Source organism: Agrococcus baldri (genome assembly GCA_900114805.1).
Taxonomy (GTDB): domain Bacteria; phylum Actinomycetota; class Actinomycetes; order Actinomycetales; family Microbacteriaceae; genus Agrococcus; species Agrococcus baldri.
This window is the reverse complement of sequence record FOZN01000001.1, coordinates 732495-847837: the sequence shown is the minus strand read 5'-3', so window position 1 is coordinate 847837 and position 115343 is coordinate 732495. Positions and strand designations below refer to the sequence as shown.

At 71.7% G+C, this 115343-nt stretch carries 97 protein-coding genes and 4 tRNA genes (2 of these 101 cut by a window edge); 74 read left to right on the top strand and 27 right to left on the bottom strand.

Annotation, left to right across the window (positions count from 1 at the left end):
- Nucleotides 1-900 carry the 3' portion of an MFS transporter gene (locus BM288_RS04080; protein WP_092916070.1) on the top strand. It extends 423 nt beyond the left edge of the window, so the window shows 900 of its 1323 coding nt (coding positions 424-1323); its start codon lies beyond the left edge, outside the window; its stop codon occupies nt 898-900.
- 79 nt (nt 901-979) lie between these two features.
- Nucleotides 980-2728, top strand: coding sequence for a malto-oligosyltrehalose trehalohydrolase (gene treZ / locus BM288_RS04075; RefSeq protein ID WP_092916068.1), 1749 nt, complete (start codon nt 980-982; stop codon nt 2726-2728).
- A gap of 79 nt (nt 2729-2807) precedes the next feature.
- Here the strand turns inward: treZ and BM288_RS04070 are convergent, their stop codons facing one another.
- Nucleotides 2808-3191, bottom strand: coding sequence for a DUF2568 domain-containing protein (locus tag BM288_RS04070; RefSeq protein ID WP_092916066.1), 384 nt, complete (start codon nt 3189-3191; stop codon nt 2808-2810).
- 153 nt (nt 3192-3344) lie between these two features.
- Here BM288_RS04070 and BM288_RS04065 point away from each other — a divergent pair, with 153 nt between their 5' ends.
- Nucleotides 3345-4364, top strand: coding sequence for a hypothetical protein (locus BM288_RS04065; protein ID WP_092916064.1), 1020 nt, complete (start codon nt 3345-3347; stop codon nt 4362-4364).
- A gap of 237 nt (nt 4365-4601) precedes the next feature.
- Here the strand turns inward: BM288_RS04065 and BM288_RS04060 are convergent, their stop codons facing one another.
- Both BM288_RS04060 and BM288_RS04055 read right to left on the bottom strand, forming a co-directional pair.
- Entirely contained in the window at nt 4602-5927 is a 1326-nt protein-coding gene (locus BM288_RS04060) for an ISL3 family transposase (protein WP_092916062.1), read from the bottom strand.
- Between the two features lie 107 nt (nt 5928-6034).
- Nucleotides 6035-6346 carry a putative quinol monooxygenase gene (locus BM288_RS04055; protein WP_003941073.1) on the bottom strand — a complete coding sequence of 104 codons (312 nt, stop codon included), beginning with the start codon at nt 6344-6346 and terminating at the stop codon, nt 6035-6037.
- Between the two features lie 107 nt (nt 6347-6453).
- On the opposite strand from BM288_RS04055, the gene BM288_RS04050 reads away from it, so the two are divergent.
- Together BM288_RS04050 and BM288_RS04040 are read left to right on the top strand one after the other, a co-directional pair.
- Nucleotides 6454-7395 carry a GlxA family transcriptional regulator gene (locus tag BM288_RS04050; protein ID WP_092916060.1) on the top strand — a complete coding sequence of 314 codons (942 nt, stop codon included), beginning with the start codon at nt 6454-6456 and terminating at the stop codon, nt 7393-7395.
- A 468-nt stretch (nt 7396-7863) separates the two neighbouring features.
- Complete coding sequence (locus BM288_RS04040) at nt 7864-9603, top strand: HNH endonuclease signature motif containing protein (RefSeq protein WP_092916058.1); 1740 nt, start codon at nt 7864-7866, stop codon at nt 9601-9603.
- A 79-nt stretch (nt 9604-9682) separates the two neighbouring features.
- On the opposite strand, the gene BM288_RS04035 is transcribed toward BM288_RS04040, so the two are convergent.
- The gene (locus BM288_RS04035) at nt 9683-10687 is read right to left on the bottom strand and encodes a GlxA family transcriptional regulator (RefSeq protein WP_092916249.1); all 1005 of its coding nucleotides are present in this window, start codon (nt 10685-10687) and stop codon (nt 9683-9685) included.
- 115 nt (nt 10688-10802) lie between these two features.
- Here BM288_RS04035 and BM288_RS04030 point away from each other — a divergent pair, with 115 nt between their 5' ends.
- The 8 genes from BM288_RS04030 to BM288_RS03995 all read left to right on the top strand — a co-directional run bounded on the left by BM288_RS04030 (nt 10803) and on the right by BM288_RS03995 (nt 18787).
- Nucleotides 10803-11081 (top strand): hypothetical protein, encoded by a 279-nt coding sequence (locus tag BM288_RS04030; RefSeq protein ID WP_092916056.1) that lies wholly within the window; start codon nt 10803-10805, stop codon nt 11079-11081.
- A 100-nt stretch (nt 11082-11181) separates the two neighbouring features.
- Nucleotides 11182-11370: a hypothetical protein gene (locus tag BM288_RS04025; RefSeq protein ID WP_092916054.1), complete on the top strand. Its 189-nt coding sequence runs from the start codon at nt 11182-11184 to the stop codon at nt 11368-11370.
- 61 nt (nt 11371-11431) lie between these two features.
- On the top strand, nt 11432-12922 hold the full coding sequence (locus tag BM288_RS04020; RefSeq protein ID WP_092916052.1) for an amidohydrolase: 1491 nt from the start codon (nt 11432-11434) through the stop codon (nt 12920-12922).
- A gap of 237 nt (nt 12923-13159) precedes the next feature.
- Complete coding sequence (locus BM288_RS04015) at nt 13160-15349, top strand: acyl-CoA dehydrogenase family protein (protein ID WP_092916050.1); 2190 nt, start codon at nt 13160-13162, stop codon at nt 15347-15349.
- Nucleotides 15350-15535: 186 nt separating this feature from the next.
- Nucleotides 15536-16654: a fatty acid desaturase family protein gene (locus BM288_RS04010; RefSeq protein WP_092916048.1), complete on the top strand. Its 1119-nt coding sequence runs from the start codon at nt 15536-15538 to the stop codon at nt 16652-16654.
- A 77-nt stretch (nt 16655-16731) separates the two neighbouring features.
- Nucleotides 16732-17337: a 1-acyl-sn-glycerol-3-phosphate acyltransferase gene (locus BM288_RS04005; protein WP_092916046.1), complete on the top strand. Its 606-nt coding sequence runs from the start codon at nt 16732-16734 to the stop codon at nt 17335-17337.
- A 67-nt stretch (nt 17338-17404) separates the two neighbouring features.
- Complete coding sequence (locus tag BM288_RS04000; protein ID WP_092916044.1) at nt 17405-17863, top strand: pyridoxamine 5'-phosphate oxidase family protein; 459 nt, start codon at nt 17405-17407, stop codon at nt 17861-17863.
- A 243-nt stretch (nt 17864-18106) separates the two neighbouring features.
- The gene (locus tag BM288_RS03995) at nt 18107-18787 is read left to right on the top strand and encodes an NADPH-dependent F420 reductase (RefSeq protein ID WP_092916042.1); all 681 of its coding nucleotides are present in this window, start codon (nt 18107-18109) and stop codon (nt 18785-18787) included.
- A 100-nt stretch (nt 18788-18887) separates the two neighbouring features.
- Here the strand turns inward: BM288_RS03995 and BM288_RS03990 are convergent.
- The 3 genes from BM288_RS03990 to BM288_RS03980 form a co-directional block, all read right to left on the bottom strand.
- A tRNA-Phe gene (locus BM288_RS03990) sits at nt 18888-18960 on the bottom strand.
- A gap of 72 nt (nt 18961-19032) precedes the next feature.
- Nucleotides 19033-19110 (bottom strand) — tRNA-Asp (locus tag BM288_RS03985).
- A 42-nt stretch (nt 19111-19152) separates the two neighbouring features.
- Nucleotides 19153-19225: transfer RNA gene (locus BM288_RS03980), tRNA-Glu, on the bottom strand.
- Between the two features lie 226 nt (nt 19226-19451).
- Here BM288_RS03980 and BM288_RS03975 point away from each other — a divergent pair.
- On the top strand, nt 19452-20849 hold the full coding sequence (locus BM288_RS03975; protein WP_143103009.1) for a M23 family metallopeptidase: 1398 nt from the start codon (nt 19452-19454) through the stop codon (nt 20847-20849).
- Nucleotides 20850-20950: 101 nt separating this feature from the next.
- On the opposite strand, the gene BM288_RS03970 is transcribed toward BM288_RS03975, so the two are convergent.
- Nucleotides 20951-21496, bottom strand: a complete 546-nt coding sequence (locus tag BM288_RS03970; protein WP_092916038.1) for an inorganic diphosphatase — start codon at nt 21494-21496, stop codon at nt 20951-20953.
- Between the two features lie 47 nt (nt 21497-21543).
- On the opposite strand from BM288_RS03970, the gene tilS reads away from it, so the two are divergent.
- From tilS to BM288_RS03920, 10 genes are all read left to right on the top strand, one after another.
- Nucleotides 21544-22536 carry a tRNA lysidine(34) synthetase TilS gene (tilS, locus tag BM288_RS03965; RefSeq protein WP_092916036.1) on the top strand — a complete coding sequence of 331 codons (993 nt, stop codon included), beginning with the start codon at nt 21544-21546 and terminating at the stop codon, nt 22534-22536.
- A gap of 145 nt (nt 22537-22681) precedes the next feature.
- Nucleotides 22682-23389: a hypothetical protein gene (locus tag BM288_RS03960; protein ID WP_092916034.1), complete on the top strand. Its 708-nt coding sequence runs from the start codon at nt 22682-22684 to the stop codon at nt 23387-23389.
- A gap of 91 nt (nt 23390-23480) precedes the next feature.
- On the top strand, nt 23481-24032 hold the full coding sequence (gene hpt, locus BM288_RS03955) for a hypoxanthine phosphoribosyltransferase (RefSeq protein WP_092916032.1): 552 nt from the start codon (nt 23481-23483) through the stop codon (nt 24030-24032).
- Between the two features lie 141 nt (nt 24033-24173).
- Nucleotides 24174-24998 carry a hypothetical protein gene (locus BM288_RS14420; RefSeq protein ID WP_092916030.1) on the top strand — a complete coding sequence of 275 codons (825 nt, stop codon included), beginning with the start codon at nt 24174-24176 and terminating at the stop codon, nt 24996-24998.
- A 58-nt stretch (nt 24999-25056) separates the two neighbouring features.
- A complete protein-coding gene (locus BM288_RS14415; protein WP_092916028.1) occupies nt 25057-25779 on the top strand; it encodes a hypothetical protein in 723 nt (240 codons plus the stop codon).
- A gap of 94 nt (nt 25780-25873) precedes the next feature.
- Nucleotides 25874-27829 carry an ATP-dependent zinc metalloprotease FtsH gene (gene ftsH / locus BM288_RS03940; protein WP_092916026.1) on the top strand — a complete coding sequence of 652 codons (1956 nt, stop codon included), beginning with the start codon at nt 25874-25876 and terminating at the stop codon, nt 27827-27829.
- Nucleotides 27829-28395, top strand: a complete 567-nt coding sequence (gene folE / locus BM288_RS03935) for a GTP cyclohydrolase I FolE (RefSeq protein ID WP_092916024.1) — start codon at nt 27829-27831, stop codon at nt 28393-28395. Before ftsH ends, folE begins: the two co-directional genes overlap by 1 nt.
- Before the next feature lie 2 nt (nt 28396-28397).
- Nucleotides 28398-29591 (top strand): dihydropteroate synthase, encoded by a 1194-nt coding sequence (folP, locus tag BM288_RS03930; RefSeq protein ID WP_092916022.1) that lies wholly within the window; start codon nt 28398-28400, stop codon nt 29589-29591.
- On the top strand, nt 29585-30088 hold the full coding sequence (folK, locus tag BM288_RS03925; RefSeq protein ID WP_092916020.1) for a 2-amino-4-hydroxy-6-hydroxymethyldihydropteridine diphosphokinase: 504 nt from the start codon (nt 29585-29587) through the stop codon (nt 30086-30088). The genes folP and folK overlap by 7 nt, the downstream gene beginning before the upstream one ends.
- A complete protein-coding gene (locus BM288_RS03920; RefSeq protein ID WP_177220233.1) occupies nt 30085-30552 on the top strand; it encodes a DUF3180 family protein in 468 nt (155 codons plus the stop codon). Before folK ends, BM288_RS03920 begins: the two co-directional genes overlap by 4 nt.
- A gap of 36 nt (nt 30553-30588) precedes the next feature.
- Here BM288_RS03920 and BM288_RS03915 read toward each other — a convergent pair whose 3' ends face one another.
- On the bottom strand, nt 30589-31578 hold the full coding sequence (locus tag BM288_RS03915; RefSeq protein WP_092916016.1) for an LCP family protein: 990 nt from the start codon (nt 31576-31578) through the stop codon (nt 30589-30591).
- Nucleotides 31579-31714: 136 nt separating this feature from the next.
- Here BM288_RS03915 and BM288_RS03910 point away from each other — a divergent pair, with 136 nt between their 5' ends.
- The 3 genes from BM288_RS03910 to BM288_RS03900 are packed head-to-tail and all read left to right on the top strand — an operon-like array spanning nt 31715 to nt 34952.
- Entirely contained in the window at nt 31715-32209 is a 495-nt protein-coding gene (locus BM288_RS03910) for a PH domain-containing protein (protein ID WP_092916014.1), read from the top strand.
- Entirely contained in the window at nt 32206-34260 is a 2055-nt protein-coding gene (locus BM288_RS03905) for a PH domain-containing protein (protein WP_143103006.1), read from the top strand. Before BM288_RS03910 ends, BM288_RS03905 begins: the two co-directional genes overlap by 4 nt.
- Nucleotides 34257-34952: a DUF2520 domain-containing protein gene (locus tag BM288_RS03900; protein ID WP_318255313.1), complete on the top strand. Its 696-nt coding sequence runs from the start codon at nt 34257-34259 to the stop codon at nt 34950-34952. The genes BM288_RS03905 and BM288_RS03900 overlap by 4 nt, the downstream gene beginning before the upstream one ends.
- 11 nt (nt 34953-34963) lie before the next feature.
- On the opposite strand, the gene moaA is transcribed toward BM288_RS03900, so the two are convergent.
- On the bottom strand, nt 34964-36058 hold the full coding sequence (gene moaA, locus BM288_RS03895; protein ID WP_318255312.1) for a GTP 3',8-cyclase MoaA: 1095 nt from the start codon (nt 36056-36058) through the stop codon (nt 34964-34966).
- Nucleotides 36059-36338: 280 nt separating this feature from the next.
- Between moaA and BM288_RS03890 the strand changes: the two genes are divergently transcribed.
- The 4 genes from BM288_RS03890 to narI are packed head-to-tail and all read left to right on the top strand — an operon-like array spanning nt 36339 to nt 43242.
- The gene (locus BM288_RS03890; protein ID WP_092916008.1) at nt 36339-40088 is read left to right on the top strand and encodes a nitrate reductase subunit alpha; all 3750 of its coding nucleotides are present in this window, start codon (nt 36339-36341) and stop codon (nt 40086-40088) included.
- On the top strand, nt 40088-41788 hold the full coding sequence (gene narH, locus BM288_RS03885) for a nitrate reductase subunit beta (RefSeq protein ID WP_092916006.1): 1701 nt from the start codon (nt 40088-40090) through the stop codon (nt 41786-41788). Before BM288_RS03890 ends, narH begins: the two co-directional genes overlap by 1 nt.
- Before the next feature lie 14 nt (nt 41789-41802).
- Complete coding sequence (narJ, locus tag BM288_RS03880) at nt 41803-42480, top strand: nitrate reductase molybdenum cofactor assembly chaperone (RefSeq protein WP_092916004.1); 678 nt, start codon at nt 41803-41805, stop codon at nt 42478-42480.
- Between the two features lie 3 nt (nt 42481-42483).
- A complete protein-coding gene (gene narI, locus BM288_RS03875; RefSeq protein WP_092916002.1) occupies nt 42484-43242 on the top strand; it encodes a respiratory nitrate reductase subunit gamma in 759 nt (252 codons plus the stop codon).
- A 131-nt stretch (nt 43243-43373) separates the two neighbouring features.
- Here the strand turns inward: narI and BM288_RS03870 are convergent, their stop codons facing one another.
- Genes BM288_RS03870 through BM288_RS03850 form a run of 5 tightly spaced genes read right to left on the bottom strand, consistent with a single transcriptional unit; the run spans nt 43374 to nt 47667 of the window.
- Nucleotides 43374-44459 carry a cytochrome P450 gene (locus BM288_RS03870; protein ID WP_092916000.1) on the bottom strand — a complete coding sequence of 362 codons (1086 nt, stop codon included), beginning with the start codon at nt 44457-44459 and terminating at the stop codon, nt 43374-43376.
- Entirely contained in the window at nt 44456-45652 is a 1197-nt protein-coding gene (locus tag BM288_RS03865) for an ABC transporter ATP-binding protein (protein ID WP_318255311.1), read from the bottom strand. The genes BM288_RS03870 and BM288_RS03865 overlap by 4 nt, the downstream gene beginning before the upstream one ends.
- A gap of 46 nt (nt 45653-45698) precedes the next feature.
- Nucleotides 45699-46520, bottom strand: coding sequence for a molybdate ABC transporter permease subunit (gene modB, locus BM288_RS03860; protein ID WP_318255310.1), 822 nt, complete (start codon nt 46518-46520; stop codon nt 45699-45701).
- Entirely contained in the window at nt 46517-47278 is a 762-nt protein-coding gene (modA, locus tag BM288_RS03855) for a molybdate ABC transporter substrate-binding protein (protein WP_318255309.1), read from the bottom strand. Before modA ends, modB begins: the two co-directional genes overlap by 4 nt.
- A complete protein-coding gene (locus BM288_RS03850; protein ID WP_092915996.1) occupies nt 47275-47667 on the bottom strand; it encodes a TOBE domain-containing protein in 393 nt (130 codons plus the stop codon). The genes modA and BM288_RS03850 overlap by 4 nt, the downstream gene beginning before the upstream one ends.
- Nucleotides 47668-47776: 109 nt before the next feature.
- Here BM288_RS03850 and BM288_RS03845 point away from each other — a divergent pair, with 109 nt between their 5' ends.
- Genes BM288_RS03845 through BM288_RS03820 form a run of 6 tightly spaced genes read left to right on the top strand, consistent with a single transcriptional unit; the run spans nt 47777 to nt 51760 of the window.
- Nucleotides 47777-48862, top strand: a complete 1086-nt coding sequence (locus BM288_RS03845; protein ID WP_092915994.1) for a ThiF family adenylyltransferase — start codon at nt 47777-47779, stop codon at nt 48860-48862.
- 50 nt (nt 48863-48912) lie between these two features.
- A complete protein-coding gene (locus tag BM288_RS03840) occupies nt 48913-50088 on the top strand; it encodes a molybdopterin molybdotransferase MoeA (RefSeq protein WP_404799684.1) in 1176 nt (391 codons plus the stop codon).
- A complete protein-coding gene (gene moaC, locus BM288_RS03835) occupies nt 50085-50561 on the top strand; it encodes a cyclic pyranopterin monophosphate synthase MoaC (protein WP_092915990.1) in 477 nt (158 codons plus the stop codon). Before BM288_RS03840 ends, moaC begins: the two co-directional genes overlap by 4 nt.
- Nucleotides 50562-50568: 7 nt before the next feature.
- Complete coding sequence (mobA, locus tag BM288_RS03830) at nt 50569-51234, top strand: molybdenum cofactor guanylyltransferase (protein WP_092915988.1); 666 nt, start codon at nt 50569-50571, stop codon at nt 51232-51234.
- Nucleotides 51231-51530 carry a DUF6457 domain-containing protein gene (locus tag BM288_RS03825; RefSeq protein ID WP_092915986.1) on the top strand — a complete coding sequence of 100 codons (300 nt, stop codon included), beginning with the start codon at nt 51231-51233 and terminating at the stop codon, nt 51528-51530. Before mobA ends, BM288_RS03825 begins: the two co-directional genes overlap by 4 nt.
- Nucleotides 51527-51760: a MoaD/ThiS family protein gene (locus tag BM288_RS03820; protein WP_092915984.1), complete on the top strand. Its 234-nt coding sequence runs from the start codon at nt 51527-51529 to the stop codon at nt 51758-51760. Before BM288_RS03825 ends, BM288_RS03820 begins: the two co-directional genes overlap by 4 nt.
- A gap of 34 nt (nt 51761-51794) precedes the next feature.
- On the opposite strand, the gene BM288_RS03815 is transcribed toward BM288_RS03820, so the two are convergent.
- Both BM288_RS03815 and BM288_RS03810 read right to left on the bottom strand, forming a co-directional pair.
- Nucleotides 51795-52265 carry a molybdenum cofactor biosynthesis protein MoaE gene (locus BM288_RS03815; RefSeq protein WP_318255308.1) on the bottom strand — a complete coding sequence of 157 codons (471 nt, stop codon included), beginning with the start codon at nt 52263-52265 and terminating at the stop codon, nt 51795-51797.
- The gene (locus BM288_RS03810; protein ID WP_092915982.1) at nt 52262-52741 is read right to left on the bottom strand and encodes a MogA/MoaB family molybdenum cofactor biosynthesis protein; all 480 of its coding nucleotides are present in this window, start codon (nt 52739-52741) and stop codon (nt 52262-52264) included. Before BM288_RS03810 ends, BM288_RS03815 begins: the two co-directional genes overlap by 4 nt.
- Before the next feature lie 55 nt (nt 52742-52796).
- On the opposite strand from BM288_RS03810, the gene panC reads away from it, so the two are divergent.
- From panC to BM288_RS03795, 3 genes are all read left to right on the top strand, one after another.
- Nucleotides 52797-53666 carry a pantoate--beta-alanine ligase gene (gene panC / locus BM288_RS03805; RefSeq protein WP_092915980.1) on the top strand — a complete coding sequence of 290 codons (870 nt, stop codon included), beginning with the start codon at nt 52797-52799 and terminating at the stop codon, nt 53664-53666.
- A 167-nt stretch (nt 53667-53833) separates the two neighbouring features.
- Nucleotides 53834-55609: a lysine--tRNA ligase gene (lysS, locus tag BM288_RS03800; protein ID WP_092916239.1), complete on the top strand. Its 1776-nt coding sequence runs from the start codon at nt 53834-53836 to the stop codon at nt 55607-55609.
- A gap of 20 nt (nt 55610-55629) precedes the next feature.
- The gene (locus BM288_RS03795; RefSeq protein ID WP_092915978.1) at nt 55630-55977 is read left to right on the top strand and encodes a hypothetical protein; all 348 of its coding nucleotides are present in this window, start codon (nt 55630-55632) and stop codon (nt 55975-55977) included.
- A gap of 60 nt (nt 55978-56037) precedes the next feature.
- On the opposite strand, the gene BM288_RS03790 is transcribed toward BM288_RS03795, so the two are convergent.
- The 3 genes from BM288_RS03790 to BM288_RS03780 are packed head-to-tail and all read right to left on the bottom strand — an operon-like array spanning nt 56038 to nt 58478.
- Nucleotides 56038-57459: a CPBP family intramembrane glutamic endopeptidase gene (locus BM288_RS03790; RefSeq protein ID WP_092915976.1), complete on the bottom strand. Its 1422-nt coding sequence runs from the start codon at nt 57457-57459 to the stop codon at nt 56038-56040.
- A 27-nt stretch (nt 57460-57486) separates the two neighbouring features.
- Nucleotides 57487-57735 carry a helix-turn-helix domain-containing protein gene (locus BM288_RS03785; RefSeq protein WP_092915974.1) on the bottom strand — a complete coding sequence of 83 codons (249 nt, stop codon included), beginning with the start codon at nt 57733-57735 and terminating at the stop codon, nt 57487-57489.
- Complete coding sequence (locus BM288_RS03780) at nt 57735-58478, bottom strand: hypothetical protein (RefSeq protein WP_092915972.1); 744 nt, start codon at nt 58476-58478, stop codon at nt 57735-57737. Before BM288_RS03780 ends, BM288_RS03785 begins: the two co-directional genes overlap by 1 nt.
- A 245-nt stretch (nt 58479-58723) precedes the next feature.
- On the opposite strand from BM288_RS03780, the gene BM288_RS03775 reads away from it, so the two are divergent.
- The 5 genes from BM288_RS03775 to BM288_RS03755 all read left to right on the top strand — a co-directional run bounded on the left by BM288_RS03775 (nt 58724) and on the right by BM288_RS03755 (nt 66977).
- Nucleotides 58724-61204 carry an ATP-dependent Clp protease ATP-binding subunit gene (locus BM288_RS03775; RefSeq protein WP_092915970.1) on the top strand — a complete coding sequence of 827 codons (2481 nt, stop codon included), beginning with the start codon at nt 58724-58726 and terminating at the stop codon, nt 61202-61204.
- A 181-nt stretch (nt 61205-61385) separates the two neighbouring features.
- Nucleotides 61386-64217, top strand: a complete 2832-nt coding sequence (locus tag BM288_RS03770; protein ID WP_092915968.1) for a cell wall-binding repeat-containing protein — start codon at nt 61386-61388, stop codon at nt 64215-64217.
- Between the two features lie 99 nt (nt 64218-64316).
- Nucleotides 64317-64829, top strand: coding sequence for an amino-acid N-acetyltransferase (locus BM288_RS03765; protein WP_092915966.1), 513 nt, complete (start codon nt 64317-64319; stop codon nt 64827-64829).
- Between the two features lie 25 nt (nt 64830-64854).
- Complete coding sequence (locus tag BM288_RS03760; RefSeq protein WP_092915964.1) at nt 64855-65523, top strand: hypothetical protein; 669 nt, start codon at nt 64855-64857, stop codon at nt 65521-65523.
- Nucleotides 65524-65585: 62 nt separating this feature from the next.
- Entirely contained in the window at nt 65586-66977 is a 1392-nt protein-coding gene (locus BM288_RS03755; protein ID WP_092915962.1) for a pyridoxal phosphate-dependent decarboxylase family protein, read from the top strand.
- 40 nt (nt 66978-67017) lie between these two features.
- On the opposite strand, the gene radA is transcribed toward BM288_RS03755, so the two are convergent.
- Nucleotides 67018-68379: a DNA repair protein RadA gene (gene radA, locus BM288_RS03750; RefSeq protein ID WP_092915960.1), complete on the bottom strand. Its 1362-nt coding sequence runs from the start codon at nt 68377-68379 to the stop codon at nt 67018-67020.
- 119 nt (nt 68380-68498) lie between these two features.
- Here radA and BM288_RS03745 point away from each other — a divergent pair, with 119 nt between their 5' ends.
- The 3 genes from BM288_RS03745 (at nt 68499) to BM288_RS03735 (ending at nt 69505) form a co-directional block, all read left to right on the top strand.
- Nucleotides 68499-68867 (top strand): VOC family protein, encoded by a 369-nt coding sequence (locus BM288_RS03745; protein WP_092915958.1) that lies wholly within the window; start codon nt 68499-68501, stop codon nt 68865-68867.
- The gene (locus tag BM288_RS03740) at nt 68864-69403 is read left to right on the top strand and encodes a GNAT family N-acetyltransferase (protein WP_092915956.1); all 540 of its coding nucleotides are present in this window, start codon (nt 68864-68866) and stop codon (nt 69401-69403) included. Before BM288_RS03745 ends, BM288_RS03740 begins: the two co-directional genes overlap by 4 nt.
- An 11-nt stretch (nt 69404-69414) precedes the next feature.
- Nucleotides 69415-69505, top strand: a tRNA-Ser gene (locus tag BM288_RS03735).
- Nucleotides 69506-69700: 195 nt separating this feature from the next.
- Here the strand turns inward: BM288_RS03735 and BM288_RS03730 are convergent.
- A complete protein-coding gene (locus tag BM288_RS03730) occupies nt 69701-70396 on the bottom strand; it encodes a LysR family transcriptional regulator substrate-binding protein (RefSeq protein ID WP_092915954.1) in 696 nt (231 codons plus the stop codon).
- 28 nt (nt 70397-70424) lie between these two features.
- On the bottom strand, nt 70425-71048 hold the full coding sequence (locus BM288_RS14230; RefSeq protein WP_143103005.1) for an alpha/beta hydrolase: 624 nt from the start codon (nt 71046-71048) through the stop codon (nt 70425-70427).
- 126 nt (nt 71049-71174) lie between these two features.
- On the opposite strand from BM288_RS14230, the gene BM288_RS14225 reads away from it, so the two are divergent.
- From BM288_RS14225 to BM288_RS03705, 5 genes are read left to right on the top strand one after another with little or no spacing between them, the layout of a single operon-like run.
- Nucleotides 71175-72416 carry a hypothetical protein gene (locus tag BM288_RS14225; protein WP_143103004.1) on the top strand — a complete coding sequence of 414 codons (1242 nt, stop codon included), beginning with the start codon at nt 71175-71177 and terminating at the stop codon, nt 72414-72416.
- 36 nt (nt 72417-72452) lie between these two features.
- Nucleotides 72453-72992: an NUDIX hydrolase family protein gene (locus BM288_RS03720; protein ID WP_092915952.1), complete on the top strand. Its 540-nt coding sequence runs from the start codon at nt 72453-72455 to the stop codon at nt 72990-72992.
- The gene (locus BM288_RS03715) at nt 72989-73486 is read left to right on the top strand and encodes a hypothetical protein (RefSeq protein WP_092915950.1); all 498 of its coding nucleotides are present in this window, start codon (nt 72989-72991) and stop codon (nt 73484-73486) included. Before BM288_RS03720 ends, BM288_RS03715 begins: the two co-directional genes overlap by 4 nt.
- The gene (gene mgrA / locus BM288_RS03710) at nt 73483-74517 is read left to right on the top strand and encodes an L-glyceraldehyde 3-phosphate reductase (RefSeq protein ID WP_092915948.1); all 1035 of its coding nucleotides are present in this window, start codon (nt 73483-73485) and stop codon (nt 74515-74517) included. The genes BM288_RS03715 and mgrA overlap by 4 nt, the downstream gene beginning before the upstream one ends.
- A 48-nt stretch (nt 74518-74565) precedes the next feature.
- Nucleotides 74566-76065 (top strand): MFS transporter, encoded by a 1500-nt coding sequence (locus tag BM288_RS03705; RefSeq protein WP_092915946.1) that lies wholly within the window; start codon nt 74566-74568, stop codon nt 76063-76065.
- Here the strand turns inward: BM288_RS03705 and BM288_RS03700 are convergent.
- From BM288_RS03700 to BM288_RS03685, 4 genes are all read right to left on the bottom strand, one after another.
- Complete coding sequence (locus tag BM288_RS03700) at nt 75990-76844, bottom strand: spermidine synthase (RefSeq protein ID WP_092915944.1); 855 nt, start codon at nt 76842-76844, stop codon at nt 75990-75992. The two genes, BM288_RS03705 and BM288_RS03700, sit on opposite strands and share 76 nt — an antisense overlap.
- A complete protein-coding gene (locus BM288_RS03695; RefSeq protein WP_092915942.1) occupies nt 76841-77299 on the bottom strand; it encodes a SprT-like domain-containing protein in 459 nt (152 codons plus the stop codon). Before BM288_RS03695 ends, BM288_RS03700 begins: the two co-directional genes overlap by 4 nt.
- Before the next feature lie 104 nt (nt 77300-77403).
- Complete coding sequence (locus tag BM288_RS03690; RefSeq protein WP_092915940.1) at nt 77404-77976, bottom strand: hypothetical protein; 573 nt, start codon at nt 77974-77976, stop codon at nt 77404-77406.
- Nucleotides 77977-78146: 170 nt separating this feature from the next.
- Nucleotides 78147-78977, bottom strand: coding sequence for a spermidine synthase (locus BM288_RS03685; RefSeq protein WP_318255307.1), 831 nt, complete (start codon nt 78975-78977; stop codon nt 78147-78149).
- 139 nt (nt 78978-79116) lie between these two features.
- Between BM288_RS03685 and BM288_RS03680 the strand changes: the two genes are divergently transcribed.
- The 21 genes from BM288_RS03680 to BM288_RS03580 form a co-directional block, all read left to right on the top strand.
- Entirely contained in the window at nt 79117-79446 is a 330-nt protein-coding gene (locus BM288_RS03680; protein ID WP_092915938.1) for a hypothetical protein, read from the top strand.
- Complete coding sequence (locus BM288_RS03675; protein WP_143103003.1) at nt 79446-80792, top strand: AAA family ATPase; 1347 nt, start codon at nt 79446-79448, stop codon at nt 80790-80792. The genes BM288_RS03680 and BM288_RS03675 overlap by 1 nt, the downstream gene beginning before the upstream one ends.
- Nucleotides 80776-81279 (top strand): hypothetical protein, encoded by a 504-nt coding sequence (locus tag BM288_RS03670; RefSeq protein ID WP_092915934.1) that lies wholly within the window; start codon nt 80776-80778, stop codon nt 81277-81279. Before BM288_RS03675 ends, BM288_RS03670 begins: the two co-directional genes overlap by 17 nt.
- On the top strand, nt 81276-81863 hold the full coding sequence (locus tag BM288_RS03665) for a hypothetical protein (protein WP_092915932.1): 588 nt from the start codon (nt 81276-81278) through the stop codon (nt 81861-81863). Before BM288_RS03670 ends, BM288_RS03665 begins: the two co-directional genes overlap by 4 nt.
- Complete coding sequence (locus BM288_RS03660; protein ID WP_092915930.1) at nt 81860-82408, top strand: hypothetical protein; 549 nt, start codon at nt 81860-81862, stop codon at nt 82406-82408. Before BM288_RS03665 ends, BM288_RS03660 begins: the two co-directional genes overlap by 4 nt.
- Nucleotides 82409-82656: 248 nt before the next feature.
- Nucleotides 82657-86127 (top strand): DNA-directed RNA polymerase subunit beta, encoded by a 3471-nt coding sequence (gene rpoB / locus BM288_RS03655; RefSeq protein ID WP_092915928.1) that lies wholly within the window; start codon nt 82657-82659, stop codon nt 86125-86127.
- 38 nt (nt 86128-86165) lie between these two features.
- Nucleotides 86166-90050 (top strand): DNA-directed RNA polymerase subunit beta', encoded by a 3885-nt coding sequence (gene rpoC / locus BM288_RS03650; RefSeq protein ID WP_092915926.1) that lies wholly within the window; start codon nt 86166-86168, stop codon nt 90048-90050.
- A 156-nt stretch (nt 90051-90206) separates the two neighbouring features.
- Nucleotides 90207-91721 carry a hypothetical protein gene (locus tag BM288_RS03645; protein ID WP_092915924.1) on the top strand — a complete coding sequence of 505 codons (1515 nt, stop codon included), beginning with the start codon at nt 90207-90209 and terminating at the stop codon, nt 91719-91721.
- A 154-nt stretch (nt 91722-91875) separates the two neighbouring features.
- Nucleotides 91876-97938: an Ig-like domain-containing protein gene (locus BM288_RS03640; protein ID WP_143103002.1), complete on the top strand. Its 6063-nt coding sequence runs from the start codon at nt 91876-91878 to the stop codon at nt 97936-97938.
- Between the two features lie 31 nt (nt 97939-97969).
- Complete coding sequence (locus tag BM288_RS03635; RefSeq protein WP_092915920.1) at nt 97970-98950, top strand: AAA family ATPase; 981 nt, start codon at nt 97970-97972, stop codon at nt 98948-98950.
- Nucleotides 98947-100326 (top strand): DUF58 domain-containing protein, encoded by a 1380-nt coding sequence (locus BM288_RS03630; RefSeq protein WP_092915918.1) that lies wholly within the window; start codon nt 98947-98949, stop codon nt 100324-100326. The genes BM288_RS03635 and BM288_RS03630 overlap by 4 nt, the downstream gene beginning before the upstream one ends.
- Nucleotides 100323-102626: a transglutaminase TgpA family protein gene (locus tag BM288_RS03625; protein WP_092915916.1), complete on the top strand. Its 2304-nt coding sequence runs from the start codon at nt 100323-100325 to the stop codon at nt 102624-102626. The genes BM288_RS03630 and BM288_RS03625 overlap by 4 nt, the downstream gene beginning before the upstream one ends.
- Nucleotides 102623-104188 (top strand): RDD family protein, encoded by a 1566-nt coding sequence (locus BM288_RS03620; RefSeq protein ID WP_092915914.1) that lies wholly within the window; start codon nt 102623-102625, stop codon nt 104186-104188. The genes BM288_RS03625 and BM288_RS03620 overlap by 4 nt, the downstream gene beginning before the upstream one ends.
- Nucleotides 104185-105012, top strand: coding sequence for a PP2C family protein-serine/threonine phosphatase (locus tag BM288_RS03615; protein WP_092915912.1), 828 nt, complete (start codon nt 104185-104187; stop codon nt 105010-105012). The genes BM288_RS03620 and BM288_RS03615 overlap by 4 nt, the downstream gene beginning before the upstream one ends.
- On the top strand, nt 105009-106544 hold the full coding sequence (locus BM288_RS03610; protein ID WP_092915910.1) for an FHA domain-containing protein: 1536 nt from the start codon (nt 105009-105011) through the stop codon (nt 106542-106544). The genes BM288_RS03615 and BM288_RS03610 overlap by 4 nt, the downstream gene beginning before the upstream one ends.
- Nucleotides 106541-108028, top strand: coding sequence for a serine/threonine-protein kinase (locus BM288_RS03605; RefSeq protein WP_092915908.1), 1488 nt, complete (start codon nt 106541-106543; stop codon nt 108026-108028). Before BM288_RS03610 ends, BM288_RS03605 begins: the two co-directional genes overlap by 4 nt.
- Nucleotides 108029-108032: 4 nt before the next feature.
- Nucleotides 108033-108752: an FHA domain-containing protein gene (locus BM288_RS03600; RefSeq protein ID WP_404799683.1), complete on the top strand. Its 720-nt coding sequence runs from the start codon at nt 108033-108035 to the stop codon at nt 108750-108752.
- A 15-nt stretch (nt 108753-108767) separates the two neighbouring features.
- Entirely contained in the window at nt 108768-113318 is a 4551-nt protein-coding gene (locus tag BM288_RS03595; protein ID WP_092915904.1) for an FtsK/SpoIIIE domain-containing protein, read from the top strand.
- Between the two features lie 93 nt (nt 113319-113411).
- A complete protein-coding gene (locus tag BM288_RS03590; protein WP_092915902.1) occupies nt 113412-113708 on the top strand; it encodes a WXG100 family type VII secretion target in 297 nt (98 codons plus the stop codon).
- Between the two features lie 111 nt (nt 113709-113819).
- Nucleotides 113820-114173 (top strand): hypothetical protein, encoded by a 354-nt coding sequence (locus tag BM288_RS03585; RefSeq protein WP_092915900.1) that lies wholly within the window; start codon nt 113820-113822, stop codon nt 114171-114173.
- 26 nt (nt 114174-114199) lie between these two features.
- Nucleotides 114200-115343, top strand: the 5' portion of a protein-coding gene (locus BM288_RS03580; protein WP_092915898.1) for a hypothetical protein. It continues 98 nt past the right edge of the window; only the first 1144 of its 1242 coding nucleotides appear in the window; the start codon lies at nt 114200-114202; its stop codon lies off the right edge, out of view.

Below are 115343 nucleotides of genomic sequence, written 5' to 3'. Positions count from 1 at the left end.
GCGACCGAGAGCGGCGGCAGCAGCAGCGACCGCACGAAGGCCGGCATGTGGGTGCAGCAGGGATCGCCCGCGGGCTCGATCCTCGCGACGCTCATGTTCCTCATGGTCGGCGTGCTCGACGACGACGCCTTCTTCTCGTGGGGCTGGCGCGTGCCGTTCCTGCTCTCGGCGGTGCTGCTGGCCGTCGGCATGTGGATCCGCTCCCGCGTCGAGGAGTCGAACGACTTCGAGCAGACCAAGGAGCACCGCGAGGTCGTGAACGTGCCGCTCGTGCACGTGATGCGCACGAGCTCGGTCGTGGTGATCTTCGGCACGCTCGCCAGCGTGCTGGGCATCGCGGCGGCGTTCTTCCAGAACACCTTCCTCATCTCGTGGTGGACGACCGAGCTGGGCAACCCGCGCGAGGAGATCCTGCAGCTCGGCTTCGCGATGGCGGTGCTGCAGTTCATCTGGCAGCCCATCTCGGCGCGCATCGCCGGTCGCTGGGGCCGCGAGCGGGTGATGATCGCCGGCGTGCTCCTCTCGCTCGCCATCACGGCGCCGTACTTCATGGGCATCCTGTCGGGCAACATCTGGTTCCTCGGCGCGATGCAGGCGATCCTGGTGATCGGCGCTTGCGCCTACTACGCGATGCTCTCGAGCTTCCTCTCGGCGGCATTCCAGCCCAACGTCCGCTACACGGGCGTGGCGCTCGCGAACGGGCTCTGCGCGGTCGCGATCGGTGGCTCGACGCCGCTCATCGCGCAGACGGTGCTGGGCGCCTTCGGCCCCTGGGGCGTGGCGGTCTTCTTCGCCCTGCTGTGCGTCGCGACGCTCGTCGGCATCATCGGCGCCCGCGGGGCCATCGTGCGGCGGACCGCCCGCGAGGTCGAGCAGGAGCGCGAGCCGCAGACCGCGTAGCCCGGCACGCATCGTCGGCGGCCGGCTCCTCGCACGGGGCACCCAGCCGCCGCCGAGCGTCCGGCGGCAGACTGGCCTCATGGCCGAGCAGCACGAGTACCGAGTCTGGGCGCCGGGCGCCGAGCGGATGCGCGTGGTCGCCGCAGACGCGTCCGTCGAGATGGCGCGCGAGGACGGCGGCTGGTGGCACGCCGTCGCCCCCGCCGGCGACTACGGCTTCCAGGTGGGCGACGACGACGGCGTGCTGCCGGACCCGCGCTCGCGACGCCAGCCGCACGGGGTGCACGAGCGCTCCCGCGTGTGGGACGCATCCGACCACGACTGGGACGACGCCGACTGGACCGGGCGGCCGATCGCCGGCGGCGTGCTGTACGAGCTGCACGTCGGCACCTTCACGCGCGAGGGCACCCTCGACGCGGCGGCCGAGCGGCTCAGCCACCTGCTCGAGATCGGTGTGACGCACGTCGAGCTGCTGCCGGTGAACGGATTCAACGGCACGCACAACTGGGGCTACGACGGGGTCGCCTGGTACGCCGTGCACGAGGGCTACGGCGGCCCGGCCGCCTACCAGCGCTTCGTCGACGCCGCGCACGGCGCGGGGATCGCCGTGGTGCAGGACGTGGTCTACAACCACCTCGGCCCCAGCGGCAACTACCTGCCGCGCTTCGGGCCGTACCTCTCGAGCGAGGGCCGCTCCACCTGGGGCGAGCACGTGCACCTGGCCGAGCCGGAGGTGCGCCGGTACATCCTCGACAACCTGCGCTTCTGGTTCGAGGACATGCACGTGGACGCGCTGCGGCTCGACGCCGTGCACGCACTGCACGACGTGCGCTCGAGCGAGCACGGCGAGACGCACATCCTCGAGGAGATGGCCATCGAGACCACCGCGCTCGCGGCCCACCTGGGCCGCCCGCTCGAGCTCATCGCCGAGAGCGACATGAACGACCCGGTGCTCATCACCCCGCGCGAGGCCGGCGGCTGGGGGCTCGACGCGCAGTGGTCGGACGACTTCCACCACGGCCTGCACGTGGCGCTGACGGGCGAGACGCACGGCTACTACGAGGACTTCGCGTCGCTCACGGCGCTCGCCAAGACGCTCGAGCGGGGCTTCTTCCACGACGGCACGTACTCCTCCTTCCGGGAGCGCGACCACGGGCATCCGATCGACACCGACCGCTCGCTCGCGTGGCGGCTGGTGGTGAGCGCGCAGAACCACGATCAGATCGGCAACCGCGCCCGCGGCGACCGCATCACCGAGGCGCTCACCGAGTCGCAGCTGCTGTGCGCGGCGCTGCTGCTCTACGCCGGCCCGTCGACGCCGATGCTGTTCATGGGGGAGGAGTGGGCGGCCTCGACGCCGTTCCAGTTCTTCACCTCGCACCCCGAGCCCGAGCTCGGCCGGCTCACGGGCGAGGGGCGACTGGCGGAGTTCGAGCGGATGGGGTGGGACGAGTCGGTCGTGCCCGACCCGCAGGATCCGGCGACCTTCGAGCGCTCGAAGCTCGACTGGAGCGAGGTGCGCCGCGAGCGGCATGCGCGGGTGCTCGACGGCTACCGTCACCTGGCGTCGCTGCGGCGCGAGCTGCCGGCGCTCACCGATCCGCACTGGAGCCACAGCAGCGTGCAGGTGTTCGAGGAGGCCGGCGTGCTGCGGCTCGTGCGGGGCGGCTCGGAGGTCGATGCCCCGGTCGAGGTGGTGATCAACTTCGGCGACAAGCCGCAGTCCATCGCGGTGGAGCGCACCCACCTGCGCTTCCAGACGCATCCGGATGTCGCCTTCTCGGGTGAGCTCTCGCTGCCACCCGGCAGCGGCGCGCTGCTGACCTGAGGCGTTCGGCGCTGCTCGCGCGGCGCTGCTGACCCGCGGCGTTGAGCGCTGCTCGCGCGGCGCTGCTGACCTGCGGCGTTCAGCGCGGCTCGCGCGGCCCCCGGATCGCCTCGAGCGTGTCGCGTGCCGACTCGGTCCGCGCGACCCAGAGGAGCGCGGCGGCGACCACGGCGAAGGCGATGCCCGCGGCTACCTGCTCGGTGAGCACGAGCGTGAGGGCGGCGCCGCCGAACACGAGCACCTTCACCGTCCACTTGACCCAGTCCGGCGCATGCGACTTCGGCGAGGCGAGCAGCGCCCAGAGCGCTGCGATCGCGGCGAACGCGCCCACCGCGCCGATCGCGCCGGCGGTGTCGCCCCATTGCGCGCCGATCGTCCAGCCCCACATGGCCAGGATCAGCCACGCGAGCAGCTCGACGACGAACAGCGCCGCGAGGATGAAGAGCACTGCCGGTCCGCGCATGCGACCAGGATCCCACGGCAGGTGGCGCACTGCCGCGCGCCGGGGTGCCCGACGATCGGCCGCACGCCGGCGTGCCCGACGAACTGCCGCGCGCCGGCGTGCCCGACGAACTGCCGGGGCGCCGGTGCGCCCGCGGGCGGCTACCGTTGACGCGTGACCCAGACCGTCGGCGAGCTCGACTTCCCCCTGCACGGCTTCCTCGAGACGCGGCGCGGCCCGATCGTCGAGATCGCACTCTCCGCCACGCCCACCGGCCTGGCCCGCACCTACGTGCTGGTGCCCGAGGGCGCCGGCGAGATCCCGCCGGGCATCTACAGCACAGCCGTCAAGCAGGTCGTCGACCTCGACGAGGACTTCGGCTGGGTGGTCGAGCTCGAACTGGAGCCCGAGGCCAAGGACGCCGAGGTGCGCACCGACACAACCCTCGACGACGAGTGGGAGTCAGACGAGCGCGACCTGCTGATCGCCTCGATGCCCGACCGCTTCCTGCAGGAGGCACCGGCAGAGCGCGAGGGCGACGCGCCCGTGAACCCGTACGGGCTGTGGGCGATCGACGAGCAGGGCGTGCCGTTCCGCGTCGAGGCAGAGCTCGACGAGGAGTCGGGCGGGCTCATCGTGGAGGCGGCGACGCGCTTCGGCAAGGCGCTGCACCCCTGGACCTACGGTGCCGTGCGCGCCGACACGCTCGCGATCGAGCAGCACGCGCTTGACGCCGACGACGCGCTGCTCGAGCTGCAGCTGTTCGTCTTCGACGGCAGCGACGACCGCGAGTACCAGCGCTGGCAGGTCGGCACGCGACGCGCCCTCGAGGCCGCGGCGACGCATCCGCTGCCCGCCTTCGAACCGGGCGCGTGGATGCGGTGGCTCACCCCCGTGGGCGGCGGCGCCCCGGTCGCGTTCAGCGGCTTCCTCGAGCCCGAGAAGCGGGTGATCGAGCTGCAGCCGGTGATGTCGCAGGAGCCGGCGTGGGCAATGGGCCGCGTGCTGACGATCCCGCGCGAGCGGCCAGACCAGGAGTACGAGGCGAGCCGTGAGGTGACCGTCTACGGCAAGCCGTTCAAGGAGCTGCGCTCGTCGGTCGCGAAGATCCAGAAGCGGCCCGCGACGCCGGTCGGCCGCTTCGTGCTCGAGGCCGAGGGCTACATGCCCGAGGGCTGGAGCGGGCTGGGCTGATCACACGCCGCTCGCTCGAGGCCGAGGGCTACATGCCCGAGGGCTGGAGCGGGCTGGGCTGATCACACGCCGCTCGCTTCGGGCCTCGCGTGCTCGCGCGCGCTCACGTTCTCCGCGCGCTCGCGCTCCTTGCGACCACAGCGCCGCTCGCGACCGTCGCGCGTGAGACGGCGTCCGCACCGTTCTCCACAGGCGCTTCGCGCCAGCCGCGCCGTGTGGGTGGCATCATCTAGTGGCTCATCCCAATCGGGGGTGTAGGAGTTGGGGTCTGAAGCCGCCGGTCTCGAGCAGGCTTCGGGCGATGTAGTTGGTCAGGTTGCGGAACCCGAGTGCGGAGCCGCGCAGGTGTTCGAGCCGTCCGTTGAGTGCCTCGGTCGGCCCGTTGCTGGTGCCGGGTCGTTCGAAGTAGGCGAGCACGTCGGCGGCTCGCTTCTTCAGGGTCCGGCCCAGGGTGGTGAGCTCGGTGAGCACCTTGGGGACGCCGGCGCTGAGGTCGGTGATCAGCTTCTCCATGAGCTCGCGGCCGCGTTGCCGGTCCTCGTGGCGATAGGCGGCGATCATCCGCTGGTAGACACCCCAGGTCGCCTCGACCTCGACGTGAGCGTCATCAACGAACAGCGCGCGTAGCCTGTCGCTCTGCTTGTCGGTGAGCAGGTCCGAACCGGTGTGCAGCGTGCGCCGCGACTTGTAGAGCGGGTCGTCCCTGAACCCACGGTGCCCGTGGATCGCGAGTTGGACCCGGCGCCGGCACCTGTCGAGGGCGTCACCGGCCAGGCGCACGACGTGGAAGGGAGCCATCACCGTGACCGCGTCCGGGATCTCCTCTGCAGCGGCGGTCTTGAACCCGGTGAAGCCGTCCATCGCGACCACCTCGACCGCGTCACGGAAGGCGTCGTCGCGGTCGGCGAGCCAGGTCTTGAACGCCGCCTTCGACCGGCCCTCGACCATGTCCAGCAGCCTTGCTGGGCCGGCGCCATCGCGGACCGGGGTGAGGTCGATGATCACGGTGACGTACTTGTCGCCACGCCTGGTGTGGCGCCAGACGTGCTCATCGACGCCAATGACCTTCACGCCCTCGAACCGCGTGGGGTCGTTGATCAGCAGCCGCTTGCCTTCGGCCAGGACCGCGTTGTTGGCGGTGTCGCACGCGACCCCGAGTCCCTCGGCGACACGGGCGACGGTGAGGTGTGCGACCACGATCCCTTCCAGCGCCCACCGCAGCTCGGTGCGCGAGAGCTTCGCGCGTGGCTCCGCCGCGGCGTTGGTGTCTTGGCGCCACACGTGTCCGCAGTCTGCACAGCGGTAGCGACGCACTACAACTTCCAGCACGGTCGGTCGCCAGCCCAGCGGCTCGTGGGCCAACCGCCGGATCACGGTGTCACGAGCGGCGCCTTCGCTGCCGCACCGCCGGCACGACTGATCTGGTTCCACCACGCGGCACGCGAGGACCGCACGATCCGGTTCAAGTCGTTGCCCGATCACCCTCAGACCGAGGCCGTCGAGTCGAGCGAAGGCGGTCAGGTCAGGGCGGCCGAAGCCGGGCGGCGGGGTAGCGTCGGGCACGTCGAGGTCTTTCCGATGGATGGCGTAGGAACCTCCATCGTCGGGAGACCTCGACGTCTATCTGCGGACCGACTCGGCGGGGCGCGATCGTCTCGTGCGTTGGCGGACTACGGGAGCTTGGACGCGAGGACGTCGGCCGCCAGGATCTCGGGTGCTGCGCCGAGGAGGTGCTGGTTGGCCATCAGGGCTGCGACGATGGCGCCGTTGGCGTGGGCGTCGCGAGCGGCCTCGTCGGGGAATGCATCGAAGATCCAGAAGGTGTCGGCGTGGGTCCTGACCGCGAACCAGACAATCGTTCCCACTTCTTCGTTGGCGAGTGCGACAGCGCCGGCGAGCAGATCTGCGAGCGCGTCGTGCTGTCCATCGGCCGCGACGATCTTGGCGACGAAGGCATACGGAAGTGATGCGGGTGTGGACATGAGGGGTTCTCCTTGACGTCGGGGTTCTTCGTGGGGCGAGTTCAGCGTATGACGAGCGAGGGCCGGTGGGGAGTGGCGTATACGGCAGTATTGCTATTGTTTACGTCATGCGTATCGGACTGATCGCGATCGACGGCTGCTTCGGTTCGGCTATCGCGTCGATCATCGACATCGTGCGGGTGGCCGACGGAGCCCGCGGCGATGTCGACCCGCGGATCGACCCGATCGAACTCGCCATCCTCGGACCGAAACGGCGAGTGACCACGACGGCATCGATGACCCTGTCGGTGGACCACCCGCTGCCGGAGTCCGGAGAGTTCGACGTGGTCGTCGTCCCTGCGCTTGGAACCCTTACGGCCGCCGCTACCAACGACGTCCTCCAGAGCCGAGATGCTCGTTCGGTCATCGCCTCACTCGGGCGCCTCGACGAGGCGACCACCCGGATCGCCGCGGCGTGCACCGGCGTGTTCGCCGTCGCCGAGACCGGACGGATGCATCATCGGCGGGCGACGACCAGCTGGTTCCTGGGGCCGGAGTTCCGGAAGCGCTATCCGACCGTCGCCCTCGATCTCGACACCATGGTCGTGGTCGACGGGAACCTCGTCACCGCCGGCGCCGCCTTCGCCCACATCGACCTCGCGCTCTCACTCGTGCGATCGATCAGCCCCGACCTGGCCCAACATGTCGCCAAGCTCCTCATCATCGACGAGCGCCCGTCGCAGGCGGCTTTCGTCGCCTATGAACATCTCCGGCACGAGGACCCGATCGTCGTCGAGTTCGAACGCTTCGTGCGCGCCAGCCTGGACGAACCGTTCAACGTCGCCTTCGTCGCGCAGTCGCTCGGCACCAGCCGGCGCACCCTCGAACGACGAGTCCGTGCGGCGCTCAACCTCACTCCGCTCGGCTTCGTCCAACGGCTTCGCACCGAACGAGCTCGACACCTCTCAGCAACCACGGACCTCACCTCCGCCGAGATCGCGCTACGGGTCGGCTACGCAAACGCCGAGACTCTGCGCTCCCTCCTGCGCAGGGAGCGACGCCGTTCCTGACCTATCGCCATGCCTGTAGCTTGTGTCCTAGCGCTCGGTTGGAACCACCTCTCAGCACGTCGCGTCGACGCTCCTGCGTCGCCCCTGGACTACCCACTCGACACGCCCGCAGCACAGCCCATGTGACGTGCCCCGGCTTCCCGGACGGTCGGGGTTGGGTGGCTGTGATGTCGCTGCGTTCTCGTCGAGAGGGTCAGCAGACCCGATCAGAGCCGATTGGGATGAGCCGCGAAGGCGGTTAGGTCAGGGCGGCCGAAGCCGGCCGGCGGGGTAGCGACGGGCACGTCGAGGTCTTTCGGATGGATGGCGTAGGAACCTCCATCGTCGGGAGACCTCGACGTCTATCTGCGGACCGACGCGCCCGGCCGACCTACACCTTCATCTGGGAAGAGCCCATCTAGTCTCTGTTCGTACAGACGTTCGAAGGCGAGGCACCCGGCCGACACGGCGGGATCGGAGGAGTCGACGATGACGAGGATCGAGCAGGCGGCGACCGCAGTCGCGGCCGCGCAGGCTGCGTTCGCCGATGCCGTCGCGCTCGAGTCCGCTCCCGAGGCAGAGATCGCCGAGCTGCTGACGCAGACCGCTGCGCTGGCTCGCCTCGTCCAGGCGCAGCAGGTGCGGCTGGCCGGCGCGATCGACGCCCGCTCCCTCGGCTCACCCGAGACCGACCTGTGCCGCAAGCTCGGCAAGGCGAGCGCGAAGGAAGCTGTCGCCGCGGCCTTCGGCATCCGCGCGCGTGAGGCGCAGGAGCTCCTGTCGATGGCTCGCTCGACCGCTCGCGGCGTCAGCATGACCGGCGGCGACATCGAGATCAAGTACCCGAGCGTCGCGACCGCGCTCGACGCGGGCGAGCTGTCGCTGTCGCAGGCTCGCGCGATCGTGCGCACGCTGGAGCCGGCGGCGCCGCGCGCCGACCTCGAGCAGCTCGCCTGGGCCGAGCGCTGCCTCGTGGATGCCGCACTGAACCCCGAGCAGCCACTCGCCCCGGAGCTGCTGGTCGACCAGGCACGACTCTTCGCCGCGGTCATCGATCCCGACGGAGTGCTGCCGAACGGCGAGCGGCAGCAGGCGATGCGCTCGCTCAAGCTGTGGCAGCGCCCCGACGGCATGTGGCCTGTCGAGGGGCTCTTCACGCCAGAGGCGGGCTCTGAGCTGAAAGCCATGTTCGACGCGCTGAACGGGCCTCGGGTGCGAGTGCGATTCCGCGACGACGCCGACAGTGTCGAGCAGCAGGAGCCGGTCGACGACCGCTCGCCTGAGCAGCGACGCCACGACGCGTTCCTCGGCATCGTGCGGGCGCAGGCCGCGTCGGGCAAGGCGCCCATCGCCGGCGGCGAGGTGCCGCGGCTGGTCTTCAACGTCACCGAAGAGGCCTACGAGGCCTACCGTCGGGGTCTCGAGCACCCTGACCGCACGCTGCAGATCGAGCACACGGGTGCGCTGGTGCCGATCGAGACCGTCGACCGGCTGATGTGCGATGCGCTGGTGCAGCGCGCAGTGGTCGATGCGCGCGGTGCAGTGCTCGACCTGGGGCGCACGAAGCGCGACTTCAACCGCGCTCAGCGCCGAGCCTTGGCTGCGCAGTACGGCGGCTGTGCCAACTGCCGTGCACCCGCCTCCTGGTGCGAGGCGCACCATGTGCTCTGGTGGGTGCGAGGGGGACCGACGGATCTGAAGAACGGGATGCTTCTCTGCAGTCACTGCCATCACGAGGTGCATGCCGGCCGGCTCGTCGTCGTGGGCGAGCCCGGCGATTGGCGCGTCGTCGCGCAGCTGCGACCGCCGGATCGCTACGTCCGCGGCGTCCGGGGAGACCAGCGGCCCGGGATCGCAGCGGCACCGGGAATCGGCGCACTGGCACGGGTCGCGGTGCAGCGTGGCGCGCTCGCATCCGCAATGCGCGGCACTGAGCCCGTCGTCGCCGACGCGGGCCGGTCGCAGTCGCCGGCCGGCACCGGCATGCTCGCCTCCGACGCCGCGCCGAGCCTGGCCATCCGCATCCGCGATGCGGCGCCGAGCCGCACTCGCGACGCGGCGCCGATCCGCATCCCCGATGCGGCGCCGAGCCGCGCTCGCCGACCGCGCACGTCGGCCGGCGTGATCGAGCAGCGGCTGCGGCGGCGACTCCGCGACTGCCAGCGACCCGGACCACCCAGGCTCGCGGTCGACCATCGGCCGCCGATCCCGGTGGTGCTGCGGCACTGAGCAGCGACGCTGCACAGCCATGTCCGGGCCATCCCACGGGTCTGCGGTCGCAATGCACCGACCGCACGCGCGGCGGCGATCAGTGCCGCGCGACCACGGTTTCGGCGACGGGCTGGGGATCGGGCTCCGGGCAGGCGAAGCGCCGGCGATACGCCGAGGGCGAGACGCCCAGCTGCCTGGTGAAGTGATGGCGCAGCAGCGCGGCCTGTCCGAAGCCCGACTGCTGCGCCACCGCATCCAGGCCCAGGTCTGTTGCCTCGAGCAGCTGCTGCGCGCGCTGCACCCGCTGCGAGGTGAGCCAGGCGGCCGGCGTCGCGCCGAGCTCGTCGCGGAAGCGACGCGCGAACGTGCGCTCCGAGAGGTTCGCACGGCGGGCCAGCGCCGCGACCGAGTGCTCCTCGTCGAGGTGCTCGACCATCCAGTCGATGAGCGGCGCGAGCGTCTCGGCGCGCTGCTCGGCGACCGGGCCGATCGCGAACTGGCTCTGACCGCCGTCGCGCAGCGGCGGCACCACCATCGAGCGCGCGATGGTCGCCGCGACCTGCGCCCCCTGCAGCTCGCGCACCAGGTGCAGCGCCGCATCGATGGCGGCCGCGGTGCCCGCGCTCGAGGTGATCGGTCCGTCGTCGACCCAGAGTGCGTCGCGCTCGACGACCAGCTGCGGGAACTCCGCCGCGAGCGCATCGGCGTGCGCCCAGTGGGTTGCCACCCGGCGTCCCTCGAGCACGCCCGCGCGGGCGGCGACGAACGCGCCGGTGCACATTGTCAGCACCCGCGCGCCGCGCTCGACCGCGCGCTGCAGCACTCTGGCCACCGGCACGCTGCACTCGACGTCGGCGCTGCACTCCTCGTACGGGGTGACGATCACGACGTCGGCCTCGTCGGCGAAGCCGAGGCCCTCCTCGACCATCACGGGCAGGCCGAGGCCGCCGGCGACGCGCACCGGCCCGGGCGTGGGCGTCACCACACGGAAGTCGTTGCGGGGCACGCCGCGGTCGCTGCGGTCGGTGCCGAAGATCTCGGCGGCGACGCCGAGCTCGAAGATGTTGACGTCGTCGTCGACGATGCAGGCGACCTTCAGCATGGAACCCTCCTCGTTGCCGACCAGGATCCGCGCCGACAGCAAGTGGCGGAATCTTGTCGAGCATTGTCTATCCTGCCACTGGTGGCAGGAACTTCGCAAGCGCAGACTTTCTGCCATGGACATCGCACTCATCGCACTGATCGTCGTCGGCGGGGCAGCAGTCACCGCCACCCTCGTGGCACTCGTCCGTCAGCGGGCTCCACGAGTGGCCACAGATCCCTCGCGACTCGCGCTCCTGCGCGACCGCTTCGCCGACCAGGAGGAGCAGCGGCACCACGCCGAGCTCGTCGCGCGCGTCGCGGCCGAGAGCGATGCGCGCGACGTCACGATCGCTCCGCAGCGCCGGGATCCTCGCGACCCGACTCCCGAGCGCATCTGGGCCGGAGCCTTCTGATCCACTTGCGCGCCGTCGGCCACCCGGCCGACGGCGCGCCGCCCGGCACCCGGACAACTCGCCTCTGGCGCGGCCATCGACGCGGGCGCATGATGGCCGCATGGAACCTGCATGGGGCAGCCAGCTCGCTGCCATGGACCCCACGTGGCTCGCCGTCATCGGCGTCATCAGCGCGCTCGGCGCGATCAGCAGCCTGGTCGTCCTCGCGCGGCAGCACGCCCCGAGGGCGAGCATCATCCCCGACCGCGTCGCTCGCCGCCGCGAGCCGGGGCGTGCGATCGCGCATTGACCGCCGCGAGCCGGGGCGTGCGATCGCGCATTGACCGCCGCCCGCCGGTAGCGTTCGGAGCATGCGCCTTGCGAACATCCGCCTGCTCGCGAGCACGGCCGATCAGTCACTGACCGACCTCGACATCGTCGACGGCGCCATCGAGCGCGTCAGCCCCGCCGGCTCCACGCCGTCGGCGGGCGAGCGGCACGACCTCGAGGGCGCGACGGTCATCCCCGGACTGTGGGACGAGCACACGCACATGGGCCAGTGGGCCCGCCACCGCACGCGCCCCAGCGTGCTTGAGGCAGGCAGCGCCGACGAGGCGTCGGTCATCGCCCGCGACGCCGCCCGGGCGCACTCCGGCAGCGATCCGCTGGTGCTCGTCGGCATGCGCGACGGGCTCTGGCCGGCGGCGCCCACGCGTCGCCAGCTCGACGACGCCACCGGGGCCGTTCCCACGCTCATCGTCTCGAGCGACGTGCACAGTTCCTGGCCGAACTCGGCGATGCTCGCGCGCCTGGGCATCGAGTTCGACGGCCCGCTGCTGCGTGAGGAGGCCGCCTTCGACATCCTGCAGGTCATCGAGCGGATGCTCGATGCCGACCGGCTCGACCGTCACGTCGTCGACGCACTGGCCGCCGCGGCCGCGCGGGGCGTCGTCGGGGTGGTCGATCTCGAGTTCAGCGACGCGGTCGGCGCCTGGCAGCGGCCCGGCAGGGCGACCCCGGTGCGGGTCGAGGCCGGCATCTACCAGCACGACCTCGACCTGGCCGAGGAGCGCGGCCTGCGCACGGGCGACCCGATCGCGGGCACCGCGCGCGTCGGCCGCTTCAAGGTGATCACCGACGGATCGCTCGGGACCCGCACGGCGTGGACGGCGCATCCGTATGACGACGGGCTGGGCTCGGTGGGCCGCGGCGTGCGCAACGAGGACGACCGCGATCTCGATCGGCTGCTGGCACGCGCGGGCCGGCTCGGGCTCGGCGCCGCGGTGCACGCCATCGGCGACGCCGCCGTCAGCGCCGCGATCGATGCCTTCGAGCGCGCGGCTGCCACCGGCCGCGTGACCGCCGACGACCGCATCGAGCACGCGCAGCTGGTGGCGGAGACGGACATCCTCCGCATGGCCCACCTGGGCCTCACTGCCTCGCTGCAGCCCGAGCACGCCCTCGACGACCGCGAGCTGACAGAGTCGCTCTGGAGCGACCGTGCGGGTGATGCCTACCGCATCCGCTCGCTGCTGGACGGCGGCGTGCGCGTCGTGCTCGGCTCCGACGCGCCCGTCACCCCGCTCGACCCCTGGCGGGCGATCGCCACCGCGGTCACCCGCACGCGCGGCGACGAGCGGCCGTGGCAGCCGGAGGAGGCGATCGCGCTCGAGCAGGCGATCGGCGCCTCGGCGCGCACCCGCATCGCCGCGGGGGAGCCGGCCGACCTCGTGGTGCTGGCGGATGCGCTGCCGAGCGCCGACGAGATCGCCCACGCGCCGAACGCGGCGGCCGGGCGTCTCCGGGCGGCGGCGATCTCGGCCACCCTGATCGCCGGCGAGGTCGTGCACGGCTCGCTGTAGGACCGGCCGCGGCTCCCGGTTCCGCGGGTGGCGCGCTCCCGACTCGGCCGCCGCTGCCGTGCGCATCCGACAGCGGATCGGCAGTCCGATTGTGCCGATCGCACAACCGGCATCGGCGACGGCGCGCGCTCGACTGTGCGGTCGGTCACGCAGCCGTGCGCCCGGCCGACGACCTGCCTACCGTGGTGATGCACCTGTCGCAGGTGCCGCATCCGCACGTCTGTCCGAGGGGGACCCATGTCCGACACGAACCGCACCCGACGCCAGCGCAGCGAGGAGCCTCGCATGCACGGCAGGGTCGACGTCGACTGGCTCGGCCGCGACCTGCGCGGCGACTGGAGCGAGCAGCGGATCCGAGCCCTCAAGAAGGTCGCCGACCCGCGCTACCAGCGCATCGACGACCTGACCATGGCCGACCACCGGCAGCGCACGCTCGAGCAGGTGCAGCTGCTGGTCGACGACGGCGCCGTGCTGGCAGCCTTCCCGAAGCGGCTCGGCGGCGCCGACGACCACGGCGGCAACGTCGCCGCCTTCGGGCAGCTCGTGCTCGCAGACCCGAGCCTGCAGATCAAGGCTGGCGTGCAGTTCGGCCTTTTCGGGGCGGCTGTGCTGCACCTGGGCACCGAGCACCACCACGACACCTTCCTGCCGCCGATCATGCGCTTCGAGGTGCCGGGCGCCTTCGCCATGACCGAGACCGGCCACGGCTCGGACGTCGCCTCGATCGGCACGACCGCGACCTACGACGAGACCACCGAGGAGTTCGTCATCCACACGCCCTTCCGCGGCGCGTGGAAGGACTACATCGGCAACGCCGCCCTGCACGGCAAGGACGCGGTGGTCTTCGCCAAGCTCATCACCCAGGGCGTCGACCACGGCGTGCACGCCTTCTACGTGCCGCTGCGCGACGAGACCGGAGCGTTCCTGCCCGGCCGGGGCGGCGAGGACGACGGCTACAAGGGCGGCCTGAACGGCATCGACAACGGCCGACTGCACTTCACGCACGTGCGCGTGCCGCGCACCAACCTGCTGAACCGCTACGGCGACGTGGCGGTCGACGGCACCTACTCGAGCCCGATCGACAGCCCCGGGCGCCGCTTCTTCACCATGATCGGCACCCTCGTGCAGGGGCGCGTCTCGCTCGACGGCGCCGCGGTCGTCGCGCAGGAGGCGGCGCTCGCCATCGCCATCCGCTACGGCGCCGAGCGCCGGCAGTTCAACGCCTCCAGCGAGACCCAGGAGGAGGTGCTGCTCGACTACCGCCGCCACCAGCGCCGCCTCTTCACGCGCCTCGCGAAGGCCTACGCCCAGGCCTACGCGCACGAGCGGCTGCTCGCGCAGTTCGACGGCGTATTCTCGGGCCGCACCGATACCCCGGAGGAGCGCGAGGATCTCGAGACCCTCGCCGCCGGTCTCAAGTCGCTCTCCACCTGGCAGGCGCTCGACACGCTGCAGGAGGCTCGCGAGGCCTGCGGTGGTGCCGGCTTCATGGGCGAGAACCGCCTGGTGCAGCTGCGTGCCGACCTCGATGTGTACGTCACCTTCGAGGGCGACAACACCGTGCTGCTGCAGCTGGTGGGCAAGCGACTGCTTGGCGACTTCGCCAAGCAGTTCAAGGGTGCCTCGAAGGGCGACATCGCCCGCTTCGCCGCGGACCAGTTCTTCGAGCGTGCCACGACGCTCGTCGGTCTGCGCACCCTGGGCCAGGACGTGCGCGACCTGCGCAACGTGAAGAAGTCGTCGCTCGCCCTGCGCGATGCGGACACGCAGCGCGACCTGCTCGAGGACCGCGTCGAGACGATGGTCGCCGACATCGCCGGCCGACTGCGCCACGCCCCGAAGGACCAGGCGAAGGCGGCCGCCGCGTTCAACGCAGAGCAGCACCAGCTCATCGAGGCCGCCCGCGCCTGGGTCGAGCTGCAGCACTACGACGCGCTCGCGGCAGCGGTCGACCGCGCGCCCGAGGCGACGAAGAAGGTGCTCACCCACGTGCGCGACCTCTTCGCCCTCACGATCATCGAGGAGCACGCCGCCTGGCATCTCGAGAACGGTCGCCTCTCGGGCGCCCGCTCGCAGGCGGTCACCTCGACGATCGAGCGGCTGCTCGGCAAGCTGCGCCCGCACGCGCTCGACCTGGTGGCGGCCTTCGGCCTCGGCGACGAGCACCTGCGCTCGCACATCGCCACCGGCGCGGAGGGCGTGCGCCAGGCCGAGGCGCAGGCGCACTACGACGCGCTGCGTGCCTCGGGCGAGCTGCCGGTGCCGGAGAAGCGCGCGAAGGCCAGCAACCCGGAGGCGCAGCCGATCGCGACCGCGGGGGCCGCGCCGCTCGCCCCGTCCGAGTTCGACGACGTGGCAGACGAGTCGGTCGATGCGGGGGCGGATGCGGCTGACGCCGGCCGGGGTGCAGAGGTCCCGATCCGCTGATCCCCGCCACGCCGCAGGAAGGCCCGGTCCGCATTGCGGGGCCGGGCCTTCTCATGCACAACCCCTAGGGCGTATGCGGCTGGCCGCATTGCGTACGGCATACGCTGAAAGCATCCGGGGTCCCGACCACGCAGTTCGGCGGGCCCTCCACGGCTGGGAAGTCGCCGATGACCCCAAGGGGGCCGCATGTCCACGATGACCGCACCAGCGGTGACGCACGGAGCGCTGCGCACCACGATCAAGGCATCCGAGCGCTCCGAGGAGGAGCGCCGCGCCGACTTCCGGGTCGTCGCGAAGGCCGTGCGCGACGCCGGCCTGCTCGAGCGGACCGTGGGCTTCTACGCGTGGCTGATGGTCGGCCTCGGCGTCGCGCTGGTCGGCCTGCTGGTCGGGGCGTTCCTGCTGGGCGACAGCTGGTTGCAGCTGCTGATCGCAGGCGGCCTCGGCATCGTCATGACGCAGATCGCCTTCATCGCGCACGAGGCCTCGCACCGACAGGTGCTGAAGTCCGGCCCCGCCAACGACCGCCTGGGCCGCATCCTCGCCGCCGGCGTCGTGGGCATCAGCCACCAGTGGTGGATGACGAAGCACTCCCGCCACCACGCCAACCCCAACCAGATCGGGCGCGACCCCGACATCGACATCGACACGATCTCGTTCCTGCCCTCGGACGCCAAGAGGGCCCGCGGTCTGCAGCGCTGGGTCACGCAGCGCCAGGGCTGGCTGTTCTTCCCGCTGCTCACTTTCGAGGGCGCCAACCTGCACGTGCGCTCGATCGCGACGCTGCTCGAGCGCCGTCCAGTCGTCGGCCGCTGGCTCGAGCTCGGCCTCATCGCCGCGCGCTTCGCCGTGCTCATCACCTTCCTCTTCCTCGTCATGCCGGCCTACATGGTGCCCGCGTTCCTGGCCGTGCAGCTGGCCGTGTTCGGCGTCGGCATGGGCGCATCCTTCGCGCCGAACCACAAGGGCATGCCGACCGTCAGCCGTGACGCGAAGCTCGACTTCTTCACCAAGCAGGTGCGCACCTCCCGCAACATCCGCGGCTGGGGCATGAGCGCGCTCATGGGCGGTCTCAACTACCAGGTCGAGCACCACCTTTTCCCGAACATGGCGCGCCCGCACCTGCGCAAGGCGAGCGAGATCGTCCGTCTGCACTGCGCGACCCACAGCATCCCCTACACGGAGACCGGCCTGGTCGGTGCCTACGCATCCGTCATCGCGTACCTGAACCGCGTCGGCCTCGCAGCCCGCGATCCGTTCGACTGCCCGATGCTGTCGGCGCGGCGCATCGAGGCGCGTGCGTGACCGATGCCCGGGACGGGCGTCGGCGCCGAGGAGGCGGCGGAGACGCGCAGGCCTCGCCGCACTCCGCTCCACCGCGGATGCCGGTCCGCCGCGCGCTCGCGCGACTGCACTGGGCGCTCAGTCCCTGGACGCTCGTTCGTGAGCAGCCCGCTCACCACGGTCCGCGGCTGCTGATCGGCGCACCCCACACGTCGAACCGCGACTTCGTGCTCATGCTCGCGATCTCGTGGGATGCGGGACTCGCGGTGCGCTGGCTCGGCAAGCGCGAGCTCTTCGGCGGCCCGTTCGGGCGCGTCATGCACTGGCTCGGCGGCATCCCGGTCGACCGCGATGACCCCTCCGGGCTCGCCGACCGCGTGGTCGAGCTGGCACGCACCGACCCGCGCGCCGCGATCGTCGTCACGCCCGACGGCACCCGCAGCTCGAGCCAGTGGCGCAGCGGCTTCTACCGCATCGCCTACGAGGCGGACGTGCCGGTCACGCTCGGCTTCGTCGACTCGGTCACCGGCACCACCGGCCTCGGGCCGACCATCTCGCTCACGGGTGACGTGCCGGCCGACATGGATCGCATCCGCGCCTTCTACGCCGGCAAGCGCGGCATCATCCCCGAGCGCACCACCGAGCCGCGGCTCGCCGACGAGGCTGGGCTGGCCGAACGGCTCGCTGCCGAGGGGCGACGCTGAGCTGACAACGGCCTTGGCCCAGGCCCGCCCCCTGGCGCGGGCGCCGCAGCAATGCGAGCATGAAGCCATGAGCCAGCATGCAGGGCGCGAGAGTCCGGTCCACGAGATCAGCGAGGACGAGTGCGTGAAGCTGCTCGCCGCGTTCGAGTTCGGGCGCATCGCCTTCCGCGTCGGCGACCTGCTCGAGGTCTTCCCGATCAACTACCACTCGGCCGGCCGCGAGATCACCTTCCGCACGGCGCCGGGCACGAAGCTCGCCGGCGTGCTGATGGCCGACGACGTGGTCTTCGAGATCGACAACATCGGCGTCAAGGAGGCCTGGAGCGTCATCGGGCACGGCCGGGCGCGTCGGCTGGAGGCGCGGGACGAGATCGAGGCGGCCTCGGCGCTGCCGATCCATCCGCTCATCCCGACGGTGAAGCGCGAGTTCGTGCGCATCGACCTCACCCGGCTCTCCGGGCGCCGCTTCCACCGCTGGGCCGAGCCGGACCCCGACAGCGAGCCGGTGGTCGACTCGACCGATTGACGCTGGTCGACTCGACCGATTGAAGCGTGCTCGAGCGCGCCCAGAAGCCGTCGGTGCGCGCGATCACGGCGTCGGGCGCACCCTCGACGCTCAGCGTGATCACGCCGGCGCGCTGCCCGTTCTCATCCCCAGCGGTAGCGCATGGGTGGAGGATAGGGGGTCGGGATCGGCAGCGCCCAGCGCGGGAATGCGTCCAGCCGGCCCACTGTTGTCAGACACCAGAGCCAGTCAGGGGAGTCACGCATGTCGCAGCAGGTCGAGTCGATCGCCGAACGCAGCGAGCCATCGGCCGAGACGCTCACGGTCGCCATCCTGGGCGCCGGCAAGATCGGCACCGTGCTCGCCAAGCTCTCGCTCGCCGCCGGCCACCGCACGCTCGTCGCAGGCTCGGGCAGCCCCGCGCGCATCCGGCTGATCGTCGAGTACCTCGCGCCCGGCGCAGAGGCGATGGTGTCGGCGGATGCGGCTGCCGCAGCCGACGTGGTCATCCTCGCCCTGCCGCTCGGGCAGTACGACCGGCTGCCGGTGGAGCAGCTCGCGGGCAAGCTCGTGATCGACGCCATGAACTACTGGTGGGAGACCGACGGCATCCGCGACGAGTTCACCGACCCTGAGCGGTCGACGAGCACGATCGTGCAGGAGTTCCTGCCCGCCTCGCGGGTCGTCAAGGCCTTCAACCACATGGGCTACCACGACCTCGCCGACTGGCCGCGGCCCGCCGGGCACCCGCAGCGCCGCGCGATCGCGGTCGCGGGCGACGACGTGCGCGACGTCGAACTGGTCGCGGGTCTCGTCGACGACTTCGGCTTCGACCCGGTCGTGCTCGAGTCGCTGGACGCCGGCCTGCACCTGCAGCCGGGCTGGGCCGCGTTCGGCGCGAACGAGGACGCCGAGACGCTGCGCGGTCTCATCGCGACGGCCTGACGCATCCGTCGACCCCGAGAGCGCGGGCTGCATCGGCGTGTCTTGAGGCTCAGGAGTGCCGCGGGAACAACGAAGCCCCCGCTGAACGGGGGCTTCTCCGTGGCTCCGACGGGCGTCGATCCCGTGACCTCACGATTTTCAGTCGTGCGCTCTACCAACTGAGCTACAGAGCCGGACTCCTGCGAGCCTGACGGGCTCTCGCCCGCCCTTGCACAAGACCCTCTCTCTCGAGAGGGCCTCAGGCATGGCGACCCTGACGGGACTTGAACCCGCGACCTCCGCCGTGACAGGGCGGCGCGCTAACCAGACTGCGCTACAGGGCCTAACTGGTAGAACCCATCGTACAGACCAAAATCCGTACTGAGTGACCCCAACGGGATTCGAACCCGTGCTGCCGCCGTGAAAGGGCGGTGTCCTAGGCCTCTAAACGATGGGGCCGTATGCCGAAGCATGCGACTACCGAGGAGAAACGTTACAGGACGGGTACGGCTGGTTGCAAACCGGGACGAAATCGCGACACGCCCGCCTGAAGTTCTGCTGAACAAACCTTCAGGTGGAACATGAAAGTTGGTAGCGTGAGCCCGATTGTGTCGTGACGAACGCGGTGAGCTGGGTGCACGATGGTGGACGAAGCGGCGATCTGACGCTGCGAGACGGGAAGACCATGGCTTTGCCCGACCGGCAGACACGTGCCGAGCGAGCCCCCTCGCGCGGTCGCAGGCTGCGCCTGGGCATCGCCGCGAGCCTCGCCGTCGGCGCCATGCTCGCCACGCTGGTCACGCCGGGCGTGCCGAGTGCGCAGGCCGTCGACGAGTACGGCTTCCCCACCTGGGCAGAGGTCGAGGCCGCTCGCGGGAACGTCACCGCCAAGAATCAGCAGATCAGCGACATCCGTGCCCTCATCGCCCAGCTCGAGACCGATGCCGCCGACGCGCAGGCGCTCTCCGATCAGCGAGCCGCCGAGGCGATCGAGGCGCAGCGCGTCTACGACGAGGCCGTCGCCGTCGCCGAGCGGCTGCAGGAGCAGGCCGACGAGGCGACGGAGCGCGCCGAGCAGTCGCAGCTCGCAGCCGGACAGCTCGCGGCGCAGCTCGCGCGCTCCGGCGGCACCGGTGACATGAGCGCCGAGCTCTTCGCCAACCCCGGCTCGGCCGACACCTGGCTGTACCGGCTCGACATGATCGACCGGGTCGCCGGTACGGCGGACACGCTCTACGAGCAGGCGCAGCAGGACGCGAACACGGCGCAGTCGCTGCAGGACCAGGCCGCGGTCGCCCGCGATGCGCTGCAGGAGCTCAAGGAGGCCGCCGACGCCGCGCTCGTGGCCGCGCAGGAGGCCGCCGCCGCAGCGCAGGCCGCCGTCGTGGCGCAGCAGGAGCACCGCGTCGAGCTCGAGGCGCAGCTCGAGGTGCTGATCGAGAACCGGGCAGCGACCGAGGACGACTATCAGGCGGGCCAGCGGCACCGAGCCTGGCTGGCCGAGCAGGAGCGGCAGCGCCGCATCCGCGAGGCCGCCCAGCGCGAGGCCGCGCGGCAGGCCGCCATCGCCGAGCAGCAGCGGCTCGCAGAGGAGGCCGCGCGCAACAACGCCGGCAGCGGCGGCGGCGGGAGCGGCGGCGGCACCACGGTGCCCGTCACGCCCCCCGCGAGCAGCGGCTGGGTCACCCCGCACTACGGCCGCTTCACCTCCGGCTACGGCTGGCGCAACGACCCGGTCGGCACGCTGGGCCGCAAGCTGCACGCCGGCATCGACATCGCGGCCGGCTGCGGCACCCCGATCTACGCGGTCGCGGCGGGCACCGTGACGCTGCGCTCGTACGACATCTACGGCGCGAACATGCTGTACATCAACCACGGCGGCGGCGTGCAGAGCGAGTACTTCCACATGATCAGGCCCGCGCACGTCTATCCGGGCCAGCGTGTCCGCGCCGGCCAGGTGGTCGCCTACGAGGGCTCGACCGGCCACTCCACCGGCTGTCACCTGCACTTCCAGCTGCGCGTCGGCGGCACGCTCACCAATCCGGAGTCGTTCCTGAACGCACGGGGCGTGCGCCTGCGCTGAGGCCGCGGCGCCCGCGACGGCGACCCGACGCATCCGCCATCGGCAACGCGAAGGGGCGGGACGCACCGTGTGCGGCCCCGCCCCTTGTCGCGTGCTCCGGATCAGTCCGTGACGTCGCGGCCGCCCTCGGGCTTCTCGACCGGCTCGTCGGTCTCGTCGCCGTGCGCCGCGTCGAAGGCCGCGAAGCCTGCCTGCACGGTCGCCTCGGCGGCGTCGACGCCCTCCCAGCCGCCGAGCTTGGCCCACTTGCCGGGCTCGAGGTCCTTGTAGTGCATGAAGAAGTGCTCGATCTCGTTCCGGATCTGCTGCGGCACATCCTCGATGTCCTGGATGTGCGACCAGCGCGGGTCCTTCTCGAGCACGCAGATGACCTTGGTGTCGATACCGCCGTCGTCCTCCATGTTGAGCTGGCCGACGGGCCGCACCTTGACGAACACGCCCGGCGGCACCGGGTACTCGAGCAGCACCAGCGCGTCGACCGGGTCGCCGTCGAGGCCGAGCGTGCCCTCGAAGAAGCCGTAGTCGGTGGGGTAGACGAAGGTCGTGAAGAGCACGCGATCGAGGTACACGCGACCGGTCTCGTGATCGAGCTCGTACTTGTTGCGGCTCCCCTTGGGGATCTCGATGACGACGTCGTAGGCGGCCAACGGCGGCTCCTTCTCGTGGGGGTGGGGAATCGGCATAAGGTTACTTCATGCCCGAAAACGAGCGCCGACCGCGGCTCACCCCCGCCGTCGCCGACGTGCGTCGGGCCGTGCGCGAGGCGACGGATGACGTGCCGGCGGGCTCGCTGCTGCTGGTGGCGCTCTCGGGCGGCGCCGACTCGCTGGCGCTCGCAGCCGCAACCGCGTTCGAGGCCGAGCGCGCCGGTCTGCGGGCCGGTGCCGTCATCGTCGACCACGGCCTGCAGCCGGGCAGCGCGGAGATCGCCGAGCGCGCGGCCGCGCAGGCGCGAGAGCTGGGGCTCGACCCCGTGCGCATCCTCGCCGTGCAGGTGGCGCCCGACGGCAGCCCAGAGGCGGCCGCCCGCCAGGCGCGCTATGCGGCGCTGCTGCAGGCGCGCAAGGAGGAGGGTGCCGTCGCCGTGCTGCTCGGCCACACCCTCGACGACCAGGCGGAGACCGTGCTGATCGGCCTCGCCCGCGGGTCGGGTGCCGAGAGCCTGTGGGGCATGCACCCGCGCATCGGCTTCCTCCGGCGGCCGCTGCTGCAGGTGCGTCGCGCCACCACCCACCAGGCGTGCGCCGATGTCGGCATCGCGCCGTGGCACGACCCGCACAACGACGACGACCGCTTCCTGCGCGTGCGCGTGCGCCACCGGGTGCTGCCGATGCTCGACGACGTGCTGGGCGGCGGTGTCGCGCTCGCCCTCACCCGCACTGCCGACACGCTGCGCGAGGACGCCGAGGCGCTCGCCCACTTCGCACAGGAGCAGATCCTCGACCTGGTCGAGCACGCAGAGGGCGGCCTGTCGCTCGACGCGGGCGCGCTCGCGGCGAACCCGCCGGCCCTGCGCCAGCGCATCATCCGCCTCGCCGTGCAGAGCGAGTTCCACACCGCGCTCTCGAGGCAGCAGACGCTCGAGGTCTCGCGCCTCGTCACCGACTGGCACGGGCAGGGCCCGATCCACCTGCCCGGCATCCGCGTGAGCCGCGAGGGCCGCAGACTGGTCTTCGTCGCGGCCTGACGCACGGTCGATCGTTGCCGGATCGTTGCTGCGCGCACGCTTGTGCGGTGCGGAGCCCTGCGATCCTGAGACGACGGTGACGGATGCGTCGCCGCACCTGAGCAGAGGGGCCGCGATGCGCGCTCGACCGAGAAGGGCGGCCGCGATGGCTGCCGCTGCGATGGTGCTCGCCCTCGGCGCGTGCGCCGCCCCCACGGCGGAGCCGAGCGCCCCTACGGCGACGACCGTGGCCAGCGCGGCCGCCGGACCAGCGTCTCCCGCGCCGACGGCGACGGCCGAACCGACCGCATCCGACGACCCGATGGCCGGCTGGCAGGCGGTGGAGACGAGCGACGGGCTCTTCCGCTGGCGCATCCCGGTGGACTGGAGCGTCGTCGACGAGAGCTTCGAGGCGGAGGACGACCTCGGCCACGTCAACGCGATCACCGTCGTGAGCGACATCGGCCAGGAGCTCGCCTACTTCGGCAGCGCCTACTACGGCGACCGCGGCGGGGCGTGCGACGACTGGGACGGCGACGGCACGACGATGGTGCCCGGCCAGCTGCACGCAGATGCGATGGCGCTCGGCGGCGACGGCCGCGTCGTCGCGTACACCGCGCAGCGTGTCGAGGATCGCTTCGACTTCGTCGCGGGCTTCACGATGGACGATGTCGAGGACGACCGCGTGCCGTGCCTGGGGTACTTCGACGTCCCGGTGCCCGACGACCACCCGTTCACCTCGTTCAGCACCACCCACGATCGGGCCCTGTGGGAGGTCGCATCCTTCGCTCAGGGCGCGGCGTACGCGGAGACCGAGGAGTTCGACGAGCTCTTCGCCATGTTCCGCTCGCTCGAGCTGCTGCAGGAGCGGTGACCGCCCGACTGCGTCCGGCGGCCATCGCGGCGCGCCGTCGAGCGCGCCGGTAGGTTGGTCGCACCGCACTGCCGACCGACCAGGAGCGCCCATGGACTTCCAGCACGTCGAGGCCGACCTCGCCAAGACCCTCATCACCGAAGAGGAGCTGCACGCGAAGCTCCAGGAGCTCGCGCGCCAGATCGAGACCGACTACGAGGGCAAGGATCTGCTGCTGGTCGGCGTGCTGCGGGGCGCGGTCATGGTGATGGCCGACCTCGCGCGGGCGCTCAACCGCCACATCGAGATGGACTGGATGGCGGTTTCGTCCTACGGCTCCGGCACCGTCTCGTCCGGCGTCGTGCGCATCCTCAAGGACCTCGACAGCGACCTCTCGGGCCGCAACGTGCTCATCGTCGAAGACATCATCGACTCGGGCCTCACGCTCTCGTGGCTGCGCGGCAATCTCGAGTCGCGCGGCGCTGCATCCGTCGAGATCTGCACGATGCTGCGCAAGCCGGATGCACTCAAGGTCGAGGTCGACGTGAAGTACTGCGGCTTCGACATCCCGAACGAGTTCGTCATCGGCTACGGCCTCGACTACGCCGAGCAGTACCGCAACCTGCGCGGCATCGGCGTGCTCGCCCCGCACGTCTACGAGTGAGGTGCCGGCTGCTCGCACCGCGAGCGGCCGTTCGCTCCGGCCGCATCGTGACCGAATCGTGACCCCGCGGGTGTGACACTCGCGCTGGACTGGACATGTCAGGTCGACGGAACCCGTCGCAACGACTCGACAGGAGCAGCCATGACCCGCACGCCCGCCCTCGCGCTCCGCGCATCCGTCGCCGTCCTCACGGCCTTCGCGCTCGCGGCATGCACACCTGCGGCCCCTGCCCAGCCCGAGGCGCCGGCCGCTCCCAGCGCGGCGGCGTCGACGGCCGCCCCCACCGCAGGGCCCGCACCCACCGAGACCGGCTCCGCCGAGGCGCCGGCGTTCGAATCGCAGGATGGCGCGGTGCGCTTCACGCTGCCCGAAGGCTGGAGCGTCGACGACCGCAGCGCTATGGGCGAGGCATCCGAGATGCAGAATCGAGGGCCGGGCTGGCTGAACGACCTCGTGGTGCTCGACGCGGAGGGCGAGCAGATGCTCTGGTACCGGGAGTACTACGGCAGCGACTTCGCCCACTGCTACGTGCTGCCGGCCGACGTCGCCGAGCCGGTCGACCCGCTCGTCCCGGAGCTCCGCGAGCGACTGGACGCGGAGGCCGCCGCTCGCGGCCACGAGCCCCTCGAGTTCCAGCTCCGCAGCGGTCTCCAGGAATCCATCGAGTGGAACGGTGAGACCGACGTGCCCACGGGGGAGTGGACCGCGTCGCTCGCCCTGACGGCCCACGTCTGGACGGACGGCGAGGACTGCGGCTGGACGGAGGAGGTCTGGGTGGGCGATCGCACCGCGACCGTCGGCGCTGTCGGCGACCGGCCCGGCCCCGACAGCCCCGCGTCACCGATCGTGTTCGGTTCCGAGCAGGCCGCACGCGACTGGCTGGCGGGCGACGAGGCGGCGGTGCTGCTCGAGACGCTCGAATCGATCGAGTTCACGGGCGCGCCCATGCTCGACGCCGCCCCGTGAGCTGCTGCGCTCGGATGCCCGTGCAGCGATGACCGGCTTCTCGCGGCATGATGGTGGGATGCAGTCCCGTGCACGTGCGAGCGCAGTCGTCGCGCTCATCCTCGCCGCCAGCGCGCTCGTCGCCTGCTCGTCGACGCCCGAGCCCTCGCCGGAGCCGAGCATCCCGCCCGGCATCACGGCGCCGCCGCCCACGACCCCCGCGACGACGGCACCGGAGGTCGAGTCGTCGCTGCCGGCCGAGATCGCCGGCGTCGACACGAGCGCCTGGCAGCAGATCGGGGTGCCGAGCGGTGCGGCGACCTTCCGCATCCCGGCCGACTGGTCGGTGAGCGAGGCCGAGGGCGGCCTCGATGTGCTGCGCGCCGATGGCCAGCGGCAGCTGCTGTACCGGGAGAACCCGGACACCGGCGACGGGCGCTGCGTGAACGCCGAGGGCGTGGCGGTCGCATGGCGCACCGCGATCCTCGACCGCCAGGATGTCGAGCTCGCGGGTGCACCCGGGATGGCCTTCGGCGCCGCGGCGCTGCAGCTGGGAGACCAGTGGATCGTGAGCGTCGGGCTGCGGCCCGCCGCCGACGCGCAGTCGCCGCGCTGCCCGATCGTCAACGCCTTCGACTCGCCCGCCGGCACCATCGGCTTCGGCTCCGAGGTGATCGTCCAAGGAGCCGGCGAGGCCGCGCCGTGGCAGGTGGCGTCGCTCGCCGACGGGGAGGCGTACCTGGGCGGCGAGGAGTTCCCGATCATCCGCGCCATCCTCATGTCCCTCGAGCTGCAGTCGTAGCGCAGCCGAATCGGGCACAGGCCGTGAGCGAACAGGCGGATTCCCGCGCTCGCCCGCGGGATAGCCTGGGCCGATCGAGACTCAGAAGGGCGTCATGAGCTTCAAGAAGTTCCTGCGCGGGCCGATCCCCTGGATCGTCATCGCACTCCTCATCGTCGGCGTGGCGTTCAGCTTCTTCATGACGCCGCAGTACCGGCCGGTGCAGACCGATGTCGGCATGGACATGATCCAGGACGGCCGTGTCGAGCAGGCGACCATCGTCGACGGCGAGCAGCGCGTCGACCTCGTCCTCAGCCAGGCGGACGCCGAGTTCGGCCAGCGCGTGCAGTTCTACTACGTGGCTCCCCGCGGCGACGAGGTGGTCGAGGCGATCACCGCGGCCGACCCCTCCGGCGGCTACATCGATGAGGTGCCGCAGGCCAACTGGCTGCTGTCGATGTTCGGCATCCTGCTGCCGGTGCTGCTGCTGGGCGGGCTCTTCTACTTCTTCATGACGCGCATGGCCGGTGGCAACAAGGGCGTCATGCAGTTCGGCAAGTCGAAGGCCAAGCTGATCACCAAGGACATGCCGCAGGTGAAGTTCGCGGATGTCGCGGGCGCCGACGAGGCCGTCGAGGAGCTCGGCGAGATCAAGGAGTTCCTGCAGGATCCGACGAAGTTCCAGGCCGTCGGCGCGCGCATCCCCAAGGGTGTGCTGCTCTACGGCGCGCCCGGCACGGGCAAGACCCTGCTCGCACGGGCCGTCGCCGGCGAGGCAGGCGTGCCCTTCTACTCGATCTCCGGCTCCGACTTCGTCGAGATGTTCGTCGGCGTCGGCGCCAGCCGCGTGCGCGACCTGTTCGAGCAGGCGAAGGAGAACGCCCCCGCGATCATCTTCGTCGACGAGATCGACGCCGTCGGCCGGCACCGCGGCGCGGGCCTGGGCGGCGGCCACGACGAGCGCGAGCAGACCCTCAACCAGCTGCTGGTCGAGATGGACGGCTTCGACGTCAAGACCAACGTCATCCTGATCGCCGCGACCAACCGTCCCGACATCCTCGACCCGGCGCTGCTGCGCCCGGGCCGCTTCGACCGGCAGATCGGCGTCGACGCGCCCGACATGAAGGGCCGCGAGACCATCCTGGGCGTGCACGCGAAGGGCAAGCCCATCGCTCCCGGCGTCGACCTCTCGGTGCTCGCGCGCAAGACGCCCGGCTTCACCGGTGCCGACCTCGCGAACGTGCTGAACGAGGCCGCGCTGCTCACCGCGCGCAACAACGAGACGCAGATCACCGACGAGTCGCTCGACGAGGCCGTCGACCGCGTGATGGCCGGACCGCAGCGGCGCACGCGCATCATGAACGACAAGGAACGGCTCATCACCGCCTACCACGAGGGCGGCCACGCGCTCGCGGCGGCGGCCATGCGGCACTCCGACCCGGTCACGAAGGTGACGATCCTGCCTCGCGGCCGGGCGCTCGGCTACACGATGGTGCTGCCGGTCAACGACCGCTACTCGGTGACCCGCAACGAGCTGCTCGACCAGCTCACCTACGCGATGGGCGGCCGCGTCGCCGAGGAGATCGTCTTCCACGACCCCACCACCGGCGCCGGCAACGACATCGAGAAGGCCACCGGCATCGCCCGCAAGATGGTGACCGAGTACGGCATGACGAGCGCGATCGGCGCGGTCAAGCTCGGAAGCGCGCAGGGCGAGCAGTTCTTCGGCCGCGACACCGGCTCGAGCCGCGACTACTCCGACACGCTCTCCGAGACCGTCGACCGCGAGGTGCGGGCGATCATCGAGCAGGCGCACACCGAGGCGTGGCAGGTGCTCAACACCAACCGCGACGTGCTCGACCGGCTGGCGGGCGAGCTGCTCGAGCGCGAGACGCTCGACCACCTGGCGCTCGAGGAGATCTTCCACGACGTGCAGAAGCTGCCGGAGCGCCCCCAGTGGCTCTCGCACCCCGACCGGCCGGTGAGCGACCGCCCGCCGATCGAGCTGCCCGTCTCCCAGCACGTCGATGAGGCCGTCGAGCCTGACGTCGAGAGCGAAGCTCCGGCCTGATGGCTGTCGACCGGGAGCGTGTGGAGGCCGCCGTGCGCGAGCTGCTCGCGGCGATCGGGGACGACCCCGGGCGCGCCGGCCTGCTCGACACCCCGCGCCGCGTCGCCACCGCCTACACCGAGTACTTCGCCGGCGTCGGCGCCGACCCCACCGAGCAGCTCGACACCCTCGGCCTCGAGGGCGAGACGGGCGAGATGGTGCTGCTGCGCGACATCGAATTCCGCTCGATGTGCGAGCATCACCTGCTGCCGTTCACGGGCGTCGCGCACATCGCCTACCTGCCGGGCGATCGCATCACGGGCCTGGGCCGCATTCCCGCGGTCGTCGACGTCATCGCCTCCCGGCCGCAGATCCAGGAGCGCCTCACCGACGAGATCGCCGACGCCCTCGACGCGGGCCTCGAGCCGCGAGGCGTGCTCGTCGTGATCGAGGCGGCACACGGATGCGTGCAGGCACGCGGGGCGCGCCAGGCCAGTTCCACGACGGTGACGGTGGCGAGCCGCGGGCAGCTCGCAGAGCCGATCGAGCGCGCCGAGATCATGGCCCTGATCGGCGAGCGGAGGTAGCGGTGGCCGAGCTGCAGCGCGCCGAGGTCTGGGGCATCCTCAACGTCACGCCCGACTCCTTCAGCGACGGCGGGCGATACGTCGACGCCGGCGCCGCCATCGCGCACGCCCGGCGGATGCGCGCGCAGGGCGCCGACGTGATCGACGTGGGCGGCGAGTCGACCCGGCCCGGCGCGGCGCCGCTCGACCCCGCGCAGGAGCAGGAGCGCATCCTGCCGGTCGTGCGCGAGCTCGTCCGCGAGGGCTTCCGAGTGTCGGTCGACACGATCCACGCCTCCACCGCCCGCGCCATGATGGCCGCCGGCGCCGAGATCATCAACGACGTGACCGCCGGCCTGCACGATCCGGCGATGCTGCGCACGGTCGCCGAGGGCGGCGCGCGGATCGTGCTGATGCACTCCCGCGGCATCGACGTGACGGTCGACACGGGCTATGACGATGTGGTCGAAGAGGTCGCGCAACACCTTATCGAGCGCGTCGAGGCGGCCGAGCAGGCCGGCATCGCGCGCGAGCGCATCCTCATCGACCCGGGCTTCGGGTTCTCGAAGGAGCCCGCCGACAACTGGCGGCTGCTCGCCCGGCTCGAGAGCCTCACCGGCCTCTTCCTGCCGATCCTGGTGGGCACGAGCCGCAAGCGGTTCCTCGGCGCCCTGCTGCCGGACGGCGCGCCCGCCGAGGAGCGCGACGGCGCCACCGCGGTCACGAGCGTGCTGGCGGCCCAGCGCGGGGCGTCCGCCGTGCGCGTGCACGACGTCGCGGCCACCGTCGCCGGCATGCGCGCGCTCGAGGCGATGACGAGCGTCGCGCAGGCGACCGTCGACCGCGACGGCGACAGCGGCTCGATCAGGCTCGAGGGCATCCGCGCCTTCGGCCACCACGGGGTGCTGCCCGAGGAGCGCCGCGACGGCCAGGAGTTCGTCATCGACGTCGACCTCTCGGTGCAGGTCGGGGCCGCGGCGCGCACCGACCGGGTCAGCGACACCGTGCACTACGGCGAGCTGGCCCAGCGGATCGTGGCCGCCGTCGAGCGCGACCCCGTCGACCTCATCGAGACGCTCGCCGCCCGGCTCGTCGACCTCTGCATGGAGCATCCGCTCGTGGAGGCGGCGCACATCACCGTGCACAAGCCGAGCGCGCCCGTCGGCGTGCCGTTCGGCGACGTGGCCGTGACGCTCGGCAGGGCGCGCGAATGGTGACCTTCGGGCTCGAGCGGCGCGCCGTGCTCTCGCTCGGCGCCAACCTCGGCGACCGCGTCGCCACCATCGACGCCGCCGTGCGCGCCCTCGACACGATCGACGGCATCCGGGTGCTGCAGCGCTCCAGCGCGTGGGAGTCGCCCTCCTGGCACCCCGACGGCGAGGGGCTCACGCCCGACTACGTCAACATCGCCGTGCTGGTCGGCACGACGATGGAGCCGATCGACCTGCTCGACGCGACGCAAGCGGTGGAGGATGCGCTCGGCCGCGTGCGCAACGAGCGCTGGGGCCCCCGCACGATCGACATCGACATCGTCACCATCGGCGGCATCGAGCACGCCGAGGACCGGCTGGTGCTGCCGCACCCGCGCGCGCACGAGCGGCAGTTCGTGCTGCAGCCGTGGCTGGAGATCGAGCCGCACGCCGAGCTGCCAGGGCGGGGCCCGATCGCCGAGCTCGCCGACTACGCCGACGGCGACGCGTGGAGGCTGGAGTGAACCGCACCCGGCCCGCGCCGATCGTGCTCACCGCGGTGATCGCGGCCGTGCTCACCTGGGTGTTCGAGACCATGCTGGTGATGAGCGGCCGGCCCGCGCTCGTGCTGCCGTTCACGCTCGGCGTCGCGCTGGCGCTGATCGCCGCGATCCTGCTGCTGGCCGCGTGGCCGGTGCGGCAGGCGGCCCAGGGCAAGCGGCGCGTCGGCTACCGGCACGCCACCTCGGTGCTCGGCTTCGCGAAGGCCTCGTCGATCGTCGGCGCGATGCTCGGCGGTGCCGCGCTCGGCGCGCTCGTGTTCTTCGCCACGCGCGCGGTCGTCGTCGGCGACGCGGTGGTCACGGTCGCTGTGGTCGCCGCCGGCGGGCTGGTGCAGCTCGGGGCCGGTCTGCTGGCCGAGCACTGGTGCGTGCTGCCGCCCGACGACGATGACGAGGCGACGGCGACCGCAGGCAGCGCCGCGTAGCCGCACCGCGCATCCGCCCCCTTCTCGCCCGGCGGGCTACTTCTCGGCCGGCGGCGTGAAGGTGGTCATCGACTCCTGGTCGAAGGCCTCCTGCACCTGCGCCAGCCCCTCCTCGTTGACGTAGACGACCGACTCCGAGCCCTCCATGCCGGTGCCGAGCGTCGGCATCGTGAAGGTGTGGATCCTGGAGTTGTCGATGCCCGCCAGCTGCGGCGCGAGCGAGACCACGGTGCCCAGGTCGAAGGTGTCGCTGGTCGCCATGTAGGGCGAGACGGTTGCGAAGATGTCGGCGGCCCGGTTCGGGTTGGTCAGGTTCTCGCGCGTCATCAGCTGCGACATCATGCCGCGCAGGAAGGCGCGCTGGTTGGTGACGCGCTGGTAGTCGCCGTCGCTGAAGGGATAGCGCGCCCGCACGTAGATCAGCGCCTCCTCGCCCTGCAGCGTGATCTCGCCCTGCGGGAAGTCGTAGCCGCCGGTCGAGAAGGCCATCTCGTTGTCGACGGTCACGCCGCCGAGCGCCTCGGTGAGCCCCTCGAAGCCGTCGAAGTCGATGATCGCGACGTGGTCGATGCGCTGGTCGATGAGCTCCTCGACCGTCTGCACCATCAGCGGCACGCCGCCGTGCGCGAGCGCCGAGTTCACCTTGGAGACGCCCTGCCCGGGGATCTCGACCCACGAGTCGCGCATGATCGACATGATCTGCACCGTCTCGCGGTCCGGCGGGATGTGCGCGACCAGGATGGTGTCGGCGCGGTCGCCGAGGCCGGTCAGCAGCGAGCCGTCCTGCGCACGCGAGTCGCTGCCGAGCAGCAGCACGTTCACCGGCTGCGACGGCCCCTCGTCGGCCTCCGGCCGCAGGGAATCCTCGGGGAAGGCGGTCTCGATCGTCTCGACCTGCTGCACCGAGGGGTTGATCCGCAGGAAGTACCAGCCGATCACGGCCAGCAGCGCCAGCACGATCACGCCGACGATGCTCACGGCCACCCAGCGGCCGACGTGCTTCTGCTTCTTGGTCTCTGCCGTCACTGAGGCAGTATCGCAGAACCGCCGTTCAGTCTCCTCGCACTAGCCTGGGTGCGACCGCGGTCAGGCACCGGCGATCGCCTCGGCGAGCGGCCGAGCACGCCCCATCCGCACCAGCCCGACCGCACGAGGAGGAACCGTGGCAGAGCGCATCGACGTCGACGGTGAATGGCAGCGAATCAGCATGCGGTACGCGAGCGTCGAAGCGGTGAGCACGGTGATCTGGTGGTTGATCGTCGGCGTCGGCGCCACCGTGCCGATCTGGTTCGCGAACGACGCACGTCTGCCGTGGTGGGGCTGGCTGCCGCTGGCGGCGGCGATCCTGCTGATCGTGATCGGCGTGGTCTTCTCCGTCCTGCGCACCCGCACGATCGGCTACCTGCAGCGCGACGATGACCTGCTCGTGCGCCGCGGCATGCTCTTCCGCCGCTTCGTCGCCGTGCCCTACGGCCGCATGCAGGTGGTCGACATCACGCAGGGGCCGGTCGAGCGGATGTTCGGGCTGAAGTCGCTCAAGTTCGTCACGGCGGCCGCGACGAGCGCGATCACCATCCCCGGGATGCCCGGCGACACGGCCGAGCAGCTGCGCGATCACCTGGTCGCCGTCTCCGAGTCCCGACGGGCCGGCCTGTGACCGAACCCCAGCATCCTCAGGCGCCGGTGCAGGGCGGACCCACGCCCGGCATGCCCGCCCAGCACGGCCGGCCGCAGGAGGCCCGCGCGAAGGCGGCCGAGCTCGTCGACGGCGAGTGGCACCAGCTGCACCCCGCCTCGCCGCTGCTGCGCGGCGGGCTGGCGCTCATCATCTTCGTCGGCATCCTGTTCTCGGTGTTCCGCGACCGCGTGATCGGCCTGTTCGTGCCGGATGAGTTCGACGAGTGGGATGAGGACCCGTTCGGCGACTTCATCGTCAACCAGCTGCTGTGGGTCATCCTCGGCATGATCGGTCTCGTCCTCGTGCTGATCCTGCTGTTCTGGATCGGCTGGCGCGTGCACCGCTTCCGCATCACCGGCGACGCCGTCGAGGTGCAGCAGGGCATCTTCGTCAAGAAGCATCGTCGCGCGCCGCTCGCGCGCATCCAGGGCATCAACATCCAGAAGCCCTGGTTCGCGCGCCTGCTCGGCGCCTGCAAGTTCGAGATCCAGCAGGCGGGCAACGACTCCAACGTCGACCTGAACTACCTGAGCTCCTCGGTGGCGGATGCGCTGCGATACGAGATCCTCAACCGCGCGTCCGGGCGCTCCACGGCTGATGCGCAGCGGATGGCCGCCGAGCGCCAGGCGGCCGCGGGCGGCGTCGTCGACGAGTTCCTGCACCCCGACGCTGAGATCTCGCACGTCGCGCCCGACTCGCTCGTGCGCATCCCCGTCGGCCGCATCGTCGCCTCCTCGGTGCTCGACGGCTGGATCGTCTGGGCGGTGCTCTACCTGGTCGGCACGCTGGTGGTGACGTTCGTCTTCCAGCAGTGGTGGGTGCTGTTCTCGATGGTTCCCGCTGCGATCGCGTTCTTCGCCGCCGGCATGCGCTCGCTGGGTGCGAAGCTGCGCTACTCGATCGCCGCGACCCCCGACGGCATCCGGCTCGCCTACGGCCTCGCCTCCACGACCACCGAGATCCTGCCGCCGGGCCGCATCTTCGCGCTGCAGGTGAAGCAGCCGCTGCTGTGGCGGCCGTTCGGCTGGTGGCAGGTGACGTTCACGCGAGCCGGCAAGATGTCGAGCGACGGCTCGGGCTCGAGCGGCCAGAGCCAGCAGATGGCGAACTACCTGCTGCCGGTGGGCGACCTGCGCGATGTGCGCACGGTGATCGGGCTCCTGCTGCCCGAGCTCGCGCACTCGCCGCTGGTCGACCAGGGCCTGTTCGGGCAGGCGCCGGACGCCTACGTCGTCAGCCCGCCGCGCGCTCGAGCCTTCCGCTGGTTCAGCGTGCGCCGCAACGGCTTCCACGTGCACCCTGCGGCCTTCCTGCTGCGGCACGGCCGCATCTGGCGCTCGCTGCAGCTGGTGCCGGGCGCCCGCGTGCAGTCCGTCGCCATGCAGCAGGGCCCGATCTACGGCCTGGCACGCCTCGCTCGCGTGCAGTTCCACGTGCCGGGGTCGGTGCTCTCGCCCTCGATCGGCGCGCTCGACCAGCAGGATGCCGCGACGCTCTTCGAGCACGCGATGCGCACCGTGAAGCTCGCCATCGACACGGATGCGTCGGAGTCGTGGGCAGCGTCGCTGTCGCGCAACGCCGTGCTCGAGACCGCGCCCGCCGTGCAGGACGGGCTCATGCCGGCGCCGCAGCAGGGGCAGCAGCCGGCGCCGTGGCAGCAGCCGTCCGCCCCGCAGCGGCCGGCGCCGTGGCAGCAGTCGTCCGCCCCGCAGCAGCCGGCGCCGTGGCAGCAGCCGGCGCAGTCGCAGCAGCCGCCCGCCCCGCAGCAGCCGCCCGCCCCGCAGCAGTGGCAGCGACCCCCGGCCGACGTGCGCTGGCAGCCGCCGGAGGCGGACGGACGGTGGCAGCCGCCGGAGGCGGACGGACGGTGGCAGCCGCTGCAGGGCGAGGACAAGTGGCGGCCCGCGCGCGGCGAGGACAAGTGGCAGCCGCTCGAGGGCGGGGACAAGTGGCGCCCCGCGCAGGGCGACGAGCAGTGGCAGCCGCCGCAGCCCGATCCGCGCCGGCAGCCGCCGCGCGACGAGCGGTGAAGCCCGGCAGGCTCGGCGTCGGCATCATCGGCGCCGGCAGGGTCGGCCCGGTGCTCGGTGCCGCGCTGGCGGGCGCCGGCCACGCGATCATCGGCATCAACGCGATCGGCGCCGACGCGATCGAGCGGGCGGAGGCCGTGCTGCCCGGCGTGCAGCTCCTGGACGCCCCGACGATCATCGAGCGCAGCGAGCTCGTGCTGCTGACGGTGCCCACCGACGAGCTCGCCGACCTCGTCGCCGGCCTCGCGGCCACCGGCGCCTGGCAGCCGGGGCAGCTGGTCGTGCACACGGCGGCTGAGCACGGCATCGAGGTGCTGCGGCCCGCGTACGAGCGCGGGGCGATCCCCATCGCCCTGCACCCGGCGATGACGTTCACGGGCACCTCGCTCGACCTGAGCCGGCTGCTCGAGACCGTCGTCGCGGTCACGGCGCCCGGCCCCGTGCTGCCGATCGGGCAGGCGCTCGCCGTCGAGATGGGCGCTGAGCCGATGGTGGTCGACGAGGCCGACCGCCCGGCCTACGCGGAGGCGGTCGCGACGGCGCGCGACTTCGCAGACGGGATCGTCGCGCAGGCCATGCGGCAGCTGCACGAGATCGGCGTGGAGCGCCCCGCTCGCGTGCTCGGCGGCGTCGTGCGCTCCGCGGTCGAGACCGCGCTCTCGCGCTATCCGGATCCGCCGATCGAGCCCTGAGGCTCGGGGGCTCAGCCGCCGATCGCGTTCATGCCGCGCGCAGGCTGCAGGAACGAGGGGTCGTTGATGGCGTGGCCGGGCAGCTTGCCGGCGATGCACGAGCGCAGCACGTCGTCGACGGCCAGGTCGGTGCCGCCGCCGGCGCCGTCGCGCAGCACCGGCAGCAGGTCGTACTCCTGGTTCGAGAACAGGCAGTTGCGGAACTGCCCGTCGGCCGTCAGGCGCATCCGATCGCACGCGCCGCAGAACGGAGCGGTCACCGAGGCGATCACGCCGACCGTGTGCGGGCCGCCGTCGATCTCCCATCGCTCCGCCGGCGCACCGCCGCGACCCGGCACCGGCGTCAGCGCGAAGCGGCGCCCGAGCGTCGCGAGCATCTCATCGCGCGTGACCATCTGCGCGCGATCCCACGTGTGGCCGGCGTCGAGCGGCATCTGCTCGATGAAGCGCATCTGCGCGTCGTGCGCCATGGCGAACTCCACCAGCTCGACCAGTTCGTCGTCGTTCACCCCGCGCATCGCCACCGCGTTGAGCTTCAGCGGCCGCAGCCCGGCGGCCTGCGCGGCGCGGATGCCCGCGAGCACGTCATCGAGCCGATCGCGGCGGGTGAGCTCGGCGAAGCGCTCGCGGCGCAGCGTGTCGATCGAGATGTTGAGCCGCGCGAGCCCGGCGTCGACGAGCTCGGGCAGCAGCTCCGGCAGACGGATGCCGTTGGTCGTCATCGCGAGCTCGACCGGGGTGCCGTCGGGGCTGCGCAGCGCCGCCAGGCGGCGCACGACGTCGACGATGTCGCGCCGCAGCAGCGGCTCGCCGCCCGTGAGCCGGAAGGTCGAGATGCCGGCCGCTGCGGCGACGCCGGCGATGCGCACGATCTCGTCGACCGTGAGGATGCTGGTGCGCGCGAGCCACTCGTTGCCCTGCTCCGGCATGCAGTAGGTGCAGCGCAGCGAGCAGCGGTCGGTGAGCGAGATGCGCAGGTCGCGGTGCACGCGGCCGAAGCGATCGACGAGCGGTCCTGAGGCGGGTCCGCTCGATTCCACGGGTACGGGCGCGCGCGCCGCCGACACCGCCGTGCGGCTGCTGATCGTCACCGGCACTCGGGTCAAGCCGTGCCCCTCGCATCCATGCTCCGAGCGTAGCCCGGCCACCGCATCCGGGCCCGATCTCTTCTCTCTTCCTCGCTCCACCCTTGCCAGGCGATCGGGGTTCGGCCAGGCTGAGAGCAATTCGGCGACGGAGCGGAAGGGTGACGATGCTGGCGATATCTGGCCGTGGACGCAGGACCGACCTGCCGGCTCCCGAGCGGGATGGGCACCGGGCCGACCGGGTTCTGCCGCGTGCGCTCCGGGGCCGCGGCGAAGCGCTGCATCCGTCAGGAGGAACGTCATGACACAGACCGAGCCGCGACGCCGCACCGCACCGGCCACCGACGGGCCGCTCGCGGAGGCACTGGTGGGCATGTCGCGCTTCGTGCGCCGCGGCGACGTGTCGGAGGATCTGCGGGCGCTGTTCCTGAAGGGCGGCCGCGAGGGCGACGTCTTCTACCGCGACCGCTGGTCGCACGACAAGGTGGTGCGCTCCACGCACGGCGTCAACTGCACCGGCTCGTGCTCGTGGAAGGTGTACGTCAAGGACGGCATCATCACCTGGGAGGCCCAGCAGACCGACTACCCGAGCGTCGGCCCCGACTCGCCCGAGTACGAGCCCCGCGGCTGCCCCCGCGGCGCCGCCTTCAGCTGGTACACCTACTCGCCGACCCGCGTGCGCTACCCGTACATCCGCGAGACGCTCGCGCGCCACTACCGCGCGGCGAAGGCGCAGCATGGCGACCCCGTCGAGGCCTGGGCGTCCATCGTCGACGACCGCGAGGTCTCCGCGTCCTACAAGCGCGCTCGCGGCAAGGGCGGCCTCGTGCGCACCACCTGGGACGAGGCGCTCGAGATCGCGGCGGCCGCGCACGTGCACACCATCAAGCGCTACGGCCCCGACCGCATCGCGGGCTTCTCGCCCATCCCGGCGATGTCGATGGTCTCGCACGGGGCCGGCTCGCGCTTCATGAGCCTCATCGGCGGCTCGATGCTCTCCTTCTACGACTGGTACGCCGACCTGCCGGTGGCCAGCCCGCAGGTGTTCGGCGACCAGACCGACGTGCCGGAGTCGGCCGACTGGTGGAACTCCAGCTACCTGATGATGTGGGGCTCGAACGTGCCGGTCACCCGCACGCCCGACGCGCACTTCATGACCGAGGCGCGCTACCGGGGGCAGAAGGTCATCACCGTCTCGCCCGACTACACCGACAACACGAAGTTCGCCGACGAGTGGGTCGCGCCGCACCCAGGCACGGACGGCGCACTGGCGTTCGCGATGGGGCACGTGATCCTGAAGGAGTTCCTGGTCGAGCGGCAGACCGAGCGCTTCGTCGACTACATGCGTCGCTTCTCGGACGCGCCCTACCTGGTCGCGCTCGAGCAGCGCGGCGACCAGCTGGTGCCCGGCAAGTTCGTCACCGCGAGCGACCTGGGCGGCGAGGCGGCAGCCGCGCCGCGCGCCGACTTCAAGACGGTGCTGCTCGACCAGCACGGCACGCCGGTGGTGCCGAACGGATCGCTCGGCCACCGCTTCACCCCCGAGGACGAGGGCAGGTGGAACCTCGACCTGGGCGAGACCGTGCCGCCGCTGTCGGTCGCCGATGTGCCCGGCTGGGCCGGCGCATCCGCCGAGATCGCGCTGCCCCGCTTCGACCTGGCCCCCGAGCCGGGGCAGGAGCACGCGGGCGGTTCGGGCGTGCTGCTGCGCGGTGTGCCCACCATGGAGGTCGCCGGGCGCACCGTCACGACCGTGTTCGACCTCATGCTGGCGCAGTACGGCGTCGCCCGCGACGGTCTGCCGGGGCAGTGGCCCAGCGGCTACGACGACGCCGAGGCGCCCGGCACTCCCGCGTGGCAGCAGGAGCTCACCTCCGTGCCTGCCGAGCAGGTCATCCGCATCGGCCGCGAGTTCGCCGACAACGCCGAGCGAAGCGGCGGCCGCTCCATGATCCTGATGGGCGCGGGCACCAACCACTGGTTCCACTCCGACACGATCTACCGCACGTTCCTGGCGCTCACGACGATGACCGGCTGCCAGGGCGTCAACGGGGGCGGATGGGCGCACTACGTCGGGCAGGAGAAGGTGCGGCCGATCACCGGCTACTCGCAGTACGCCACCGCCGCTGACTGGAACCGGCCCGCGCGGCTCGCGATCGGCACCGCCTTCTGGTACCTCGCCTCCGAGCAGTGGCGCTACGACGGCCTGCCGGCCGACCAGCTCTCGTCACCGCTGGCCCGCGGCACCTTCGCGGGCCGCACCACCGCCGACTGCCTGGTGGAGTCGACCAAGCGCGGCTGGATGCCGAGCTTCCCGACCTTCTCCCGCAACCCGCTCGACCTGTGCGACGAGGCGGAGGCTGCTGGCAAGGAGCCCGCGCAGCACATCGTCGACTCGCTCACCGACGGCTCGCTGCACTACGCCGTCGAGGATCCGGGCGCGCCCGAGAACTTCCCCCGCGTCATCTCGATCTGGCGGGCGAACGTGCTCGGCTCCTCCGGCAAGGGCAACGAGTACTTCCTGAAGCACCTGCTGGGCACCGACGCGGCGGTGCGCGCCGCGGAGTCAGGGCCGGGCGAGCGGCCGCGCGACATGGTCTGGCGCGACGAGGCCGCCAGCGGCAAGCTCGACCTGCTCATGACCGCCGACTTCCGCATGACCTCGACGACGCTGTTCAGCGACCTCGTCTTCCCCGCGGCGACCTGGTACGAGAAGTACGACCTCTCGTCGACCGACATGCACCCGTTCATCCACTCGTTCAACCCCGCGATCCAGCCGCCGTGGCAGACGAAGACCGACTTCGACCTGTTCGGCGAGCTCGCCAAGCGCTTCAGCGAGCTCTGCGAGGGGCACCTGGGCGTGCGGCGCGACGTGGTCGCGGCGCCGCTGCAGCACGACACCCCCGACGTCATGGCCACCCCGCACGGCAGGGTGCCAGAGGATGCGCCCCTGGTGCCGGGCGTGACGATGCCGAAGCTCATCGTGGTCGAGCGCGACTACCCCGCGCTCTACGACCGATGGCGCAGCCTCGGCCCGCTCACGGCCAAGCTCGGCATGACGACGAAGGCGATCACCTACCGGCCGGATCAGGAGATCGACCGGCTCGGCCACGCGAACGGCCTGTTCCCCACCGGCGCGACTGCCGGCAGGGTGCGGCTCGACAGCGACAAGCGCGTGTGCGAGATGATCCTGGCCTTCTCCGGCACCAGCAACGGCAGGCTCGCGGTGCAGGGCTTCCGGCGGCTGGAGCAGCACACCGGCCAGCGCATCGCGCACCTCGCCGAGGATCACGAGGGCTCCCACATCACGTTCGCCGACGTGCAGACCCAGCCGCGCAGCGTCATCACGAGCCCCGAGTGGTCCGGCTCGGAGCACGGCGGCAGGCGCTACACGGCCTTCGCGATCAACGTCGAGCACCTCAAGCCCTGGCACACGCTCACCGGCCGCCAGCACTTCTACCTCGACCACGACTGGATGGAGGAGCTCGGCGAGAACCTGCCGATCTACCGCCCGCCGCTCGACATGCACCGGCTCTTCGGCGATGCGCAGATCGGCAGCGTCGGCGAGGCGACCGGCCCCGGCGCCGGGCAGGCAGAGGTGGCGGTGCGCTACCTGACCCCGCACTCCAAGTGGTCGATCCACTCCGAGTACCAGGACAACCTGTTCATGCTGTCGCTCTCGCGCGGCGGCCCGACGATCTGGATGAGCCCGCAGGATGCCGGCAAGGTCGGCGTGCGCGACAACGACTGGATCGAGTCGTACAACCGCAACGGCGTCGTGGTGGCGCGCGCGATCGTCTCGCACCGCATGCCGGAGGGCACGGTGTTCATGTACCACGCGAAGGACCGCACGATCGATGTGCCGATCGCCGAGACGAGCGGCAAGCGCGGCGGCATCCACAACTCGCTCACGCGCATCCTGCTCAAGCCCAGCCACCTCATCGGCGGCTACGCCCAGCTCGCGTGGGCGTTCAACTACCTGGGACCGACCGGGAACCAGCGCGATGAGGTCACGACGATCCGACGCCGAAGCCAGGAGGTCGAGTACTGATGAAGGTCATGGCACAGATATCGATGGTGATGAACCTCGACAAGTGCATCGGATGCCACACGTGCTCCGTCACGTGCAAGCAGGCATGGACGAACCGCACCGGTGTGGAGTACGTCTGGTTCAACAACGTCGAGACCCGGCCGGGCGTCGGCTATCCCCGCACGTACGAGGATCAGGAGAAGTGGCGCGGCGGCTGGAAGCGCACCAAGCGCGGCAACCTGAAGCTCAAGGACGGCGGGCGGCTCTGGAAGCTCGCGCACATCTTCTCGAACCCGAAGCTGCCCGAGATCCACGACTACTACGAGCCGTGGACGTACGACTACGACATGCTGCTGAACGCTCCGGCCGGCGACCAGATCCCGGTGGCGAAGCCGCGCAGCCTGCTGACCGGCGAGGACACCAAGATCTCCTGGTCGGCGAACTGGGACGACAACCTGGGCGGCTCGCTCGAGACGATGCAGGACGACCCGATCCTGCAGAAGATGAGCGAGAGCGTCGAGGCGGAGTTCTCGAAGGCCTTCATGTTCTACCTGCCGCGCATCTGCGAGCACTGCCTCAACCCCTCGTGCGTCGCCTCCTGCCCCTCGGGCGCGATGTACAAGCGCGCCGAGGACGGCATCGTGCTGGTCGATCAGGATCAGTGCCGCGGCTGGCGCATGTGCGTCTCGGGCTGCCCGTACAAGAAGGTCTACTTCAACCACCGCACCGGCAAGGCCGAGAAGTGCACCATGTGCTACCCGCGCATCGAGGTGGGGCTGCCGACCGTGTGCGCCGAGACCTGCGTCGGGCGGCTGCGCTACATCGGGCTGGTGCTCTACGACGCCGATCTCGTCGCCGAGGCCGCCAGCGTCGAGGACGAGCACGCCCTGCTGGCCGCGCAGCGCAGCATCCTGCTCGACCCGAACGACCCGGCCGTGATCGAGCAGGCGCGCAAGGACGGCATCCAGGAGGACTGGATCGACGCCGCCCAGCGCAGCCCGATCTGGAAGCTCATCCAGCAGTACGAGGTGGCGCTGCCGCTGCACCCCGAGTACCGCACGATGCCGATGGTCTGGTACATCCCGCCGCTGTCGCCGGTCGTCGACGTGGTCTCGGGCTCGGGTGCCGACGGCGAGGACGCGCGCACGCTGTTCGCGGCGATCGAGAAGCTGCGCATCCCGATCGGCTACCTGGCCGAGATGTTCTCGGCCGGCGACCCAGATCCCGTCGACCTGGCGCTGCGCCGCATGGCCGCGATGCGCTCGTACATGCGAGGGGTGAATCTCGACGGGGAGGGCGATGAGCGCATCGCCCGTGCGGTCGGCATGCCGGGGGAGGACCTGCAGGAGATGTACCGGCTGCTCGCGATCGCGAAGTACGAGGAGCGCTACGTCATCCCGAGCGCGCACGCCGAGCAGGCGCACGACCTCGAGGAGATGGGCTGCTCGCTCGACTTCGAGGACGGGCCGGGGATGGGCGGGGCCGGGCCGTTCGGGTCGTCCAGCGGTCAGAGCGTGCCGGTCGCGGTCGAGAACTTCCAGTCGCTCGAGGCGCGGCAGACCGCCGATCGGCCCTCGAGCCCGGGTCGCGTCAACCTGCTGAACTGGGACGGCAACGGCACCCCGCGCGGGCTGTTCCCACCGAAGGGCAAGGACGTGCCGCAGGGCGACATGGGCCCGGTGCAGAGCACCGGCAAGCGGAACAAGGGGAAGGACGTGTGAGGACGCTCCTCCCGATGCCCACCCGGCGGCCCAGGCTGCCGGGTGAGCTGCCGCCATTGCGGCTCAAGGCCGACGAGCGCGCGCGCACGCACATGCTGGCCTCGCTGCTGCTCGACTACCCGGATGCGGCGTGGTTCGACCGGCTGCCGTCGCTGCGCGTGCACCTCGACGGCCTGCCGGCGCCGATCGCCGAGGCGCTCGCGGGATTCATGGACGCCGCCGAGCTGGCGGGTCAGGCGCCGTGGGAGGAGCAGTATGTGCTCACCTTCGACCTGAAGCGCAAGTGCAGCCTCTATCTCAGCTACTTCGCCACCGGCGACACCCGCCGGCGCGGGATGGCGCTGCTGACCTTCCTCGACGCCTACCGCGCCGCGGGCTGGCAGTTCGATGCGCAGGAGCTGCCGGACTACCTGCCGGCGGTGCTGGAGTTCTCGGCGCTGAGCGGCTCCGACGTCGCGGCGGCGGTCATCACCTCGCACCGCGAGGGCATCGAGCTGCTGCGGGCGGCGCTGGAGGATCTCGACAGTCCGTGGGCGCAGGTCATCCGCACGGTCACGCTCTCGCTGCCGCCGGTGGACGAGCGCACGCGCGAGCGCTTCCGGCAGCTGGTCAGCGACGGGCCGCCGACCGAGACCGTCGGGCTCAGCATGGGGCTGGAGCCCTTCATCGCGACCTCCCAGAACGGAGACTGACTCATGAGCCCGATCGAGATCGTCCTGTGGGTGGCAGTGCCCTACGTCAGCATCATCGCGTTCGTCGCAGGCCACATCTGGCGGTACCGCTACGACAAGTTCGGATGGACGACGCGCTCGAGCCAGACGTATGAGAACGCCCTGCTCCGCTGGGGGTCCCCGATGTTCCACCTGGGCATCCTGATGGTGCTCGCCGGCCACGTGGTGGGCCTGTTCATCCCGCGCGAGTGGCTCTATGCCATCGGCATCACCGAGGAGATGTACCACTGGGGCGCGACCGTGATGGGCAGCTTCGCCGCCGTGCTCACGCTCGCGGGCCTCGCCATCCTCATCTACCGCCGCCGCACCGTCGGTCCCGTCTTCCTCGCGACGACGGTGATGGACAAGGTGATGTACGTCTTCCTCGCCCTCACGCTCGGCTTCGGCACCCTCGCGACGTTCGTGCACCAGGTCTTCGGCTCCGGCTTCCACTACCGCGAGACGATCTCGCCCTGGCTGCGCTCGATCTTCGGCTTCCAGCCGCAGCCGGAGCTGATGGCGAACGTGCCCATCCTGTTCGACCTGCATGTGCTCAGCGCGCTCGCCCTGTTCGCGCTGTGGCCGTTCACCCGGCTGGTGCACGTGTTCTCGGCACCGGTCGGCTACCTGTTCCGGCCCTACGTCGTCTATCGCTCCCGCGACGACGTGCAGGGCACCCGCGCGCCCAAGCGCGGCTGGGATCCGATCAGCACGCCCGACCCGCAGCGCCTCCGGCGACCCTGACGCGCGCGCGGCGCGGATCCGTCACGCCCTGCGCGCGCCGCGCGGATCCGTCACGCCCTGCGCGCGCCGCGCATCCGTCACGCCCTGCGCGCGGCGCGAATCCGTCACGCCGTGCGCGCGCCGCGCATCCGTCACGCGTCGTGCCGCTCGAGTGCGGCCATGAAGCGCCGGTAGCCGCCCGCCGGCGGCGTCTCGCGCTCGACGCCGCCGTGCTCCTCGGCGGCGCGCACGCTGCCGGTGCGCAGCAGCTCGCGCGTGAGCACCCGCAGCTGCAGCGTCGCGAGCGGCCGCCCCGGGCACACGTGCGGGCCGATGCCCCACACGAGGTTGGCGGATGCGTTGCCGTGCGGGTCGAAGGCATGCGGATGCTCGAAGCGGGCCGGGTCGACGTTCGCCTCGCGCCAGTCGAGGGCGACGACCTCCTCGTGCGCGACCGGACAGCCCGCGACCTCGGTCGCGCGGGTGGCGATGCGCCGGTTGGCGAGGAAGGGGTCGTCGAGGCGCAGGATCTCGTCCAGCACCGCATCCAGCTCGGCGTCGTCCGCCGCGGCCAGCCGCTCGGCGTGCTCGGGGTGCTCGGTGAGCCAGGCCACCACCACCCCGACGCAGAGCGCCAGGGAGGCGAGGTCGCCGCCGGTCCAGTTCCGCAGCACCGACACCAGCACCTCCTGCGACAGCGGCATGCCCTCGGCGTCGCGCGTGCGCACTAGCTCGGTGGTGAGGTCGTCGGGCGCGTCGGCACCCATGCGCTCCTCCACCCGGGCGCGCACGATCGCGTCGAACCGCACGGCGACACCGGCCAGGCGGGTGCGGTCGCCCGATCGCGTGGCAGCCCGGTTGTCGGCGACCCACTGCAGCAGATCGTCCTCGATCGACGCCGGCCAGCCCAGCCAGGCTGACTGCGCCCGCACCGCGTACCGCGCGCCGAGCTCGCTGACCGCATCGAACGCGGCCCTGCCGGCCAGCTGCTCGAGCAGCTGCTGCGCGACTCGCACGAACGCGGGCGTGTACGCGGCGACGCGCTGCGCGTCGAGGAACGGGTCGAGCATGGCGCGCGCCCGCCGGTGCGCCTCGCCGTCCAGCCCGTTCGGCACCTGCAGGTGGCGGGAGACGGCGCTCGAGAAGGTCTCGGGGTCGGTCGCGACCGCGACCACCGCCGCGTGGTCGCCGAAGCGGCGGCTGACAGTGCGCGACGGGCGGGGCTCGTGAGCGGTCATGCCTCCACGGTAGGCGCGGGCGCCGCGTTCGGCGAGCCCTGGTGTGGCACCAGCCGCAGCCGCTGCGGATCGATCGACACGCGCACGCGCGCGCCCGGGCGCAGTGCCGGCTCGGCCGCGGTGCGCTCGTCGAGGTCGGCCGCGATCCCCGGCGCGTCCGGTGCAGCGCCGTCGAGGGCCACCACCACCCGCAGGCCGGCCGGCAGCCGCAGCACGCGCAGCACCGTGGCCTCGCCGCCGAACTCCGCGCCACCGGCGCGCCCGGCATCTGCGTGGGTGCCGAGCTCCGTGCCACGGGCGGCCGCGGCGCCTGCGGCTGTCAGGCGCACGTCCGCTGGTCGCACGACTGCGGCCGCGTCGCCGTCGGCCGCAGTCGCGCCGTCCGTGCTCGCCGAGGCCTGCGCCCGCGCGTCGAGCCGGAGGCCGCCGCCGGCTGTCCACACGCCGTCCCGCACGACGCCCTCGATGCGGTTCACGTCGGCGAAGGCGGCAGCGAAGCGGGTCGCGGGCCGCTCCAGCACCGCGCGCAGCGCACCATGCTGCGCGACCCGGCCGTGCTCGATGACGACGATCCGAGCGGCGAGCGCCGCCGCATCCGCTGCCGCATGCGTGACCACGAGCGCGGTCGCTCCGCTCGAGGCGAGCTGCTCGTGCACGAGGGCGCGCACGTCGGCCGCGGTCTCGACGTCGAGCGAGGTGAAGGGCTCGTCGAGCAGCACGAGCGCCGGCTCCACCGCGAGCGCGCGGGCGAGGGCGACGCGCTGCTGCTGGCCGCCCGAGAGCCGCTCGGGCGCGCGATCGCCGAGCCCGCGCAGCCCGACCCGGTCGAGCCACGCGTCTGCCCGCTCGGCCGCTGCCGCCTTCGCGACGCCGCTCGCCCGCAGCCCGAAGGCGACGTTCTCGCCCGCCGTCAGGTGCGGGAACAGCCGCGGGTGCTGGTCGAGCAGCACGACGCCCCTGCGGTGCGCGGGCAGGCTCCGCCGGGCCGTGGCGACCGACCGCTCGCCGATCACGACCTCTCCGTCGGCCAGCGGCGCCTCGCCCGCGATCGCCTGCAGGATCGTCGACTTGCCCGCCCCGCTCGGCCCGATGAGCGCCACCGCCTCGCCCGCGGCGGCGCGCACGTGCGCGCGCACGGTCATGCCGTGCGCGCGGTGGACGACGATGCGGGCGTCGAGCGCCGCGCCGCTCACCGCACGCTCCCCGGCATCGCACGCTCCCGGCATCGCACGCTCCCGCTCATCGCACGCTCCCCGTCATCGCACCAGGCCGCCAGGCGCGCGCGAGCAGCAGCACCGCGATGGCACTCACGAGCAGCAGCAGCGACAGGGCGATCGCCGTCGCCTGGGTGGCGCCGGTGCCGTGGAAGGCGGTGTAGATCGCCAGCGGCATCGTGCGGGTCACCCCCGGCGCGTTGCCGGCGAAGATCGCGGTGGCGCCGAACTCGCCCAGGGCGCGCGCGAAGCACAGCGTGGTGCCGGCCAGCAGCCCGGGTGCCGCCAGCGGCAGGGTGACGCGCAGCAGCACCGTCCACGGGGGCGCACCGAGCGACGCCGCCGTGCGCTCGAGCGCGATGCCGCGGGCGCGCACCGTGCCCTCGATCGCCAGCACCAGGAACGGCAGCGACACGAAGGTCTGCGCGAGCACCACCGCGGAGGTCGTGAACGGCACCTCCACGCCCCAGACCGCCAGCACGCGGCCGAGCGGGCCATCGCGCCCCAGCAGCGCCAGCAGCGCCACCCCGTCGACCAGCGGCGGCAGCACCAGCGGGATCGTCACGATCGCGCGCAGCCACGCGGCAGTGCGGTCACCCGCCCTGGCGATCGCGATCGCCAGCGGCGCCCCGAGCAGCAGGCAGATCGCGGTGGCCAGCAGCGCGGTGCCGAGCGAGAGGCCGAGCGCGCTGAGCGCCTCCGGCGAGGCGATGTCGGCGCCCAGGCTCGCCCATTCGACCTTCCCCACCAGCGCGGCCATCGGCACCACCAGCAGCAGCAGCCCGACCACGATCGGCACTGCGAGCACCGGCGGCCACGGCCACGACGCATCCGCCCGCCCGGTCACGGAGCCCCGAACCCGAGGGCCTCGAGCACGGCGCGGCCCTCGCCGCCGGCGATGAAGCGCACCAGCTCGGCGGCCAGCTCGAGCTCGCGCGAGTCGAGCACGGTGGCGGCCACCGCGCGGTTGACGACCTGCTCGGCGCCGGCGACCGCGATGGTCTCGACCGAAGCGGATGCGGCTGCGTCGGTCGAGTAGACGAGTCCGGCGTCGACCGCGTTCGCCTCGACCTTCGCGAGCACCCCGCGCACGCTCTGCTCGAGGCTGACCGGCCGCACGTCGACACCGTGCAGCGCGAGCAGGCGCTCGGAGGCGGCGCCGCACGGCACCTCGGGGGCGCAGAGCACGGTGGAGGCGCCGGCCAGGTCGCCGAGCCCGCGCACGCCGCCCGGGTTGCCCGACGGCACCACGATCACGAGCCGGTTGGTCGCCAGCGGCACCGGCTCGCCGACCAGCTCGGCCACGCCCGCCATGGTGGGCTCGTCGGCCGAGATGAAGACGTCGTAGGGGGCGCCCGCGCGGATCTGGGTGGCGAGGGTGGCGGAGCCGTCGCTCACGATCGGCCGCACGTCGACGCCGGAGCGGCCCTGCTCGAAGGCCTCGGCGATCGTGGTCATCGCCTCGGCGAGCGATGCGGCCGAGGCGATCGTGAGGGCGGCGGTCGGCTCGCCGTCGGGAGCTGCCGGGCCGCCGCCGTCCGCGGGGCTGCACCCCGTCAGCAGCAGCGCCGCCGCGACCGCCGCCGAGACCCGGCGGCGCATCATGCCCTCGGCGTCTCGACCACGACGTGGGTCGCCTTCACGACCGCCGCCGCGAGCGAGCCGATCTCGAGCCCCAGCTCGTCGACCGCCTCCGCCGAGAGCAGCGAGACGACCCGGTGGGGGCCCGCCTGGATGTCGACCTGCGCCATGACGCCGTCGCGCTGCACGCGCACGACGAGCCCTACGAAGCGGTTGCGGGCGCTCGAGCGCGTGACGTCGGGGTCGGCGGGAGCCGCGGCCAGCTCGAGCGCCTTGGCGGCGAGCGCGTCGCCGGGCACCTCGATCGGCCGGCCCTCGCCCACCGGCAGCTCGCCCTGCTCGATCCATCGGCGCACGGTGTCGTCGCTGACCCCGAGCAGCTGCGCGGCCTGCGACACCTTGAACGACTGCATGCGCCGACCGTATCGCCGCAGATGCGGAGAATCCAGCCCGATTTCCACTCATCTGCGGCGGTGCCGTCGCGTCGTGGCCGCACGGGATCGATCCGCGTAGCCTGGCGGCATGGGAATGGTCCCGCTGGTCGAGCCGATCGACGCGCTGACGGAGCGCGAGCGCCTGCGCACCGCTCGCCACGCGCGCCTGCCCCAGCTGGGGGAGCTCGGCCAGCGCCGACTGGCAGCCGCGCACGTCGCCATCGTCGGCGCGGGCGGCCTCGGCTCGCCGCTCGTGCTCGCGCTCGCCTCCGCGGGCGTCGGCACGCTCACCGTGATCGACGACGACGTGGTCGAGATCTCGAACCTGCACCGGCAGGTCATCCATCGGCTCGGCGATGTCGGCGCACCCAAGGTCGCCTCCGCCGCTCGCGTGGCGCCGGAGCTCTCCGAGACGCGGGTGGTGCCGCTCGAGCTGCGGCTCACGCCGGCGAACACCGCCGAGGCGCTGCGCGGCGCCCACCTGGTGATCGACGGCTCCGACAGCTTCGACACCCGCGCGATGGTCGCGAGCGCCTGCGAGCAGCTCGGCGTGCCGCTCGTGTGGGGCACGATCCAGGCCTTCGACGCGCAGGTGACGGTCTTCTGGAGCGCGCCGCCCGCCGGTGTCGCCCCGGTGGTGCTCGCCGATCTGCACCCGCCGGCATCGGTCGGCGAGCTGCCCTCCTGCGCGCAAGTGGGCGTGATGGGTGCGCTGTGCCTGCAGGTGGGCTCGCTCATGGCGCTCGAGGCGATCAAGCTCATCACCGGCGTCGGGGAGAGCCTGCTCGGCCGGGTGCTCGTCATCGACGGGCTGCGCGCGACGCAGCGCGAGCTGCGCGTGCGCCCCGCGCGGGCAGCCGCGCCGCCGGTCGCGCCGCCGCGCGTGCGCGAGGTGGGCGAAGCCGCCCTGGCCGGGGCGCGCGTGCTCGACGTGCGCGAGCCCGACGAGGTCGCCGAGGGCATGATCCCCGGCGCGCAGCATCTGCCGCTGGCCGCGCTGCTCGCCGACCCGCGCTCAGCCGCCGGCGACGGCGGGCAGACGGTCGTCGTGTGCCGCACGGGCCCGCGCGCGCACGCCGCCGCCGCGGCGCTGCAGGCGGTGGGCGTCGACGCCGCGGTGCTCGCCGGCGGCATGCTCGCGTGGGACGCCCAGCGGCAGGGCGCTCGGGCGTGAGCGCCGCGCCGATCGAGGTCGAGGCGCAGCTCGCGACCGTGCTCGCGCGCATGCGCGCGCTGCCGACGGAGGCGCTCCCGGTGGCGCTCGCGCTCGGCCGCGTGCTGCGCGAGCCGGTGCGCGCCCGCGTCGACATCCCCGTCTTCGACAACTCTGCCATGGACGGCTTCGCGGTGCGCTTCGACGACCTCGTCTCACTGCCGTCGCGGCTCGCGGTGGTCGCCGACGTGCCGGCGGGCTCCGCCCTCGACCCCCCGCTCGATGCAGGGCAGGCCGCGCGCATCATGACCGGCGCGCCGATGCCGGCCGCCGCCGACACCGTCGTGCCGTTCGAGGACACCGCGGGCGGCCTCGCCGACTCGCTCGGGGTCGTCGAAGTCGTGCGCGCACCGGCCGCCCGCGGCCGCCACGTGCGCCGCCGCGGCGAGGATCTGCGCGCCGGCGAGCCGCTGCTGGCCCCCGGCGTGCGGCTCAGCCCGCTCGCGCTGCAGGCGATGGCCGCGGCAGGGGTGGCGCAGGCGATCGTGTCGCGCCGGCCGCGCGTGGCCGTCGTCTCCACGGGCGCGGAGCTCGTCGCCGCCGGCGCCGAGCTGCGGCGCGGCCAGATCCCCGAGTCGAACAGCGTGCTGCTCGCCGCGCTCGCGGCCGACGCGGGGGCGGAGGTCGTGCTCGTGCGCTCGGTGGGCGACGGCGGCGACGACCTGGTCGCGGCGGTCGCCGAGGCAGAGGCCGCCGGCGCCGACGCCCTCGTCAGCACGGGCGGCGTGAGCGCCGGCGCCTACGAGCCGGTGCGGACGGCGCTCAGCGGCACGATGGCGTTCACGAAGGTCGCGATGCAGCCGGGCAAGCCGCAGGGCTTCGGCGAGACCGCCGGCGGCATGCTGCTGTTCGGCCTGCCGGGCAATCCGGTGAGCGCCGCCGTCTCGTTCGAGGTCTTCGTGCGCCCGGCGCTGCAGGCGATGCAGGGCGCGAGCGAGCTCGCGCGGCCGGCGCTGCGGCTGCCCGCCGCGGTCGGCTGGCGCTGCCCGCCCGGGCGGCGCCAGTACCTGCCCGCGGCGATCGACCGCGCCGACCCGTCGCGCTGGCGCGTCGCCCCCGCGACGGCCGGCGGCTCCGGATCGCACCTCGCGGGCGGGCTCGCGCACGCCGAGGCGTACGCGGTGGTGCCGGCGGAGACCGAGCAGGTGACCGAGGGCGACCTCGTCGATGTCATGGTGGTCGCATGAGCTTCACGCATCTGGATGCCGCGGGGCATGCCCGCATGGTCGATGTCACCGGCAAGACGCCCACCGTGCGGGCGGCGACCGCGCGCGGCTCGGTGCGCTGCAGCGCCGAGGTGATCGCCGCGCTGCGCGACGGCACCGTCCCCAAGGGCGACGTGCTCGCGCTCGCCCGCATCGCCGGCATCCAGGCGGCCAAGCGCACCGCAGAGCTGCTGCCGCTCGCGCACGTGATCGGCGTCCACGGCGCCGTGGTCGACCTGGCCGTCGTCGACGACGGCGTCGAGATCGAGGCCACCGTGCGCACCGCCGACCGCACGGGCGTCGAGATGGAGGCGATCACCGCCGTCTCGGTCGCCGCACTCGCGGTGATCGACATGGTGAAGGGCATGGATCGGCTCGCCTCGATCGAGCACGTGCGCATCGTCGCGAAGGAGGGCGGCCGCTCCGGCGCCTGGGTGCGGCCGCAGGCGGACTGAGCGGCCGATGAGCGCGCCGGCGACCGATGCCGCAGCCCCGGCTGGCGGCTGCGCGGCGGTGCTGCTCGCGGGCGGGCGCGGCTCGCGCATGGGCGGCGTGCACAAGCCGCTGCTCGAGGTCGGCGGGCGCAGCCTGCTGCAGCTCGCGATCGACGCCGCCGAGGCGCTCGGCTGCAGTCCGGTGACCGTCGCCGGCCCGGTGGCGGATGCGGTGGGCGCGCACGTGCGCTGGGTGCGGGAGCAGCCGCCGCTCGGCGGGCCGGCCGCCGGCATCGTGGCGGCGCTCGCGGAGCCGGCGTCGGCGCCCGAGCCCGCGTGGACCCTCGTGCTCGCGTGCGATCAGCCGGCGGCACCCGCCGCCGCGCTGCGGCTGCGCGACGGCATCGAGGCGCTGCCGGCGGGGCTCGACGGCCGCTGCCTCGCGGTCGGCGGACGCGCGCAGTGGCTGTGCGGGCTCTACCGCACGAGCGCGCTGCGCTCTGCGGCGGCAGCGCTGCCGGAGTCGGGCGCTGGCGCCTCGATGCGGATGCTGCTGGCGCGGCTCGCGCTCGAGCTCGCCGACGCGCCAGCAGCGCTGGCGGCGGACGTCGACACCTGGGACGATCTGGAGCAGGCACGTGCTCGGGCCGACGCGGCGCGAGCGACCGAGGACAGCCAGGAGGAGGCGCCATGAGCACCGCACACACCCTGCCGCCGGAGGCGCTCGACGAGTGGTCGGTAGCCCTGCGCACGCACTTCGACCTGCCCGCCGATGCGGTGCCGATCGCGCTCGTGCTCGATCTCGCGCGCGACGTCGCGGTCGGCGTCGCCCGCCCGGCGGCACCGCTGAGCGCGTTCGTCGCCGGACTGGTCGCGGGCTCCCGCGGCGGCGATCCGGAGCAGATCGAGGCCGCCGTCGCCGCCATCACGAAGCTCGCCGACCGGTGGCAGACCCGCGCCGCCACCGACAGCGTGGAGGGCTCGGCGTGACCCGCGTGCGCTACTTCGCGGCCGCACTGGAGGCCACCGGTCTCGACGAGGAGCGGCGCGGCGAGCAGACCGTCGGCGCGCTGCGCGCCGGCCTGGTCGCCGACCATCCGGGGCTCGCCGGCATCCTGTCGCAGTGCGCGGTGCTCGTCGACGGCTCTCGCGTCGACGACGCCGCCTCGCTCGCCGACGCCGAGCTCGTCGACGTGCTGCCGCCGTTCGCGGGTGGCTGAGCCGCGGCCGCACCGATCGCGCGCGGGCGAGCGATCAGCCCCCGAGCCCCTGCCACTGGGCCGATCCGTCGGCGGCGTGCTGCCGCTTCCACACCGGCAGCTCCAGCTTGATCGTCTCGATCACGGCGCGGCAGACGGTGAAGGCCTCATCGCGGTGCGGCGCGGCGACCGCGATCACGACCGCCAGATCGCCCACCTGCAGCGTGCCGACGCGGTGGCTCACCGCCACCACCGCCCGCGTGCCCGCGGCGGCGCGCTCGGCGATGCCGCGCAGCGCCGCCGACGCATCCGGGTGCGCCGAGTACTCGAGCGCGACGACCGGCGCGCTCGCGTGCGGGTCGTGATCGCGCACGCGGCCGATGAAGGTGGAGATCGCGCCGGCGGTGTCGTCCTCCACCGCGGCCAGGTGCGCCGCCAGGTCGAGCGGCACGCTCTCGACGCGCGCGAGGCGCACGGCACCGGCCGCGGAGTCAGTAGCGGCGCCGGCATGCATCGCCTCGCTCATCGGTGGTCACCGCCGCCCAGCTGGCTCGCGACGTGGTCGGCGACGCGCAGCACCGCCTCGACCCCGTCGGCGACGCCGCCGGGCGAGCCCGGCAGGTTCACGACCAGCGCCCCGCCCGCGACGCCCGCGAGGCCGCGGGAGAGCAGGCCGCCGGGCGCCGCGGCCGCACCGATGCGGCGCAGCTCCTCGGCGATGCCCGGCACCGGGCGCTCGAGCACGCGGTCGGTGCCCTCCGGCGTCTGGTCGCTCGGCGCGATGCCGGTGCCTCCGCTGGTGAGCACGAGCAGCGGCCGTGCCGCGAGGGCATCGCGCAGCGCCGCCTCGACCGAGTCGGCGCCGTCGGGCACGACGACCGCGTCGTCGCACGCGAATCCCGCCCGCCGCAGCGCCTCGACCGCGACGGGACCCGACGCATCCGCCCTCGTGCCCGCGGCGGCGCGGTCGGAGACCGTGATGACGACTGCGCGGTGCGGCATGAGCCCAGCCTAGGCACCTCTAGGCTTCTACGAGTCCCCGCACCGTGGAGAGCGCATGCCCATCCAGACCCTGACCACCATCGACGACGCCCGCACCTTTGTCGCGCGTGCCCGCGCTGAGGGCAAGCGCGTCGCGCTCGTGCCGACGATGGGGGCGCTGCACGCCGGCCACCTCGAACTCGTGCGCGTCGCCCACCAGCACGCCGACGTCGTGATCGCGTCGGTGTTCGTCAACCCGCTGCAGTTCGGGCCGCACGAGGATCTCGACCGCTACCCGCGCATGCCGAAGGCCGACACCGAGCAGCTCATCGTGCTGGGGGTCGAGGCGGTCTTCATGCCCTCGGTCGAGGAGATGTACCCGGACGGCGGCCGCAGCGCCACGCTCGTCACCGCCGGCCGCCTCGGCACGGTGCTCGAGGGCCGCAGCCGGCCCGGCCACTACGACGGCGTGCTGACCGTGGTGGCGAAGCTCTTCTCGATCGTGCGGCCCGACGTCGCGGTCTTCGGCGAGAAGGATGCGCAGCAGCTCTTCCTCGTGCGCCGCATGGTGCGCGACCTGAACCTGCCGCTGACGATCGTCGGCGTGCCGACGGTGCGCGAGGCCGACGGGCTGGCGCTCTCGAGCCGCAACGCGCTGCTGTCGCCGGGGGAGCGGCAGGATGCCCTCGCCCTCTCGCGCGCGCTCGAGGCGGCGGGCTCCGCTGCCGACCGCGGCGTCGAGGCGATGCTGGCGGCGGCGCAGTCGGTGTTCCAGTCCGACACCGGCGTGCAGCTCGACTACCTGGCGATCGTCGACCCGGCCACGTTCGCGTTCGCGGGCGAGTCGCACCACGGCCCCGTGCAGGTGCTGGTCGCCGCCCGCGTCGGCACCGGCTCATCGAACACCGTGCGGCTGATCGACAACCTCATCACCGTCGTCCCCTGACGCCTGCGGGCTCGTGCGCCCGCTGCAGATGGGTCACGTTCTGCGCGAGACGCGCGCCGTGGACAGCAGTTCGTGACCCTGTTGCCCACCGCGAACGGGCGGCATGCGCGCGCAGGCGAAGGGCGGCGGATGCGGTGGCGTCGGTAGGATCGGGAGTCGTGACTGAGATGCCTGACGACAGCACCGCCGCCGACACCGGCACGCTCGAGGCCGCCGCCGAGCCCGAGCGGGCCGACTGGGTCTCGCGCCTCGCCGATGACGTGATCGCCGAGGCCGCACGCCGCGGCACCGTGCCCGTCGCCGCATCCGGCATCTCGCCCTCCGGACCGATCCACCTCGGCAACTTCCGCGAGGTGATGAGCCCGCACCTGGTCGTCGACGAGATCCAGCGCCGCGGCCTCGAGGCCGAGCACATCTTCAGCTGGGACGACTACGACCGCTTCCGCAAGGTGCCCGCCGGCATCGAGGGCGTCGACGAGACGTGGAGCGAGCACATCGGCAAGCCGCTCACCAGCGTGCCGGCCCCGCCCGGCAGCGAGCACGAGTCGTGGGCCGCGCACTTCCGCAGTGCCGCCGAGGCCTCCTTCGCCGAGGCGGGCATCCGCTACCGGGGCATCAGCCAGACCGAGCAGTACGCCGCCGGCGCCTACACCGAGCAGATCCTGCACGCCATGCGGCACCGCCGCGAGATCGACGCGATCCTGGCGCAGTTCCGCACCCTGCCCGCCGCCAAGGACGAGGACGAGGAGCTGCAGCGGGCGCTCGACGCGTCCTCCGGCGCGGCCGCCGAGGACGACGGCTCTGCGGGTGTCGAGTCCGGCGGCACCGAGTACTACCCCTACAAGCCCTACTGCACGCGCTGCGGCAAGGACCTCACCACCATCGAGGCCTACGACGACGAGTCGACCGAGATGACCTACTCGTGCCAGTGCGGGCACCGCGAGACGGTGCTGCTGCGGGAGTTCCGCTCGGGCAAGCTGGTCTGGAAGGTCGACTGGCCGATGCGCTGGGCCTACGAGCGGGTCGTGTTCGAGCCCTCCGGCGTCGACCACCAGAGCCCCGGCTCCTCCTTCCAGGTCGGGCTCGAGCTCGCGCCCGTGTTCGGCTGGCAGCGGCCGCTGGGCCCGATGTACGCCTTCGTCGGCTTCGGCGGCGTCGCCAAGATGTCGTCCTCGCGCGGCGGCGCCCCCGTGCCCGCCGACGCGCTCGCGGTGATGGAGGCGCCCGTGCTGCGCTGGCTCTACGCCCGCCGCCGGATGAACCAGTCCTTCGACGTCGCCTTCGGCTCCGAGCTGCAGCGCACCTACGACGAGTGGGACGCGCTGCTTCGCAAGGCCGACGCCGGCACGGCGGGCGAGGCGGAGCTCGCCGCGCTCGAGCGCGCCACCTCGACCGCCCACGAAACCCTGCCGCAGACCCCGCGCCGCGTCGCCTACCGCACCCTCGCATCCATCGTCGACATCACCTTCGGCGACGAGGCGCAGGTGCTGCGGATCCTGGGCGGGCTCGACGCAGAGGATCCGATCACCTCGCTCGACCCGCTGCGCCCGCGGCTCGACAGGGTCGAGGCCTGGGTCGCGACCCACATGCCGGACGAGGAGCACACGGCCGTGCGGGACGCGCCCGACCGGGAGGCGCTCGATGCGCTCACCGAGACCGAGCGCGACGGCGTGCGGCTGCTGCTCGACGGCGGCCAGGGGCTGCCGGCGATCGAGGAGGCGTGGACGCTCGACGGGCTGACGCACCAGGTGTACGGCGTCGCGAAGGTGCAGCGCGGCCTCGAGCCGGGCGCCATGGTGAAGGGCGACAAGGAGCTCTCGGCGGCCCAGCGCGCGTTCTTCGCGCTGCTCTACCGGCTGCTCGTCGGCCGCGAGACGGGGCCGCGCATCCCGACGCTGCTGCTCGCGATCGGCCGCGAGCGGGTGCGCGAGCTGCTCACCTGAGCCGGCGGTAGACTCGAGCCATGCCTGAGAGCTGGTGGGGGAACGCGATCTTCTCGCTCGTGCCGACCATCGTGCTCGGGCTCATCTTCTGGATGGTCATGCGCATGATCCTGCGCGGCGACCGCACCGCGCGCCGCGAGTACGACCGCATCGAGGCCGAGGAGCGCGCCAAGCTGGGCCTGCCGCCGAAGGTCGCTGGCGCATCCACCGGCGCTGCCGCGGGCACGGGCGCAGCCACGGGCGCGGGCGCAACCCCGGGCACCGCCGCCGCGACGGGCGCGGGCGCAACCGCTGGCGCGACCGCGAGTGCGATGCCGGATGCGGTGGTTGAGCCGGTGCACTCGGCCAGCCCGCCCGACCCGCAGTAGTCGTTCCTGCGGCAGTCGCCCGCGCATCGGGCGCGCCTGCGGCAAGCGCCGGCGCTTCGCTCAGTAGGCGCTGGCCGGCGCCGGCTGCTGCGGCGCGACCGGCCGCGGTTCGAGCATGTCGGCGGCGGCGCTGCCGGTGGTGAAGCGCTGCGTCTTCGCCATCGTGAAGTGCACCGCGAGGTAGGCGAGGCCGAGCGCCGCCGCCGTGATGGCGGTCGAGAGCCAGTCCTCGCCCGCGACCGGCTGGCCCGAGAACGCCGAGGTGCCGGTGAGCGCGAGCGGCACCATGATGAACACGTTGTTCGAGGTGTGCAGCACGGACGCCGCCTCGAGACCGCCGGTGCGGTACGTGAGCATCGAGCAGGTGAAGCCGACCAGGGCGAGCTGCAGCGTCGCCGCGATCGACGGATGCGCATGCATGGCACCGAAGAGGAGGCCGGTCGCGACGCCGGTCCAGACCGCGGTGCCGAAGCGGCCGGGGAGCACCCAGGGGCCCACCGCCGCGGCGACGAGCGCAAGCAGCGACAGCCACCAGGTGGCCGGCTGCAGCACCATCACCAGCAGCACCGGCAGCAGCATCACGAGCGCCGGCACGTAGCGGTGCACGCGCCAGCCGCCCATCAGCTGCGGCAGCAGCCCGCGGAAGGTGAACTCCTCGCCGGTCGACTGCAGCGGCGTGGTCAGCAGCACGGCGATGACGAGGCCCCAGTTGGGGTTCCACTGCCATTCGAGCGTGGGATCCATCCAGAGCGAGATGCCGATGTAGACGGCGAAGATCGGCACGATCACCAGCGCCGAGCGGGCCACGGCGCTCCAGCGCCAGCGGCCGACCACGCTCATCGCGAAGCCGGCGGCACCCTTGCCGAACCCCGCCATCGCCACGATCGCTCCGGGGATCATCGCCGCCCACGCCATGTTCACCGCGACCATGCCGAGCGGAGTCGCGACCACAGACTCGATGAAGTCCATGCCCAGCTGGGTCTCGTCGGTCGGCATGGTCGTCGGGTCGAGGGTGGCGAAGAAGTCGACAAGGCCCGGCAGCATCAGGGTGAGCGAGATGATCTGGCCCGCCATGAAGAAGCCGATGGCGATCGCCCAGGCGATGAACCAGCGGCCGACGCGACGCTCGAACGGCCGGAACGCCTGCGGATAGGAGAGGCCCGACATCGGCAGCGCGGCAGGCAGCAGCGCCGGGCGCTTCGGGGCCGGCGGCTGCATGGCGAAGCCTGGCTGGCCATAGGGCGCGGTGCCGTACTGCGGCTGCCCGTACTGGGGCTGCCCGAAGTGGGACTGCCCCTGGGGCTGCCCGTAGCCGGGCGCCGGGGCGCCGAACGGCGGCTGGCCGTACCGACCGAGCGCGCCATGCTGCGGCTGCTGCCCGTACTGCGCGGGTTCTCCGTAGTACTGCCCGTACTGCGGCTGCTGCCCGGCGTCGGGCTGCTGTCCCTGCGGCTGGTCCCAGGGCTGGGGCTGATCGGTCACCGTGCTCCTCGCGTCTTCGCATCGAGGCTATCGAGCGGAGCCTTGCGTTCCGTGAGCGTCGACCGTGAACAGCTCGCCCGGCTGGCACCCGAGCGCGTCGCAGAGCGCGATCAGGGTGGAGAAGCGGATGGCCTTGGCCCGGTCGTTCTTCAGCACCGAGAGGTTGACCAGGCTGACGCCCACCTGCTCGGCGAGCGCCGTCAGGGTGATGCCGCGCTCGACGAGCAGCTCGTCGAGCCGGCAGTGCAGGCGCGAGAGATCCTCCTCCGCGGGCACTAGACGAGGCCCTCCGAGTCGCGCTGCAGCTGACGGCCGTGGCGGAAGACCGTGGCGAGGGCGGCGAGCCCGAAGCCTGCGCCGACGGGCCACAGCGGCACGTCGATCCGGAAGCCGGGCTGCGGCAGCAGCACGGACGGGTCCGCCAGATCGCCCGTCCAGGCTGCGCTCGTCCACGCCAGAGCCTCCTGCGCCGCCATGCTGCCGGCGATGTCGCCGAGCACCTCGGCCAGCAGGCCGCCGACCAGTACGACGACTGCCGTCAGCATCGTCATGCGCTCGAGCAGCGGCGCGAACGGCCGACCGGCGCGCAGCCGCAGGCACCCGACGGCGATCAGCGCCGCGACGGCGCCGGGCACGAGCCAGCCGAGCGCCAGCGCGATCGCCCAGCACAGCCGAGCGCCGAGGCTCAGGTCGGCGATGAGCAGGTCAGCCGAGGAGAAGCCCCCGCCGGCGCGGGTCGCGGTCGTGCCGCCGACCTCTGCGCCCGCGGGCAGCTGCGGCCAGAACTCCTGCACCGGCACGGTGATGCCCACCGGGTTCTGGAGCAGCACGGCGAGCAGGGCGATGATCGCACCGATCGCCGAGAGCACTGCATATCCTGCGGCGACGATCAGCGCCGTGGTCACGACGGCGCCCGAGCCTCCGTCGCGCCGCGCGCGCACACCGACCACCAGCAGCGCGATCGCGCCCAGCAGCAGCGTGGCCATGACGATGCCTGTCATGCCTGCGATCGCGCTCATGGCAACTCCCATCCCTGTCGATCCGAGCCCGCCGACGCTGCGCCGAACGTTATCGATCATCGTTGTTATCGATTGTCGATACGGTAGCGGCGAGCCGTGACGAGCGCAAGGGGGATGTGCGCACGGCGGCCACGACGCATCCGTCTGTCTCGGTCTGTGTCGTCCCGCGTCGCGCCGACAGCGAACAGCCGCACGCCGCCCCCGCGCCCGCGGCTACGCTCGGGAACCAAGGAAGGGAGGCAGCGATGTTCGAGAGATTCACCGACCGCGCTCGCCGCGTCGTGGTGCTCGCCCAAGAAGAGGCGAAGCTGCTGAACCACAACTACATCGGCACGGAGCACATCCTGCTCGGCCTCATCCACGAGGGCGACGGCGTCGCCGCGAAGGCGCTCGAGCAGCTGGGCATCTCCCTCGATGCGGTGCGCTCGCAGGTGCAGGACATGATCGGCTCCGGCAGCCAGCAGACCTCCGGGCACATCCCGTTCACGCCGCGCGCCAAGAAGGTGCTCGAGCTGAGCCTGCGCGAGGCGCTGCAGCTCGGCCACAACTACATCGGCACCGAGCACGTGCTGCTCGGCCTCATCCGTGAGGGCGAGGGCGTCGCAGCCCAGGTGCTCGTCAAGCTGGGCGCCGACCTCAACCGCGTGCGGCAGACCGTCAACCAGCTGCTCGCCGGGTACCAGGGCAAGGAGTCGACCACGGTCGGCGGCGACCAGACCGTGCAGTCGGACGCCAAGGGCTCGCAGATCCTCGACCAGTTCGGGCGCAACCTCACGCAGGCCGCGCGCGACGGCAAGCTCGACCCGGTGATCGGGCGCGAGAAGGAGATCGAGCGGGTCATGCAGATCCTCTCCCGCCGCTCCAAGAACAACCCGGTGCTCATCGGTGAGCCCGGCGTCGGCAAGACCGCCGTCGTCGAGGGGCTCGCGCAGGCGATCATCAAGGGCGAGGTGCCCGAGACGCTCAAGGACAAGCAGGTCTACACGCTCGACCTCGGCTCGCTGATCGCGGGCAGCCGCTACCGCGGTGACTTCGAGGAGCGCCTGAAGAAGGTGACGAAGGAGATCCGCACCCGCGGCGACATCATCACCTTCATCGACGAGATCCACACGCTCGTCGGCGCCGGTGCCGCAGAGGGCGCGATCGACGCCGCGAACATCCTGAAGCCGCTGCTCGCCCGCGGCGAGCTGCAGACCATCGGCGCGACCACCCTCGACGAGTACCGCAAGCACTTCGAGAAGGATGCCGCGCTCGAGCGCCGGTTCCAGCCCATCCAGGTGAACGAGCCGTCGGTCGCCCACACGATCAACATCCTCAAGGGGCTGCGCGACCGCTACGAGTCGCACCACAAGGTGACGATCACCGACGGCGCGCTCGTGGCAGCGGCGAACCTCGCCGACCGCTACGTGCAGGACCGCTTCCTGCCCGACAAGGCGATCGACCTGATCGACGAGGGCGGCGCCCGACTGCGGCTGTCGATCCTCTCGGCCCCGCCGGAGCTGCGCGAGTTCGACGAGAAGATCGCCGACGTGCGCAGCCGCAAGGAGGGCGCCATCGAGGGCCAGGACTTCGAGGCCGCGGCACGGCTGCGCGACGAGGAGAAGGAGCTGCTCGGCGAGCGGCTGCGCCTCGAGAAGAAGTGGCGCTCGGGCAACGGCGGCCCCACCGGCGTGCTCGACGAGGGCGTGATCGCCGAGGTGCTCGCGAACGCGACCGGCATCCCGGTGTTCAAGCTCACCGAGGAGGAGTCGGCTCGCCTGGTCTTCATGGAGAAGGCGCTGCACCAGCGCGTCATCGGCCAGGAGGAGGCCGTCAGCGTGCTGGCGAAGACCATCCGCCGTCAGCGCGCCGGCCTCAAGGACCCCCGCCGCCCCTCGGGCTCGTTCATCTTCGCCGGCCCCACGGGCGTCGGCAAGACCGAGCTCGCGAAGGCGCTCGCGGAGTTCCTCTTCGACGACGAGGACGCCCTGATCTCGCTCGACATGTCGGAGTTCAGCGAGAAGCACACCGTCTCGCGGCTCTTCGGCGCCCCTCCCGGGTTCGTCGGCTTCGAAGAGGGCGGCCAGCTCACCGAGAAGGTGCGCCGCAAGCCGTTCTCGGTGGTGCTCTTCGACGAGATCGAGAAGGCGCACGTCGACATCTTCAACTCGCTGCTGCAGATCCTCGAGGAGGGTCGTCTCACCGACGGCCAGGGCCGCGTGGTCGACTTCAAGAACACCGTCATCATCATGACGACCAACCTCGGCACCAAGGACATCTCCGGTGGCCCGGTCGGCTTCGTGCTGGAGGGCGACTCGGAGAACGACTACGAGCGGATGCGCGGCAAGGTCCGCGAGGAGCTCAAGAAGAACTTCAAGCCGGAGTTCCTCAACCGCGTCGACGAGATGATCGTCTTCCCGCAGCTGAGCTCCGAGGAGCTGCTGCAGATCGTCGACCTCTTCGTCGGCCGCCTGGCCGAGCGCCTGCTCGACCGCGACATGACGATCGAGCTGACGAAGCCAGCCAAGCAGCGCCTGATCGAGATCGGGCACGACCCGGCGCTCGGCGCCCGGCCGCTGCGCCGCGCGGTGCAGCACGAGATCGAGGATGTGCTGAGCGAGAAGATCCTGCACGGCGAGCTGGGGGCGGGGGAGCACGTGACGGTGGACTTCGCCGACAACGCGTTCATCTTCACGCACACCAGCCCGGAGCAGCACGAGCCGGAGCTCGAGGCGGCCGACGCCTGATCGGCTGCCTGCACGAGAAGGGGATCCCGAGAGGGGTCCCCTTCTCGCTGTTTCCGGCGAAGGTCAGCCAGTGTTCACCTGCCGGCAAGTTTTGGGCCTCGCGCTCACCCTCGGAATTTCCTAGGGTGGACCTGGGCGCACACTGTGCGCCTTCCGCATCCATGGCAACGGAGACACTGTGATGAAGCACTTCAAGCGCAATACCGCGGTTGGCGCCGCCTGCGCACTCGGACTCGGGCTGATGGTCGCCCCGCAGGCCGCGGTGGCAGCGCCGATCGACCCAGCGACGACCGCCGTCGTCAACCTGATCCACATCAATGACTTCCACGGGCGCGTCGAGAGCCCGCTGACCGTGAACTTCGCCGGCGTCGTCGAAGACCTGCGAGCGGCGTACCCCACAGGCTCGTTGCTGACCGGCGGCGGCGACCTGATCGGCGCGTCGAACTTCACCTCCGGCTCGCAGGACGACGTGCCCACGATCGACGTGCTGAACGCGCTCGGGCTCGACGCTTCGACGGTCGGCAACCACGAGTTCGACCGGGGCGTCGCCGACCTCACCGATCGGGTGATGCCGCTGGCTGACTGGACCTATCTCTCGGCCAACGTGACGCTCGATGGCGCGCCGATCGGGCCTGCGTACGCGACCTACGAGATCGATGGCATGACCGTCGGCGTGGTCGGCGCGGTGACGGAGGAGACAGCCTCGCTGGTGTCGCCCGGCGGCATCGTCGGGGTGGAGTTCGCTCCGGTCGCCGAGACGATCAACCGGGTCGCCGCTGAGCTCAGCGACGGCGATGCGTCGAACGGTGAGGCCGACATCGTCGTCGCCGAGCTGCACGACCACGGCCTCGCCTACGACACGGAGTTCTCAGCCAATGTCGACGTGGTCTTCAACGGCCACACGCACCAGGCGTATGCCGAGCTGCGGCCCGTGCCGGGCGAAGCCGGCGTCATGCGCCCGTTCGTGCAGTCCGGCGAGTACGCCGGTCACGTCGGTCACGTGGTGCTCGAAGTCAACCGCTCGACGGGGGTGATCACGCCGACCACGGTCGAGAACGTCGCCACCCCGGATGTGGACGGCTCGGCGTACATCGCCAAGTACCCGCGCGTCGCCGAGATCGCGACGATCGTCGACGCCGCAGAGGATGCGGCCGCTGTCGCGGGCAACGTGCAGGTCGGCACCATCAGCGCCGACATCACCGTGCCGCTCCAGGATCGCGGCAACCGCGCCGAGGAGTCGACGATGGGCGAGCTGGTGGCGAACATGTATCGCGACCAGGTGGCACCGGAGTCGCGTGGTGGCGCGGAGATCGGCGTCGTCAACCCCGGCGGTCTGCGAGACAACCTGCTCTTCGCCGCGAGCGAGGAGGAGACCGCTGACGGCATCGTCCGGCTGGCCGAGGCCAATGCGGTGCTGCCCTTCATCAACAACCTCGGCAGTGTGACCCTCACGGGTGCGCAGTTGGACGAGATGCTGGAGCAGCAGTGGCAGCGCAATGCCGATGGCAGCACCGCCGGCATCTCGCGCCCGTACCTGCAGCTGGGCATCAGCGACAACGTCACCTACATCTCCGACCCGAGCCGCGCCCTGAACGACCGTGTCAGCGACGTTCGCATCGACGGAGTCCCGGTCACGGCTGAGCAGGAGATCCGAGTCGCGACCGCGTCGTTCCTGCTCGACGGCGGCGACAACTTCTGGGTGTTCCCAGAGGGCGCGGACCGCCGTGACTCCGGGCTCGTCGACCTCGACGCGTTCACCGCGTACCTGGCCGACAACCCCGGCATCGGGCCGGACTGGACGGTGAACCACATGGACGTGACGGGTCTGCCGGTCGCCGCCGAGAAGGGTGGCGAGGTGACCATCCAGGTCAGCCAGATCGACCGCATCCGCTCGACGGGCGCCGTGCCCTCGACGACGCTCGAGGTGCTCAACGGCGCCGGCGAGGTGGTCGGCTCGGGCGACGTGGTCGTGACGAACGACGCCCAGGGCGCGCCGCTGCGCAGCTCGGCCGAGGTCACGTTCATCGCTGACGCGGCGGAGGCGGGGCTCGCGACGTTCACGCTGCGCGCTGACAACGGCACCGAGATCCCGTTCCAGCTCGAGGTGCTCCCGACCGACCGCATCGCAGGCGAGAACCGCTTTCTGACGGCCGTCGAGATCTCGAAGGACGTCTACCCCGAGGGTGCACCGGTCGTCTACGTCGCCAGCGGCGAGGTCTGGCCGGACGCGCTGACGGCCGGTCCCGCTGCCGCGCACGAGGGCGGCCCGCTGCTGCTCGTCCGCAAGGGCGAGGCTCCCGCGGTCGTGCTGGACGAGATCGCGCGACTGGGCGCTGAGCGCGTCGTCATCGTCGGCGACCAGCCGTCGGTGAGCGCCGAGGTCGAGACGGCCATCGACGCCATCGCGACGGTCACGACGACCGACCGGGTCGCCGGGCAGAACCGCTTCGAGACCAGCCGCTTGGTCGCGGAGTACGCGTTCGAGACGGCAGGCGGCGCATACGTCGCCACCGGCCTGCGGTTCCCCGACGCGCTGTCGGCCGGCGCCGCCGCCGGGCACCTGGCATGGCCGTTGGTGCTGGTCGACACGCGGACGGAGATCCCGGCCGCGACGATCGCGACGCTCGACGCGCTCGGCGTCCAGAACGTGCGCGTCGCCGGCTCCGCCGACGCCGTGCCGTCCTCGAACGCCGGCGACCTCGTCGACGCCGGTTACAGCGTCGCCCGCCAGGGTGGTGCCAACCGGTTCATCACGAGCGCGATCGTGACGCTGGGGGCATTCGACGCCGCGCCCAGCGGCGCCTACCTCGCCACCGGCCAGCTGTTCCCGGACGCTCTCGCGGGCGGCGCCGCGGCAGGAGCCCAGGGCGCGCCGCTGCTCATCACCCGCGAGGGCTGCGTGCCGCAGCCGGTGCTGGACGCGCTGGACGCGCTGGCGCCGACCTCGATCACGCTGCTCGGCGGGGAGCCGTCGCTCAGCCTGAACACGGCGCGACTGATCAGCTGCGGCTGAGGACCGCACGGTGAGGAGGGGCGGGGCTTCGGTTCCGCCCCTCTTGCGCGCTTCGGTGCGTGCGCATCGCGCCATCGCTCCCGCGTAGGCTCGGGGACTGTGACCACCGACGCATCCGCCATCACCGTGCGGCCCGCCCGCACGAGCGACGTGCGGGGGATGCAGCGGCTCATCGAGCCCTACGTGCAGCGCCGCATCCTGCTCGGCAAGGAGCTCGTCACGCTCTTCGAGGCGGTGCAGGAGTTCGTGGTCGCCGAGCGCGACGGCGAGCTGGTCGGCTGCGGCGCGCTGCACGTGCTCTGGGAGGACCTGGGCGAGGTGCGCACCATCGCCGCTGCGGAGGGCGCCGTCGGCAAGGGCGTCGGCCACGCCATGCTCGACGCGCTCGAGCACCGCGCGCGGCACCTCGGACTGACGAGGCTGTTCTGCCTCACGTTCGAGACGGACTTCTTCGGCCGGCACGGCTACGAGGAGGTCGACGAGCACGTGGTGCCGCCCGAGGTCTTCGCCGAGCTGCTGCGCTCGGCCGACGGCGGTGTCGCCGAGTTCCTCGACCTCGCGCACGTCAAACCCAACACGCTCGGCAACACGCGCATGCTCAAGCGCCTCTGAGCCCGCTCTCGCCTACCCTGGATCAGTGAGCAAGGGACCCTCAGCACAGCGCCGCGCGGCCGTGCGTCGACGCCGCACGCTGCTGGCGCTGCTCGTGCTGATCGTCGTGGCTGCCGTCGCGCTGTTCATCTGGCGCCCCTGGGCGGCCAGCGAGGCGCCGCCGTCGCCGGCACCTAGCGAGAGCGCGCCGGAGTCGCCCGCTGCGGACGAGGCGGAGCTGAGCGAGACGCCCCAGCCGACCGAGACGCAGCCGTTCACGCCGATCGGCGGCAACCCGACCGCGGATGCGGGCGAGCCATGTGTCACCGAGCAGGTGCGCATCACGCCGCAGACCGATCACAGCACGTACGCCGCCGACGAGCCCGTGCAGCTCTCGTTCACGATCGAGAACACCGGCGAGGAGGCCTGCTCGCTCAACGCCGGCACGAGCGTGCAGGAGTACGAGATCCGCACCGGCGACGAGCTCGTCTACCGCTGGTCGGACTGCGCGGCCGACGTGCAGGACAGCGTCGCGACGCTCGAGCCCGGCGCCCCGCAGACGACCGTGCCGATCGAGTGGGACCGCACCCGCTCGTCCGCGGACAGCTGCACCTCTGAGCGCGCGCCGGTCACCGCCGGCGGTGCCGCCTACAACCTCAGCGTGCAGGTCGGCGACTACGCGAGCCAGGAGAGCCGGCAGTTCATCCTGGAGTAGTGCGCGGCCGGCAGCCGAGATCGAGGCTGTCGGGTGCGCGGCAGCGGGTCTACGATCGGCCCATGTCGGCCCCCGGGGATGCCTACCGCGAGCCGCTCGATCGCGCCCGACTCCACGCACAGGCCTGGCTCGACGCGGTGCCCGAGCGGCACGTCGGTCCCGCGGTCGACGTCAACCGGCTGGTGCCGCAGTTCGCGAGAGCGCTGCCCGAGGGGCCGAGCGCCGCCGGCGCCGTGGTCGACGAGCTCGCGGCGTTGAGCGAGCCGGGTCTGATGGCGATGCAGTCCGGCAGGTTCTTCGGCTGGGTGATCGGCGGCACGCTGCCGGTGGCGCTGGCCGCCGATTGGCTCGTCAGCGCGTGGGATCAGAACGCCGGGATGCGCTTCGCGACGCCCGCCACCGCAGCCATCGAGGAAGCCGCAGGCGGGTGGCTGCTCCAGCTGCTCGGGCTGCCGCACGGGAGCGACGTCGGCTTCACGACCGGCGCGACCATGGCGAGCTTCGTCGGGCTCACCGCAGGCCGCCAGCACCTGCTGCAGCGAGCGGGGTGGGACCTCGATCGCGACGGTCTGTTCGGTGCGCCTCGCGTGCGCGTGCTGGTGGGCGCGCAGCGGCACGACGTGATCGACCTGGCGCTGCGCTACCTGGGGCTCGGAGCGCCCGAAGTCGTGCCGGCCGACGCCGAGGGCCGCATGCTGCCGGATGCGCTCGCCGAGGCGCTGGACGCGCACCCCGGACCGAGCCTGGTCTGCCTGCAGGCCGGCAACCTCCATTCGGGCGCATTCGACCCGATCGGCACGGCGACGGCGATCGCGCACGACCGCGACGCCTGGGTGCATGTCGATGGCGCCTTCGGGCTGTGGGCTGCGGTGAGCCCGCGCTGGGCGGAGCACCTCGAGGGCCTCGCGCACGCGGACTCGTGGGCGACGGATGCGCACAAGACGCTCAATGTGCCGTACGACTGCGGTGTCGCGATCGTCGCGCGGCCGGAGGCGAGTCGCGCCGCGCTGGGCCTGCACACGAGCTACCTGATCTCGGACGATCACGGGCCCGGCGACCCGTTCGAGAAGGTGCCGGAGCTCTCGCGCCGTGCTCGCGGCATCCCGGTGTGGGCGGCGCTGCGATCGCTCGGGCGCTCGGGCGTCGTCGAGCTCGTGGAGGGGCTCGCCGACGCGGCGCTCGCGCTCGCGGACGGCATCTCCGCCATCCCGCACGCCGAGGTGCTCAACGACGTCGTCTTCACCCAGGTCTGCATCAGCTTCGGCTCCGACGAGCGCACCCGCCGCGTCACGCAGCTGCTCATCGACGACGGCACCGCGTGGATGTCGGGCTCACAGTGGCGGGATCGTGCTGTGCTGCGGATCTCGGTGAGCAACTGGGCCACCGACGACGACGACGTGCGGCGCTCGGTCGATGCGGTCGCTCGAGCGGCCGCGCGGGTGCCGCACCCGTGAGCGGGCGCCGCCGGCATCGGAGCGCCGCAGCGCAGCGGCTCTAGAACTCGGGGACGGCGACCGGTCGCTGCGCCGGCGCCGATTCGCTGCGGCCCTGCCTGATCGCCTCGGGGACGGCGTTTCGCACCAGCCCGACGGCGTCGTCCACGACGCGCGTGTAGCCGAGGCGCCTGGCCTCCTGCACGCGGCGGCCCGCCGCCGAGGCCGCGCGGATCTCTCCCGCCAGCGAGATCTCGCCGATGGCCGCGAGGCGGCGGGGGAGCGCGACGCCGTGCTCGGCGCTCGCGATGGCGAGCGCGATCGCCAGGTCGGCGCCCGGCTCGGTCAGCTTGATGCCGCCGACGGTCGAGACGTAGACGTCCTTGCCGCCCAGGTGCAAGCCGGAGTGCCGCTCGAGCACCGCGAGCACCATCGCCACGCGCGACGCGTCGACGCCGTTCACGACCCGGCGCGGCTGCGGCGTCGAGGCCGCGACCACGAGCGCCTGCACCTCCACCGGGATCGCCCGCCGCCCCTCGAGGGCGACGGTCACGCAGGTGCCCGCCAGCGGCGTCGTCGAACGCGAGAGGAACAGGCCGGAGGGATCGGGCACCTCGACGATGCCGTCGCCGGTCATCTCGAAGCAGCCCACCTCGTCGGTCGCGCCGAAGCGGTTCTTGGAGGCGCGCACGAACCGCAGCGCCGTCTGCCGATCGCCGTCGAAGTGCGCGACGACGTCGACCAGGTGCTCGAGCAGCCGCGGCCCGGCGACCGTGCCGTCCTTGGTGACATGCCCGACCAGCAGCAGCGGCACATCCGCCTCCTTGGCCGCACGCGTGAGCGCGGCCGCCACGTCGCGCACCTGGCTGGGGCCGCCGGCGAGGCCGTCGTTGTCGGCGTTCGCGACCGTCTGCACCGAGTCGACGATCACGAGCTCCGGCTGCGTCTCGACGAGCTGCCCGAGGATGGTCGCCAGGTCGGTCTCGCTGGCGAGATAGAGCTGCGGCTCGAGCGCCCCGGTGCGCTCGGCGCGCAGCCGCACCTGCGCGAGCGACTCCTCGCCGGAGACGTAGAGCACCCGCCTGCCGGCGGCCGCGGCCTTCGCGGCGACGGCCAGCAGCAGCGTCGACTTGCCCACGCCCGGCTCGCCCGAGCACAGCACCACCGCGCCCGGCACGATCCCGCCGCCGAGCACGCGATCGAACTCGCCGATCCCGGTCGGCCACCGGGGCGCATCCGTCGTCTGCAGCTCGGTGATCGGCCGTGCGCCGCGGCCGGCGGGCACGGTGGCGGGGCGGATGCGCGTCACCGATGCGCCGACCTCCTCGACGGTGCCCCACTGCTGGCACTCACCGCAGCGGCCGACCCATTTCAGGGTCGACCAGCCGCACTCGGAGCAGCGGAACGCGGGAGCCTTGGCCATGCCTGCGAGGCTACCGGCGACCGGTGACGCCCCGGGCCGGCACCGTGCCCACCTGTCAGCAGCGTGCCTGCGCGCGGACTGGGAGCACCATCGGCGGGCGACCCAGTACCTTTGGCCTCATGCTCAGTGTCGGCTCGATCGTGATCCGCTGCAGCGACCTCGATCGCCAGCTGCTGTTCTGGACGGCAGCGCTCGACTACGAGCCCCGTGTGCCGCTCGACGAGGGGTTCGCGCTGCTGCGCCCGCGCTCCGGCGAGGGGCCGAACGTCTCCCTCGACGCCGTGCCCAGCGAGCGCATCCTGCCGCCGCGCATCCACCTCGACCTGTATGCCGACGACCAGGCTGCAGAGGTCGACCGGCTCGAGTCGCTCGGCGCGCTGCGCGTGCACTGGCCGAAGCGCCCGCGGGGCGCCGACTACGTGATCATGGAGGATCCGGAGGGCAACCGGTTCTGCGTGGTCGACGCGGCACCTGGCGACGCGGCATGACCGCCAACATCCGCGACGCGACGGTCGACGACGTCGCCGGCATCGCGAGAGTGCGGGTCGAGACCTGGCGGGCGGCCTACGACGGCCTGGTGCCGCAGGAGATCCTCGACCGCATGGACATCGAGCGCGAGACCGCCCGCCGCATGGAGCACTGGGATGACATGCACGCGGATGCGCGCTGCCACGACCTGGTGGCGGTGGCCGACGGCGAGGTGGTCGGCTGGGCCATGTGCGGGCCGGCGCGCGATGCGGACGCCCCCGCGACGGGTGAGGTGTACGCGATCTACGCGCACGCCTCGCGGTGGTCGCGCGGCGTCGGCAACGCGCTGCTGCTGGAGCTCGAGCGGCGGCTGATCGCCGACGGGCACGCGAACGCCTATCTGTGGCGGCTGGTCGGCAACCATCGCGCCGACCACTTCTACGAGGCCCACGGCTGGCACGCCGACGGCGGCGAGAAGTCGGAGGAGGGCATGCGCGAGCTGCGGCACGTGCGGGTGCTGGGCCAGGCGTTGGCGCCGGGTTCTGCGCTCGTGTAAGATATTCCCTTGGTGGCGTGTCCGAGCGGCCGAAGGTGCGACTCTCGAAAAGTCGTGTAGGGCAACCCCCTACCGTGGGTTCAAATCCCACCGCCACCGCCAAACCGCGTCTTTGCTCTCGCCAGCAAGGGCGCGGTTTTCGTTGCGCCCCGTCGCTCCGAGCAGCAGCCCGACCGGCAGCGGCAGCTCTCCAAGCACCTCCACCGTGCGCCCGGGCTCAGCCCGGGTGTCGCTCCGCCGCGGATCGGCAGCTGGGCGCCCTCCGGGCGGTGACGACGGGCGGATGCCTCGTGGTCGTCAGCGGCGCCGGCCGGGCCCCGCTCGGCCCGAGCGGCCGGGGCCGCCGGGGCGGCGCGGCCGGTTGGAGCCGGGCTTGGGCTGCGGCTTCGAGGGGCGCGGCTTGGCGCCCGTGGCCGCGTTGCCGGGCTCGACCCGGTGCTCGCGATCGGCGCGGTCGCCTCGCGAGGAACCGGCCCGGCGACCGCGCGCGATGCCGATGAGCTCCTGGTGCAGCGGTGAGTCCGCCGCCTCCAGCCAGGCGAGCGCGATCGTCGTCGACGGCAGGTCGGTCACGACGCGATGGCGGGTCTCCGCGCCGCCGAGCGCGCGCGCGACCGACATCGGCACGACCGCGAGCCCGGCACCCGTCGCGACGGTCTCGAGCAGCTGCGCCAGGCTCATGCCGCCCTGCTCGAGCATCGGCTCGCCGTCGAGGTCGGCGCTCGTGACGGTCTCGAAGGCGACGATCGGGTGGCCCTTCGCCGCCACCACCACCGGCAGCTCGTCGTAGAGCCGCACGATGTGCAGGCCCTCCTCGGCGATGGGGAGCCGGGCCAGGACGGCATCGGCGCGCCCCTCCACGAGCGCGGCCACCGCATCCGCCTCGTCCACCTCGACCAGCACGGCGGGCACGCCCGGCACGCGCTCGCGCCACACGCGCAGCCACTTCGCCGGCGTCACCCCCGGCACACCGCCCAGCCTGAACCGCTCCATGCGCTCAGTCTGCCGTGCGCGCGGGCCCTCAGGCTGCAGCGCGCTGCAGGAAGGCGACCACGTCGGCGAGCTCCTCTGCGACGATCGAGTGCGCGCGGTGATACGTGCGGCGGTCGACGTCGAAGTGCGCGTCGAGCCACGGTGCCGAGCGCTCGATCTTGTCGCGGTGGATGACCTCGTCGAGGTCGCCGATGGTCGTCAGCAGCGGGATGCGCGGCTGCTTCGCAGCCAGCGCCGCATCGCCGGGCAGCTCGCCGGCGTGCACGAACGAGGCGAGGTGGGCGATCGAGGCGAAGCGATCGGGAGCGATGCGCGCGAGCTGCACCGCCATCGCGCCGCCCTGCGAGAAACCCAGCAGATGCACGCGCGAGAAGCGCCGCTCGAGGCCGTCGAGCCAGGCGAGCACCGCGTGCGCGGCCTCGTCGATGACGGCGTGGTCGTCGCTGTCGACGGGCGAGAACTCGAACCAGGCGAAGCCGCCGCCGTACGCGATCGGGGCGCGCAGGGAGGCGACCGTGAGGTGCGCCGGCAGGTGCGGGGCGAGGCCGAACAGGTCGCCCTCGTGCGAGCCGATGCCGTGCATGACCACGAGCAGCTCGCCGTCGGGCTCGCCCTCGCGCCAGCGGACGACGTCCGCGTCGATCTCCAGCATGGAATGCCCCTCTCGCGGGAGTCGCGTGCCGACGTCCCCGTCTCGGCAGCGCCGCAGGGCCGCCGCGTATTCCGCCGTGGCGCCCCCGAGCGGCGAGCACCCTCGGCAACACCGTAGCCTCGAACCATGACGAACACGTCGGCGACCACCCGGGTGCTGGGCACGGTCGGGGCCTCGTCGCGCGGCGGGAGCGGCCGCCGCGCACGACCGCGCGGCCGTGCCGCGCGCATCAGCCGCGTCGTCTCGCTCGACGCCGCTCGCGGCCTGCTCGTGCTCGCGACGGTCTTCTGGCTCGCCGCCCCCCGCCGGCCCTTCCCGGTCTCGGAGCCCTGGGGCGCGATCGGCATCGACGCGATCGTGCTGCCCGCGTTCGCCGTGGTGCTCGGCTGCGCGTTCGCGATGGCGCAGCACCGCCACTGGATGAGCGGCGGCCGCATGATCCGCCGCACCCTGCTGCTGCTGCTGCTCGGCCTGCTGATCGCCGCCGCTGCCGCGCTCATCGGCGGCGCAGCGGCCGGCATCCCGTTCGACCCGGAGGCCGGCACCCTCGGCGGCCTGGAGCGCATGGCCGTCGCCGGACCCCTCGTGCAGCTGGGGGTGGCGATCGCCGCGCTCGGCTTCCTCGGCATGCTCGCGCGCAGCTGGTCGGGCTGGTCGCTCGCCGTCGCCGTCGCCACCGCCATCGGTGCGGGCACGCTCTGGCTCAGCACCAGCCTGTGCGGCGAGCTGAGCGACCGCTGCAGCCCCGCGACCCTCATCGTCACCGGGGTGGCGGATGCGGCGGGCACCACCGCAGACCCGCTCATCACCGCTGGGGTCACCACCGTCGTCGCCGGGCTCGGCCTGGCGCTGCCGGCAGCCGCCGGCGCCGCGCTCGTGCACGCGCTGCTGCGTGCCCGCAGCGTCACCGCCCACCAGCGCGGCCGCGTGATCGGCTACGGGCTGCTGGCGGCACTGCTGTTCGGCGTGCTCAGCGTGCTCGCCTACTTCACGCCCACGGTGTGGGGCCAGCAGCCGCTGCAGCCGGCGACCGCGCTCTGGACGCCCCCGCTCACCCTCGCGGTCGCGACGCTGGCCGGCCTGCTCGCGACCGCGATGCATCCGGCGATCGACACCGACCTGCGCGGCGGCACCTCCGCACTGGGCATGTTCGCCGAGCCCTTCGCCGCCATCGGCCGCATCAGCCTGCTGGCGGTCGGCACCACGCTCGCCGCCCGCACGCTGCTGGAGGCCATGTCGCCCAGCCCGGTCGAGGCCTTCGCGCGGCTGGGAGACATCCCCTCGATCGCGCTCGGGCTGGTGGTGGTGGCGCTGTGGCTGACGCTCGCGCTCTGGGCCGATCGCGCAGGCCGGCGCCTGCGTCCCTGAGCGCATCCCGCCGCGCAGCCGGGCACAATGGGGGCCATGGCTGTGCGCACCCCCGACCCCAACCCCGGCTGGCTGAGCGACGACGAGCTGCAGCAGGCGCGCGAGCGCATGCCCATCCTCTACGTCGAGGCCATCCCGGTGCGGCTCGACGGACTCGGCCAGGTGACCGAGATCGGGCTGCTGCTGCGCATGAACGCGCAGAGCGAGATCACCCGCACGGTCGTCTCCGGCCGTGTGATGCGGGGCGAGCGCGTGCGCGACGCTCTCTACCGCCACCTCGAGAAGGATCTCGGGCCGATGGCCTTCCCGCAGCTGCCCGCCGACCCCACCCCGTTCCACGTCGCCGAGTACTTCCCGCTGCCGGGCGACGGCATCTACGCCGACGACCGGCAGCACGCCGTCTCGCTCTGCTACATCGTGCCCGTCACAGGATCGTGCGATCCGCGGCAGGACGCCCTCGAGCTCACCTGGCTCTCACCGGAGGCCGCCGCCTCAGAGCTGGTCACGAGCGAGATGGAGGGCGGCCGCGGTGCGCTCGTGCGGGCGGCGCTCGCCCGGCTGGGCGCGCTGCGATGAGCGCGCACTACCAGGTCACCTTCGAGTGGGGTGCCGCCGGCCTGCTGGCCGCCGCCGCTGACGTGATCGTGATCGCCGACGCCGATCGCGGGCCGGAGACCGAGCAGCTGCTGCGGCTGGCCCCGCGCGCGACGCCGGTGCTGGAGGCGACGCTCGAGAACGCCGACGTCGTCGCGCGAGCCGCTCTCGACGAGCAGGAGCGCCGCGGCGATCGCGTCTCGATCGCCGTGGTGGCGGCGGGGGAGCGCTGGGCCGACGGCTCGCTGCGCCCCACCGCCACCGATCTGCTGGTCGCCGGCCGCGTGGTCGACGAGCTGGCATCGCTCGGCATCGACTTCCACAGCCCCGCCTGCGCGGCCGCCTGCGCAGCGGCCGTCGCGCTCCGCGGCGCGACGCGCACTCTGGTGGCCGCGGAGGCCGCCGCGCTGCACGCCGAGCCGGGCACCGCATCCGCACCCCACGCATCCGCCACGACTGCAGGAGCAGCACGATGACCTGGACCGCCGACCCCGCCCGCTACGACACGATGCAGTACCGCCGAGCCGGCGCATCCGGGCTGCAGCTGCCCGCGCTCACGCTCGGCCTCTGGCACAACTTCGGCGACGACGTGCCGCTCGAGCGGCAGCGCAGCATCGTGACCACCGCCTTCGACCGCGGCATCACCCACTTCGACCTCGCCAACAACTACGGCCCGCCCTACGGCGCCGCCGAGGCCGGCTTCGGCCGCATCATGGCGAGCGACCTCGCCGCGCACCGCGATGAGATCCTCGTCACCACCAAGGCGGGCTGGGACATGTGGCCGGGCCCGTACGGCATGGGCGGCAGCCGCAAGTACCTGATCGCGAGCCTCGATCGGTCGCTCGCGCGCATGGGCCTCGACTACGTCGACATCTTCTACCACCACCGGCCAGACCCCGCGACGCCGCTCGAGGAGACCATGGCGGCCCTCGATCACATCGTGCGCACCGGACGCGCGCTCTACGTCGGCGTCTCGAGCTACTCGGCGGCAGAGACCCGCCGGGCGCACGAGATCCTGGGGTCGCTCGGCACGCCGCTGACCATCCACCAGCCGTCGTACTCGATGCTCAACCGCTGGATCGAGACGGATGGCCTGCTCGAGACCGCGGGCGAGCTCGGCATCGGGGTGATCGGCTTCACCGCGCTCGCGCAGGGGCTGCTGACCGGCAAGTACCTCGATGGCGTGCCGGCCGACTCGCGTGCAGGGCGCGGCGGCACCTCGATCGACCCGGACGTGTCTGCGGAGGCGACCCGACGCATCCGCGGCCTCGCCGGCATCGCCGAGCAGCGTGGGCAGTCGCTGGCGCAGCTGGCGCTGGCGTGGGCGCTGCGCGACGAGCGCATGACCTCGCTGACGATCGGCGCCTCACGCGTCGAGCAGCTCGAGCAGAACCTCGGCGCGCTCAGCGGACCGGCGCTCAGCGCGGGCGAGCTCGCCGCGATCGACGAGCTCGCCCGCGACGAGCCGGGCGTCGATCTCTGGGCGGGGGCGCGCGACTCCCGCTGAGCGGCTCCGGGTCTGTCGCGCGTGGGCGGCCGGGTCTACCGTTCTCGCATGACCGCGACAGCCGGCACGCGGGCGCGCTCGCCCGGGGAGCGCGTGTTCCTGCATGTGCTCGCCAACACCGCCCTTGCCAACGTCACCACGAGCTACGTCTGGTTCGCGCTCACCTTCTGGATCTACATCGAGACCGAGAGCGTGCTCGCCACCGGCGTGGTCGGCGGCGCCTACATGCTGTTCGTCGCGTTCGGCAGCATCTGGTTCGGCTCGATCGTCGACCACCACCGCAAGCAGCGCGTCATGCTGCTCTCCGGCTCGCTCACCCTCGTCGGCTTCGCGGTCGCCGGGGTCATGTACCTGCTGCTGCCGGAGCCCCTGCTGCTCGATCTCGCCCAGCCGTGGCTGTGGCTGTTCATGGCGATCATCCTGGCCGCGTCGGTCGTCGAGCACATGCGCAACATCGCGCTCTCGACCACGGTGACCATCCTCGTGCCCGACGAGCGCCACGCGAACGCCAACGGCCTGGTCGGCACGGTGCAGGGCATCGCGTTCGTGGTCACGAGCGTCTTCTCCGGCCTGTCGATCGGCTTCCTCGGCATGGGCTGGACGGTCGCGATCGGCATCGGCCTGCTCGGGCTCAGCCTCGCCCACCTCGCGACGCTCCGCATCCCCGAGGACGTCGTGGCCGTCGACCCGGACGAGCGCGCGCGCGGCATCGACCTGCGCGGCTCGATCCGCGCCGTGCTGGCGATCGGCGGTCTGTTCGCGCTGATCGTCTTCTCCACCTTCAACAACTTCATCGGCGGCGTCTACATGGCGCTCATGGATCCCTACGGGCTCGAGCTGTTCGACGTGCAGACCTGGGGCATCGTGTTCGGCCTGGCCTCCACCGGCTTCATCGTCGGCGGGCTGCTGATCGCCAAGTTCGGCCTCGGCAGGCGGCCGATCCGCACGCTGCTGCTGGTCGCGATCGCGATGGGCGTGCTGGGCGCCGTGTTCACCCTCCGCGAGTGGTGGTGGCTCTACGCGCTGGGCACCTGGGCGTACATGGCGCTCATCCCGGCGGCCGAGGCTGCCGAGCAGACCATCATCCAGCGGGTCGTGCCGCTGCCGCGCCAGGGCCGCGTGTTCGGGTTCGCGATGGCGTTCGAGTCGGCCGCCGCCCCCATCACCGCGTTCATGATCGCCCCGCTCGCCGAGTTCTGGATCATCCCCTGGTCGCGCTCGGCAGGCGGCGCGGCGGCCCTCGAGCCGTGGTTCGGCACCGGCAGCGCGCGCGGCATCGCGATCGTGTTCGCGATCGCCGGCACGGTCCTGGTGCTCGCGGCCGGGCTGGCGTTCCTGACGCGCTCGTACCGCCTGATCAGCGATTCCTATGCCGCGTCAGCGCCGGCACCCGCCATCGCCGGGCTCGCGCCGGAGACGCCCGCGACGGTGAAGGCGGGCACGGCGGATGCGCGGGGTGCGGCCGCGCCGGATCAGGGCAGCGGGGCGGTCAACGAGGCGGGCACGACGCCAGGAGCGGAGAACCGCGACAGCAGCGGCTCGGCGTAGGGGATCGCCGTCGCATCGCTCACCGGCGCCGGCTGCGTGTCGGCGACGAACCGCTCGAGCCGCGGCCAGCCGACCACCATCGTGCGCGGGCGCATCGGCTCGAGGCGCGACCTGATCGCCTCGATCGGCAGCGCTGCGTCGCTCGCGAGCAGCACGATGTTGCCCGGCCGGATGGCGAGCGTCGAGCCCCGCGTGATCATGCCGACGTGCGCGAACACCGCGCGCAGCGTGGCGAGCTGGGTGCGCACGAACGTCAGCGGCGGCGCGTCGGCGGAGTTGATCATCAGCGCGCCGCCGGGAGCGAGGGCACGCCTGGCCGCGCCGAAGCACTCGATCGAGGTGAACGGCGCCGGCACGCCGCCGCCGTCGAAGACATCGATGGTGACGAGCGAGACGCTGGCGGCCGCCGCGGCGTGCAGCGCGGCCCTGCCGTCGTCGACCACCAGCTCGACGCCGTCGGGCGGCGGCGCGAGCTCGCCGACGAGCTGGACGATCGCCGGCTCCAGCTCGATCACCCGCTGCCGCATGCCCGGGTCGTCGTGCTGCAGCAGCCGCGGCAGGGTCGCGGCGCCGCCGCCGATGTGCAGCGCAGCCGCGCCGCCGCGGTCGGTGAGCAGCTCGCGCGCCGCGGCGTGCATCCAGCGCATGACGGTGTGCTTCGCGGCCTCGCCCGGCACGCCGATGTGCGACTGGGCGAAGCCGCCCACCTTCAGCGTCCAGCCGGTGTCGTCCTGCTCGACGACCGCCTCGCGGCCGCTCGAGAGCATGCGTCGGGTCACGCCGCCTCCTTGCGTCGCTCCCATCGAACCTCGACCAGCCTGCGAGCCGACCGAGTGCAGGGCGTGCACGCGTAGCGCCCACGCGGCGCGCGGAACCGCACGTGCTGGTGGCCGCCAGGGCAGGCGCCGACCCACCCGGCGCGCTCCGCCGCGATCTCCCCCTGGTGCGTGCGGCCGCCGACGTAGCCGATCTCCCGCGCGGTGCGGCGCCACAGCGGGCCGTGGCCCACCCGCGGCCCGACCATCGCGTGCGCCACCTCGTGCAGCAGCGTCTGGTGCACCTCGTCATCGTCCCAGCGGGCGGCGAGATGCTTCGAGACGGTGATGCGCCGGGTGGTGAAGTTCGTCAGCCCGGCGCGCTTGGCGGCCCGGTCGAAGCCGAAGGCCCAGGAGTCGTCGAGGTGCAGCCGGATGAGCGCCTCCGCCCACACCCGCACACGTTCGAGATCAGCCATCGTTCACCCTTCGACGGCTGCGAGCATGCCAGCAGTCGGGCGGGCGCCACGAACCCGACGCATCCGCCTGTGGATGACGACCGCCGCGCATGCGATGCTGCGGCTCAGCGCCCGCCCCAGATCGGATGCGTCGCGCGCGGCACATCCTGCTCGGCGCGCAGCGCCTCGGTCTGGTCGCGGTCGGTCGCGACCATCAGCGCAAGCTCCGCGGCGTCGAGCTGCTCGGCGGGCAGCTCGGCCTCGCGGCAGAGCTCGACCGCGACCGTGAAGTCGATGCAGGCCTCGTGCCACTGGCCGAGCGCGAAGTGCACGGTGCCTCGCTGCTGCAGCGCGTGCGCCCACAGCTCGACCCAATCGTTCGAGCGCGACTCGGCGATGATGCCGGTGCACTCGCGCAGCGCGGTGCGCAGGTCGCCGCGGGTCTGGATGACGGATGCGCGCAGCAGCCGCGCCTCCGCCACCCGGTCGCGCGAACCCGACGCCCGGGCGAGCGTCACCGCTTCGCTCGCGGCGGTGAGCGCATCGTCGAGGCGGCCGATCGACTCGAGCAGCCAGGCACGCTCCGAGACGGCGGCGAGCGAACGCTCCCTGCCGAGCTGCCGCAGCCTGCGCGCGACCGCGCCCACGTCGACCGCGTTGCGCAGCGCGGTCTGGTCGTAGCCGATCGACTCGCTCATGCCCGCAATCGTCCCGCACCTGCGCCGATTCGCGGGGAGCACGCGCCGCGCGCTGCGACAGTGGGCAGGTCTCTCCATCGAGATCCGCGCGCCAGTCGCTGGGGCTGAATCCGCGGGTCGAGCGCGAGGAGGCGGTGGTGGGGCACTGGTCTCGCCGTCGCGCCGCAGCGTCAGCCGAAGATGCCGCGATCCGGGGCCGGGCTCGGCGTCGCGTCGGCGTCGCGGGCAGGCAGCGCGCCGCCGAGGAACCGTCGCAGCTCGGCCCCCGCGACGACCTTGCCGGGCAGCGGGTCGCGGCGCAGCGCCCTGCCGATGCCGTCGAGTTCGGGCAGCGCGGCGCCGGCGATCGCCACGACGTTGCCGAACCGCCGGCCCTTGAGCATGCCGGGGTCGGCCAGCGCGGCCACCTCGGCGTGCACCTCGAGCAGCGCCGCCAGCTGCCGCTTGGCGAACGACAGCGTGCGGTCGTCGGCGATGTTCACCACGACCAAGCCGCCCGGTGCGAGCAGGTCGCGCACGAGCGCGTGGAACTCCACCGTCGTCACGTGGGCCGGCGTCTGGGAGCCCGAGAACACATCCACCACCACCAGGTCGACGGCGCCGTGGAGCCCGGCGGGCAGCCGCGCCAGCTGCTCGCGCGCGTCGCCGTAGCGCACCCGCACGCTCGCGCCCCGGGGGAGCGGGGCGACCTCGCGCACCAGCTCGACCAGCAACGGCTCGAGCTCGATCACCTGCTGCCGCGAGCCGCGCCTGGTCGCGTCGATGTAGCGGGGGAGCGTGAACGCGCCGGCGCCCAGGTGCACCGCGGTGATGGGCCCCGGCGGCAGCGCGTCGATCGCGTGGCCCATCTGCTGCACGTACTCGTAGACCAGCAGCTCGGGCCGCTCGGGGTCGACGTGCGACTGCGGCGTGCCGTCGACGACGAGCTGCCAGCCGCCCGCGCCTGAGAAGCGCATCTCGGCGTGCAGGCCGCTCGAGAGGCGTCGGGTCGGGGTGCTCACCGCACCATCCTCCCGCGTCTGCCGGGTACCACCGTCGACGGTGCGCGAGGCGCTCGCTCACTGGGCAGTTCTCCCCGTCGCGAGCGGACGCCGAGCGCACCTAGGGTGTGGGGGGCGACCGAGTAGAGAGTTGGCGACCGTGGACATCATGCTCGATCTCGAGCGCATGCGTGAGCTGCACCGTGGCCTCACGCTGACGATCAACGAATTCGAGAACGCCGGCGACACGAACAACCAGCTCGAGTCGGATATCGGCAGCCCTGACGGCCGCAGAAGTCTGCGTGACAAGGCAGGCGAGTTCGAGAGCAAGTGGAACGACAAGCGCGGCAAGCTCACCGACAACCTCACGGCCATCGACGAATCGCTCCGCGGCCTCATCGAGACCTGGACGAACTGGGATCGCGACACCGCCGGGTACCTGCAGGACGCAGAGGGCGAGTCGACGACCCTCACGGATCCGGTGCGATGATGCGATCACCGATCGAGCAGTACGAGCTGCGAGCGCTCGAAGGCAATGCCGAGAGCATCACTGAGCACGGCCGGGTGCTGGGCGTCCTCGCCGACACCATGGAGTCGACTGCCGAGCGACTCGTGGAACTGGGTGATTCGAGCATGTACTGGAGCCAGGCGACGGACAAGCTCTCGACCACCGCTGCGGAGGTCGAAGAGGACCTGCGCGCCGCAGCCGTGCGGTACCGACTGACGGGTGAAGTCGTCGAGGCGTACGGCAAGGAGCTCGACACCGCCCAGGACTGGATCAATCCCAACATCGAGAACATCCGCGCAGCCGAGGAGGAGTACCAGTCGGCGCTGCAGGCGGTCGAGGAAGCGAAGGACGATCGCGACGGCCTCGCCCGCGTCTGGCTGTGGGAGACCGAGCCGACGGCCGAGCAGACCGCTGATGCGGAGGATGCGGTGACGACGGCCGAAGGGACGCTCAGCGGCGCGAAGGAGACGCGAGATGCGCTCTGGTCGACCTTCGAGACGAAGTTCGGCGATTGGAGCGCCGCGTACGACACCGCCGTGGACGGCATCGAGGACGCGATGGACTCTGCCGACAACAACGACGGCTTCTGGGAGGCGTTCGACAACTTCCTGGACGTGCTCGGCTGGGTCGTTCTCGCGCTCGGTGTCATCGCCCTCGTGATCGGTGCTCCACTCACCGGTCTGCTCGCTCTCGTGATCGTCGGGATCTCAGCGGCGATCCTGATCGGCGAGCTCATTCAGTTCGCCGCTGGTGAGGCGACCCTGAGCGACGTGCTGTGGGCAGGGCTCGGACTTCTGCCGTTCGGCGCGGGCAAGCTGCTCAGTCGCGGAGCGCCTGCCCTCCGGCCACTCATCAACGGCGCGCGCGGCTCCGCGGTGGTGGGCGTTCGCAGCGGGCTGCCGGCAATGCGACTGCAATCGATGCTGAAGGTCACTTCCAACGGATGGTTCCGGCTTCCTTCGATGCAGCTTCGCGGCCCTATCGCGAACGCCTCGACGCCGTGGAGATGGCTTCGGGCACCGGCGAACGTGCGGGCTGGGCTCCCGGCACCGGGCATGCTCGTGAGTCCGCGCAACGCCCTGCTGCACGGCGGGCCGGAAGCGGCGCAGGTGCAGACGTTCGTGCACACGATGCGCAACTCGCCCTACTCGGGGCACCTCGTCGATCTGCTGCGCAATCCGGCGATCACGAGCCCAGCGTCGCAGTGGCAGCGCATCGGCTTCGCCAGTGTGTATGGGAGCTCTGGCGCGATCGGCCTGACGGGATTGCTCGGCGTCGACCTCCCCGTGGTCGAGAACATCACGATCGACAATGGCCCTGTCCGCTGACGCGCGCGCCCGCTGGATCGCACGATTCCATGCCATCGGACTCGCAGCCTGCGGCGTGGGCGCGCTCGTGCTCCTGACGTACGTGGTCGGATCGCTGGCGCTGACGGGCGGGCGGATGGGCAGGGACCTCGACCCGCTCTACGGCCAGCTGCTCGATTGGCCCCTGTTCCAGGTGCCCGCGTGGCTCGTGATCGCGATCGGCATCGTCGCATTCGCAGCGTTCGTGCCGATGGCAGCACTCGTCGGGCCCGATCAGTCCCATCGCATCCCCTCCGCCTTCTCATTCACGGTCGCCGGTGTGGTCCTGCTGTCGCTGCTGTCGCAGTTCGCCTTCCCGACCGTGGTCAGTGTGAGTGCGGGCGGCGTCGTCGAGACCGAGCCGGGGCTGCACTGGATCGGCATCGTGCTCGGAGTCGCGACCATCGCTGCGATGCTGCTGCTGGGCGGCCGGGCGATGACGGAGCACGACCGCAGGCGGCGCGGATGACGGCTGACGACTCGCAGCCCGGATCCCCGACCGGCTACCACCTGCTGCTGCCGCCGGGTTGGCGAGGATTCTCGGTCGATGATGCGGGGCTGGCGGCAGTGCAGCGGCTCGTCAGCGCGCGGTTCCGCGAGCTGGGTCGACCGGACCTCGACGCGCAGATGCGCACGCTGCTGCAGCAGCAATGGGAGGGATTGCGGAAGCAGCTCGCCCGACAGGTGTTCATGCAGGCGGAGCAGACGGAGCTGAAGGTGCTGCCGATGTCGATCGCGGTGCGGCAGTTCGTGGCGCGTGGCGGCACGACCTTCGAAGCCGGCCTCGCGTCGGTGACCGAGACGCCGCTCGAACGCATCGACACGCCGATCGGTCCGGTCTTCCGTGGTGAGCGCGAGCAGCGCGGCACAGGCGAGTTCGCGGTCGCCCGCTCGGTCACCGTGCTCTACGGACTGCCGCTGCCGGAGCCGCATCACCAGAAGGGTCTGGCATTCATCGGCTCCGTCACGCACGTCGACGAGACGGACGACGAGCTGATCCGCGGCCACGTCGAACTGCTCGACACGATCATGGAGACGGTGCGCTGGCGATGAGCACGCGATACGCGTTCGATCTGGAGGAGACCCATTGGGTCCGGGTGCCGCTGTCCTTCCCTGACGAGTCGGCGCCCGACGTCTTCGCCTGGGCGGCCGGGCTGGCCGACGCGCTCGCCGGGGCCGATGCCGTGCTCCATCGCGCGATCATCGGCAGGGCGACCGAGATCGCAGCGATGCCGGGACCCCGTGCGGGTGCAGACGAGCGGCTGTGGCTGCTCCCCTCCGACGTCGACGCTGAGGTGGTCGCACATCTCTACTTCGCAGACGCGGCCGGCGAATCGACCGACGACTACGCGGTCGCCGGCGTCGACGGGATCGTCCAGTCGTGGCGAGCGGTCGAGCGCACCGGCTTCGACGACGCGCTCGCGGTGGAGATCATCGCGCAGACCGACAGCCAGCCGCTGTTCGTCTCACGGCGCCTCGGGCGGATCGGCGATGCCGTCGCCGTCCTCGAGGTCATCGACCTCACGCTCTCCGGCGCCATGCTGGAAGACGGCCCTCTCGACGAGCTGCTCAGGGGTCTGGTCGTCGAGACCGGTTGAGCCAGGGCTCCGCGTTTCCCAGGTGCTACCACCGACGCACAACGTGCCACCAGCCGACACGCCGCTCCGACTGGACTTTCGGCCCTCACCGGCGTAATGTTGCCGGTTGCGCTCACTGACATCCCCCATGCCTTCATATTGCGGTCGGCACGCGCCCTTCTCGGGCGCTTCAGGGTGTTGACGAGTCTCTCACCGACGACACGATCCCGGGAAGACCCGCAACCCTTCCCGGCCCGGAGGTATCTGCCTTGGCTGAACTGAGCCCCAAGACCGGTCGAAACGCGAGCCGCCTGAGCTTCGCGCGGATCACGGACACACTGACTGTCCCCGACCTGCTCGCACTCCAGACCGAGAGCTTCGAATGGCTCATCGGCGACGAGGCATGGAAGGTGCGTGCCGGCGACCCGAGCACCGCCGGCCGTGAAGGAGTCCACGAGAACTCCGGCCTCGAGGAGATATTCGAGGAGATCTCGCCCATCGAGGACCTCGGCGAGAAGATGCAGCTCTCGTTCTCCGAGCCCGTCCTCGACGTGCCGAAGTACACGATCGACGAGTGCAAGGAGCGCGGCAAGACCTACGCCGCCCCGCTGTACGTCGCGGCCGAGTTCATGAACCACGAGACCGGCGAGATCAAGTCGCAGACGGTCTTCATGGGCGACTTCCCGCTGATGACGGAGAAGGGCACGTTCATCGTGAACGGCACCGAGCGCGTCGTCGTCTCGCAGCTCGTCCGCAGCCCCGGCGTCTACTTCGACCGCACTCCCGAGAAGAACTCCGACAAGGACGTCTACTCGGCGCGCGTCATCCCCAGCCGCGGCGCATGGCTCGAGTTCGAGATCGACAAGCGCGACGCCGTGGGCGTGCGCATCGACCGCAAGCGCAAGCAGTCCGTCACGGTCTTCCTGAAGGCCCTCGGCCTCACGAGCGAGGACATCGCCCGCGAGTTCGCCGGCTACGAGTCGATCATGGCGACGCTCGAGAAGGACGTGCCGATGTCGAAGGAGGACGCCCTCCGCGACATCTACCGCAAGCTGCGTCCGGGCGAGCAGGTCGCCGCCGAGGCCGCCCGCGCGCTGCTGGACAACTTCTACTTCAACCCGAAGCGCTACGACCTCGCCAAGGTGGGTCGCTACAAGATCAACCGCAAGCTCGGCATCGACGTGCCGATGAGCGACTCGGTGCTGTCGGTCGAGGACATCGTCGCGACCATCAAGTACCTGGTCGCGCTGCACGCCGAGGAGTCGACGATCAAGGGCGTCCGCAAGGGCGAGCCCGTCGACATCCGCCTCGACGTCGACGACATCGACCACTTCGGCAACCGCCGCATCCGCGCGGTCGGCGAGCTCATCCAGAACCAGGTCCGCACGGGCCTGGCGCGCATGGAGCGCGTCGTGCGCGAGCGCATGTCCACGCAGGACATCGAGGCGATCACCCCGCAGACCCTCATCAACGTGCGCCCCGTGAGCGCCGCGATCAAGGAGTTCTTCGGCACCTCGCAGCTGTCGCAGTTCATGGATCAGAACAACCCGCTCGCGGGCCTGACCCACAAGCGCACGCTCTCGGCGCTGGGCCCGGGCGGCCTCTCGCGTGAGCGCGCCGGTGTCGAGGTGCGCGACGTGCACCCGTCGCACTACGGCCGCATGTGCCCGATCGAGACGCCGGAAGGCCCGAACATCGGCCTCATCGGCCGCCTCGCGACCTTCGGCCGCATCAACTCCTTCGGCTTCATCGAGACCCCGTACCGCCGGGTCGAGAACGGTGTCGTCGGCGAGCAGATCGACTACCTGACCGCCTCCGAGGAGGACGAGTTCATCGTCGCCCACGCGAACAACCCGCTCGACAGCAAGAGCCGGTTCGTCGAGGACCGCGTCATCGCCAGGAAGAAGGGCGAGGAGGTCGAGCTCGTCGACCCGATGACCGTCAACTACATGGACGTCTCGCCGCGCCAGATGGCGTCGGTCGCGACGAGCCTCATCCCGTTCCTCGAGCACGACGACGCCAACCGCGCCCTCATGGGTGCGAACATGCAGCGCCAGGCCGTGCCGCTGGTGCGCTCGGATTCGCCGCTGGTCGGCACCGGCATGGAGGGCTTCGCGGCCATCGACTCCGGCGACGTCATCACGGCGGATGCCTCGGGCGTCATCGCAGAGGTCTCGGCCGACCTGGTCACGGTGCAGCTCGACGAGGGCGGCACGCAGCAGTACTTCCTGCGCAAGTTCTCCCGCTCGAACCAGGGCACGTCGTACAACCACCGCGTGATCGTCTCGGCGGGCGACCGCATCGAGGCCGGCGAGGTCATCGCCGACGGTCCCGCGACCGAGAACGGCGAGCTCGCGCTCGGCAAGAACCTGCTCGTGGCGTTCATGCCGTGGGAGGGCCACAACTACGAGGACGCCATCATCCTCAGCCAGAACCTCGTGAAGGACGACGTGCTCTCGTCGATCCACATCGAGGAGTACGAGGTCGACGCCCGCGACACCAAGCTCGGCAAGGAGGAGGTCACGCGTGACCTCCCCAACGTCGGCCCCGACCTGCTGGCCGACCTCGACGAGCGCGGCATCATCCGCATCGGCGCCGAGGTCGTCCCCGGCGACATCCTGGTCGGCAAGGTCACGCCGAAGGGCGAGACCGAGCTGAGCGCCGAGGAGCGCCTGCTCCGCGCGATCTTCAACGAGAAGAGCCGCGAGGTGCGCGACACGTCGCTCAAGGTGCCCCACGGCGAGCAGGGCACCGTCATCGCCGTCAAGCAGTTCCGCGCTGAGGACGGCGACGACGAGCTGGGCTCGGGCGTGCACGAGAAGGTCGTGGTCTACATCGCGCAGAAGCGCAAGATCACCGAGGGCGACAAGCTCGCCGGCCGTCACGGCAACAAGGGCGTCATCGCCAAGATCCTCCCCGAGGAGGACATGCCCTTCCTCGAGGACGGCACGCCGGTCGACATCGTCCTGAACCCGCTCGGCATCCCGAAGCGCATGAACTTCGGCCAGGTGCTCGAGACGCACCTCGGCTGGATCGCGAAGACGGGCTGGAAGGTCGAGGGCACCCCCGAGTGGGCGAAGGGTCTCGACCCGGCTGCGCTCGAGGCGCCCGCGAACACGAAGGTCGCGACGCCGGTCTTCGACGGCGCGACCGAGGAGGCGATCATCGGCCTGCTCGATGCGACGCTGCCCACCCGCGACGGCGTACGACTGGTCGACGGCTCCGGCAAGGCGAGCCTGTTCGACGGCCGTTCCGGGGAGCCGTACCCGTTCCCGGTCTCGGTCGGCTACATGTACATCCTCAAGCTGCACCACCTGGTCGACGACAAGATCCACGCGCGCTCGACCGGGCCGTACTCGATGATCACGCAGCAGCCCCTGGGCGGCAAGGCCCAGTTCGGCGGCCAGCGGTTCGGCGAGATGGAGGTCTGGGCACTCGAGGCCTACGGCGCCGCCTACACCCTGCAGGAGCTGCTCACCATCAAGTCCGACGACATCGTCGGCCGCGTGAAGGTGTACGAGGCCATCGTCAAGGGCGAGAACATCCAGGAGCCCGGGATCCCCGAGTCCTTCAAGGTGCTGATGAAGGAGATGCAGTCGCTGTGCCTGAACGTCGAGGTGCTCAACGCGGCCGGTGACGTGGTCACCCTCCGCGATGACGAGGACGAGGCGCTCCGCACGGCCGAAGAGCTCGGCATCAACATCTCCCGCCCTGAGCTGTCGTCGATCGACGACATCTGATCCGGCAGCTGAACAGAATTCGACAAGAGGGAATTGCATTGATCGACGCAACAACGTTCGATGAGCTGCGGATCGGCCTGGCTACGGCCGACGACATCCGAGGCTGGTCTCACGGCGAAGTGAAGAAGCCCGAGACCATCAACTACCGCACGCTGAAGCCGGAGAAGGACGGCCTGTTCGGCGAGCAGATCTTCGGCCCGAGCCGCGACTGGGAGTGCGCCTGCGGCAAGTACAAGCGCGTGCGCTTCAAGGGCATCGTCTGCGAGCGCTGCGGTGTCGAGGTCACGAAGTCGTCGGTGCGCCGTGAGCGCATGGGCCACATCGAGCTCGCCGCTCCGGTGACGCACATCTGGTACTTCAAGGGTGTGCCCAGCCGTCTCGGCTACCTGCTCGACATGGCGCCGAAGGACCTCGAGAAGGTCATCTACTTCGCCGCGTACATGATCATCTCGGTCGACGAGGAGGCTCGTCACGAGCGCCTGCCGCAGCTCGAGCAGGAGCTGCGCCTGAAGGTCGGCGAGATCGAGAAGCGCCGCGATGCGGACATCGCCGCCCGCTTGTCGCAGCTGGAGGCCGACGTCGCCCAGCTCGAGGAGGAGGGCGCGAAGGCCGACCAGAAGCGCAAGGTCAAGGACGCCGGCGAGCGCGAGATGGCGCAGCTGCGCAAGTTCGCCGACGACGAGATCGCGCAGATGGAGAAGGTCTTCGACGACTTCCGCACGCTCAAGGTCGGCGACCTGAAGGCCGAGGACGCGACGTACCACGACCTCGTCGACCTGTACGGCGAGTTCTTCGAGGGTCACATGGGCGCCGAGGCGATCAAGCTTCGCCTGCTCTCGTTCGACCTGGTCGCCGAGGGCGAGGACCTGCACAAGCAGATCGCCGAGGGCAAGGGCCAGCGCAAGATCCGCGCGATCAAGCGCCTGAAGGTGGTCAACTCCTTCCTGCAGACGGGCAACAGCCCGGCTGCGATGGTGCTCGACGTCGTCCCGGTCATCCCGCCGGAGCTGCGCCCGATGGTGCAGCTCGACGGTGGCCGCTTCGCGACCAGCGACCTGAACGACCTCTACCGCCGCGTCATCAACCGCAACAACCGCCTGCGTCGTCTGCTCGACCTCGGTGCTCCCGAGATCATCGTGAACAACGAGAAGCGGATGCTGCAGGAGGCGGTCGACGCCCTGTTCGACAACGGCCGTCGCGGCCGTCCCGTCACGGGCACCGGCAACCGCGCGCTGAAGTCGCTCTCCGACATGCTCAAGGGCAAGCAGGGGCGCTTCCGCCAGAACCTGCTCGGCAAGCGCGTCGACTACTCGGGCCGCTCGGTCATCGTGGTCGGCCCGCAGCTGCAGCTGCACCAGTGCGGCCTGCCGAAGCAGATGGCGCTCGAGCTGTTCAAGCCGTTCGTCATCAAGCGCCTGATCGACCTGGGCCACTCGCAGAACATCAAGCACGCCAAGCGCATGGTGGAGCGCTCGAAGCCGCAGGTGTGGGACGTGCTCGAGGAGATCATCCGCGAGCGCCCCGTGCTGCTGAACCGCGCGCCCACGCTGCACCGACTGGGCATCCAGGCCTTCGAGCCGCTCCTCGTCGAGGGCAAGGCCATCCAGCTCCACCCGCTCGTCTGCGCGGCGTTCAACGCCGACTTCGACGGCGACCAGATGGCTGTGCACCTGCCGCTCTCGGTCGAGGCGCAGGCAGAGGCGCGCGTGCTGATGCTCGCATCCAGCAACATCCTGAAGCCGTCCGACGGCCGCCCGGTGACGCTGCCCTCGCACGAGATGGTCTCGGGTCTGCACCACCTGACCACGGTCAAGGAGGATGGTGTCGGCAGCGGCCGTGCGTTCTCCTCGGTCGCCGAGGCGATCATGGCCATGGACCAGGGCTCGCTGAACATCGGCTCGACCGTGCGCATCCGCCTGGACGGCCTGGTCTTCCGCGACCAGGACCGCCCGGAGGGCTTCGTCGACGGCGAGACCTTCCTGCATGAGACGACGCTCGGCCGCGCGCTCTTCAACGAGCTGCTGCCGGCGGACTTCCCGTTCGTGGCGGAGGCGGCGACCAAGCCGGTCATCTCGCTGATCGTGAACGCTCTCGCCGAGCGCTACCCGAAGGTCGTCGTCGCGCAGACGCTCGACAAGATCAAGGACGCCGGCTTCTACTGGGCCACGCGCTCCGGCATCTCGGTCGCGCTCTCCGACGTCATCACGCCGGAGCACAAGGACGAGATCGTGGGCGCCGCGGAAGAGGCCGCGCGCAAGATCCAGGACAAGTTCGACAAGGGCCTCATCACCGACGCCGAGCGTCGCAGCGACCTGACCGAGCTCTGGACGAAGGCCACCAACGATGTCCAGAAGGACACGCAGGAGGCGTTCGACGAGGACAACTCGATCTACCGCATGGTCACGGCAGGCGCCAACGGCAACTGGATCCAGGTGCGAAACATCACCGGCATGCGCGGTCTGGTGACCAACCCGAAGGGTGAGGTCATCCCTCGCCCGATCATCTCCTCGTACCGCGAGGGCCTGACGGTGGCGGAGTACTTCATCGCCACCCACGGTGCGCGCAAGGGCTCGGCCGACACCGCGCTCCGCACGGCCGACTCGGGCTACCTGACGCGTCGTCTCGTCGACGTGTCCCAGGACGTCATCATCCGTGAGGACGACTGCGGCACCGAGCGCGGCCTGGACGTGCCGATCGCCGAGACGATCGACGGCAACCTCGTGCTGCACGAGAACGTCGAGTCTGCGGTGTACGCCCGCAACCTGGCGACGGATGTCGTGGCTGCGGACGGCACGGTGCTCGCGACCGGCGGTCAGGACATCGGCGACCGCGAGATCCGCGCGTTCATCGCCGCGGGTGTCGAGACGGTCAAGGTGCGCTCGGTGCTCACGTGCGAGTCGGCGGTCGGCGTCTGCGCCCACTGCTACGGCCGCTCGCTGGCCACCGGCCTGCTCGTGGACATCGGCGAGGCGGTCGGCATCATCGCCGCCCAGTCGATCGGCGAGCCCGGCACGCAGCTCACCATGCGCACGTTCCACACGGGTGGTTCGGTCGGCGCGAGCGACATCACGCAGGGTCTGCCCCGTGTGACGGAGCTGTTCGAGGCCCGCACGCCGAAGAACGCCTCGCCCATCGCGGAGGCTGCCGGTCGCGTGCGCATCGAGGAGGACGAGAAGTCCAAGCGCATCGTCATCACGCCGGACAACGGGGACGAGGAGATCGCCTACCCGGTGCTCCGCCGCGCGACCCTCGAGGTCGGCGACGGCGACCACGTCGAGCAGGGGCAGCAGCTCCAGATCGGCGCGGTCGACCCGAAGGAGGTGCTGCGCGTGCGCGGCGTCCGCGAGGTGCAGAAGCACCTCGTCTCGGGTGTGCAGGACGTCTACCGCTCGCAGGGTGTGCCGATCCACGACAAGCACATCGAGGTCATCGTCCGCCAGATGCTCCGGAAGGTCACGGTCGTCGACCACGGCGAGACGGACCTGCTGCCCGGTGAGCTCGTCGACCGCTCGCGGTACAACGAGCTCAACCGTGCCGCGCTGACCGACGGCAAGAAGACCGCCTCGGCCCGCCAGGAGGTCATGGGCATCACCAAGGCGTCGCTCGCGACGGAGTCGTGGCTGTCCGCCGCGTCGTTCCAGGAGACCACCAAGGTGCTCACCGAGGCGGCCCTGGCCGGCAAGCGCGACCCGCTGCTGGGCCTCAAGGAGAACGTCATCATCGGCAAGCTCATCCCCGCGGGCACCGGCCTGTCGCGCTACCGCGACGTCTCGGTCGAGGCCACGGAGGAGGCGAAGGCGGAGCGCTACCCGAACCGTCTGTTCGCCGACGCCGGCGGGGTCGACGAGTCCGACCTCTCCTACCTGGACTTCGACGCCTTCACCGGCGGCGAGTTCACCGAGGAGCCCGGTCAGATCGTCTGATCGACAGCACGCGCAGGGGCCGCATCCGATTCGGGTGCGGCCCCTTCGCCGTACCCGATGATTGCCCCTCGGGCGGTGCGCCGCAGCGATCACGCCCCGCTGCGTGCCTAGAATCAGCCGACGACGCGGCACCGTGCCGCTTCAGGAGGTTTGACGATGAGCGACGAGCAGCCCACCTCGTGGCGCGATCGGTTCTTCGGCAGCACGCCCGCCGAGACGCCGGCAGCCGACAGTGCCGACCCCGCGGCGGATGAGCAGGCGGAGGCCGAGCAGGAGGTCACCTACGACTCCGCGGAGCTCGCGCCCGACGATGCCGAGGTCGCAGCCGTCTCGGTCGGGGATCACGACGAGCATCAGCCGCTCGTCGAGCACGACGCCGAGGCCAGGCAGGATCCGTTCGACGCCGAAGAGACCGCGCCCGCAGAGCGGGAGCGCCGCGCGCCCGACAACGGATCCGGCGACGACGCATCCATCGAGCCGACCGTGATCGCCCCGTCGACGCTGCGCGGCCCCTCGCACTCCGCCGCGCACCCGGATGACGCACGCGGCTCGGTGGACGCGGCGCACGGCGATGCTGCGGAGAGCTCGCTCGAGCAGCACCCTGACACGGCCGGCGCGCATGCAGTGGACGACGCCGCGCCGCCGGCGCTCGTCGAGCCTCGCCGCCCCTCGTTCGGGCTGCGGCGCCGCGCAGACGGCGAGCCGGCCGGTGCAGGCGGTGGCGGAGACGGCGCAGCAGCGGGCGCCGCAGCCGGCGGGCTGGCCGTCGGTGGCGCCGCTGCGGCATCGCGCGCCGGCGAACGCGATGCCGGCGCCCCGGAGTTCTCGGAGCCGGCCCCCACGCAGGCGATGGATGCGCAGCACGCCGGTGACCAGCCGACGCAGGCGATGGACGCGCAGCCCGCCGGCGACCAGCCGACGCAGGCGATGGACGCGCAGCAGACCGACACCGGCACCGCGACGCGCGTGCTCGACGCGCAGACGGAGCCCGGGCGCACGGAGCGGTTCGGCATCATCCGCGACGAGGTGCCAGCCTCGTCGATCCCGGTGGACGACGAGACCGCCCGCGCTGCCGCCGGCGGGGGCACGCCCATCGTGCTGGTCGAGGAGCCGATGCCGCCGCGGCGCAAGGGCGCACGGGCTGTCGGCTTCGCTGTCGCCCTGCTGGCGACGCTGATCTTCGCGATCGTCTTCGCGGCCGCGTACCTCGCCGTCGGGTTCCTCTTCGACCGCGATTTCGCGCTCATGGAGACGCTGCAGACCGTGTGGCTCCGGCCGTCGTACCTGCTGCCGGTCGTGATCTTCTTCCTCGCGTACTGGATCGTGACGCTCATCGTGAATCGCGCCGGCTGGTGGGCCCACGTGCTCGGCGCGTTCATCGTCGCGCTGCTCGTCTACGCGGCGCACATCGGCGGCGCGTTCATGGAGGAGCAGGGCGGCTGGGGCGGCTACACGGCACTGCCGGGCATCGACCCGCAGGCGCTGGGCCAGCTGCTGCTCGCGCCGCTGTCGGTGCTGGCGTTCGTGATCGCCCGCGAGGTGCCGGTCTGGGTCGGCGGCATCGTCGCCCGCCGCGGCCGCAAGGCACGCGAGTGGAACCGGCAGTCGATGGACGAGTTCAACGCCCAGAACGCCGAGCGACTCGACGCGTACGAGCGCGCCAGAGGCTGATCGACCGCCCGCAGGAGGGGTTCACCCGATCGGGTGAGCCCCTCCTTCCTATTCCCCAGGTTTCTGTTTGCTCAGTTCTGGCACAATATGCGGAGCCACCGCTGACGCCGCAGACCCTCCTGCGCGCGCGATGGCCCGGAAAGGGGATGCCGGTTTGCTTCGGTGGATCACGCGCCATCGCAAGTCGACGGTGGCGGGTGCGCTCGTCACTGCCGTCTCTGTCGCTCTCGGCATCCTCGCCTTCACCTACGACGGCTTCACCACCACCGACGTCGATTTGAACGACGGCGGCGTCTGGGTGACGAAGACGGAGAGCCAGCAGCTCGGCCGCATCAACATCCAGGCGCAGGAGCTCGACGCCGGCCTCACGTCGCCGACCGCGAGCTTCGACGTGCTGCAGGACGGCGACCACGTCCTGCTCCACAACCAGGAAGCATCCCAGGCCATCGTCGTCGACACCCTGCAGGTGATCCTCGGCTCGAGCGTGCCGCTGCCCCCGCAGGGCCGCATCGCCTTGGGCGGCGGCATCGTCGCGGTCCTCGACCCCTCCGACGGCATGCTGTGGGTGATGGAGTTCAGCGACTTCACCGCATTCTCGGTCGAGGCGACAGAGCCGATCGCCGAGCTCGGCGCGGGCGCAGCGATCGAGGTCGGTCGCGACGGCACCGTGCACGCCGTCTCGCCGCGCGACGGCCAGCAGCTCACCATCTCGCAGCTCGAGGAGGGCGGCTTCGCCGAGCCCGTCGTGCGCGAGCGCAGCGAGCTCAGCGCCATGCAGGAGCCGATGGTCACGGCCGTCGGCAAGGAGGCGGTGGTGCTCGATCGCGCGACCGCGACACTGCTCGTGCCCGGCGGCGCCGTCGAGGTGCCGGAGGGCGCCGCGGTGCAGCTGGTCGGCGACGCCTCCGACCACGTGATCGTGACCGCGCCGACGCAGCTCATCCGGCAGCCGCTCGGCGGGGGCGCAGCCGAGGTCGAGGAGCGCGAGGGCGGCGGCGAGGCCGTACGGCCGGTGCAGCTGAACGGATGCGTGTACGCCGTCTGGACGGGCAGTGCGCAGTTCCTGCGCGACTGCGATGGCCAGGAGCGCAGCGAGCAGCAGGTGCCAGAGATGAACGGCACGCCTGCGACGTTCCGCATCAACCGTGACGCCGTCGTGCTCAACCAGTACCAGGAGGGCTCGTCCTGGCTGCTCGCCGACACCCTCGTGCTGGTGGACAACTGGGACGACCTGGTTCCCGAGCAGTCGGACGAGACCAGCGACGAGGACGACTCCGAGTCGACCGAGGACCTGCTGACCAACCAGCCTCCGCCGCTCAACGAGGAGAACACCGAGCCCGACGCGAACGACGATCAGTTCGGCGCGCGTCCGGGCCGCTCGACGATCCTGCCGGTGCTGTGGAACGACAGCGACGCCGACGGCGACGTGCTCACCGCCCGCGTGGTGGGCGATCTTCCCGAGGGCGTGGAGGTCGCGCCGGTCTCGAACGATTCCGAGCTGCAGCTCGAGCTGCCGGAGAGCTTCACCGGCGGATTCACCTTCAACTACGAGATCGCCGATGGCCGCGGGGGCATCGACACGGCAGGCGTCCGTGTGCAGGTGCGCGCGGAGGGCGAGAACTCGGTGCCCGAGCAGCTGCGCGCGCAGGCCTTCGCGGTCGAGCAGGGCGGCGAGTACGAGTACCAGGTGCTGTCCGACTGGGTCGACCCCGACGGCGACGACATGTACCTCACGGGTGCCACCACCGACTCCGGCGACACCATCCAGACCGACCCCTCCGGGCGCCTCATCTACACCGCCACCGGCGACGTCGGCGCGCAGACGGTCACCGTCACCGTCTCCGACGGCCGCAGCGAGACGACGGGCGAGATCGAGGTCGACGTGCGCGAGCGCGGCGATGCGCCGCCGCTGGCGAACGCCGACTTCATCAGCACCATCGAGGGCCGCGAGGCGACCATCCGCCCGATGCTCAACGACTACTCGCCCTCCGGCCGCCCGCTGCGGCTGGCGTCGGTCGAGCCGGCCGAGGGCGTCCAGATGGAGTGGGATGCCGCGACCGGCACGGTGCGCGTGCTCTCGGGCCCGGTCGGCACGCACTACCTGACCTACATGATCGCCGACGGTCCGCTCTCCAGCCTGGGCCGCATCCGCATCGACATCCGCACGCCCGACGAGGAAGCACGTCCGGTCGCGGTGCGCGACACCGCACTGCTGCCGCAGCAGGGCACGGCGCTCGTCGACCTGCTCGCCAACGACGTCGACCCGGCGGGCGGCGTGCTGGTCGTGCAGCAGTTCACCATCGAGGGCGCGGCCCCGATCTCCGTCGAGCTGCGCGACCGCCGCATCGTCAGCATCCGCGACAACGGCCTCGACGCGCCCTTCCAGTTCACCTACACGGTCTCGAACGGGCGCTTCACCGAGACCGGCACCGTCGAGGTGATCCCGGTCGCACCGCCCGCGCAGCCGCGCGCGCCCAAGGCGGTCGACGACACCGCGACCGTGCGCGCCGGCGACTACGCGACCGTCGACGTGCTGCAGAACGACTTCTCGCCCGACGGCACGCCCTTCGAGCTGCTCGAGGAGGTCGTCGACACCAGCTTCGCCTCCGAGGCAGAGGGCGTCGCATTCATCTCCGAGGGGCAGCTGCGGGTGCACGCGCTCGCCGACGCGCCGACGCGCGCGACCGTCTCCTACGAGATCGCCGACGAGCACGGCAACCGCGACTCGGCGACCGTCGCCCTCACGATCGTGCCGCGCGACCCGGAGCAGAACGCGTCACCGGCACCCGAGACCGTCACCTCCCGGGTGCTGGCCGGCTCGACCGTGCGCATCCCGATCCCGCTCGACGGCATCGACCCCGACGGCGACGGCGTCGAGCTGGTCGGCTACGACACCGGTCCCGACGGCGGGCGCATCCTGCCCGAGGTGGGCCCGGACTACTTCGACTTCCAGGCCTTCCCCGAGAGCTCCGGCACGGTCGAGTTCATCTACCGGGTGCGCGACCGCTGGGGCGCAGAGGGCACCGCCACCGTGATCATCGGCATCGCGCAGGCAGCGGATGTGAACCAGACACCGTTCGCCGAGGTCGACCTGGTCACCGTGCGGCCGGACCGATCGGTCGCCATCGCGGTGCTCGAGAACGACTCCGACCCCGATCAGGATGCGCTCGCGCTGCAGGCCGACGGGCTCGAGCTGCCGGACGAGCTGCGTGACGCCGAGGTCAACACCGAGCGCCACACCGTCGACCTCCGCTCGCCGGCGGACGAGGGCGACTACCAGTTCACCTACACGGCGACGGATGCGCGGGGCGCGTCCACCACGGGCACGGTGCTGCTGACGGTGGCCGAGGATGCGGAGCTGCTGGCGCCGATCGCTCGCGACGACCCGCTGCCGCGGGACGGCGTCGAGCTGGAGGTGCCGCTGGACGTGCCGGTGCTCGAGAACGACCTCGACCCGGATGGAGACCCGAGCGAGCTGGTGGTCTCCGTGGTCACCGGACCCGGCACGGTCGTCGACGGCGGGGTGCAGGTGGTGCCGAGCGACGCGTTCCAGGTGGTGACCTATCGCGTCACCGACCTCGACGGCCTGACCGCCGAGGCGTTCGTGGCGGTGCCGCCGGTGCGCGAGCGGGCGCCGTTCCTGACCGACGCGGAGCCGATCCAGATTCCGTCCGGCGTGCTGCGCGAGATTCCTCTGCGCGACCATGTCACTACGTCGAACGGCGCGCCGCCGCGGATCACGACCGGCGACTCGGTCTCGGCGGTGAGCAGCGACGAGACGGGCTGGATCGTCGACACGCAGACCCTGCAGTTCCGGTCGCCGCAGGGCTACGTCGGTCCTGGGTCGATCACCTTCGAGGTCACCGACGGTGACGGCCCGGATGACCCGGACGGCAACACCGCGATCCTGACGATCCCGATCGACGTGACGCCCTCGAGCGTCATCGCACCGGTGTTCGCGGGCGCCGTGATCCGGCCGGTGGCAGGCGAGGACGCCGCGACGTTCGACCTGCGCAGCGCCACCACCGACCCCGATCCGGGTGATATGGACGCGATGGAGTTCGAGCTGCGCGGCGGTTCGATGTCGGGTGTCGAGACCTCGCTGAGCGGCTCGGTGTTCTCGGCCACGGCCGGCGTGAGCACCCCGCCGGGCACGACCGGCTCCTTCCAGATCGTCGCGATCGACCCGCACGGCAATGAGGCGCCGGGCACCGTGGTGGTCGAGGTGGTGCCGACGAACCGGCCGGTCGCGATGGCGCGCGACGACCGCGGCGAGGCGACGCAGGGCGTCGCGCTGACGACCGACGTGATCGACAACGACTTCAACCCCTTCCAGAACGACGGCCTGCCGCTTCGCGTGGTGGCCGCCGAGGTGGTGGCGGGCGAGGGGCAGGTCTCCAACGACGACCGGCGGGTGACGGTCACGCCGGGTCCCGACTTCTCCGGCGTGCTGACCGTGCGCTACACGGTGCAGGATGCGACCGAGCTCGTGCAGCGGCAGGTCAACGGCACCCTCACGCTCAACGTCAAGGGCCGTCCGGACGCCCCGCCGCGGCCGAACGTCGATGCGGTCGGCGACTCGCAGGTCACGCTCACCTGGGCCCCGCCGGCCTCGAACGGTGCGCCGATCACCGGCTACGTGGTGCGCTCCGCCGACGGCTCGGTGTCGCAGGAGTGCGCCTCGACCACGTGCGTCATCGACGGTCTCACCAACAACGTCACCTACACGTTCCAGGTGATCGCGCAGAACGAGGTGGGCGACTCCGACCCCTCGGCGGCATCCCGCGAGGCACGCCCTGACGTGCGGCCGGAGCAGCCGGCGCCGCCGCAGGCCGAGCGCGGCGACATGCAGGTGGCGCTCACCTGGGTCGCGCCGACCAACAACGGCTCGCCCATCCAGTACTACAACGTGGAGATCTCGCCACCCGCGCCGAACGGTGCGGTGTCGCAGCAGGTGCAGGGGCTGAACTACACCTGGACCGGGCTGACGAACGGCACCGCCTACACGTTCCGTGTCCAGGCTGTGAACCTCGCGGTCGAGCCGAGCGACTTCTCCGCCTACTCTCGCGAGGCGGTCCCGGCCGGACGGCCGTTCCCCGTCGGGCAGCCCTCGGCGACCATCGACCGCTCCATCCCTGGAGAGGTGCAGATGACGGTGACGTGGGGCGCCGCCGACGGCAACGGCGATCCCGTCAGCGCGTACACGGTCACCTCCTCGACCGGGCTGACGCAGACCGTCTCGGGCACGACGGCGAACTTCTCCAACGTGCCGGCCGACGGCAGCAGCATCACCTTCCAGGTGGTCGCCACCAATGATGTGGGCGCTTCCGACGCGTCGCCTGCGTCGGCACCGCGACGAGCGGTGACGGCGCCCGACGCGCCGTCCGGTGTCACCACCGTCGACGGCGATCAGCGCGTGCAGGTCTCCTGGACCCCCGGCTCGCGGAACGGCCTGCGCGCCGACGAGGTCACCTTCCAGGTGCGTGGCGGCGGCGCGGGCACGCAGATCCTCGGCTCCGGCAGCTGGTACACCGGCATGAACAACCGCGGCGGACCGTACGCGCTCGAAGTGCAGGCTGTCGCCGTCATCGACGGCCAGACCTACACGAGCGCGTGGACGCGCCAATCCGGCCAGGCGCGACCCTTCGGCACGCCCCCGACGCCGAACGCGTCCGTGACCGGGCAGGTCAATCAGGTCACGTTCCACTATTCGCCGAACGGTACCAACGGGCGTCCGCTCGACCGGCTCGAGTATGTCCTCGACGGTGGCGGCAACGGCTGGACGACGGTGCGGCCGGCGGCGAGCGGCCAGTTCTCGATGTCGCGTCAGCCGGGCAACGAGGCATGCATCCGCGTGCGGGTGTTCGACACCGAGGGCACGCAGAGCGAGCCGATCGTCGGCTGCGGATTCGCCAAGGCGCCGCCCCCGCAGCTCTCGCTCAGCCGCGGCGGCAACGTCACCGCGCCGAACGGACAGACCGGCACCAACTACGTGCTGGACTGGTCGAACCTGGTGCAGGGCCAGCTGTACCGCTACGAGTGCCACTCCACATCGAGTGGGATGTTCCGAGACGGCAACTGGACGGCCCCGCGAGCGAACGGCACGAGCCCCCGCAACCAGTACACCTTCTGCATGTCCGGCTACAGCGGTCAGGGATGGATGGTGCTCTACGCCAATGGCGAGAGCTGGAGCACGCAACGGGAGAACTGGCCGTGAGCGCGAGCATGACCCGACGAAAGGACCGACGATGAGCGCATCGATGACCCGCGAGCAGGCGACCTGGTTCGCTGAGACCTTCACCCGACTGGTCGACAACGTCGGCACCGTGGTGCTCGGCAAGGACGACGTCATCCGCCTTGCGTTCACCGCGATGCTGTCGGAGGGCCACCTGCTGCTCGAGGATGCGCCGGGCACGGGCAAGACGCAGCTCGCCAAGTCGATGGCGGCCACGGTGCAGGGCACCAACCACCGCATCCAGTTCACGCCCGACCTGCTGCCCTCGGACGTCACCGGCGTCACCGTGTACGACCAGAAGACGCAGACGTTCGAGTTCCACAAGGGGCCGATCTTCGCCTCCATCGTGCTCGCCGACGAGATCAACCGCGCGAGCCCGAAGACGCAGTCGGCGCTGCTCGAGGTGATGGAGGAGGGCCGCGTCACGGTCGACGGCACGCCGTACGAGGTGGGTCGTCCCTTCATGGTGATCGCGACGCAGAACCCGATCGAGCAGGCGGGCACCTACCGCCTGCCGGAGGCGCAGCTCGACCGCTTCCTGATGAAGACCTCGATCGGCTACCCGGGGCGCGAGCAGACGGTGCGGATCCTGGCCGGCGCCTCGAACCGCAACGCGTCCGCCGGCGTGCAGCCGGTGATCACCACCAGCGCGATCGCAGAGATGATCGACCTCGCCGCCACCGTGCATGTCGACGAGGCCGTGCTCGACTACGTCGCGCAGCTCGCCGAGCACACGCGCGACTCGAAGGACACACGCCTGGGCGTCTCGGTGCGCGGCGCCATGTCGCTCATGCGCGCGGTGAAGGTGTGGGCGGCCGCGAAGGGTCGCGCCTTCGTGCTGCCGGACGACGTCAAGGAGCTGGCCCAGTCGATCTGGGCGCACCGCATCGTCATCGACCCGGAGGCCGAGTTCTCCGGTGTCACCGGCGACCGCGTCATCGACCGCGCCATCGCCGACGTGGCCGCACCGCAGGACCGGCAGAACGCTGCATGACGACGGCGCCCGAGCGGGCGACGTCTGCACCCGCCCCTGACCCCGACACCGGCACCGGTGGCGCCACCGCGACGACCGCATCCGACACCACCCGGCTGCGTCGCACGGTGCAGCGCGAGCGCACGCCGATCCAGCGCGTCGCCGATCGCGTGGTCGGCGACGAGTCGGTCGTCCACGCGGGCCTGCGAAGGGCCGGCGGCTGGCTGCGGCGCACGGTGTGGCCGCTGCTCGAGCCCGTCACCGGCTTCGGCTGGGCGGTCATCGCCGGCACCCTCGTGGCGCTGGGGCTGGGGCTCGCGCTGGGGTGGAAGGAGCTCATCGTCATCGGCATCGTCGGCGTGCTGCTGCTGGCCGCCGCGATCGCATTCATCGTGGGTCGCAACCGCTACCGGATCGAGCTCGATCTCGCCTACACCCGCGTTGTCGTGGGGGAGCGCGCGCTCGGTCGCATCGAGATCCACTCCGCCTCGCAGAAGCCGCTGCTGCCGGCGACCATCGAAGTGCCGGTCGGCAAGGCGCTCGCCTCCTTCCACCTGCCGAGGATGAAGCCGGGCGATGTGCACGAGGACGTCTTCGCCATCCCCACCAGCCGCCGCACCATCCTGCAGGTCGGACCGGTGCGCTCGGTGCGCGGCGACCCCGTGGGCCTGCTGCGCCGACAGGTCAAGTGGACCGACCCGGTCGAGCTCTTCGTGCACCCGAAGACCGTGCAGCTCGATGAGACCGCACCGGGTCTCATCCGCGACCTCGAGGGCATCACCACCCGCGACCTCACCAGCAGCGACATCGCCTTCCACGCGCTGCGCGACTACGTCGCGGGCGATGACCGCCGCTACATCCACTGGAAGTCCTCGGCGCGCACCGGCACGCTGATGGTGCGCCAGTTCGAGCAGACGCGACGCAGCGTGCTCGCGCTGGGCCTGTCGACCTCGCCGGACGACTACGCCGATCCGGCCGAGTTCGAGACCGCCATCTCGGTCCTGGGCTCGCTCGGCCTGCAGGCGGTCAGGGACGAGATGGATGTCGTGGTGCAGACCTCGAAGCAGACGCTGCCCGCCACCACCGGCAAGCGGCTGCTCGACGCGCTCTCCGGCGTCGAATGGTCGCCGCGGCATGACCGCTTCCTCGATCTGTCGGCGACGATCGCGCAGCAGCACGGCGGCGCATCCGTGATCATGCTGCACGCCGGCGCCAACGTCGAGCCGGCGATGGTGCGCCGGGCACGGACGCTGCTGCCCTCCCAGGCGCGCGTGATCGCCTTCACGGTCGTGCAGGGCGCGAAGCCGCGGCTGCAGCCGATCGGCGACGTCTCGCTCGCCACCATCGGCAGCGTCAGCGACCTGCCCCGCGTGATGCGAGGGGTGGCGCTGCAATGAAGGACGAGCCCCTGCTGCCGCGCACCCCGCGACAGGCGGTCGTCGACTGCGCGGCGATCTTCCTCATCGGGCTCGCCGCCACCCTGTCGTTCGGCCCGGTCTTCGGCGGCGTCGCCTACCTGGCAGCGGGCCTGGGCGGCACGCTGCTGGGCATCGCCGTCGGCGTGGCGACCTCGCTGCGGCCGCTGCGGGGCTGGCTGATGACCGCCGCCGGCGTCGTGCTCGCGCTGGTGCTGTTCGGCCCCGCGCTCGCGGTGCCGCGGAAGACGATCGGCGGTGTGATCCCGACGCTCGAGGCGTGGCAGGAGCTGCTGCTCGGCGTCGTCTTCTCGTGGAAGGGCCTGCTGACGGCCGAGCCGCCCGCCGAAGGCTTCCCGAGCCTGCTCGTCGTGCCGTTCCTGACCCTGCTGGTGACCTCGACCCTCGCCACCGTGCTCGCCATGCGGCTGCGCCGCCGCGCCGCCTTCGCGATGATCCCGGGCGTCGTCGCGCTGATCGTGGGCATCGTGTTCGGCACGAAGATCGCCTTCTGGCCCGCCGCGCTCGGGCTCGTCGTCGCGGGCGTCATCATCACCTGGTGGGCATGGCGCAGGGCGCAGTGGCGCACCGGCCTCAACGAAGAGGTCGAGGTCACGGGCGACAGCCGCTTCCGCGGTCGCGCGCGCAGGCAGCGCACCCGCGGCGCGGTGGCGATGATCGCCGGTGCACTGCTCGTCGCCGGGCTCGTGAGCGCCCCGATCCAGCCGGCGAGTCGCGCGGTGCTGCGCGACACCGTCGAGCCGCCGATCGAGCTCGCCGAGTACCCCAGCCCGCTCGCCGGCTTCCGCGACTGGCACAAGAACTTCGAGGACGCGACGCTGATGACCGTCACCGGCATGCCGGAGGGCGCCAGGCTGCGCCTGGCGACCTTCGACTATTACGACGGCACGGTCTACGCGGTCGCCGGCACCCAGCAGTCGGGCTCCGGCTCCTTCGCCCGCATCGGCGACGAGGTCCTCGTGCAGCAGTCGGGCACCCCCGCGACCGTGCAGGTGCAGCTGCAGGACTACACCGGCATCTGGGTGCCGGAGGTCGGCTACATCCAGTCGCTCGACTTCGGCGGCGCCCGGCAGGACGCGCTGCAGGGCTCGCTCCACTACAACGGCCAGACCGGCACGGCGATCGCGCTCGAGGGCCTGGGTGCCGGCGACTCCTATGAGCTGCAGGCGATCGTGCCCGACCAGCCCGAGCACGAGGCGCTGGCGGACGCGACGATCACCGACGTGCAGGTGCCCGACCCGGTGGTGGTGCCCGACCTGCTGCAGGCATGGGTGGCCACCTGGGGCAACGAGGGCCAGAACCGGCTCGAGAACATCCAGAACATGCAGCGGCTGATGCAGAACGGCAGCTTCAGCCACGGGCTCGAGGACGACAAGATCCCCTCGCTCGCCGGGCACGGCGCCGGTCGCCTCCAGGCGATGTTCGAGCGCGACGTGCTGGTCGGCGACGACGAGCAGTACGCGACCGCGTTCGCGCTGGCGCTGAGCCGCATCAACGTGCCGGCACGCGTCGTCATGGGGCTCTATCCCGACGACGGCTTCCCGGGTGGCGACCAGCCGGTCGAGCTCACCGGCGGCGAGATGCACGCCTGGGTCGAGGTGCCCTTCGAGGGCTACGGCTGGGTGCGCTTCGACCCGACGCCGCCGGAGGACAACGACGACATCCAGCCCGAGCCCGAGCCCGAACCGGACCCCAAGCCGCAGGTGCTGCAGCCGCCGCAGCCGCCCGAGGAGCCGGCGGACATGTCGCCCGACACCGTCGCGGACGAGGGGCAGGAGGAGGACGAGGAGGTCGAGGACGCCTCCTGGGTCATCTGGCTGTGGATCGGCGGCGGCTCGCTGCTGCTCATCCTGCTGCTCGCCTCGCCGTTCATCGTCGTGGGCGCGATCAAGGCCGCGCGGTGGCGGAGGCGCTACCGCGCGGAGCGCGAGAGCGATCGCCTCTCCGGCGGCTGGCACGAGGTGGTCGACCATGCGGTCGACCTCGGGCTGCCGGTGCCCGCGGGCGTCACCCGGCGCGAAGTCGCAGCCACCGTCGAGGATCGCTACCCTCGTTCGAGAGCGAGCGAGATCGGCGAATTCGTCGACGAGGGTGTCTTCGGCCCGGGCGATCCTCCGAAGGAGGATGTCGATGCCTTCTGGCTCGATGTCGAGCGGAGCGTCAAGGGCATGCGGATGGAGGCGAAGCCGATGCAGCGACTGCTGGGCGCGCTGTCGCTGCGGTCCTTCCGGAGACGCAGGAGAGAGCGGAGGCGCCGATGATCTGGGAGATCGACGAGAGCCGCGAGGTGATCGAGGGGCTCGACGAGGACGGGCGCCCGGATCCCGCCTACGCGGCCGCGCTCGGCATCCGGCCCGCGCCGCTGGGGCGCAGGGCGCTCGCCTCGATCATCGAGTTCTCGGTGTACGCCCTCCTGCAGCTGCCCTACTGGCTGGTGGCGCTGCCCTCGCTGCTGGCCCTCGCGACCGGTGCGCTGACGCCCGCCGGCTTCGTCAGCCACCCGAACCTGCTCTGGATGATCCTCGCCGCGGGCCTGTCGTTCGTGCTCACCCTCGCCTTCTGCATCACGCAGCTCGCGCTGCACGGCCGCCGCGGCGTCACGATGGGCAAGGCCTTCGTCGGCATCCGCAGCGTGAACGTCGTCACCCTGGCCAAGCCGACATTCCGCCGCGCGCTGCTGCGCGGCCTGCTGCTCTACCTGATCTTCCTGGTGCCGCTGATCGGTCCGGTGCTGTTCTTCATCTCGCCGCTGTTCGACGGCGAGAAGCGCGGCCGTGGCTGGCTCGACAAGGCGGCGGGCACCTGGTTCGTCGACATCACCCACGGGCTGAATCCGTACCACGAGAAGCGGATGCGCGTGGCGCGCAAGACGATCGCGGCAGTCCCAGAGGCGGCCAAGTCGCAGCTGCCGTCGCTGGCGACCCCGTCGGCGAGCGCACCGCAGGCCTACCGCCCCGGCGCCCGGGTGAGCTCGGGCGTCGTCGGCGCAGCGCGCCCCGTCGAGCCCGGCGCCGCGACGCAGGTCGGCCTGCCGACCCATGCCGAGCAGCCCGCGCCCACGCAGACGCTGCCGGGCATGCCCGCCGGCGGCGCCCGGCTGGGCGGCTACCGGCCCGGCGAGCTCAGCGGCCGCGCGCGGCCCTCCGCGCCGCAGCCCGCCCCGAGCGCGCCGCGCCCGCTCGCTGACGGCATCGTCGACAGCGTCCCCGGCAGGGACGGCTCGCCGTCGGCCCCGGCAGCCCACGCGGCTCCGTCGGCCCACTCGGCGGCCGCGCCGCCGGCGCAGGTGCCGGCCGCCCAGGTGCCGGCCGCCCAGGCGCCGACGGCCGAGCGACCGCAGCCCCGCGCCCCCCGCGCCGCCAGCCAGATCAGCGACGAGACCGTCATCGAGCCCGATCTCGACGACGAGATCGACGATCGCACCGTGCGCCGGATCGAGGTAGCCGACGACGAGGATCTCGAGGCCACCCGTGCCCGCCCGCGCGCCGCCACTGCCGCCGCGACGCTCGCCTTCGACAACGGCGACCGCTTCGCGATCACCGGCGCCGCGCTGATCGGCCGCAACCCGTCGCCGGCCGCCGGGGAGGTGGTCGCGCACCTGCTGCCGTTCGTCGACGACACCCGCTCGATCTCGAAGACGCACCTGCTGATCACCGCGGATCCCCTCGCGGCGGTCGACCGCGCCTCGACCAACGGCTCGAGCGTGGTCCGCCGCGGTGCCGAGCACCAGCTGACGGCAGGGGAGCCCTTCGCGCTCATGCCGGGCGACGTGGTGCGCTTCGGCGATCGCACCGTCACCGTCGAGGCAGGAGCGGCATCGTGAGCACCGTCGGAGAGTTCCGCTTCAGCCACCCGTCGATCTCGCTGCGCTGGGCGGGCGCCACGCACCCCGGCATGCGCCGCACCGTGAACGAGGATTCCGTGTTCGCCTCGTTCCCGGTGTTCGTGGTCGCCGACGGCATGGGGGGTCACGCCTCCGGCGATGTCGCCAGCGCGCTCGCGATCGAGGCGTTCCGCAGCCTGAAGGGCCGCACGCTCGCCGATGTCGAATGCGTCGAGGATGCGGTCGAGCGCGCGTTCGAGTCGGTGCAGCAGCGCTCGCTGGGCGAGCCCATGGGCGGCACGACGCTCTCGGGCACCGTGCTGGTCGATGTGGCCGGCGTCGCGCACTGGCTCATCCTCAACATCGGCGACTCCCGCACCTATCTCTATGAGCGCGGGCAGCTCCAGCAGGTCACGGTCGACCACTCGGTGGTGCAGGAGCTGGTCGAGACCGGTGCGCTGCGGCGCGCCGATGCCCGCCGGCATCCGCACCGCAACGTCATCACGCGCGCCCTCGGCGCGGGCGAGCGGCAGCCTGCCGACGTGTGGCTGCGGCCCGCCGAGCACGCGCAGCGCCTGCTGGTGTGCTCCGACGGCCTCACCGGCGAGGTGGACGACGGCGAGATCGAGCAGATCCTGCGCGATGTCCACTCGCCCGCGGCAGCCGCCGCGCTGCTGATGCGCAGGGCACTCGATGCCGGCGCGGCCGACAACGTCTCCGTCGTCGTGGTCGACGTCGATGCCGTGTCCCTCGCCGACGAGGACCTGTTCGACACCCATGCGCAGTCGCTCGACGACACGATCCCCACGGAGGTGCGGCCATGAGCGGATGGACGCAGAGCGCGCGCGTCGAGTACGCGCCAGGCGAGGCATGGTGCATCGCGGCAGACCGGGTGGTGCTGGTGTGCGAGCGCGACCTCGCTCCCACTCGCGCGGCGGAGCTGCACGCCCAGGCCGCCTCCGTGGCATCGCTGGAAGGGCTGCGCGCCGTGATCGAGCAGGAGCTGACGGCACTCATCGCGCTCGTCGATGTCGATGGCGCTCGTCTGCTGCTGCGTCGCCACGGCGTGCCTGCCGCCGCCGATGCGTCGCCGCTGGCCGATCGCTTCGGCGCCGAGTGGTCGCTCGACGAGCTCGGCGACGGGCAGCGCATCGCCGCCGGTGGCCTCGGCGCGCTCGACGGCGCCACGCTGCCGCTCGAGGGCGGGGTGGTCCGCGTGGCCGCCGTGCGCGTCGCACCCAGGCCGGCGGATGCGTCGGCCGACGACGCGCAGGCGGCTCCCGTCGCCGACACCCCTGCCCCCGCTGCGCCGAGCATGGGCGCGTTCGGCCAGACGCTGCCGCCGGCCGCCGCCACTGAGGCGAGGGCAGAGGCTCCGGAGCCGGAAGCCTTCGCGGACCCGGAAGCCCCCGCAGAGCTGGCAGCGCCGGCGGAGCCGGAAGCCCCCGCGGAGCCGGCAGCGCCGGCGGAGCCGGAAGCCCCCGCGGAGCAGCCAGAGTCCGCCCGTCCCTTCGTCACCGACGCCGGCAACCCGATCGGCGGGCTCATCGACTCGGTGCCCGGTTTCATCAAGCCCGCCGTCGACGTGCGCGCGATCGACTCCGCGCCGCAGCCGCCGACGGAGTCCACCACCTCGCCGACCGCCGCGCCGAGCGCTGCGCCGAGCGCTGCGCCGACCGCTGCGCCGATCACCCGCCCAGCGCCGAGCGCCCGTCCCGTCACGGCGGAGCCGCCAGCGCCCACGAGCGCGGCTGCAGCCGTCCCTCCCGCGGCACCGGCCGCATCCGCAGACGCCGGGCTCGGCGATCACGACGGCATGACCGTCACCGCCGATCGAGCCCGCGAGCTGAGGGCTGAGCGCTCGCAGCGCGAGCTCGCGACGCCGCCGGCGACCGGACCGCTCGTGCTCTCGACGCTGTGCCCCGAGGGCCACGTCAACGCGCCCGGCACGCCGCAGTGCAGCCAGTGCGGCGCGGCGATCGACGAGGGCTCCGCCGCGCAGCGCCGCCGCCCCGAGGTCGCCGTCGCGGTGCTCACCTCCGGTGAGCGCGTGCCGCTGGGCCGCGGCGTCGTCATCGGCCGTCGTCCGCGCTCGCGCCGGGTCGAGGACGGCCGCGTGCCCCGCCTGGTGACGGTGGAGAGCCCCGGCGAGGACATCTCGCGCAGCCACATCGAGCTGCGTATGGAGGACTGGAACCTCGTCGCCATCGACCTCAGCTCGACCAACGGCACCCTGCTGCTGCGCGAGGGCGCGGCACCGCAGCGGCTGCGGCCCGAGGCATCCACCATCCTGCAGCTCGGTGATCGCCTCGACCTGGGCGACGCGCAAGTCGTCACGATCGAGCCGGCGCCGTGAGCCCCAAGCGCGCACCCTCGGCACCTCCTGAGCTGCCCGGCTACGACTACCTGTCGCTGCTGGGCTCCGGCGGCTTCGCCGACGTGTTCCTCTATCAGCAGCTGCTGCCGGCCCGGAAGGTGGCGGTCAAGGTGCTGCTGCCCGATGCGGTCAACCGGCAGCTGATCGAGAACTTCCGGCACGAGGCCAACGTGATGGCGCAGCTCTCGAGCCACCCGTCGATCGTGACCATCTTCGGGGCGGCGGTGGCGCCCGACGGTCGGCCGTTCCTCGCCATGGAGTACTGCCCGAAGCCCAACCTGGGCGTGCGCTACCGCCGCGACCGCTTCTCGGTGCCGGAGGTGCTCGCGCTCGGCGTGCAGATCGCGGGCGCCGTCGAGACCGCGCACCGCGCCGGCATCCTGCACCGCGACATCAAGCCGGCGAACATCCTCGTGACCGCCTACAACCGTCCGGCGCTCACCGACTTCGGCATCGCCACGAGCTCGGGCGTCGGCGACGACGCGAGCGGCATGTCGATCCCGTGGTCGCCGCCCGAGGCCTTCCTCGAGCCGCCCAGGTCGACCCCGGCATCCGACGTCTTCTCACTCGCCGCGACGCTGTCGACGCTGCTCGCCGGCAGGACGCCGTTCGAGCTGCCCGGCGGCAGCAACACGAGTGTCGACCTGATCGATCGCATCCAGCGCGGCGAGATCTCGCCGCTGGCACGCCACGACGTGCCGCAGCGGCTCGAGGCCGTGCTCGCCGCGGCGATGGAGCCCGACCCCTCGCGCCGGCACGCCAGCGCGGTCGCCTTCGGGCGCGCCCTGCAGCAGGTCGAGGCGGAGATGGCGCTGCCGGTCACGCCGCTCGACGTGCTCGACGACTCGCTCGATCCCGAGGTCGTCGACGAGGAGGACGGGGGTGCGACCCGCATCCGCGGCGTCATCTCGGTCGACCCGCATGCCGGCGAGCCGCAGTCCGTCGGTGCTGCGCCGACCGGCTCCTCGGTGTCGGACGCCACCGTCCGCAGGCAGCCGGCGGGCGACGCGCCGCAGCCGGCCGCAGCCGCAGCGCCGCCGGAGCAGCCGCGCTCCCGGCGCAGCGCCGTGCTCGGAATCGTCGGCGCCGGCGTCGTCGCCGTGCTGGGCATCGGCATCGTCGCGCTCGCCCTCACGACCGGCAACCAGCCCGCGCCGCCGGCGAACCCGAGCCAGTCGGTCGCGCCGCCTGCCGCGCCGCAGCGGCCCTCCGCCCCCATCAACGTCGGAGGCACGGTGGACGGCGACACCGTGCGCTTCACCTGGACCAACGCGCAGCCCCAGACCGGCGACGCGTTCCAGTACCGCTACGAGCGCAGCGACGGGGACCCCGTCACGGCGCAGACCAGTGCGCCCGAGGTGACGCTCGAGCGCGACGGTGACGGCGAGTCGTGCATCCTGGTGCGACTGGTGCGCTCGGACGGGCGGTCATCGAACGACACGGAAGGGTGCGTCAATGGCTGAGCAGGTGCCAGAGCTGAAGCTCGAGTTCGCGGGGGAGTGGATCACGCTCGACCCCTCGCAGCCGTTCGTCATCGGCCGCGAGGGCGATCTCACCGTCGACGACAACCAGTACCTGCATCGCGAGTTCCTCGAGCTCCGGAACCAGGACGGCCTGTGGTGGCTCTCGAACCTCGGCTCCAGGCTGTCGGCGACCATCTCCTCCGGCGGTGGCGCGGTGCAGTCCTGGCTGTCGCCTGGTGCGCGCCTGCCGATCGTCTTCTCCGAGTGCTCGATCGTCTTCACCGCCGGACCGACGACGTACGAGCTCGGCCTCCACTCGCAGGACGCCTCGTTCGCCATGTCGACCGAGCACCGGCGCCGCTCGTCGGGGGAGACGACCGTCATGCCGGTCGGCCTCACGCAGCTGCAGAAGCTGCTGATCGTCGCCCTCGCCGAGCCGATGCTCAGCCGCGACGGCGTGGGCGTGAGCGAGCTGCCCTCCAGCGGCGCAGCGGCGGCCCGGCTCGGCTGGACGATGAGCCGGTTCAACCGCAAGCTCGACAACGTCTGCGACAAGCTCGACCGGATGGGCGTGCAGGGGCTGCGCGGCGGCGTCGGCAAGCTCGCCAGCAACCGGCGAGCGCGACTGGTGGAGTACGCGGTGTCGTCGCAGCTGGTGACCCGCAGCGATCTGCCGCTGCTCGACGACCCGGCGCTGCGCGACGCCGACGACAACCAGGACTGACCGGAAGGGCGCCATATGAAGGTCAAGCTGACGCTGCATCGGCCGACGGTGGATCCCACCGACGTGGTCATCACCGCCGATTCGACGGCGACCGTCGCCGATGTCGCGCGGCAGATCGCGCTGGCAGACCCGGCCAAGAGCATCGCCTTCGGCGAGTTCGACACCCTCACCCTCGCGGTGGCGCCGCCCACGGAGCAGCAGCTGGTCGAGCTGCAGCCGGATGTGCTGGTCGCCGAGGCGGCCATCGGCTCGGGCTTCCATGCGTCGGTGGTGAACCTGGGTGCCAACCCGCGGCGCTTCGGGGAGGCATCCGGCACCGCGCCGGAGGCGGTCGTCGTCCTGCGCGCCGTCGGCGGCGCGCTGCGCGGGCAGGAGTTCCAGCTGCCGAAGGGGCACTGGCGCATCGGACGCGACGCGGGCAACGACATCGTGCTCGACGACGCGCTGGTCTCGAAGCGCCATGCGCGCATCGAGGTGGGCACGCACATCGAGCTGGTCGACCTCGGCTCCTCGAACGGCATCCTGGTCGACGGCGAGCTCGTGATGCGGCTGACGGTCGTCCCCGGGCAGCCGTTCACGATCGGCGACTCGGAGTTCGTCGTGCAGCTCGCCGGCTCCTTCGACGCTGCCGGCGACGACCCGGTGCTCGAGCGCGGCGGCGCGCTGATGTTCAACCGCAGCCCGCGGGTCGAGCCGCGCTTCCCCGGAGAGGCCATCAAGCCGCCGCGGCTGCCGAAGGAGATCACCGACAAGCTCTTCCCCTGGCCAATGCTCATGACGCCGATCCTGATGGCCGGCGCGCTGTATGCGATGACGGGTCGTGCGCGGTCGATCCTCATCGCCGTGATGACGCCGCTGATGTTCCTCGCGAACCACTTCAACCAGAAGCGGCAGGCCGGCGGGCGCCAGCTGCATGAGAAGCAGGTGTTCGAGAAGCAGTACGAGGATCTCGAGGAGCGCTTCTACCGCGAGCAGCCGATCGAGGTCGAGATCCGCAACCAGGAGGCGCCGCCGGTCGCCGAGGTCTTCGAGCACGCCATGCGGCTGGGGCCGATGCTCTGGACGAGGCGGCCGGAGCACTGGAACTTCCTGGGCGTGCGGCTGGGCTCGTGCCGAGCCGAGTCGCGCCTGACGATCCGCGACGTCGAATCCGAGGAGTCCGAGGGCCTGCCGGAGTTCGAGGAGCGCGTCGAGCGGCTGCGTGAGCGCTTCCGATACGTCGACGACGTGCCGGTGTACGAGTCGCTCGCGGCATCCGGCTCCATCGGCGTCGCGGGCCCGAGAGGACTGGCGGCGGATGCGCTGCGCTCGATCTCCGTCCAGCTCTTCGGGCTGCACGCGCCCAACGAGGTCGTGGCAGTCGCGCTCTGCGGGGCCGACTGGACCGAGCAGCTCGACTGGCTGAAGTGGCTGCCGCACACCACGAGCGAGACGAACCCGTTCAAGGACCTGCCGCTCGCCGACTCCGCCCCTGCGGGCGCAGCCCTGCTCAACTCGCTCGAAGAGCATGTGATGAAGCGCACGAAGGCCGCCGAGCCGCGCGGTCCGCTCGACGACACCTGGACGCCGATGGACTACGGGACCGACGTCTCGCGGGCCGCAGAGAACAGGAAGGCCAAGCCGCCGGTGTCGGTGATCGTGATCGTCACCGATGACGCCCCGGTCGACCGCCCGCGCCTGACGCAGATCCTGGAGCGCGGGGCGGATGTCGGCGTGCACGGCGTCTTCGTGGCGCCGACGGTGGAGTCACTGCCCGCGGCCTGCCGCAGCTTCGTCGACGTCACCGGCGGTCTCGAGGATGCTACGGCCGGATCGGTGCGCGCCGGTGAGGCGAAGCGCCCGGTGGTCGTGGAGGGGGTCTCGCTCGAGTACATGAGCATGTTCGCCAAGCGGCTCGCGCCGGTGATCGACTCGAGCATCGTGATCAACGACAGCTCCGACATCCCGAACGCCGTCATGTTCCTGTCGCTGGTCGGCGACGAGGTGGCAGCGGATGCGGGTGCGGTCGTCGACCGCTGGCGCCAGAACTCCACCATCATCGACCGCTCGGGCGCCCAACTGCCGCGGCTGAAGCGCGCCGGCACGCTGCGCGCCGTGATGGGACAGGGCGCGAGCGACGTCATGACGCTCGATCTGCGCACTCAGGGCCCGCACGCACTGGTCGGCGGCACGACCGGCGCCGGCAAGTCGGAGTTCCTGCAGGCGTGGGTGCTCGGCATGGCGGCCGCGCACAGCCCGGACCGCGTCACGTTCCTGTTCGTCGACTACAAGGGCGGCAGCGCGTTCGCCGACTGCGTGGAGCTGCCGCACTGCGTCGGCTTGGTCACCGACCTCAGCCAGCACCTGGTGCGCAGGGCGCTGACGAGCCTGAAGGCGGAGCTGCACCATCGCGAGCACCTGTTCAATCGCAAGAAGGCGAAGGACCTGCTCGAGCTCGAGAAGCGCCAGGACCCGGAGACGCCTCCGGCGCTGGTGCTGGTGATCGACGAGTTCGCGGCGCTCGCCAAGGAGGTGCCGGAGTTCGTCGACGGCGTCGTCGACATCGCCCAGCGAGGTCGTTCGCTCGGCATCCACCTGATCATGGCGACGCAGCGCCCTGCCGGCGTCATCAAGGACAACCTGCGGGCCAACACCAACCTGCGCGTGGCGCTGCGCATGGCCGACGAATCGGATTCGCGCGATGTCGTGGACGACACCGTCGCAGCCTCGTTCGACCCGAGCATCCCCGGTCGCGGCATCGCGAAGACGGGTCCCGGACGCCTCGTGCCGTTCCAATCGGCCTATGCGGGCGGCTGGTCGGGCAAGGACGAGGTCGTCGTCGCCGAGGTCAAGGTCGCCGAGCTGCGATTCGGATCGACCGCGGTGTGGGAGATCGAGCGTGTCGCCGAGTCCGACTCCGAGGACGAGGACCTGGGTCCCAACGATCAGAAGCGGATCGTGCGAACCATGATCGACGCGGCGGCCAGCGCCGCGATCCCTGCGCCGCGCCGACCGTGGCTCGATGACCTCGACACGACGATCGACATCGTCTCGCAGCCGCTCGAGGGCGACGGGAAGGTGCTGCTGGGCCTTGCCGATCTGCCCGAGCGGCAGGCGCAGCTGCCCACCTACTTCGATGCCGATCGCGACGGCTCCATGATCGTGTTCGGGGCGTCGGGATCCGGCAAGTCCTCCGTGCTGAAGACGATCGGCACGGTGGCCGGTCTGCGGCCGGAGCTGGGCCTGGCCGAGGTCTACGGCCTGGACTTCGGCACCGGCTCGCTGCGCGCGCTCGAGCGGCTGCCGCACGTCGGCTCGATCATCGACGGCGACGACGCCGAGCGCGTGCAGCGTCTGCTCCGCTCGCTCAACCGCGAGATGGACCGTCGCGCGAAGGCGTTCGCCGACGCCGACGCGGCGAACCTGGCCGAGTACCGCACGATCGTCGACCCGAAGGCCACGCGGGTGTTCCTGCTGGTCGACAACTTCCCGGAGTTCCGCAAGGACTGGGAGATCCCCGCGGCGCGGTCGCCGTTCTACCGGATGTTCATGCGGGTGCTCAGCGAGGGCCGCAACCTCGGCGTGCACGCCGTGCTCGCGGCGGATCGGGCGGGTTCGGTCGGCGGCAGCGTGACCGGCAACATCTCGAGGAAGATCGTGCTCCGTCTCGCCGACCCGAACGGCTACCTCTACCTGGGCGTCGCCCGCGACGTGCTCGACGAGTCGTCGCCGGCCGGCCGGGCGCTGCTCGACGGGTCGGAGACCCAGCTGGCGGTGATCGGTGGCACCTCGAACGTGGCGGAGCAGGCGAAGGTGCTGGATCAGATCGCTGCCGACCTGCGAGCGGCAGGCGTCGCCGATGTCGACGAGATCGGGGCGCTGCCGACGCGCGTCGCACAGCGCGACCTGGCCGACAGCGTCGACGGCCTGCCGGTGTTCGGGATCGCGGAGGACACGCTGGCAGCACGCGGCTTCGACCCGGTCGGCACGTTCGCCATCGTCGGCCCGCCGCAATCGGGGCGCACGAACGCGCTGCGCGCGCTCGTCACCGCGATGGAGCGCCTCGACCCCGACGTGAAGCTCTTCCACTTCGGTGGCCGCCGCGCGGAGCTGGCCGACTTCCGGCCATGGATCCGCAGCGCCGTGCGCCCGGACGACGTCGAGGAGCTCGCCAAGGAGCTCGCCGAGCTCGTCGTGGACGAGTCCGTGCCCGGCCGCATCGTGATCGTCGCCGAGGACGTCGCGCAGCTGAACGACGGGCCGGCGGAGCGTGCGCTCCGCGGGCTCATGTCCGCGGTGAACAACAGCGACCACGTGCTCTTCGGAGAGGCGGACATCTCCCGTGCCGGATCGAGCAGCGGGACGATCGGTGAGTGGAAGTCGGCCCGCCAGGGCATCGCGCTGCAGCCGGACACCTACGACGGCGAATCGGTCTTCAAGGTGCCGTTCCCGCGGATCAAGCGCAGCGAGTCGCCCGTCGGCCGCGGGATCTTCGTGCAGTTCGGCAAGGGCGTGATGACGCAGATGCCGCTCGCCGAGGCCACGCCGTCCTCGACGCTGCAGACCGCCTCCGCTGCGCATGGGTAGGTCTCCCCATTGAGCGTTCAGGCGAGCTTTCCTAGATTGGTTGCAGTTGGTCCAGACCGGGCCCACGATCCCAGTTGAGAAAGGCGAGGACCGATGGTTGACTTCGGCGCATCATACGACGACATGGAGAGCACTGCCTCCAACCTCGACACCGGCAAGACGGACATCGATGACCTGCTGGACAAGCTGCAGGGCTACGTCGACGAGCTCGTCGAGGACGGCTTCAAGACGCAGCAGGCTTCGGGTGCCTACAAGGATTCGTACACCGACATGACCGAGGGCATGAAGGAAGCCGCCAAGGGCGTCGAGGGCATGGCGCAGGCGCTGCGTGACATGTCGCAGATGATCCAGGACACGGACGAGGGCGCTGCGGCCAGCATCACGGGCTGACACGCTGTCGCCGAGGGGGCCGCGCGAGCGGCCCCCTTTTCGCGCCGATGGCGCAGCGCCTGATGGGGAGGTCTCCCCATTGGCCGGCACTGGGGCGCACCATAGATTTGCATGGACGACGGGCACGCTGCCCACAACGGAAGGGTCATGATGAACGACGTGCTGATCAAGTACGACGAGCTCGGCAGGCTCGTGACCCGGCTGGCCGCCATCATCGAGGAGTTCGAGAACGCCGGCGACCGCTCGGATCTGATCCGCGACGCCATCGGCAAGCCTTGGGACCGTCGCGAGCTCCCCGACAAGGCAGGCGAGTCGGAGTCGCGCTGGGACTACAAGCGGGGGAGGCTCGTGGAGTCGCTCTCCACCATCCATGAAGCGGCCGACGGACTGCACAAGTCGTTCGAGCAGTTCGACGAGGAAGCGGCCTCGAAGTTCGAGAGCGGCGAGCAGCCGCCGAAGAGCTGACCAGGGCACGAGGCAGGGAGACAAGCATGGCGCATTGGCCATACACCAATCAGAGCCGATGGATCATCGAGTTCGAGGGCGACGGCGACGAGATCTGGACCCAGGGCAACGAGGTCTGGCAGCTCGGCTACCGGATGGAGCTTGCGGCCGGCACCTTGCGCGAGCTCGCCAGCGGTGATGACGGACAGCAGGGTGACGCCGTCGATGCGCTGCGGAAGAAGGTCGGCGACGCCGACGACAAGCTCACGCTCGCTGCTGAGCTCTATAAGCCCCTCGGCACTGCACTGAAGACCTACGGCAACGAGGTGCGGAACACCATCAAGTCCCAGGTCGACACCGCCTGCCAGGACGCGCGCGACAAGTGGAACCTCTACGACGGCCTGCCCGGCGACAAGGACGGCACCGACTACTTCCTCGGCATCGGCAAGCCTGAGGAAGGCAGCGATGAGGAGGCCGAGCAGGAGGCCAAGGATCAGGCGAAGCTCGCAGCCTGGGAGGACTGGGAAGACGCCGCAGGCGTGTACGACACCGCCTATGACACTTGGGAAGACGCGTGGGAGAAGGCGATCGGGACGATCGAGGATGCCTTCAGCGACGACCTGAAGGACTCCACCTGGGAGGACTGGAAGGGCAGGATCAACATCGCCCTCGAGATCCTGAAGTGGGCGGGTCTGGTGGTCGGCATCGCCGCGCTCATCATCGGCGGACCGATCGTCGCGGCCATCGCCGCGGCGATCGCCGTCGCGACGCTGGTGCTCACCGTTGTGATGGCTCTCGACGGCGACGGCTCCTGGGGCGATGTCGCCTGGGCGGCGGTCGACCTCATCCCCTTCGGCAAGGCCGGCAAGCTCTTCAAGGGTGACAAGGCGGGCTTCGCTCGGGACATGTTCGCAAACTTCGGCACGAAGCAGCGCGTCGTCACCGACGGTGTGACCAAGATCGAGCCCAACGTCTACCAGAAGGGATGGAGCGCGGTGAAGGACTTCGGCCAATCCGGCGCCAACAAGACCGGCTGGCAGAAGTGGGCGGGCGAGGGCGCGAACACCGGCTGGCAGGACTCGGTCGTGAAGTCGATCACGGGGAAGAACATCAGCGACTGGAGCGACACCGCTGACGGCATGCCCGGCTCGATCTACGAGATGTACCACTCGAAGGTGGGCCACTACCTGA

Bases quoted from the DNA above. Each gene is read 5' to 3' on its own strand.
- treZ (WP_092916068.1), top strand. From the start codon at position 980: ATGGCCGAGCAGCACGAGTACCGAGTCTGGGCGCCGGGCGCCGAGCGG.
- BM288_RS04070 (WP_092916066.1), bottom strand. From the start codon at position 3,191: ATGCGCGGACCGGCAGTGCTCTTCATCCTCGCGGCGCTGTTCGTCGTC.
- BM288_RS04055 (WP_003941073.1), bottom strand. From the start codon at position 6,346: ATGTCCACACCCGCATCACTTCCGTATGCCTTCGTCGCCAAGATCGTC.
- BM288_RS04050 (WP_092916060.1), top strand. From the start codon at position 6,454: ATGCGTATCGGACTGATCGCGATCGACGGCTGCTTCGGTTCGGCTATC.
- BM288_RS04040 (WP_092916058.1), top strand. From the start codon at position 7,864: ATGACGAGGATCGAGCAGGCGGCGACCGCAGTCGCGGCCGCGCAGGCT.
- BM288_RS04035 (WP_092916249.1), bottom strand. From the start codon at position 10,687: ATGCTGAAGGTCGCCTGCATCGTCGACGACGACGTCAACATCTTCGAG.
- BM288_RS04030 (WP_092916056.1), top strand. From the start codon at position 10,803: ATGGACATCGCACTCATCGCACTGATCGTCGTCGGCGGGGCAGCAGTC.
- BM288_RS04025 (WP_092916054.1), top strand. From the start codon at position 11,182: ATGGAACCTGCATGGGGCAGCCAGCTCGCTGCCATGGACCCCACGTGG.
- BM288_RS04020 (WP_092916052.1), top strand. From the start codon at position 11,432: ATGCGCCTTGCGAACATCCGCCTGCTCGCGAGCACGGCCGATCAGTCA.
- BM288_RS04015 (WP_092916050.1), top strand. From the start codon at position 13,160: ATGTCCGACACGAACCGCACCCGACGCCAGCGCAGCGAGGAGCCTCGC.
- BM288_RS04010 (WP_092916048.1), top strand. From the start codon at position 15,536: ATGTCCACGATGACCGCACCAGCGGTGACGCACGGAGCGCTGCGCACC.
- BM288_RS04005 (WP_092916046.1), top strand. From the start codon at position 16,732: ATGCCGGTCCGCCGCGCGCTCGCGCGACTGCACTGGGCGCTCAGTCCC.
- BM288_RS04000 (WP_092916044.1), top strand. From the start codon at position 17,405: ATGAGCCAGCATGCAGGGCGCGAGAGTCCGGTCCACGAGATCAGCGAG.
- BM288_RS03995 (WP_092916042.1), top strand. From the start codon at position 18,107: ATGTCGCAGCAGGTCGAGTCGATCGCCGAACGCAGCGAGCCATCGGCC.
- BM288_RS03975 (WP_143103009.1), top strand. From the start codon at position 19,452: ATGGCTTTGCCCGACCGGCAGACACGTGCCGAGCGAGCCCCCTCGCGC.
- tilS (WP_092916036.1), top strand. From the start codon at position 21,544: ATGCCCGAAAACGAGCGCCGACCGCGGCTCACCCCCGCCGTCGCCGAC.
- BM288_RS03960 (WP_092916034.1), top strand. From the start codon at position 22,682: ATGGCTGCCGCTGCGATGGTGCTCGCCCTCGGCGCGTGCGCCGCCCCC.
- hpt (WP_092916032.1), top strand. From the start codon at position 23,481: ATGGACTTCCAGCACGTCGAGGCCGACCTCGCCAAGACCCTCATCACC.
- BM288_RS14420 (WP_092916030.1), top strand. From the start codon at position 24,174: ATGACCCGCACGCCCGCCCTCGCGCTCCGCGCATCCGTCGCCGTCCTC.
- BM288_RS14415 (WP_092916028.1), top strand. From the start codon at position 25,057: ATGCAGTCCCGTGCACGTGCGAGCGCAGTCGTCGCGCTCATCCTCGCC.
- ftsH (WP_092916026.1), top strand. From the start codon at position 25,874: ATGAGCTTCAAGAAGTTCCTGCGCGGGCCGATCCCCTGGATCGTCATC.
- folE (WP_092916024.1), top strand. From the start codon at position 27,829: ATGGCTGTCGACCGGGAGCGTGTGGAGGCCGCCGTGCGCGAGCTGCTC.
- folK (WP_092916020.1), top strand. From the start codon at position 29,585: ATGGTGACCTTCGGGCTCGAGCGGCGCGCCGTGCTCTCGCTCGGCGCC.
- BM288_RS03890 (WP_092916008.1), top strand. From the start codon at position 36,339: ATGACACAGACCGAGCCGCGACGCCGCACCGCACCGGCCACCGACGGG.
- narH (WP_092916006.1), top strand. From the start codon at position 40,088: ATGAAGGTCATGGCACAGATATCGATGGTGATGAACCTCGACAAGTGC.
- narJ (WP_092916004.1), top strand. From the start codon at position 41,803: ATGCCCACCCGGCGGCCCAGGCTGCCGGGTGAGCTGCCGCCATTGCGG.
- narI (WP_092916002.1), top strand. From the start codon at position 42,484: ATGAGCCCGATCGAGATCGTCCTGTGGGTGGCAGTGCCCTACGTCAGC.
- BM288_RS03870 (WP_092916000.1), bottom strand. From the start codon at position 44,459: ATGACCGCTCACGAGCCCCGCCCGTCGCGCACTGTCAGCCGCCGCTTC.
- modA (WP_318255309.1), bottom strand. From the start codon at position 47,278: ATGATGCGCCGCCGGGTCTCGGCGGCGGTCGCGGCGGCGCTGCTGCTG.
- BM288_RS03850 (WP_092915996.1), bottom strand. From the start codon at position 47,667: ATGCAGTCGTTCAAGGTGTCGCAGGCCGCGCAGCTGCTCGGGGTCAGC.
- BM288_RS03845 (WP_092915994.1), top strand. From the start codon at position 47,777: ATGGGAATGGTCCCGCTGGTCGAGCCGATCGACGCGCTGACGGAGCGC.
- BM288_RS03840 (WP_404799684.1), top strand. From the start codon at position 48,913: ATGCGCGCGCTGCCGACGGAGGCGCTCCCGGTGGCGCTCGCGCTCGGC.
- moaC (WP_092915990.1), top strand. From the start codon at position 50,085: ATGAGCTTCACGCATCTGGATGCCGCGGGGCATGCCCGCATGGTCGAT.
- mobA (WP_092915988.1), top strand. From the start codon at position 50,569: ATGAGCGCGCCGGCGACCGATGCCGCAGCCCCGGCTGGCGGCTGCGCG.
- BM288_RS03825 (WP_092915986.1), top strand. From the start codon at position 51,231: ATGAGCACCGCACACACCCTGCCGCCGGAGGCGCTCGACGAGTGGTCG.
- BM288_RS03815 (WP_318255308.1), bottom strand. From the start codon at position 52,265: ATGAGCGAGGCGATGCATGCCGGCGCCGCTACTGACTCCGCGGCCGGT.
- BM288_RS03810 (WP_092915982.1), bottom strand. From the start codon at position 52,741: ATGCCGCACCGCGCAGTCGTCATCACGGTCTCCGACCGCGCCGCCGCG.
- panC (WP_092915980.1), top strand. From the start codon at position 52,797: ATGCCCATCCAGACCCTGACCACCATCGACGACGCCCGCACCTTTGTC.
- lysS (WP_092916239.1), top strand. From the start codon at position 53,834: ATGCCTGACGACAGCACCGCCGCCGACACCGGCACGCTCGAGGCCGCC.
- BM288_RS03795 (WP_092915978.1), top strand. From the start codon at position 55,630: ATGCCTGAGAGCTGGTGGGGGAACGCGATCTTCTCGCTCGTGCCGACC.
- BM288_RS03780 (WP_092915972.1), bottom strand. From the start codon at position 58,478: ATGAGCGCGATCGCAGGCATGACAGGCATCGTCATGGCCACGCTGCTG.
- BM288_RS03775 (WP_092915970.1), top strand. From the start codon at position 58,724: ATGTTCGAGAGATTCACCGACCGCGCTCGCCGCGTCGTGGTGCTCGCC.
- BM288_RS03770 (WP_092915968.1), top strand. From the start codon at position 61,386: ATGAAGCACTTCAAGCGCAATACCGCGGTTGGCGCCGCCTGCGCACTC.
- BM288_RS03755 (WP_092915962.1), top strand. From the start codon at position 65,586: ATGTCGGCCCCCGGGGATGCCTACCGCGAGCCGCTCGATCGCGCCCGA.
- radA (WP_092915960.1), bottom strand. From the start codon at position 68,379: ATGGCCAAGGCTCCCGCGTTCCGCTGCTCCGAGTGCGGCTGGTCGACC.
- BM288_RS03745 (WP_092915958.1), top strand. From the start codon at position 68,499: ATGCTCAGTGTCGGCTCGATCGTGATCCGCTGCAGCGACCTCGATCGC.
- BM288_RS03740 (WP_092915956.1), top strand. From the start codon at position 68,864: ATGACCGCCAACATCCGCGACGCGACGGTCGACGACGTCGCCGGCATC.
- BM288_RS03730 (WP_092915954.1), bottom strand. From the start codon at position 70,396: ATGGAGCGGTTCAGGCTGGGCGGTGTGCCGGGGGTGACGCCGGCGAAG.
- BM288_RS14230 (WP_143103005.1), bottom strand. From the start codon at position 71,048: ATGCTGGAGATCGACGCGGACGTCGTCCGCTGGCGCGAGGGCGAGCCC.
- BM288_RS14225 (WP_143103004.1), top strand. From the start codon at position 71,175: ATGACGAACACGTCGGCGACCACCCGGGTGCTGGGCACGGTCGGGGCC.
- BM288_RS03720 (WP_092915952.1), top strand. From the start codon at position 72,453: ATGGCTGTGCGCACCCCCGACCCCAACCCCGGCTGGCTGAGCGACGAC.
- BM288_RS03715 (WP_092915950.1), top strand. From the start codon at position 72,989: ATGAGCGCGCACTACCAGGTCACCTTCGAGTGGGGTGCCGCCGGCCTG.
- mgrA (WP_092915948.1), top strand. From the start codon at position 73,483: ATGACCTGGACCGCCGACCCCGCCCGCTACGACACGATGCAGTACCGC.
- BM288_RS03705 (WP_092915946.1), top strand. From the start codon at position 74,566: ATGACCGCGACAGCCGGCACGCGGGCGCGCTCGCCCGGGGAGCGCGTG.
- BM288_RS03695 (WP_092915942.1), bottom strand. From the start codon at position 77,299: ATGGCTGATCTCGAACGTGTGCGGGTGTGGGCGGAGGCGCTCATCCGG.
- BM288_RS03690 (WP_092915940.1), bottom strand. From the start codon at position 77,976: ATGAGCGAGTCGATCGGCTACGACCAGACCGCGCTGCGCAACGCGGTC.
- BM288_RS03675 (WP_143103003.1), top strand. From the start codon at position 79,446: ATGCGATCACCGATCGAGCAGTACGAGCTGCGAGCGCTCGAAGGCAAT.
- BM288_RS03670 (WP_092915934.1), top strand. From the start codon at position 80,776: ATGGCCCTGTCCGCTGACGCGCGCGCCCGCTGGATCGCACGATTCCAT.
- BM288_RS03665 (WP_092915932.1), top strand. From the start codon at position 81,276: ATGACGGCTGACGACTCGCAGCCCGGATCCCCGACCGGCTACCACCTG.
- BM288_RS03660 (WP_092915930.1), top strand. From the start codon at position 81,860: ATGAGCACGCGATACGCGTTCGATCTGGAGGAGACCCATTGGGTCCGG.
- BM288_RS03645 (WP_092915924.1), top strand. From the start codon at position 90,207: ATGAGCGACGAGCAGCCCACCTCGTGGCGCGATCGGTTCTTCGGCAGC.
- BM288_RS03635 (WP_092915920.1), top strand. From the start codon at position 97,970: ATGAGCGCATCGATGACCCGCGAGCAGGCGACCTGGTTCGCTGAGACC.
- BM288_RS03630 (WP_092915918.1), top strand. From the start codon at position 98,947: ATGACGACGGCGCCCGAGCGGGCGACGTCTGCACCCGCCCCTGACCCC.
- BM288_RS03625 (WP_092915916.1), top strand. From the start codon at position 100,323: ATGAAGGACGAGCCCCTGCTGCCGCGCACCCCGCGACAGGCGGTCGTC.
- BM288_RS03620 (WP_092915914.1), top strand. From the start codon at position 102,623: ATGATCTGGGAGATCGACGAGAGCCGCGAGGTGATCGAGGGGCTCGAC.
- BM288_RS03610 (WP_092915910.1), top strand. From the start codon at position 105,009: ATGAGCGGATGGACGCAGAGCGCGCGCGTCGAGTACGCGCCAGGCGAG.
- BM288_RS03595 (WP_092915904.1), top strand. From the start codon at position 108,768: ATGAAGGTCAAGCTGACGCTGCATCGGCCGACGGTGGATCCCACCGAC.
- BM288_RS03590 (WP_092915902.1), top strand. From the start codon at position 113,412: ATGGTTGACTTCGGCGCATCATACGACGACATGGAGAGCACTGCCTCC.
- BM288_RS03585 (WP_092915900.1), top strand. From the start codon at position 113,820: ATGGACGACGGGCACGCTGCCCACAACGGAAGGGTCATGATGAACGAC.